General features: G+C 49.8%; 98 protein-coding genes and 2 pseudogenes (1 of these 100 running past the window's edge). 22 read left to right on the top strand and 78 right to left on the bottom strand.

The genetic code is table 11. The features are described 5' to 3' along the window. The 6 genes from TY10_RS14080 to TY10_RS14105 all read right to left on the bottom strand — a co-directional run. The coding region (locus tag TY10_RS14080; RefSeq protein WP_042164569.1) for a sulfite oxidase-like oxidoreductase at positions 1–661 on the bottom strand (661 nt) is incomplete at its 3' end. A 21-nt stretch (positions 662–682) separates the two neighbouring features. Further along, positions 683–1,606, bottom strand: a complete 924-nt coding sequence (locus TY10_RS14085) for an ABC transporter permease (protein WP_042164572.1) — start codon at positions 1,604–1,606, stop codon at positions 683–685. After that, positions 1,590–2,618: an ABC transporter permease gene (locus TY10_RS14090; protein ID WP_042164791.1), complete on the bottom strand. Its 1,029-nt coding sequence runs from the start codon at positions 2,616–2,618 to the stop codon at positions 1,590–1,592. The genes TY10_RS14085 and TY10_RS14090 overlap by 17 nt, the downstream gene beginning before the upstream one ends. A 37-nt stretch (positions 2,619–2,655) precedes the next feature. After that, positions 2,656–4,155, bottom strand: coding sequence for an ABC transporter ATP-binding protein (locus TY10_RS14095; RefSeq protein WP_042164574.1), 1,500 nt, complete (start codon positions 4,153–4,155; stop codon positions 2,656–2,658). A gap of 79 nt (positions 4,156–4,234) precedes the next feature. Next, positions 4,235–5,275 (bottom strand): BMP family lipoprotein, encoded by a 1,041-nt coding sequence (locus tag TY10_RS14100; RefSeq protein ID WP_042164576.1) that lies wholly within the window; start codon positions 5,273–5,275, stop codon positions 4,235–4,237. A gap of 219 nt (positions 5,276–5,494) precedes the next feature. Then, positions 5,495–6,100, bottom strand: coding sequence for a TetR/AcrR family transcriptional regulator (locus tag TY10_RS14105; RefSeq protein WP_155985872.1), 606 nt, complete (start codon positions 6,098–6,100; stop codon positions 5,495–5,497). 298 nt (positions 6,101–6,398) lie between these two features. Here TY10_RS14105 and TY10_RS14110 point away from each other — a divergent pair, with 298 nt between their 5' ends. Further along, entirely contained in the window at positions 6,399–7,835 is a 1,437-nt protein-coding gene (locus TY10_RS14110) for a DHA2 family efflux MFS transporter permease subunit (protein WP_063510443.1), read from the top strand. 72 nt (positions 7,836–7,907) lie between these two features. Here TY10_RS14110 and TY10_RS14115 read toward each other — a convergent pair whose 3' ends face one another. From TY10_RS14115 to TY10_RS14160, 10 genes are all read right to left on the bottom strand, one after another. After that, positions 7,908–8,423, bottom strand: coding sequence for a MarR family winged helix-turn-helix transcriptional regulator (locus TY10_RS14115; protein WP_052350542.1), 516 nt, complete (start codon positions 8,421–8,423; stop codon positions 7,908–7,910). Positions 8,424–8,540: 117 nt separating this feature from the next. Further along, positions 8,541–9,482, bottom strand: coding sequence for an urease accessory protein UreD (locus TY10_RS14120; protein ID WP_238327631.1), 942 nt, complete (start codon positions 9,480–9,482; stop codon positions 8,541–8,543). Further along, positions 9,409–10,122 (bottom strand): urease accessory protein UreG, encoded by a 714-nt coding sequence (gene ureG, locus TY10_RS14125; RefSeq protein ID WP_042164583.1) that lies wholly within the window; start codon positions 10,120–10,122, stop codon positions 9,409–9,411. Before ureG ends, TY10_RS14120 begins: the two co-directional genes overlap by 74 nt. Before the next feature lie 67 nt (positions 10,123–10,189). Then, positions 10,190–10,873: an urease accessory protein UreF gene (locus tag TY10_RS14130; RefSeq protein ID WP_238327632.1), complete on the bottom strand. Its 684-nt coding sequence runs from the start codon at positions 10,871–10,873 to the stop codon at positions 10,190–10,192. 18 nt (positions 10,874–10,891) lie between these two features. Then, positions 10,892–12,607: an urease subunit alpha gene (ureC, locus tag TY10_RS14135; protein ID WP_042164586.1), complete on the bottom strand. Its 1,716-nt coding sequence runs from the start codon at positions 12,605–12,607 to the stop codon at positions 10,892–10,894. After that, the gene (locus TY10_RS14140) at positions 12,604–12,972 is read right to left on the bottom strand and encodes an urease subunit beta (RefSeq protein WP_042164588.1); all 369 of its coding nucleotides are present in this window, start codon (positions 12,970–12,972) and stop codon (positions 12,604–12,606) included. The genes ureC and TY10_RS14140 overlap by 4 nt, the downstream gene beginning before the upstream one ends. A gap of 25 nt (positions 12,973–12,997) precedes the next feature. Further along, positions 12,998–13,303 carry an urease subunit gamma gene (locus tag TY10_RS14145; protein ID WP_042164590.1) on the bottom strand — a complete coding sequence of 102 codons (306 nt, stop codon included), beginning with the start codon at positions 13,301–13,303 and terminating at the stop codon, positions 12,998–13,000. 174 nt (positions 13,304–13,477) lie between these two features. Beyond that, positions 13,478–14,455, bottom strand: coding sequence for a D-alanyl-D-alanine carboxypeptidase family protein (locus TY10_RS14150; protein ID WP_063510440.1), 978 nt, complete (start codon positions 14,453–14,455; stop codon positions 13,478–13,480). Positions 14,456–14,568: 113 nt separating this feature from the next. Beyond that, on the bottom strand, positions 14,569–15,657 hold the full coding sequence (locus tag TY10_RS14155; protein WP_238327634.1) for a sensor histidine kinase: 1,089 nt from the start codon (positions 15,655–15,657) through the stop codon (positions 14,569–14,571). Further along, the gene (locus TY10_RS14160) at positions 15,647–16,345 is read right to left on the bottom strand and encodes a response regulator transcription factor (protein ID WP_042164593.1); all 699 of its coding nucleotides are present in this window, start codon (positions 16,343–16,345) and stop codon (positions 15,647–15,649) included. The genes TY10_RS14155 and TY10_RS14160 overlap by 11 nt, the downstream gene beginning before the upstream one ends. Before the next feature lie 226 nt (positions 16,346–16,571). Between TY10_RS14160 and ilvD the strand changes: the two genes are divergently transcribed. Further along, entirely contained in the window at positions 16,572–18,257 is a 1,686-nt protein-coding gene (gene ilvD / locus TY10_RS14165; protein ID WP_238327636.1) for a dihydroxy-acid dehydratase, read from the top strand. A 93-nt stretch (positions 18,258–18,350) separates the two neighbouring features. Here ilvD and TY10_RS14170 read toward each other — a convergent pair whose 3' ends face one another. The 4 genes from TY10_RS14170 to TY10_RS14185 all read right to left on the bottom strand — a co-directional run bounded on the left by TY10_RS14170 (position 18,351) and on the right by TY10_RS14185 (position 23,503). Continuing rightward, a complete protein-coding gene (locus tag TY10_RS14170; protein WP_052350543.1) occupies positions 18,351–19,670 on the bottom strand; it encodes a sensor histidine kinase in 1,320 nt (439 codons plus the stop codon). Then, the gene (locus tag TY10_RS14175) at positions 19,645–20,343 is read right to left on the bottom strand and encodes a response regulator transcription factor (protein WP_042164595.1); all 699 of its coding nucleotides are present in this window, start codon (positions 20,341–20,343) and stop codon (positions 19,645–19,647) included. The genes TY10_RS14170 and TY10_RS14175 overlap by 26 nt, the downstream gene beginning before the upstream one ends. After that, positions 20,336–21,292, bottom strand: coding sequence for a phosphatidylinositol-specific phospholipase C/glycerophosphodiester phosphodiesterase family protein (locus TY10_RS14180; protein WP_052350544.1), 957 nt, complete (start codon positions 21,290–21,292; stop codon positions 20,336–20,338). The genes TY10_RS14175 and TY10_RS14180 overlap by 8 nt, the downstream gene beginning before the upstream one ends. Positions 21,293–22,096: 804 nt before the next feature. Further along, positions 22,097–23,503: a polysaccharide deacetylase family protein gene (locus TY10_RS14185; RefSeq protein ID WP_052350545.1), complete on the bottom strand. Its 1,407-nt coding sequence runs from the start codon at positions 23,501–23,503 to the stop codon at positions 22,097–22,099. A 179-nt stretch (positions 23,504–23,682) separates the two neighbouring features. Here TY10_RS14185 and ytvI point away from each other — a divergent pair, with 179 nt between their 5' ends. After that, positions 23,683–24,819, top strand: coding sequence for a sporulation integral membrane protein YtvI (gene ytvI, locus TY10_RS14190; protein ID WP_042164597.1), 1,137 nt, complete (start codon positions 23,683–23,685; stop codon positions 24,817–24,819). Between the two features lie 19 nt (positions 24,820–24,838). Here ytvI and TY10_RS14195 read toward each other — a convergent pair whose 3' ends face one another. The 11 genes from TY10_RS14195 to TY10_RS14245 form a co-directional block, all read right to left on the bottom strand. Further along, on the bottom strand, positions 24,839–26,701 hold the full coding sequence (locus TY10_RS14195; RefSeq protein ID WP_052350546.1) for a peptidoglycan D,D-transpeptidase FtsI family protein: 1,863 nt from the start codon (positions 26,699–26,701) through the stop codon (positions 24,839–24,841). A 111-nt stretch (positions 26,702–26,812) separates the two neighbouring features. Next, on the bottom strand, positions 26,813–28,819 hold the full coding sequence (locus TY10_RS14200; RefSeq protein ID WP_042164819.1) for a methyl-accepting chemotaxis protein: 2,007 nt from the start codon (positions 28,817–28,819) through the stop codon (positions 26,813–26,815). Between the two features lie 1,335 nt (positions 28,820–30,154). Next, a complete protein-coding gene (locus tag TY10_RS14205) occupies positions 30,155–31,417 on the bottom strand; it encodes a peptidase U32 family protein (protein ID WP_042164599.1) in 1,263 nt (420 codons plus the stop codon). 24 nt (positions 31,418–31,441) lie between these two features. Then, positions 31,442–32,374: a peptidase U32 family protein gene (locus TY10_RS14210; RefSeq protein WP_042164601.1), complete on the bottom strand. Its 933-nt coding sequence runs from the start codon at positions 32,372–32,374 to the stop codon at positions 31,442–31,444. 14 nt (positions 32,375–32,388) lie between these two features. Continuing rightward, positions 32,389–33,480, bottom strand: coding sequence for an endolytic transglycosylase MltG (gene mltG / locus TY10_RS14215; protein WP_420329405.1), 1,092 nt, complete (start codon positions 33,478–33,480; stop codon positions 32,389–32,391). A 116-nt stretch (positions 33,481–33,596) separates the two neighbouring features. Beyond that, the gene (locus tag TY10_RS14220) at positions 33,597–33,905 is read right to left on the bottom strand and encodes a DUF1292 domain-containing protein (RefSeq protein WP_042164603.1); all 309 of its coding nucleotides are present in this window, start codon (positions 33,903–33,905) and stop codon (positions 33,597–33,599) included. Continuing rightward, entirely contained in the window at positions 33,905–34,201 is a 297-nt protein-coding gene (locus tag TY10_RS14225; protein WP_042164605.1) for a DUF1292 domain-containing protein, read from the bottom strand. The genes TY10_RS14220 and TY10_RS14225 overlap by 1 nt, the downstream gene beginning before the upstream one ends. A gap of 8 nt (positions 34,202–34,209) precedes the next feature. After that, on the bottom strand, positions 34,210–34,626 hold the full coding sequence (ruvX, locus tag TY10_RS14230) for a Holliday junction resolvase RuvX (protein WP_042164607.1): 417 nt from the start codon (positions 34,624–34,626) through the stop codon (positions 34,210–34,212). A gap of 20 nt (positions 34,627–34,646) precedes the next feature. Then, positions 34,647–34,907 carry an IreB family regulatory phosphoprotein gene (locus TY10_RS14235; protein ID WP_042164609.1) on the bottom strand — a complete coding sequence of 87 codons (261 nt, stop codon included), beginning with the start codon at positions 34,905–34,907 and terminating at the stop codon, positions 34,647–34,649. A 50-nt stretch (positions 34,908–34,957) separates the two neighbouring features. After that, entirely contained in the window at positions 34,958–37,591 is a 2,634-nt protein-coding gene (gene alaS, locus TY10_RS14240; RefSeq protein WP_042164611.1) for an alanine--tRNA ligase, read from the bottom strand. 364 nt (positions 37,592–37,955) lie between these two features. Beyond that, a complete protein-coding gene (locus tag TY10_RS14245; protein ID WP_042164825.1) occupies positions 37,956–39,026 on the bottom strand; it encodes an AI-2E family transporter in 1,071 nt (356 codons plus the stop codon). Positions 39,027–39,445: 419 nt separating this feature from the next. On the opposite strand from TY10_RS14245, the gene TY10_RS14250 reads away from it, so the two are divergent. Beyond that, positions 39,446–39,829: a winged helix-turn-helix transcriptional regulator gene (locus tag TY10_RS14250; RefSeq protein WP_042164612.1), complete on the top strand. Its 384-nt coding sequence runs from the start codon at positions 39,446–39,448 to the stop codon at positions 39,827–39,829. A gap of 114 nt (positions 39,830–39,943) precedes the next feature. Here TY10_RS14250 and TY10_RS14255 read toward each other — a convergent pair whose 3' ends face one another. The 5 genes from TY10_RS14255 to cymR all read right to left on the bottom strand — a co-directional run bounded on the left by TY10_RS14255 (position 39,944) and on the right by cymR (position 43,506). Next, entirely contained in the window at positions 39,944–40,918 is a 975-nt protein-coding gene (locus TY10_RS14255; RefSeq protein ID WP_042164614.1) for a quinone oxidoreductase family protein, read from the bottom strand. Between the two features lie 230 nt (positions 40,919–41,148). After that, on the bottom strand, positions 41,149–41,346 hold the full coding sequence (locus TY10_RS14260; protein WP_042164616.1) for a hypothetical protein: 198 nt from the start codon (positions 41,344–41,346) through the stop codon (positions 41,149–41,151). Positions 41,347–41,349: 3 nt separating this feature from the next. Beyond that, positions 41,350–41,895, bottom strand: a complete 546-nt coding sequence (locus tag TY10_RS14265) for a PRC-barrel domain-containing protein (RefSeq protein ID WP_052350547.1) — start codon at positions 41,893–41,895, stop codon at positions 41,350–41,352. Positions 41,896–41,913: 18 nt separating this feature from the next. Further along, the gene (locus tag TY10_RS14270; RefSeq protein WP_042164618.1) at positions 41,914–43,068 is read right to left on the bottom strand and encodes a cysteine desulfurase family protein; all 1,155 of its coding nucleotides are present in this window, start codon (positions 43,066–43,068) and stop codon (positions 41,914–41,916) included. 18 nt (positions 43,069–43,086) lie between these two features. Continuing rightward, positions 43,087–43,506, bottom strand: a complete 420-nt coding sequence (gene cymR / locus TY10_RS14275) for a cysteine metabolism transcriptional regulator CymR (RefSeq protein WP_042164620.1) — start codon at positions 43,504–43,506, stop codon at positions 43,087–43,089. Between the two features lie 239 nt (positions 43,507–43,745). Between cymR and mnmA the strand changes: the two genes are divergently transcribed. Further along, positions 43,746–44,885: a tRNA 2-thiouridine(34) synthase MnmA gene (gene mnmA / locus TY10_RS14280; RefSeq protein ID WP_042164623.1), complete on the top strand. Its 1,140-nt coding sequence runs from the start codon at positions 43,746–43,748 to the stop codon at positions 44,883–44,885. Between the two features lie 148 nt (positions 44,886–45,033). On the opposite strand, the gene TY10_RS14285 is transcribed toward mnmA, so the two are convergent. Next, complete coding sequence (locus TY10_RS14285; RefSeq protein WP_081735281.1) at positions 45,034–46,413, bottom strand: hemolysin family protein; 1,380 nt, start codon at positions 46,411–46,413, stop codon at positions 45,034–45,036. A gap of 244 nt (positions 46,414–46,657) precedes the next feature. On the opposite strand from TY10_RS14285, the gene TY10_RS14290 reads away from it, so the two are divergent. Then, a complete protein-coding gene (locus tag TY10_RS14290) occupies positions 46,658–47,272 on the top strand; it encodes a copper resistance CopC family protein (RefSeq protein WP_052350548.1) in 615 nt (204 codons plus the stop codon). Further along, positions 47,269–48,357, top strand: coding sequence for a copper resistance D family protein (locus TY10_RS14295; RefSeq protein WP_052350549.1), 1,089 nt, complete (start codon positions 47,269–47,271; stop codon positions 48,355–48,357). Before TY10_RS14290 ends, TY10_RS14295 begins: the two co-directional genes overlap by 4 nt. 91 nt (positions 48,358–48,448) lie before the next feature. Here the strand turns inward: TY10_RS14295 and TY10_RS14300 are convergent, their stop codons facing one another. Continuing rightward, positions 48,449–49,450 carry an ABC transporter substrate-binding protein gene (locus tag TY10_RS14300; protein WP_042164625.1) on the bottom strand — a complete coding sequence of 334 codons (1,002 nt, stop codon included), beginning with the start codon at positions 49,448–49,450 and terminating at the stop codon, positions 48,449–48,451. Between the two features lie 177 nt (positions 49,451–49,627). On the opposite strand from TY10_RS14300, the gene TY10_RS14305 reads away from it, so the two are divergent. From TY10_RS14305 to TY10_RS14315, 3 genes are read left to right on the top strand one after another with little or no spacing between them, the layout of a single operon-like run. Next, on the top strand, positions 49,628–50,614 hold the full coding sequence (locus tag TY10_RS14305; protein ID WP_042164840.1) for a FecCD family ABC transporter permease: 987 nt from the start codon (positions 49,628–49,630) through the stop codon (positions 50,612–50,614). Next, positions 50,611–51,654 (top strand): FecCD family ABC transporter permease, encoded by a 1,044-nt coding sequence (locus tag TY10_RS14310; RefSeq protein WP_042164628.1) that lies wholly within the window; start codon positions 50,611–50,613, stop codon positions 51,652–51,654. Before TY10_RS14305 ends, TY10_RS14310 begins: the two co-directional genes overlap by 4 nt. A 28-nt stretch (positions 51,655–51,682) precedes the next feature. Further along, positions 51,683–52,480, top strand: coding sequence for an ABC transporter ATP-binding protein (locus tag TY10_RS14315; protein ID WP_042164630.1), 798 nt, complete (start codon positions 51,683–51,685; stop codon positions 52,478–52,480). Positions 52,481–53,292: 812 nt separating this feature from the next. Here the strand turns inward: TY10_RS14315 and TY10_RS31025 are convergent. Then, complete coding sequence (locus TY10_RS31025) at positions 53,293–60,906, bottom strand: discoidin domain-containing protein (RefSeq protein WP_202903189.1); 7,614 nt, start codon at positions 60,904–60,906, stop codon at positions 53,293–53,295. Positions 60,907–61,092: 186 nt separating this feature from the next. Then, positions 61,093–62,097, bottom strand: coding sequence for a glycoside hydrolase family 130 protein (locus TY10_RS14330; RefSeq protein WP_042164633.1), 1,005 nt, complete (start codon positions 62,095–62,097; stop codon positions 61,093–61,095). A 165-nt stretch (positions 62,098–62,262) separates the two neighbouring features. On the opposite strand from TY10_RS14330, the gene TY10_RS14335 reads away from it, so the two are divergent. Beyond that, entirely contained in the window at positions 62,263–63,168 is a 906-nt protein-coding gene (locus TY10_RS14335; RefSeq protein ID WP_042164635.1) for a helix-turn-helix transcriptional regulator, read from the top strand. Positions 63,169–63,226: 58 nt separating this feature from the next. On the opposite strand, the gene TY10_RS14340 is transcribed toward TY10_RS14335, so the two are convergent. The 7 genes from TY10_RS14340 to TY10_RS14370 form a co-directional block, all read right to left on the bottom strand. After that, positions 63,227–64,780 (bottom strand): response regulator transcription factor, encoded by a 1,554-nt coding sequence (locus TY10_RS14340; protein WP_042164637.1) that lies wholly within the window; start codon positions 64,778–64,780, stop codon positions 63,227–63,229. Between the two features lie 29 nt (positions 64,781–64,809). Continuing rightward, on the bottom strand, positions 64,810–65,697 hold the full coding sequence (locus TY10_RS14345) for a carbohydrate ABC transporter permease (RefSeq protein ID WP_337588362.1): 888 nt from the start codon (positions 65,695–65,697) through the stop codon (positions 64,810–64,812). 17 nt (positions 65,698–65,714) lie between these two features. Next, positions 65,715–66,590: a carbohydrate ABC transporter permease gene (locus TY10_RS14350; RefSeq protein ID WP_042164640.1), complete on the bottom strand. Its 876-nt coding sequence runs from the start codon at positions 66,588–66,590 to the stop codon at positions 65,715–65,717. 79 nt (positions 66,591–66,669) lie between these two features. After that, the gene (locus tag TY10_RS14355) at positions 66,670–68,010 is read right to left on the bottom strand and encodes an extracellular solute-binding protein (RefSeq protein ID WP_042164642.1); all 1,341 of its coding nucleotides are present in this window, start codon (positions 68,008–68,010) and stop codon (positions 66,670–66,672) included. A gap of 120 nt (positions 68,011–68,130) precedes the next feature. Then, positions 68,131–69,891, bottom strand: coding sequence for a sensor histidine kinase (locus TY10_RS14360; RefSeq protein WP_081735284.1), 1,761 nt, complete (start codon positions 69,889–69,891; stop codon positions 68,131–68,133). Positions 69,892–70,077: 186 nt separating this feature from the next. Next, positions 70,078–70,662 carry a VanZ family protein gene (locus TY10_RS14365; RefSeq protein WP_042164646.1) on the bottom strand — a complete coding sequence of 195 codons (585 nt, stop codon included), beginning with the start codon at positions 70,660–70,662 and terminating at the stop codon, positions 70,078–70,080. 127 nt (positions 70,663–70,789) lie between these two features. After that, the gene (locus tag TY10_RS14370; protein ID WP_042164850.1) at positions 70,790–72,103 is read right to left on the bottom strand and encodes a replication-associated recombination protein A; all 1,314 of its coding nucleotides are present in this window, start codon (positions 72,101–72,103) and stop codon (positions 70,790–70,792) included. A gap of 292 nt (positions 72,104–72,395) precedes the next feature. On the opposite strand from TY10_RS14370, the gene TY10_RS14375 reads away from it, so the two are divergent. Both TY10_RS14375 and TY10_RS14380 read left to right on the top strand, forming a co-directional pair. Then, positions 72,396–72,962, top strand: coding sequence for a hypothetical protein (locus TY10_RS14375; protein ID WP_042164648.1), 567 nt, complete (start codon positions 72,396–72,398; stop codon positions 72,960–72,962). Positions 72,963–72,989: 27 nt separating this feature from the next. Next, positions 72,990–74,492 carry a methyl-accepting chemotaxis protein gene (locus TY10_RS14380; RefSeq protein WP_238327638.1) on the top strand — a complete coding sequence of 501 codons (1,503 nt, stop codon included), beginning with the start codon at positions 72,990–72,992 and terminating at the stop codon, positions 74,490–74,492. 76 nt (positions 74,493–74,568) lie between these two features. Here the strand turns inward: TY10_RS14380 and TY10_RS14385 are convergent, their stop codons facing one another. From TY10_RS14385 to TY10_RS14400, 4 genes and pseudogenes are all read right to left on the bottom strand, one after another. Further along, the gene (locus TY10_RS14385; RefSeq protein WP_042164653.1) at positions 74,569–75,324 is read right to left on the bottom strand and encodes a tRNA threonylcarbamoyladenosine dehydratase; all 756 of its coding nucleotides are present in this window, start codon (positions 75,322–75,324) and stop codon (positions 74,569–74,571) included. A 21-nt stretch (positions 75,325–75,345) separates the two neighbouring features. Then, positions 75,346–77,140 (bottom strand): annotated as a pseudogene (aspS, locus tag TY10_RS14390) (aspartate--tRNA ligase). 66 nt (positions 77,141–77,206) lie between these two features. Continuing rightward, positions 77,207–78,454, bottom strand: coding sequence for a histidine--tRNA ligase (gene hisS, locus TY10_RS14395; protein WP_042164657.1), 1,248 nt, complete (start codon positions 78,452–78,454; stop codon positions 77,207–77,209). A gap of 386 nt (positions 78,455–78,840) precedes the next feature. After that, entirely contained in the window at positions 78,841–79,722 is an 882-nt protein-coding gene (locus tag TY10_RS14400; RefSeq protein ID WP_042164659.1) for a LysR family transcriptional regulator, read from the bottom strand. A 118-nt stretch (positions 79,723–79,840) separates the two neighbouring features. Here TY10_RS14400 and TY10_RS14405 point away from each other — a divergent pair, with 118 nt between their 5' ends. From TY10_RS14405 to TY10_RS32075, 3 genes are read left to right on the top strand one after another with little or no spacing between them, the layout of a single operon-like run. Continuing rightward, entirely contained in the window at positions 79,841–80,266 is a 426-nt protein-coding gene (locus TY10_RS14405; protein ID WP_042164661.1) for a CidA/LrgA family holin-like protein, read from the top strand. Then, entirely contained in the window at positions 80,263–80,541 is a 279-nt protein-coding gene (locus tag TY10_RS32070; RefSeq protein WP_272945296.1) for an LrgB family protein, read from the top strand. Before TY10_RS14405 ends, TY10_RS32070 begins: the two co-directional genes overlap by 4 nt. After that, positions 80,522–80,944, top strand: a complete 423-nt coding sequence (locus tag TY10_RS32075) for an LrgB family protein (RefSeq protein WP_272945297.1) — start codon at positions 80,522–80,524, stop codon at positions 80,942–80,944. The genes TY10_RS32070 and TY10_RS32075 overlap by 20 nt, the downstream gene beginning before the upstream one ends. A 410-nt stretch (positions 80,945–81,354) precedes the next feature. Here the strand turns inward: TY10_RS32075 and TY10_RS14415 are convergent, their stop codons facing one another. The 10 genes and pseudogenes from TY10_RS14415 to TY10_RS14455 all read right to left on the bottom strand — a co-directional run bounded on the left by TY10_RS14415 (position 81,355) and on the right by TY10_RS14455 (position 92,495). Beyond that, positions 81,355–81,900 (bottom strand): hypothetical protein, encoded by a 546-nt coding sequence (locus tag TY10_RS14415; RefSeq protein WP_042164664.1) that lies wholly within the window; start codon positions 81,898–81,900, stop codon positions 81,355–81,357. A 451-nt stretch (positions 81,901–82,351) separates the two neighbouring features. Beyond that, a complete protein-coding gene (locus TY10_RS31030) occupies positions 82,352–82,519 on the bottom strand; it encodes a hypothetical protein (RefSeq protein WP_202903190.1) in 168 nt (55 codons plus the stop codon). 326 nt (positions 82,520–82,845) lie between these two features. After that, on the bottom strand, positions 82,846–83,289 hold the full coding sequence (dtd, locus tag TY10_RS14420; protein ID WP_042164667.1) for a D-aminoacyl-tRNA deacylase: 444 nt from the start codon (positions 83,287–83,289) through the stop codon (positions 82,846–82,848). A gap of 16 nt (positions 83,290–83,305) precedes the next feature. Then, the gene (locus TY10_RS14425; RefSeq protein ID WP_042164670.1) at positions 83,306–85,477 is read right to left on the bottom strand and encodes a RelA/SpoT family protein; all 2,172 of its coding nucleotides are present in this window, start codon (positions 85,475–85,477) and stop codon (positions 83,306–83,308) included. A gap of 127 nt (positions 85,478–85,604) precedes the next feature. Next, positions 85,605–87,392 (bottom strand): cache domain-containing sensor histidine kinase, encoded by a 1,788-nt coding sequence (locus TY10_RS14430; protein ID WP_238327640.1) that lies wholly within the window; start codon positions 87,390–87,392, stop codon positions 85,605–85,607. Between the two features lie 2 nt (positions 87,393–87,394). Further along, positions 87,395–88,219, bottom strand: coding sequence for a response regulator transcription factor (locus TY10_RS14435; protein ID WP_042164672.1), 825 nt, complete (start codon positions 88,217–88,219; stop codon positions 87,395–87,397). 118 nt (positions 88,220–88,337) lie between these two features. Beyond that, positions 88,338–90,025 (bottom strand): annotated as a pseudogene (locus TY10_RS14440) (extracellular solute-binding protein). Between the two features lie 96 nt (positions 90,026–90,121). Next, positions 90,122–91,021, bottom strand: coding sequence for a carbohydrate ABC transporter permease (locus TY10_RS14445; RefSeq protein WP_420329406.1), 900 nt, complete (start codon positions 91,019–91,021; stop codon positions 90,122–90,124). 49 nt (positions 91,022–91,070) lie between these two features. Beyond that, positions 91,071–91,934 (bottom strand): ABC transporter permease, encoded by an 864-nt coding sequence (locus TY10_RS14450; protein ID WP_420329408.1) that lies wholly within the window; start codon positions 91,932–91,934, stop codon positions 91,071–91,073. Positions 91,935–92,285: 351 nt separating this feature from the next. Next, positions 92,286–92,495, bottom strand: a complete 210-nt coding sequence (locus tag TY10_RS14455; protein WP_042164676.1) for a hypothetical protein — start codon at positions 92,493–92,495, stop codon at positions 92,286–92,288. A gap of 126 nt (positions 92,496–92,621) precedes the next feature. Between TY10_RS14455 and TY10_RS14460 the strand changes: the two genes are divergently transcribed. After that, the gene (locus TY10_RS14460; protein WP_042164678.1) at positions 92,622–92,972 is read left to right on the top strand and encodes a hypothetical protein; all 351 of its coding nucleotides are present in this window, start codon (positions 92,622–92,624) and stop codon (positions 92,970–92,972) included. Positions 92,973–93,035: 63 nt separating this feature from the next. Here the strand turns inward: TY10_RS14460 and TY10_RS14465 are convergent, their stop codons facing one another. From TY10_RS14465 to TY10_RS14485, 6 genes are all read right to left on the bottom strand, one after another. Beyond that, positions 93,036–93,551, bottom strand: coding sequence for an adenine phosphoribosyltransferase (locus TY10_RS14465; protein WP_042164857.1), 516 nt, complete (start codon positions 93,549–93,551; stop codon positions 93,036–93,038). Positions 93,552–93,591: 40 nt separating this feature from the next. Beyond that, positions 93,592–95,631 (bottom strand): single-stranded-DNA-specific exonuclease RecJ, encoded by a 2,040-nt coding sequence (recJ, locus tag TY10_RS14470; protein ID WP_042164680.1) that lies wholly within the window; start codon positions 95,629–95,631, stop codon positions 93,592–93,594. Between the two features lie 39 nt (positions 95,632–95,670). Continuing rightward, positions 95,671–96,582 (bottom strand): cation diffusion facilitator family transporter, encoded by a 912-nt coding sequence (locus TY10_RS14475; RefSeq protein ID WP_042164682.1) that lies wholly within the window; start codon positions 96,580–96,582, stop codon positions 95,671–95,673. A 36-nt stretch (positions 96,583–96,618) separates the two neighbouring features. Beyond that, entirely contained in the window at positions 96,619–97,539 is a 921-nt protein-coding gene (secF, locus tag TY10_RS29425) for a protein translocase subunit SecF (RefSeq protein WP_063510441.1), read from the bottom strand. Further along, positions 97,529–98,761 carry a protein translocase subunit SecD gene (secD, locus tag TY10_RS29430; RefSeq protein WP_063510442.1) on the bottom strand — a complete coding sequence of 411 codons (1,233 nt, stop codon included), beginning with the start codon at positions 98,759–98,761 and terminating at the stop codon, positions 97,529–97,531. The genes secF and secD overlap by 11 nt, the downstream gene beginning before the upstream one ends. An 88-nt stretch (positions 98,762–98,849) precedes the next feature. After that, positions 98,850–99,089, bottom strand: a complete 240-nt coding sequence (locus TY10_RS14485) for a post-transcriptional regulator (protein WP_042164684.1) — start codon at positions 99,087–99,089, stop codon at positions 98,850–98,852. Between the two features lie 223 nt (positions 99,090–99,312). On the opposite strand from TY10_RS14485, the gene spoVB reads away from it, so the two are divergent. Next, the gene (spoVB, locus tag TY10_RS14490) at positions 99,313–100,920 is read left to right on the top strand and encodes a stage V sporulation protein B (protein ID WP_042164687.1); all 1,608 of its coding nucleotides are present in this window, start codon (positions 99,313–99,315) and stop codon (positions 100,918–100,920) included. Positions 100,921–100,960: 40 nt separating this feature from the next. Here the strand turns inward: spoVB and TY10_RS14495 are convergent, their stop codons facing one another. Beyond that, the gene (locus TY10_RS14495; protein ID WP_420329409.1) at positions 100,961–101,656 is read right to left on the bottom strand and encodes a DUF421 domain-containing protein; all 696 of its coding nucleotides are present in this window, start codon (positions 101,654–101,656) and stop codon (positions 100,961–100,963) included. Between the two features lie 253 nt (positions 101,657–101,909). Between TY10_RS14495 and TY10_RS14500 the strand changes: the two genes are divergently transcribed. Together TY10_RS14500 and TY10_RS14505 are read left to right on the top strand one after the other, a co-directional pair. Then, the gene (locus tag TY10_RS14500) at positions 101,910–102,302 is read left to right on the top strand and encodes a TIGR04086 family membrane protein (protein WP_042164691.1); all 393 of its coding nucleotides are present in this window, start codon (positions 101,910–101,912) and stop codon (positions 102,300–102,302) included. Between the two features lie 100 nt (positions 102,303–102,402). Next, complete coding sequence (locus TY10_RS14505) at positions 102,403–103,230, top strand: phosphatase PAP2 family protein (RefSeq protein ID WP_052350550.1); 828 nt, start codon at positions 102,403–102,405, stop codon at positions 103,228–103,230. A gap of 51 nt (positions 103,231–103,281) precedes the next feature. Here the strand turns inward: TY10_RS14505 and yajC are convergent, their stop codons facing one another. From yajC to TY10_RS14545, 8 genes are all read right to left on the bottom strand, one after another. Next, positions 103,282–103,602, bottom strand: a complete 321-nt coding sequence (gene yajC / locus TY10_RS14510) for a preprotein translocase subunit YajC (protein WP_042164694.1) — start codon at positions 103,600–103,602, stop codon at positions 103,282–103,284. A gap of 20 nt (positions 103,603–103,622) precedes the next feature. Beyond that, complete coding sequence (tgt, locus tag TY10_RS14515) at positions 103,623–104,756, bottom strand: tRNA guanosine(34) transglycosylase Tgt (protein WP_042164696.1); 1,134 nt, start codon at positions 104,754–104,756, stop codon at positions 103,623–103,625. A 28-nt stretch (positions 104,757–104,784) separates the two neighbouring features. Next, complete coding sequence (queA, locus tag TY10_RS14520) at positions 104,785–105,831, bottom strand: tRNA preQ1(34) S-adenosylmethionine ribosyltransferase-isomerase QueA (protein WP_042164698.1); 1,047 nt, start codon at positions 105,829–105,831, stop codon at positions 104,785–104,787. A gap of 7 nt (positions 105,832–105,838) precedes the next feature. After that, positions 105,839–107,932, bottom strand: coding sequence for a SpoIID/LytB domain-containing protein (locus TY10_RS14525; protein WP_042164701.1), 2,094 nt, complete (start codon positions 107,930–107,932; stop codon positions 105,839–105,841). 62 nt (positions 107,933–107,994) lie between these two features. Continuing rightward, entirely contained in the window at positions 107,995–108,996 is a 1,002-nt protein-coding gene (gene ruvB / locus TY10_RS14530) for a Holliday junction branch migration DNA helicase RuvB (RefSeq protein ID WP_042164702.1), read from the bottom strand. A gap of 19 nt (positions 108,997–109,015) precedes the next feature. Beyond that, the gene (gene ruvA / locus TY10_RS14535; protein WP_042164703.1) at positions 109,016–109,651 is read right to left on the bottom strand and encodes a Holliday junction branch migration protein RuvA; all 636 of its coding nucleotides are present in this window, start codon (positions 109,649–109,651) and stop codon (positions 109,016–109,018) included. Next, on the bottom strand, positions 109,648–110,148 hold the full coding sequence (gene ruvC, locus TY10_RS14540; protein WP_042164705.1) for a crossover junction endodeoxyribonuclease RuvC: 501 nt from the start codon (positions 110,146–110,148) through the stop codon (positions 109,648–109,650). The genes ruvA and ruvC overlap by 4 nt, the downstream gene beginning before the upstream one ends. 327 nt (positions 110,149–110,475) lie before the next feature. Beyond that, a complete protein-coding gene (locus TY10_RS14545; protein WP_042164709.1) occupies positions 110,476–111,123 on the bottom strand; it encodes a BofC C-terminal domain-containing protein in 648 nt (215 codons plus the stop codon). A gap of 584 nt (positions 111,124–111,707) precedes the next feature. Between TY10_RS14545 and TY10_RS32555 the strand changes: the two genes are divergently transcribed. Beyond that, positions 111,708–111,869 (top strand): hypothetical protein, encoded by a 162-nt coding sequence (locus tag TY10_RS32555; protein ID WP_420329410.1) that lies wholly within the window; start codon positions 111,708–111,710, stop codon positions 111,867–111,869. Between the two features lie 525 nt (positions 111,870–112,394). Beyond that, positions 112,395–113,006: a pentapeptide repeat-containing protein gene (locus tag TY10_RS32560; protein ID WP_081735294.1), complete on the top strand. Its 612-nt coding sequence runs from the start codon at positions 112,395–112,397 to the stop codon at positions 113,004–113,006. Positions 113,007–113,847: 841 nt separating this feature from the next. On the opposite strand, the gene pheA is transcribed toward TY10_RS32560, so the two are convergent. Further along, positions 113,848–114,723, bottom strand: a complete 876-nt coding sequence (gene pheA, locus TY10_RS14555; RefSeq protein WP_238327642.1) for a prephenate dehydratase — start codon at positions 114,721–114,723, stop codon at positions 113,848–113,850. Continuing rightward, on the bottom strand, positions 114,720–115,343 hold the 3' portion of the coding sequence (thrB, locus tag TY10_RS14560) for a homoserine kinase (RefSeq protein ID WP_042164712.1). The gene runs 357 nt beyond the window's last position; 624 of the gene's 981 nt are visible here — the last part of the coding sequence; the start codon falls outside the window, past its right edge; it ends in the stop codon at positions 114,720–114,722. The genes pheA and thrB overlap by 4 nt, the downstream gene beginning before the upstream one ends.

The following is a 115,343-nucleotide window of genomic DNA, read 5'->3' on the forward strand; positions in this document are numbered from 1 at the left end:
CCTTATGAACCCATTCGTCTTCCGGTATATCGATCGTCTCGCCGGAGAACCGCTGCTCGCGGAACGGGTCTGCGTAATTGTGGAAGCCGTTGCGTTCCCAGAAACCAGGACGGTCTTCCTTCATAAATTCAATGCCGCGAATCCATTTCGCGCTTTTCCAGAAATACAAGTGCGGCACAACGAGCCGAAGCGGCCAGCCATGCTTGTCCGTCAGCGGCTCGCCGTCAAATCGGTGAGCAAGCATAACATTGTCCAGCAGCAAGTCCTCCAGCGGCAAATTCGTTTCGTAGTTCTCATCCGCATGGATCATCACATATTTGGCATCGGCATGGACACCGAGCAGAGGCAGCAAATCGATAAAACGAATGCCTTCCCACTCCGTGTCGAGCTTCGACCAGCGGGTCACACAGTGAATATCGTTCACTTGTTTCGTCTGGGGCAGTGTCATTAGATCCTCAAAGGTAAAGGTCCGCTCCTCCGCCACTTCTCCAAACACACGAAGCGTCCAAGTCGACAAATCGTATTTCGGAACATCACCTTCATGAAGAATTGGAAACCGTTCTGTAATCGTCTGGCCCGACGGCACCCGGTGAGCAATCTCCTGCGCCACCTCAACAACGCGAACCGGCGCTTTTTTCAATCGTTCAGCCTTTTTGTTCATAGTCTATGTCATCCTCCTAGCTTAACGAGAGCTCTCATTCGCTTTACGCGCTTCCTGCATGTAGCTTTTGTCTTTAAAGAAGAACATCGCAACAATAGTAACGAGATAAGGCAGCATCATCGTAAAATGAACCGGAACCGCGAAGCCCTGAAGCCTCGTGCTCAGCGCATCCATCAAGCCGAACAGCATGCTGGAGCCAAGTACGCCAAGCGGACTCGATTGTCCAAGCATCGTAGCAACCAATGCGATGAAGCCGCGGCCAGCCGTCATGCCTTCCGTAAACATCGTAACTTGGCCAAGCGAGAGCTGCGCGCCAGCCAGGGCGCAAAGCACGCCGCACATCAGAATAGCGCCGTATTGAATACGGGTAACTTTGATGCCAAGACTCCGGGCAGCCGTCGGATTTTCACCCGCTGCCAGCAACCGGAATCCAGATACCGACTTGAATAAATAATATTGCAGGACAAACACCAGCACAATCGATAAATAGACGAGCGGCGAATGGCCCGAGACCACATCGCCAAGCCATGGAATATCCTTCAACAGCGGAATATCCCACTTCGGCAATCCAACCATGTCCTTATCGTAGAAAGCGCCTTTTACATTAAAGATAGCCCGCAAAGAGAATGTCGTCAGCCCCGCCGCCAAAAAGTTAAGCGAGATACCGACGACGATAATATTCGCCTTGAGATGAATACTCATATAAGCCATCAGCGCAGAGAACACAGACACGCATACAATTGCGAACAAGACAGCAAGCCATACGTTGCCGGTCAAATGATTGCCGACTATCGCCGAGAAAGCGCCGATCAGAATCAGCCCTTCCAGACCGACGTTAAAAAGTCCGACGCGGGAGCATAATGCGCCGCCTAGCGCCGCCAGCAAAATCGGCGTGACCATACGGAGCGTCGATGCAAACAAGGAGACATCAAACAGTTGGTCCATTGGAAGCCCCCGCTTTCTTTTTCTTCTTCTTGAAATACGAGTACGTAAATCTTGCGGAAATAAATAAAATAAGAACGGCTTGAATAATGCTGGATACTTCAAGAGGAACGCTCGTATTGCGCTCTACGCCCATGCCACCGGTCTGCAGTGCCGCCAGCAGCACCGCAGCAAGCGCAGTACCCAGCGGATTCGATCCCGCAAGCAATGTTGCCATAATCCCGGACCATGCATAGCTTGGAGCGGTTAATGCATTGTCGAGGTACCGGTATTGCGTGCCGAGCACCTCTCCAGCACCTGCCAAACCGGCAAAGCCGCCGCTTGCAAGCATACTGTAGATCATCATCTGGCCCCGTTTGACCCCGCCGTATCCGGCGAAAAGCGGATTTCCGCCCAACATCCGGACTTCATAGCCGCCAACCGTATGGCGCATGAACAGCGCAAGCAATATCGCGCCCGCAGCAGCAAGGATAAAGCCTGCATGCAGGCTCATACCCGGGAACAGCTTCGGCAGCCAAGCGGCCTTATCGATCATAACGGTCTGTGCCATAGCCGCCGAGCCCGATTTATCTTTGAGCGGATAGGAGACGATATAACCGGCAAACAGCACCGCTACATAGTTCAAGAGCAGCGTCGTAATTAACAAATTCATTCTAAATTTGGCGTCAAGCCAGCCTGCAAGAGCAGACCATAAGCCGCCCGCAACAATACCTGCTACTAGTGCGGCAATAAGTCTCAGCCAGCCCGGTCCCGGCAAATAAATGGCTGTAACCGCTGCACTTAGCGCACCCAGCACCATTTGTCCTTCTGAACCCATATTGAAAAATCCGGCGCGGAAAGCAAGCGCAACGCCTAGACCAATCAGTATAATGGGTGTCGCCCGGCTAAGCGTATTGGTGAAGAAGTAAAAGCTGCCGAATGCACCCTTCCACATTTCGCCGTATGTCTCGAATACAGAGCCTCCGACGACTGCGATGGCAATAGCGCCCGCGATCAAGCCGACAATAATGGCCATAAGCGGCTGAAGCAGCGCGCGCGCCGTATTTTTAAGATTATCCAACCGCTTTTCCTCCTGCCATCAATAAGCTGATTTGCTGCTCGGTCGCAGACTCTGCTGACAACTCTCCTACAATTCGGCCTTCATTCATAACAAGAATGCGATCCGAAAGCTTCAATATTTCAGTCAATTCCGAAGATACCAGCAAGATCGCGCCTTGCTCCGCTCTTTTCTTCAACAGCTCGCCATGGATGATTTCCATCGCGCCAACATCCACACCGCGGGTAGGTTCTGCTGCTATGAGAAACGGTGTGTTCTGTGCCAGTTCCCGGGCAACGATCAGCTTCTGTAAATTGCCGCCCGACAGGTTTTGCGCTTTCGTATGAATCGATCCCGTCTTAATGCCGAATTGCTGCACCCAGCCGCTGACCAGCTTGCGGATCGCGGAGCCGCGCAGAATTCCGTTTCGCTGGTATTTGCGATAATGCCCCATTAGACCGTTTTCCATCACGCTTGCCCCTTTGGCAACACCCCATTGATAGCGGTCCTCTGGAATATGCGCCATGCCGCGTTCACGAATCGTCCGAACCGACTGCCCCTTCATACTTTCACCAAGCAGCAGCACATCACCCTCATCCGGATTCAACAAGCCGGACACCGCTTGCAGCAATTCGGACTGCCCGTTGCCCGATATGCCGGCAATGCCGACAATTTCGCCTGCCCGAACATGCAGATTCACATCATTAAGCGCTGGATGTAATTGACCTCCCCGAATGGTCAGCCCTTTAACCTCTAACACCGTCTTCCCCGGATTTGGCGTCTCTCGAATCATTTCGACGAGATCTCTGCCGACCATCAGACGCGACAGCTCTTCGACATTCGTGTCCTCGGCGTTAACCGTTCCCGTCACACGGCCGTCGCGAAGCACGGTAATCCGGTCAGCCACTTCCATAATTTCCTGGAGCTTATGGCTGATGAGAATAAAGCTTTTGCCCTTGGCCGACAGCGCTTTAATCGCAACGAGAAGCTCTTTTACTTCCAGCGGCGTCAAGACAGCTGTTGGTTCATCGAGAATAATAATTTCAGCGCCTTGATGAAGCACTTTCAATATTTCGACCCGCTGTTGCATGCCTAGCGAACAGTCCTCAACCTTCTGCCAAGGATCTACCGGCATCCCGTATTGACGAGCAAGCGCCTCCGTCTGAGCAGCTGCTTCCTTCCGGTCGAAGCCGACAGCCTTAGAGGGCTCCCTGCCGATGACGATATTCTCAGCTACGGTAAAAGACGGAAACAGCATGAAATGCTGATGCACCATGCCGATTTTACTGCGGATTGCATCCGTCGGGCTGCTAAAATGCTTCTCCTCACCCTGAACGGCAATAGAACCGGAGGTTGGCGTTTCCATGCCGTATAAAATACGCATCAGCGTCGTTTTTCCAGCGCCGTTCTCCCCTACAAGCGCATGGATTTCACCCGCGCGCAGCGAGAAGTCGACTTCCCGGTTAGCGGTAACGGTGCCGTAAGACTTTGTTATTTTGTCCAATTGCAGCAGCATAACATCGCTCCTCCCTTTTTTATGTAGGCAACAGGAAACCGGCTGCGTTCAGCAGCCGGCAGTATTTTACTATTTTAACCTACGGAGTTTGTACTACAATTTTACCAGAAATAATATCTTCTGCAATCGCCTTAGCTTTATCCACTGTCTCTTGACCAATAAACGGGCTCAGTGTGGATGTCGTCTCATTCGTAATGAATGTAACGCCTACACCTTTTTCCTTCAAACCGTAGTCAACCGAAGAGAATTCGAAGTTACCGCCAACGAAATCTTTAACTGTCTCGTAAGTTACCGTGTCCGTACCTTTCAATTGCGACAATACGATATGCTCAGGATCGTCAAGCGTACGGTCGATGTCTTGTCCGGAAGCGTACAGGTTTTTCTCTTTCGCCGCTTCGAACACGCCAAGATCGCCTACAGCGGACATGCCGGCTACAAAGTCAGCTTTTTGCGAGTATTGCAGCAATGCGAGTTCTTTCGCTTTCGGCGAATCCACGAAGCTGCCTACATAGTTAACCAGGAATTTAGCATCTGGGTTCGTTGCTTTCAAGCCTTGCTCAAAACCGGAAGTATATTTCTTCAACAGCGGCGTGTCCATAGCTACGACTGCGCCTACAACGTTTGTTTTCGTGGACAGGCCAGCTGCTGCGCCAAGCACATAAGCTGCTTCTTGCTCACGGAATTTTACGCTGCGAACGTTAGGAAGATCAACCGTTGTATCGATAATCGCGAACGGCTTGTCCGGATTTTCTGTAGCGACTTTCGTCAAAGCATCTTCCGCTTGGAAAGTTGCTGTAATGATCAGGTCATAGTTCTCAGCAACAGTAGCGCGCAGGTTTTGCTCAAGCGCTGCAGGGTCTGTCGATTCGATCGTTTTCACTTCAACGCCGAAATCTTTACCTGCTTTTTTCAAACCTTCGTCCATCGTTGCGAAAAACGGGTTAACACCAATTTTTTCAGGAAGCACAAGCGCGATGCGTTTTTTCTTGCCGCCGTCATTGCCTGCTCCAGCGCCATTCTCACCTGTACCTGCGTTGTTGCCTTTGTTATTCGAACCGCATGCGGCAAGCACCGCTACGATTACTAACATGGTTACAACTAATGATAGTGTCTTCTTCATTGATTCAAGTCTCCCCTATTCCTGCTGTATAATTTTTATTTAAAACCATCTTACCACAGTTGTATTGTCGGAATAAATCATTTTATTATGATTTCGACAAAATACCTTCCTATTCTACAGTATTTTGTCGAACTGCGGCTAAAAGAATGCATCATTGCCATCATTTTGTAACAATTGAATGCGTTTTCTCTCTAGGCATACCGTCCAAGGGAACTATTTCTACTCAGTGTCAGGCAATTGCAGCCGAAACAGATGTGAAAGCTGTTTGGCAAGAAAAGCTGGCGTATAGGGCATATCATGCCGGAGCCAGTTAATAATCGTTCCGATAAAGGCGGAAGATCCATACCAAATTGCAATATCGGTAGGCACTCGTGTAGTTGACAGAGTTGTAGACGGCTCTCGATTCTGGGCTCTCTCGGTGATGAGTTTAATCATGAGATTCATCAGATTATCCGTAAAAACCGGAATGCGTTTTGAAGCAAGCAGCACTTTATAAAACTTAGAGTTGTCGGCGATATGCTCGATCAGCTTTTGCATTTTATACATAATGGGCCAGTCCTTGTCTCTGACAGGAATCTGATTTGAAGCGTCATCTAAAATCACTTCAATCTGCTTAATCATTTCGTCTGCTATCTTCTCTACCATATCGGGAATATCCCGGTAATGAAGATAAAAGGTAACACGATTGATTGTTGCACGCTCTGCAATCCGGTTCACCGTTATTTTTTCCAGCTCAATCTCCTGCAGCAAATCGATAAATGCCTCACGGATCAATTGGCGTGTGCGCAGCACTCGCGGATCGGTTCGGGGTGATGTTGTTGACATATAGCCGCTCATATCCTTTCCCCACAGCTTCTCTATACGACATTTAAGTGCCGATTTGTAAATTATTGTTCCACTATACGACGTTTTGCCTGCTGACGTAAACTATGAAACATTTTTAGAAAAGCTGTTGCTTGTAGATTGCATACCCGATGATTATAATTTAAAACGCTAAGTTAACTATGCAACAAAGTGTCTATTAGTTTCAATTCATCTAGATTTATGAAGGGATTTGAGTATTGTGAGTAATCATTCAGCCTTTGACAGCAGTTCGATCAAGAAGGGCCCATTGTTGTTCGTCATGATTCTAGGAGCGTTCATCGCCGTGCTGAATCAGACCATTATGGGAGTTGCCACCCCAGAGCTGATGGCTGACTTTCAAATTGCAGCATCTACAGCCCAATGGCTGACAACCGGTTATATGCTGGTAAACGGAGTTCTTATACCAATAACTGCTTTCCTCATGCAGCGCTTCACGACACGCGAGCTTTTCCAGTCTTCCATGATCATATTCCTCTGCGGAACTATCGTGTCCGCTTTGGCACACAGCTTCGATCTCTTGCTGGTCGGCCGTCTGATTCAAGCTGCTGGAGCCGGTATTATTATGCCGCTGCTCATGACAGTCGTTCTAACCATTTTCCCTCCCGATAAGCGGGGGGCTGCGATGGGAATGGTTGGTTTCGCTATTATTTTCGCGCCTGCTATCGGCCCTACGCTCGCAGGATATATTATGGAGCATTACTCGTGGCGTACGATGTTCTATGGCATGATTCCGTTCGCCATCATTATTATTGGTATTGCCTTTATTTATTTGAAAAACGTATCAGAGCGAAGCTATCCTAAAGTCGACATCTTAGGGGTCATTCTCTCGACAATCGGCTTCGGTGCTATCCTGTACGGCTTCAGCAGCGCCGGAGGCAAGGGCTGGTCAAGCGCGGAAGTTCTTGTATCTATCGCCGTTGGGGTTATTTCCCTCGTTCTCTTCACTTGGCGGCAATTGGTCTCCACAAGTCCGCTGCTTGATCTCAGAGCATTCAAATACAGCATGTTCTCCTTAACAACCGTTATTAATATCGTCGTGACAATGGTCATGTATGCAGATATGATGCTGCTTCCGCTGTATTTGCAAAGCGCTCGCGGCTATACAGCTATGGAGTCCGGACTTCTTATGCTTCCCGGCGCGCTTCTGATGGGCTTCATGATGCCGGTAACCGGCAAGCTATTCGACCGTTTTGGAGCGAAATGGCTGTCTATTATCGGTTTGATCATTACGATTCTGACTACGATCGGCTTCGTAAATCTGACGGATTCTACAAGCTATACGTATTTGGTTCTAATGTCAACGGGACGTCGCTTTGGAATGGCTATGTTCCTGATGCCGATTACAACCGCCGGACTGAATCAGCTTCCTGCACGGCTTAACGCGCATGGTACAGCAATCTCCAATACAATTAAGCAAGTAGCCGGCGGAATCGGAACTGCATTGCTTGTTACCGTGATGACGACCAGCACCAAAACTCATCTTACAGATATGATGACTTCAGGCGCTGCTGGTTCGAAGGAGCATATGCTGATGGAGGCTACGATTCAAGGGATTAACGATGCGTACCTCGTCATTATCGGAATTGGAATTGTAGGTCTGCTGCTATCGTTCTTCATTAAACGTACGGGGCAGGCTGAGGATTCAGAAGCAGAAGCACCCTTACCCCTGAAACGACAGCAAGCAACGGAAGCGTAATGGAGTTAAATGTTCCTGCCTTATAAAAAAGAGCTTTTCCGCCCGATAGCGGAAAAGCTCTTTTTTCTATCCTTACAACTTCGAGTTTCCTCTCGAAGAATCTATATTCAGACATTCTGATTCTCTCTTCGCTTCCAGATTGCGGGACATTTTTTGAAACATCCTCGTCGCAATCTCCATCTCTTCGACCTCAAACCCGTCATACAGCTCGTTCATAATCCGTTGGCGCATTTCATGGATGTACCCGACAAGCTTCCGGCCTTCGTCCGTAATTTCAAGCAGCACAATACGGCGATCCTGATCGCTTCTTGCCCGCTCAATATAGCCATGTTCAATTAGCCGGTCGGAAATGCCTGTAACAGCACCGCTCGTTATCCGGAGCAATTCAGCCATAGCCGAAGCCTTTTGCGGGCCCAGCTCATCAAGCAGAAGCACCATTTTGCCTTCGGTCATTCCAAGCCCGTGAACGTTGAACCGGTTGTATTCCGCGTTAATCAGTCTCCGGAGCAACCGGAACGCATCATCCATCTCTACAAGCTTCTCTTGCTTCTCACGCAAACGCTCATCCATTGCATTCCCTCGCATCATCCTTTAATTCTCTTCACTATACCGTTTTTTCCGCGCGGAGCCAAGCTTTGACCGCTATTTCAAACAAAAAAACAATAAAAAACGGCTCCTTCCGCATCTGCGAAAAGAGTCGTTCTCCTAGCTCTTAAAAAAAGACAGCGGCGGCTTGCCGAACATCGACATCCGCGCCGCATCCCAAAGCAGTCTCATCGTTTGCTGAAGCGGCCAAGCGGCTGTTGACGCCGCAGAGACGGCTATGCCGTGACGATAGGTCAAGGTCGCTCCGGCCAACACCGTATGCTGCTGAAATGAAGGCAAATGATCCAGTACCGTCTGCAGCGCCTCCAGCAAAGTACTGTTCACGCGGTCCGAGAATAAGTAGAAGGTTGCCCAATGCGTCTGCGCTTCCCAGCATCCCGGAGCAGACAGCCTCTGTTCCGGCGGCTTTACCCGCTGTCTCTGCGCAAAGATAAGCTCCTCGCCGTAATGAACAGTCAGCGTATTGCGAAGCTCCCGATAGCGGAATACCTCATTACGCAGCGTCCTTCCCGGACAAAGCACATCCGCCTGCATCCAGACCGACCCGGCCGCGAGCTTCACCCGCGTCTCATTGTCCAGTGCTGCCGATTGATAGAGCATAATCGGCTCCGGCATATGCTCGATAACAGCATCTTCTTCTAGAACGAAGCTTTGCAGCATCGAGGAGCCGCCTTCTTCATCACTGGGATGTACCTTCGTATACGATTGATTAGTGATGAATACATAGGTGTTTTGACACCCCCGCCAATCGAACTCATAACGGTCGCCGTTCAACAGTCCAGGCGACACATCCATGACTATAACGCCCAATTGTCCATCAAGCGGGAAGGCTTTGGCGATTTTAACAGGGGCCGTATGGTATTTATCGGCGAGAACCGTGCCTGCTCCTCCTGGCTGGAACGACGCGCGCAGCACTGAGGTTTGCATCTGCAGGCCGGCGGCAGAAGGAAGCAGCTGGCCTGCCATCTTAATGCGAATGCGGCGCTGCGCCCAGTTGGATGATATGCGAATGCTCTTCGCCGCGGGCATGAGCAAGCTCATGCTCCAGCCAGCCTACAATCTCATCCACGCCATCGCCGCCATGCATGTTGGAAAAAACAAAGGGCTTATTGCCGCGCATTTGCTTGGAGTCGGCATCCATCACTTCAAGGCTGGCGCCAACAAATGGAGCCAAATCGATTTTGTTGATGATCAACAAATCAGAGCGCATGATGCCGGGTCCGCCTTTACGCGGTATTTTCTCCCCTTGCGCTACGTCTATAATGTAGATGAACAGATCGACCAGCTCCGGGCTGAATGCCGCCGCCAGATTGTCACCGCCGCTTTCGATAAAGATCAGCTCCAGTCCGTCAAAGCGCCGCTCCAGCTCCTCGATCGCCTCGAAATTCATCGACGCGTCCTCCCGAATCGCCGTATGCGGACAGCCGCCTGTCTCTACGCCGATAATCCGCTCCTCCGGCAGCACGCCGGTGTTGACCAGGATGCGGGCATCTTCCTTCGTATAAATATCGTTGGTAATAACGGCGAGGCTGTATTTGCCGCTAAGCTCGCGCGACATCCGCTCCACCAATGCTGTTTTCCCCGATCCTACTGGACCGCCAATACCGACCCGAATCGGACGCGTCCCGTCAAAATTCGGTTTCTCCCATTGTTGATGCGAATGTCCTTGTCCTTCACACATTGCAATCCCTCCATTAATGGTTTCAATTGATATTCCAAATTCGAGATTCCAGTTCCAGGTTTCAAATTCAAGACATAAACAAGCGGGAATACAAGCGTTCATGACGGATCATGCCAAGCTCCGCCATCGGCATATTAGCGTAAGCCTCTTCCGGCTCCATACTCAGCGAGATCGCCGCAGCCGGCTCAGTAAGCTTCGATAGGCTCGCAATAAGCGCCTGACCTTCCGTCTGGCCCATCGACATGAGACGCAATGCGCTGTTAACGCAGGTGACAATACAGGTATACAAATAGCCTTGAATTGCTTGCTCCTCCGATAGTCCAAATTGCAGGCAGGCATAGCCGTGAACGAGCGGGTGCGTCGCGAGGCATTCACCGCTGCGCAGCCCTTCCGTTAAAGGCGTCCAGTCCAGCTGCGGATGTATCGAGCCGGCCAGCTGCAGCAGCCTGCGGCCCATCTTTTCCACGCCGCTTCTCGTCTCCGCCGATACACGCTGTACATGGACAAACCGCTCTACCGCCCACAATGCCCCCCATGCACCAATAGGAACGTCACGATACACGGCCCGTATCACCATTGCATCTGACGTCGCCCAGCTTTGCATTAACATCGCCGAAGCATAATCATATAGCTTTGCTGTCGTCTCCATCCGGCCTTCCTGCACGAGCGTCTCCAGGCCAAATGAATGCGAGAATCCGCCGATCGGCAAGGCGGAGTCGAGAAGCTGCTGCATCGCCAGCCAAGGAATCATCTCATTATGCCGCCTTTCTTAAAACAAGAAATAACGCTGCGCCATGGGCAGGACAGCTGCCGGCTCGCAAGTGATATGCTCGCCGTCGACCGTTACTTTATAGGTTTCCGGATCCACTTCGAGCTTTGGGGTCGCATCATTATGAATCATGTCCTTCTTCGTCACGCTGCGGCAGCCGCGAACGGGCTCAATCCGTTTCTGAAGGCCCAATTCTACAGCTATGCCGCGTTCATACGCCGCTTGCGATACGAATGTAATGGAGCTGCTCTGCACCAGCTTGCCGAATGCAGCAAACATTGGACGGCCGAATACAGGCTGAGGCGTTGGGATCGAAGCGTTGGGATCTCCCATCTGGGCATAGGCGATACTGCCGCCCTTCAAGACCAGATCCGGCTTTACGCCGAAAAACATCGGATGCCAAATAACCAGATCGGCAAATTTGCCCGGTTCGATCGATCCAACCAAATGCGAGACGCCGTGTGTAATAGCCGGATTAATCGTATATTTAGCGATATAGCGTTTAATTCGGAAATTATCGCTTTCCGCGTCGTCGGGAGCAAGCGGCCCCCGCTGTTTTTTCATTTTATCCGCGGTCTGCCAAGTTCGAATGATAACCTCACCCACACGGCCCATCGCCTGCGAGTCGGAGCTGATCATGCTGAATACACCCATATCATGTAAAATATCTTCCGCCGCAATCGTCTCCGGCCGAATACGGGAATCAGCAAAGGCCACATCCTCCGGAATCCGGCTGTCCAAGTGATGGCAGACCATCAACATGTCGAGATGCTCTTCTATCGTATTAATGGTAAACGGACGCGTCGGGTTGGTCGATGAAGGAAGCACATTCAGCTCGCCCGCCGCCACTATAATATCCGGTGCATGGCCGCCTCCCGCTCCTTCGGTATGATAAGTATGTATCGTCCGCCCGCCGATCGCCGCCAGCGTATCTTCAATAAAACCGGCTTCATTCAGCGTATCGGAGTGGATAGCAACTTGAATGTCATATTGATCAGCAGCGCGCAGACAAGCGTCAATTGCAGCGGGAGTCGTTCCCCAATCCTCATGAAGCTTGAGGCCAATTGCGCCCGCTTCAATTTGCTCAATAAGCGGTTCGGTGAACGATGCATTTCCCTTGCCGGTAAAACCGATGTTCATCGGAAACTGCTCCGCAGCCTCCAGCATCCGCCGTATATGCCAGGCGCCTGGTGTTACTGTAGTAGCGTTCGTCCCCGTTGCCGGCCCCGTCCCGCCGCCGATCATCGTCGTAACGCCTGAGGATAATGCTGTCTCGATCTGCTGGGGGCATATAAAATGAATATGCGAATCGACGCCTCCGGCCGTTACGATCCTACCCTCTCCCGCAATAACCTCCGTGCTCGCTCCAACGATCATATTTGGCGAGACGCCGTCCATAATATCCGGATTGCCGGCTTTGCCGACACCGACGATGACGCCATTCTTCAAGCCAATATCCGCTTTGACGATACCCCAATGATCGATAATGACGGCATTCGTAATGAGAGTATCCAGAACACCTTCATCACGAATTGCACCGCTGGATTGACCCATGCCGTCACGAATGACTTTGCCGCCGCCAAATTTGCACTCATCGCCATATACGGTGTAGTCATGCTCAATTCGAGCCCACAGCTCCGTATCCGCCAATCGTACAGCGTCGCCGACTGTCGGCCCGAACATCGCCGCATAGCTCTTCCGATCCATAGTGCTCATGTTCGATCCCCTTCCCAAGCCGCCAGTCTTGCACGTACTTCGTCCGGCATTGCCCCGGCTTCCGCCTTGCCTTGAGACAGACCGTTCAAGCCATAGCTCAGCTTCGAACCGCCCAATTCCACCAGTATTACCGGCTTCTCTTCACCTGGCTCGAAACGAACCGCAGTGCCCGCCGGGATATGGAGCCGCTTGCCAAAGGCCGCTTCGCGATCGAACTTTAAAGCCCGGTTTACTTCAAAAAAATGAAAATGCGAGCCGACCTGCACAGGGCGGTCGCCTGTATTCACAACGATGCATGCAATCGTCTGTCGTCCGGCATTCAGCGCGATATGACCTGCCGCCGTCCGGTATTGTCCCGGTATCATAGCAAGATCCTCCCTCGACCCTCGGTTATTGCGCGATCGGATGGTGGACCGTTACAAGCTTCGTGCCATCCGGAAACGTCGCCTCCACTTGAACTTCATGAATCATTTCCGGAATGCCTGGCATTACCTGATCCCGGCTGAGCACTCGCGTTCCGTAAGTCATAAGCTCGGCAACAGTCAGCCCGTCACGCGCGCCTTCCATGATTTCCGAGGTAATAAGTGCGATGCTTTCCGGATAGTTCAGCTTCACCCCGCGGTTCAGGCGGCGTTTGGCCAAATCGGCTGCGATCGTAATAAGCAGCTTCTCCTTCTCGCGTTCCGTCAACTGCATAAGCTCACCTCTTTGCCTATAATAGCTTCATTATAGACAGCCTATTTCAGGAAGTAAATGGGTTTGTGTAAGATTATATAACATTTAAATTAAACGTCATTAATAAATAGGTAATAATACCCAAAAAATTAACGCAAATATGACATTGGTTATGGAGCATACACCGAATAGCTGTTATCGTGCGGCCGCCGCGATCAGTCCGATTTTAGCCGACATGTCTATTTTCCAGCTGTCAAATTTACTCGTTTGAAATCCGTAATGAAGCAGCTTTTGCGTTTCTTCGAACCTGGCATCAGCCGTACCCGCTCCCATCACGACTGTAATAAGCCGCTTGCCGTCAACCTTTGCCGTTCCGGTAAAACAATAGCCAGCCCGCTCCGTATAACCGGTTTTCAAACCGTCATTTCCGGGGTATGCGAAAGGCTTGCCAGACAGCATCATATTTGTCGTCTGCAGTCTCGCGTCGGAGCTGGTCAGCTTCACGCTGTCTCTAGCCGTTACCTCCAGCACCTCCGGATATTTGCTGATCAAATAATAAGCGAGCTTGGCCGTATCTTTGGCCGTTAGCTCTGTCTCCCTCGAAGCGGACGCTTCCGGGAAAGCGACGAGGTCCGTCATGCTTAGTCCTGTAGCGTTGCCGAATACCGCTTTATCGGATAAGCCGATTTCCTTGCCTCGTTCATTCATCATTTGTACGAACTTCTTCTCCGAGCCGGCGATATGCTCGGCCAATGCTATTGCGGCATCATTCGCGGAATGAACGGTTGTCGCCTCGAACAATTCTCTTACCGTCCAGCTCTCGCCAGCGCCAAATCCGATCTGTGCGCCCGGCGCATCTGCGGCGTACCGGCTCGTCTTGATTTTGTCGCTCCATTTCAAAAGCCCGTCGTTGACGCGATCGAGAACGACCAGCTCAGTCATCATTTTCGACATGCTGGCAGGCGGCAGCGCAGCATTGGCATTTTTCTCATAGATCACTTTCCCTGTTTGTGCGTCCAGCAATATGGCAGCCTCTGCGGCGATATTCAATGTTTTCTTCGATTGTACCGGTTTGCTATACCACTCGGAGCCGGCAAGACCAATCACCGTAATCCCCGCTAATAGTAAAAATAGACCTGCTGCTTTCCGATTCATTTTTCTAGTGCTGTTCATACAAAAAATCCCCTCTCCATGCCGTGTCTTTCTTCTCCTATTGTAGGAGGGGCACTTTAAGGGGGATGTAACAAAATCATAAATAAAACTTAAAATTGTCTTAAACTAGAGCCCTAATCCAGCGCAGGCAACCTCACTCTAAAGGTAGTTACCGCTGAATCGCTCGTGACGCTAATTTCACCGCCATGCTTTTCGACGATGCCTTTGGCAATAGCAAGGCCAAGTCCAGATCCGCCGGACTTCTCAGTCCGCGACTTATCCACCCGGTAAAACCGGTCGAATAAATAAGGAAGATCTGCCGCCGATATCGTTTCACCGTAATTCGTCACCTCAACGAAAGCCCAGCGTGCCTCTTTCCGCAGACGAATCTCCAATCGTTTCCCTTCTTTGCCATAAGCAATCGCATTGGAGAGCAGGTTCTCGAACACCCGGACCAGCTTGCCTGGATCGCCCGAAATCAAGATCTCTTTATCGTCGCCGTACAGCTTGCCCTCCATCTCAGCCTGCTGCAGCTCCGGCAAAAACTGAACAAGAAGCTGGCCCAGCATCTCCTTCAGGCTCATTGTCACCTGCTGAAGCGGAATGGCATCGTGACGCATACGCGTGTATTCGAATAAATCATTAATCAGCACATGCAGCCGCTGCGATTTCTCGTAGGCGATTTGCACATAATGGCGCAACTCCACCTCATCTCGATAACGGTCCTGCTCAACCAGACCTAAATAACCTAGAACAGAGGTGAGCGGCGTTCGCAAATCATGGGAGACGTTCGTAATCAGCTCGTTTTTCGTCTGCTCCGCACGCCGCTCATCGTCCAAAGAGTTTTTAAGCCGCTCAACCAGCACATTCATATCTTTAGCCAAATTGCTGAACGTGCTTCTAGGCGCCACCCGGATTACATCGTCGAAATTGCCTTCCGAAATATAACGGACGGACTGGCCGATTCGCTCTAGATTACGGTAGGACCTCCATTGGAAAAAACAAAAAAAGGCGAGGATCAGGATGATGCCCGCTACGTACATCGTTTCCTGTATGCCTAGAATATTCGCGACCCGGAGAATTAGGCTGCGCAAGCCGGAGCCTCGAGTCAAAATCTCGGAACCGGCAACTAAAAAAATAATGCTTATACATCCAAGAGCAATGCTGATTGCCATATGCATCAGCGTCTGCCATACCATCCGCAATGCGATTCTATCCTTCAATTTTATAGCCGACCCCCCATACGGTTACGATCAGCTTGTCCCCAAGCTCCTGCTCCAGCTTATCCCGCAGCTTGCTGATATGCACCATAACCGTGTTATTGGACTCGAAGTATTTCTCCTTCCACACCTGCTGGAAAATCTCTTCTGCGCTGAACACTCTTCCCGGATTGCTCGCCAGCAAATATAGAATGCCAAACTCCGTCGAGGTCAAGTTGAGCGCTCTCCCCTCAACCGCAGCGGTATAGCTTGCCTTGTCTATCGTCAGCTGCCCCAGAACTAGCCCTTCCCGCTCCTGACTTTGCGCAGTTGCCGCCGGACTGTATTGATAGGAGCGTCTAATTAATGACCGGACGCGGGCTATTAGCTCCAGGGGGTTAAACGGTTTTATCATATAATCATCGGCGCCTGTCATAAGCCCCATTATTTTATCCATATCTTCAGCTTTCGCGCTTACCATCAGAATGGGAACCGAATGGTCCCGCCTTAATCTGCGGCATACTTCCAGACCATCCATCTTCGGCATCATAATGTCGAGAATGACCAAATCGAATGCAGCCTTACCATAAGCCTCAAGCGCTTGCTCGCCGTCAAACGCAATTTCTGTCTCATAGCCTTCATTGCGCAAATAAATTTCAATGAGCTCCGCAATCTCCCGCTCGTCATCTACAATTAATACTCGCCTGTTCATCGCGATTATCCTCCTGTTCGCCAAACCCTGCTGGTTACACTATACAAGATAGTATTGCCCGCCGTCCTCCATAGTTGGAATTATTCAGAAATATTATGACAAATTTCAATGTTTCTTAAGGTTTATCCTACTCTGGAAACCGTCTGGAAACGACTCAGATCGCTAGCCAACGGTTGTCCATTGTGATAAACTGAGGGGTATCGACATTTATATGGGAGGGTCTCACATGGCGCCAAAAAAAATGCGTTCCGACATGATTACTAAAGGTTTCGACCGCGCACCTCACCGCAGTCTTTTGCGTGCTGCAGGCGTTAAGGAAGAAGATTTCGGCAAACCGTTTATCGCGGTCTGCAACTCTTATATTGATATTGTTCCAGGTCACGTTCATCTTCAAGAATTCGGCAAGCTGGTAAAAGAAGCGATCCGCGAAGCTGGCGGCGTTCCTTTCGAATTCAACACAATCGGCGTAGACGACGGCATCGCAATGGGCCATATCGGCATGCGTTATTCCCTTGCAAGCCGCGAAATTATTGCAGACTCCGTTGAGACAGTCGTTAACGCGCACTGGTTCGACGGCATGGTATGTATTCCGAACTGTGACAAAATTACACCGGGCATGATCATGGGCGCGCTTCGCGTCAACATCCCGACGATTATGGTCAGCGGCGGCCCAATGAAAGCTGGACGCACGAAAGACGGACGCGCAATCTCGCTGACGTCGGTATTCGAGGGCGTTGGCGCTCACATGGCTGGCAAAATCGACGACCAATCACTGCTTGAGCTTGAACAATACGGCTGTCCGACTTGCGGCTCCTGTTCTGGTATGTTCACAGCGAACTCCATGAACTGCCTTGCAGAAGGACTTGGCCTTGCGCTTCCAGGCAACGGTACGATTCTGGCTGTATCGCCAGAACGCAGAGATTTCGTTAAACAATCGGCGCGTCAATTGATGAAGCTGATCGAGCTTGATCTGAAGCCTCGTGATATCGTGAAAAAAGAATCGATCGACAACGCTTTTGCTCTCGACATGGCAATGGGCGGATCGACAAATACCGTTCTTCATACGCTTGCTATCGCTCATGAAGCAGGCATCGAATACCCGATCGAACGCATTAACGAAGTAGCTGAGCGCGTGCCGCATTTGGCTAAAATCGCTCCAGCATCCGATTATCATATTGAAGACGTTCATAATGCAGGCGGCGTAAGTGCAATCATTAATGAATTGTTCAAAAAAGAAGGCGCCTTGAATGGCGATATGATGACCGTAACGGGTAAAACGCTTCGCGAGAACGTTGCAGGCTGCGAAATTCTAGATAAAGATGTTCTTCATCCGATCGACGATCCGCACAGCGAGCGCGGCGGCCTGGCTGTTCTCTTCGGCAATCTGGCACCACGCGGCTCCATCATTAAAGTCGGCGCTGTCGACAAAGAGGTTGGAGGCTACCATAAAGGTCCTGCAATCTGCTTTGACTCGCAGGACGATGCGCTTGCTGGCATTGCAACTGGCAAAGTAAAAGAAGGACATGTTGTCGTTATCCGCTATGAAGGTCCTAAAGGCGGCCCTGGCATGCCTGAGATGCTGGCCCCAACTTCGCAAATCGTTGGCATGGGTCTTGGCACGAAGGTTGGTCTCGTAACGGACGGCCGTTTCTCCGGCGCATCCCGCGGCATCAGCATCGGTCACGTATCGCCTGAAGCAGCTGAAGGCGGTCCAATCGCTTTCGTACAAGACGGCGACATCATCGAGCTGGATATGAATAACCGTGCGATGAACCTTCTCATTAGCGATGAAGAGTTTGAGAAACGCCGCGCTGCATGGCCTGGCTTCGAACCAAAAATCAAACGCGGCTACCTTGCGCGTTACTCGCATCTCGTAACAAACGCCAGCACTGGCGGCGTTATGAAAATGTAGTTTGACCGAATTAAAAAGAAACCCGGCGTTTTTCAAGACGCCGGGTTTCTTTTTTTGTTTTCATACTTTTTTAACAACAGGCAAGGTCCCCTTCTAAAGGAGGCGCTGCTTGGGCAGATGTACAATGATGTTAAATTGATCGCCATGGATCTCGACTCTGATCTCCCCGCCGTGCAGCTCAACGATGCTTTTCACAATGGCAAGTCCGAGTCCGGAGCCTTCTGTATGGCGGGATTCATCTGCTCTTTTGAACCGTTCAAACAGCTCTTCTGCTGCAAAATCAATCTCATAAGCAGCCGTATTTTGAATTTTGAATACTACTCCATCATCCGTTTCATCCAAATAAATATAGATTCTGGTTCCAGGAAGCGAATATTTCTGTGCGTTGCCAATTAAATTTTCGAATACACGCCAAATTTTATTGCCGTCCAAGTATGCATGGATTGGGAATTTCGCAATTCGTTCCCGAATGACGAACAACCCTTGTCCCGTATTAGTGCTGGACTCGGCAATCGCTTGTTTCAACAAAGTTGCGACATCAACGAATTCCATATCGAGCTCAACTGTACCGCTAGCCATTTTCGAAATATCGAACAAATCTTCGATCAACAGCTTCAGCCGGAGTGCTTTACGGTCCAGAATTTCAATATAGTCTCGTGTTGTCTCTGTAGAAAGGTTTTCTTTTTTCAATAAATCAACATAGTTGATAATGGAAGTAAGCGGAGTCTTCAAATCATGCGATACATTCGTAATCAGCTCCGTTTTCAACCGCTCGCTCTTCATTTGATTTTCCAGCGCGCTTTGGTACCCGGCTTTCATATTGTTCATATAGCCAGCAAGCTGGGATAGCGCATCCTTGCCCGTATCCTGAATCGTATTGTTAATATTCCCTTCGGAAATTTCTTTGCTCCCGTTAAGAATGGCAATGAAGCGTCTGAGCTTAGTAAGTACATAGGGAACCAGAATCAGCACATACAGCAGTTCGTAAAGGATGAGCCAGCCCAGTTCGTATCCGCTGTAATAGGCGATTGCCCGCCAAGCGCAGACACCGGCTATCGCAGTGAGCAGTAAAGTGAGGATGAGCATTAGCGTTATTTTCCCGTTTTGCAGACTGGTTCGAATACCAGTTCTCCAACTATGAAAGTATTCCGTCAGCACACTGCCATGCCAAAAGAAACGCTCATGATGAGGCTTTTTATAATAGAGAATCAGTCTGCCTATCAGCAGGGCAAAGATAATAGCAGCAAGCAGCTGCTGGATGATGTTTGAAACTATAGAATCCAGACCAAGCCTAAGCACATATGAATACCTGTCTATAAGTACAACAATCAATAAGAAAGCAGCGATAATGATAACAAGAAGGTCGATTCGTGCCTTTCGGTCTGGTTTATTTTTTCTCGATTTTGTAGCCAATTCCCCATACCACCTTTAAATATTTTGGGTCTTTGGGATTGATCTCAATTTTTTCACGAATATTTCTCACATGTACGGCAACCGTATTCTCTGAAGCGAAGATCAGTTCATTCCACACACGCTCATAAATCTCTTCGATTGAGAAAACTCGGCCCTTGTTCTCCATCAGCAGCTCCAAAATTTTATATTCCTTCGGGGTCAGTCTGACGTCCTCTCCATCTACCTCAACCGTCTTCGAGCTTTTGTTCAGCATGAGTCCTCTTACTCGAATGATCTCATCTCCATCTGACTGGAAAGAACCTAAATTCGTAAACCGGCGCAGCTGAGAACGGACTCTAGCGACCAGCTCCAGCGGATTGAATGGTTTTGTTATATAGTCATCGGCTCCGACGTTGAGACCCAAAATCTTGTCGCTATCTTCCGACTTGGCGGAAAGCATAATGATCGGTATATTTTTACTTTCACGAATTTTGAATGTCGTCTTGATTCCATCAAGCTGCGGCATCATAATGTCCATAAGAATGAGATGAATCGTTTCCCGTTCAAGGATTTCCAGCGCCTCAAGGCCGTTAGAAGCTGTAAATACATCCACATCATCGCTTTTCAAATAAATAACGAGTGCTTCTCGAATTTCCGTTTCATCGTCTACAACAAGAATATTATTTTTAGCCATTATTTCTCACCTTCATCACAATATTGCTTATACTTGCCAATCCGGAACGGATGTATGCCGGAACTTCAAGATGGCCGGAGAAAGTACCAGCAATCTTCAGTTCCTCTGGTGATTGTTCCTGATCCGTGTAAAATCCATGTACTCCGAAGCTGTTAAGGAGCTGCATAACTAGTCTGCTATTAACAGTGTGAACGTAGCTTTTTACCCCGAGCTTATTTAGTGCCGGAACTAAATTGGGGTTAATAACTACACGATACGCAGGCATGGCGACAGCTGACAAGTGGTTGTCCCTTGCAAATTCTACAATACTATCGGCGGAGGCGCCAGTTTTATATAGTGAATACATCTTGTTAGGAAAAGGGTAGATCCCCATTACCGTATCATACATTTCCGGGCTGAAAATTTCAGGTATCATCCGGTTGAGCAGTGCAGGATCAATACGCTGTGCCTCATTGACCAGCTGCGTAAACAGCTGCTGAATTTGCTCTTTACTGCCCACCTTTGTATCCAAAACTAAATTAAAATCACGATATTGCTGCATCAGCCGCAGGATATCCGGCATGGTAAGCGGATGGAATCTGCCCATAATAAGCGAATTTGTAAACTGTAGCGTTGTTACATTTCGTCCATGATGAGCGGCCAAACCAGGTTGTAAGCTATCCGACCAACCATGCCTAGCTACAAGCTCCCCATCCGTCGTTTGCACAAGATCAACCTCGAACAGACGGTAACCTCTATTATAATTCGTTATAAATGCCTCATAGGAATTTGTGTAGCTAGCGCCGTCGACTCCGCCAAGCGCATGTGCAATAAGGGTGTTTTGTTCCCAGCTTCCACTTGCAGCTGCAGAGACTAACTGATTCTGATCTACCCGTACAAGCCCCCAGCTGCACCAGATCACTCCAACTATAATCATGGTCAATACACTTAACATCAACGTCTTCTTCATTCGTTTTGCTCCTTTGTTATGCCGATGTAAGTCATACTAAAGGATTCAAATGAAGACGGGCTGATAAAAAAACGAAAGAATTTATGAAGTTTGTCTGCAATGTATCCAAAGCCGCCATCGCGGCCTTAAGGGCTTAGGGGCTTGGGGGATTTGCAGGACTGGAGGGACTTGCGGGACTTGCGGGACTTGCGGGACTTGCGGGACTTGCAGGACTTGTAGGACTTGCAGGACTTGCAGGACTTGCAGGACTTGCAGGACTTGCAGGACTTGCGGGATTGGCCCGACAGCACAAAATGTAAAAGTGCATTTTGATTCCCCAAAACCAGCCCAAAACAGCTATCAAAATGCAAAAGTGCATTTAAAAACCCTCCATATCGACTTTTCAAGCCATTTTAGGCCGAACAACCTGCACTTTTGCATTTTGACACCATAAATCGTCGAAAAAACGGCAATCCACCTGCACTTTTACATTTTGAGTGAGTCAATGTGCTGCAAGTTAAGCTTGATAGCTTAAGTATCTGCTATTGGGCTTTGCTGTTGGGCTTTGCTGTTGGGCTTTGCTGTTTAGACTGTGACTGTGTGTATGTTGCTCAATTAGGGAGAGCGGAGCGCTTCGAGTTCAGGCTGCTTTTTTGAAGATTCTATCCATTAGCATCGTGTAAGCGATGGGACAATCGAATCAAGAATAGCAGCATGAACCGAAACGCGCAGCGAACCCGGGCCTTGAGCTCCAGCAAACAACTAAAAAACCTGCAACGACGCGGATAATTTACCGCCGTGCAGGTCTTCCGTTTGCTAATACAATTAGATAGCCGAAGTGCTTCCGCCAACATGAGCAGGATCTTCGGCAACAGCCGCCTGAATGGTCCGTTCGACTGCGTCAGAGAGGCTTCTCGCACTTTCGTGTACAAGCGCCGTTCCTCTTGTTGCATAAGTCATCATATGATTAATCGGCATGAGCAGCATATGCGGATCGATGGTACTTCTCCGCTCGCTAGCCCGTTCATTGTGCTGCTTTTTCGTCAGCACCCTCATTAATACCCGTAAATAAATACGAGTTGAACGAGCGAACAGCCCGTCCGGCAGCCGGAAAACGTGGAACCCTAGCCGATCAGCGCCGCGGTGAATCATCGTAACGCCATATACAGCTCTGACGTTCTCTGCCTCCGGATCTTCCGCCAATTGATCAGCCAGCATTGGAAGTGCATGCTCAACTTCTCTCAACATCTTAATACCGGTAACGACCGGCGACTTGGAGTTGGCAGCGATAGATGAGAGCATGCGATTGTCGAAATGCAGCTCCACGATTTTATCGCCTTTTTCTATGGTACCGTTGCCGCCCAATACGACGGATTGGCCGCTATATTTCGTAATCCGGTAATGAAAGGCGGGATTCTTCTCCCCTACCTGCTTCAAACGAAAGACAAAATGAAAAGCCCGTTCGTACTGCAGCCACATCGTAATCAGCGACCGCTTCCACCAAGACTGCTTCTTTTTGCCTTTGAACTCCTCCGTAAGCTTAATCATCGTATCTACACCTACGAACCGATAGCCTCGTGTCGTCCCTTCCTGCAGATAGGCTTCCAGCGCTAGAAGCATGTTGGCTGGAGCAGTCGGATCGGCTCCCGGCGTTCTGCCGCAGTCATGCAATAAAATAACTTCGCCCGGACGCAATTTTTTCATCATTCTGGACTTGAGCTTCTCAGCTCCCAGTTTCGCGTTCCAGTCACCGAACAACGCTGACCATAACACGATTTGATAATGACCCAGCCTTGCAAAATCGAATACGTTTACGATCCCCCAAGGCGGCCGATAATAGCCGGAACGGATCCCCGTCGCCTCACGTATAACATCACAAGTAAGGCCAATTTGCTTGCGCACCGTTTTGGGCCGCATAAGCCAATTCGACTTATGAACATAATTATGAATACCGATAATATGGCCTTCCTCTTTCATCCGGCGGAGCAGCTCAGGCTGTCCTTCTGCATGGGAGCCAACGACGAAAAACGTTGCTTTCGCATCGTATTTCGCAAGCAGATCCAGCAGCTTCGGCGTATATTCGGGATCTGGACCGTCATCGAATGTGAGCGCAATCTCGCGCTCTACACGACCTTTTTTGAAAACACGAAACCCGAAAGTACGACTAATGAACGCAGGGAGGAAAGCATAGAACGTCAAGAAGTAAAGTGCCCCAAGCAGCAAATTCTCCATATTATTCCCCACCGTTTATTAATTTTTAAAGCTTGCGGCTATTGCACCCGCATTAATCACAGATAAGTTTAATTGTAACATACTGTGTTTGAAAATAGGCATTAAAATAGGCAGCCATCTAAAATTATAGTACAATCATTATGGAAATATGAATCCACTAAACCAAAGGAGTTAAGCTCATGCTGCCATTTTACAAGAGATATTGGCGAACTGCATTTGACATCGCACTAATTGCACTAACAGTCTACCTTACGATGCTTACATTTAGTTATTTGTACAAAATCGCAACTCCAATCTTTTTCTCTTTCGTTATTTATATGTGCATCGAGCCTCTTGCGAAGCGACTAAATAAAATTGGCATAAAAAAATCGATTGCCTCCGGCATCTCCATTCTTTTATTCTCCATCCTCGCATTGGCCGCTTTTTCCGGACTAGCCTATGTCATTATGGATCAAGCGAAGGATTTCATTGAGTACAAGCTGCCTGAGTACCAGAAAATACTGGAGAATCAAATCGCCAGTAATTCAGGTCTTCTGCAAGGGCGGATTGAAGCACTGCCGCAGGATTGGGTCGTCAAAATTACAGAATACATAAGCAGTGCTACTGAAAAACTGCCGAAGCTCATTCAAACGGTATTTATGAGTCTTTACGGCTACGTTACTTCCTTCTCCACCTTCTTATTTAATCTGATTATCGGCGTCGTTCTCGCTTATTTTCTTAGCATTGAAATTAAAATGTGGAAGAAAACAGCGAATGAAAAAACACCAAATACGTTTAAAACGGCATTTTTCTTCCTTAGAGAAAATGTATTCAAAGGCATTGCCGGATATATTAAAGCTCAGGCTAAAATGATCAGCATAACGTTTATCGTTATATTCGTATCCCTTCTGCTGCTTGGCGTCAACAATGCGCTAATGATATCCGTAGTCGCCGCGATTTTTGATATTTTGCCGCTTCTCGGCGTCGGCACAATCTTTATCCCATGGATTATTTATTTGTTCATAGTAGGACAAACTTCATTGGCCATCTGGGTTTCCGTACTGTTCTTAGTTGTTGTACTAGCCCGTCAAATTCTTGAGCCGAAAATTACAGGAGATACGCTCGGCGTCTCCGCCTTCACGATGCTCGCCTTTATGATTGTCTCACTCAAGCTGTTTGGCATTGCAGGCGTTATTTTATCGCCGATTCTGATCATATTAATTAAAGCTCTTTATGACCAAGGCTTCTTTCACCGCTGGATTCGAACGCCGCAGGATGAATTCGACCATGTATCTCCCGTACCGGAACCGCCGCCGGGTAACAAGCCAACTGAGTAACGCCGGTTAAAAATAACTTTTAGACTTTATTCCGGTGCTCCGATTCGGACTTAGCGATGATATCCATAACGCCGCGGAACAGCTTAGTCGCCTCATTCGAGCTTCCCGGCGGCCGGTACTTCGAGAGTACCGCGACTGCATAACGAGGTGACTTCGCCGGTCCGTAGCCCGTGAACCACTGGTGAACGCGGGGCGTACCAGCTCGCTTAACATCGGCAGTGCCGGATTTCCCGGCAACGGTCCAAATTCCTTGGCGGATCGACTGACCAGTACCATGGTCAACGACCGCCTCCATCCCGCGAAGCAGCACGCGTGCGGTGGCCGGATGAATCCTTCCGGCCCCGCCGTCGTCTGCCCGCTTCGCGGCTAGCTTTACCATCCGCTGGCCGTTGGCATAGCGGATCTCGCTTACAAGGCGCGGCTCCATCACGCGCCCTCCATTCAATAGCGTGACGACTAAGTTCGCCGCCTGCAGCGGCGTCATTAACACGTCCCGCTGCCCGATTGCGCTTTGCGCCAAAACGCCTCCGTCGATGACGAGGCGTTTTTGTTCGCCGTCCGCTGTGCTGCGGCGAACGAACAGCTGCCCGGCTTCTTCCTCGCCGAGCAGACGAAGCGGCTCGCGGAATGGCCCGAACGGCTTTTCCGCATGCCAGCCCGCTTGCCGCGCAATACCAAGCGCGGCCGCTGTATGCTCGAATTGCTCCGCGCTTAATCGCTCGGCAATCGTAGCGAAGGCGATATTGCATGATTGGGCCAGGCCCTCACGCAGTGTAAGGTGGCCGTGACCGCCTTTTTTCCAGCAGCTAAGGCCGTATTTCCCGTATTCACCGTTGCAGGTGAACTTCTCATTCTCCCATGCCACTCCTGCTTCCAGCGCCGCAGCCTCCGTCACCAGCTTGAAGACGGAACCTGGCGGAACTGCGATGAGCGCATGATTAAGCAGCGCCTTGCCGTTTCCCTCGCTTAAATGCTCTGTCGCCTTCATCGCTGGCCTGGATACCATCGCCACAATATCGGCGCTTTCCGCATCCAATACCACAATTGCACCTTCTTGCAGTCCTTGTGCATCCGCATATGCTTCGATCTGATTTTGCAATGCTAAATCCAGCGTCGTGTCGACCTGCAGCGGATAATAGTGATTGCCTGGCTCTGTCACCCGCAGATCCAACCCTTTAAGCGGCTGAAAACGGCTGTCCATGAAGTAAGAAACCGAAGTTGCGCCAATCCCCCGGATTAATTTATCCAGAGACTTTTCTAGGCCGGAGCCGCCTACTTGATCCGTCAGCTTACGCTTGCCGCTGGCTAGTTCTTGCGGATATGCAATCTCCAGCCATTCGGGATGCTGGCTTGTGTAGCCGATCGCTTGCTTTGGCTTGTGACCCTCCATATACCGGTTTCTATACGGCAGTGCTTTAATGCCTTGCAGCTTAAGCTGCGATAACTGCTGCACCTGCTTCTCTGTTAATCGAAGAGGATTACCTTTGCCTTCAACATGTCTCCAGAAGGCTGGCTCACGCAGCCGGTCCCATCTGGCATTCAAGTCAGTCACAGAAACGTTTAGCAGCTTGGCAAGCTTCTGTAGTTCAGGTGCAGCTCCCCGTGAAGTGGCCGCAATCGGAAACAGCGCCAGTGTCGTATACGTCTCTCCGGTTATAGATTCGCCGCTGCGGTCGAGAAAATCGCCTCTTCCTGTATCGAGTACTAGGCTCCGCTGCCGCTGCACAACGGACATCCGCTTCCAATTGCCTCTCGCTGCCGCGGCAGCTGCTGACGCATGATGCTGCGGACCTGGTGCAAGCTGAAGCCAGGCTAATCGAATAATATAAAGTCCCATCACCATTGTAAGCAGTACTGCCACTATCGCTGCACGCCGAGCCATTGCTGCATCCTCCGCTTCCATCATCCTTATAGATGCAGTATCGCCTTATCCGCGCATAAAAAAACCGTTCAACCTAACTGGTTGAACGGCAGTAATCATATGAGAACTCTTTTAATCGATTTTGAATTTCGCAAGCGAATCTTTCAACTGACGCGATACGCTATCCAGTCGCTCGGACAAATTGACCAAGCCGTTACTAATGCTAAGCTGCTCTGTGCTTAGTGATGCCACTTCCTCCGATGTAGCCGAAGACTGCTGGGCAACGGCGCTGACATTCGTCATCGCTTCGCTAAGCACCGACTGCGATTGATCCAACATGCCGATCGATCCTGTGACGGAATCAAGCTTTTGAACAAATTGTCCCATTTGTCCTTGTACAGTCAAGAAGATTTGATTGGCTTCCTTAACGGAACCGATCTGTTCTTGGAACAACGGATACGCCTCAGACAGCACTTGAACAGTCTCCTCGATTTCACCGCTGATTCTTTCCGTAATTTGAGCAACGACGTCGATCGATTGACGCGACTGGTCTGCCAGCTTGCGAATTTCGTCGGCAACAACCATAAAGCCTTTGCCAGCCGCACCTGCACGAGCCGCTTCAATTGTCGCATTTAGTGAAAGAATATTCGTCTGCTTCGTCAGGTTATTCAGCACATCGAGAATTTTAACAATAGAGCCTGTGCTTTCTTTCAGACTATCAACCTTCTCGACCATCGAACGAGTCATTTCCTCAGTCATACCGGTCTTCTCAATGAGGACACCCATATAAGCCGTACCTTGCTGACTGGCTTTCTCGACATCTCCCGCGGATTCGACCATTTCCCCATTCGCGTCCATTACGGTGCGCATCTGCTCATTAATGTTGCCAGTGAGATCGCTTCCTCTTTCCGCCTCAACAGCAAGGCTGCTCGCGCCGTTAGCAATTTCCTCCGTCGCGATCGATATTTCTCTCGCTGAAATTGCCGTCTTTTTCGATGCGTCAGTCAATTCGCTTGCAGTAGCCAGCACCTCTTCCGCCGACAACGTCGTTTGCTTCGCAAGCGCCGTAATTTGCGTCATCATTTTATTGAAGCTATCGCCGAGCTGTCCAATTTCGTCCTGACGTTTCTTGAACGCGGAACGAACGGTCAGATTGCCTCTTTCCCCTTCATTCATCAGGTTCCGCAGTTGGACCAGCGGAAGGGCAATCGTACGAATGACGAGCAAGCCAATCGCGATAGCGAGTACTGCAGCCAACGCGACAGTAATCCAAGTCATTTTATTGATAATCGCAGCGTCCTTAACCAGCTCTTTCACTGGAATTGTTCCGACCAGCTTCCAGTTCATCGATTTAAATTGTGCATAAGCTGCCAGTACGTCTTCACCCGAAGTTGACTTCAATTTCAACGAATCATTCTCCGAGGCAGGCAGAGTAATATTTTGCGGTTTGCCGATCAGGCTGGCATCACTGTTTGCAATATAATTGTTCTTCTCGTCTACAATCGAGATCTGACTGCCTTCGCCAAGCTGAATATCGCCATACTGCTCTTGAATACGGTCGAGACTAATTTCAAGCAAAATCATATAACGTGCTTTGCTCAAGTTGCTGTCATTCATCAGACGCCCCAAGCCGATCGTCGCCTGCTTATCTCCCGTTCCGAAGCCGCCAGGCTGCGTCTCGACCCAATAGGTTCTGCCTTTCTGCTCTTGTATCGCTTTGAACCATTCGCTGCCAACCATAGCTTCCGCAGCTGAAGCGCTTGCACTTCCTGCCGTTACAAGTTTTACCTTTGGATCTACCGGGAACAAATATACGCCGAGAATAGCGTCATTGCCCATTACGTAATTTTGCAGCTTGTCCCCAAGCTCTTTAACGCCTTCAAATGTCGTGTAGTCATCCTTACTCTCCGCTATTTTATCAGCGATCTTGTGGAAGTCTTTGTCGATCAAAATTTGCATCGAGATATCTTCATACGTTTTAAAAATCGTATTTAAATTATCAGCTGCTTGAATGATCGTCTGATAGCTGGCTTCCGATACCTTGCGTTCTACAATTTTCTTCGATTGTGCGTAGGCCAATTGACCCACTACCAGCACGCACGCGATGATGCTGATAAAAATAATAAAAAACAGCTTCATCCCTACCGACTTAACAGGATTCGTAAGTTTTGTCTCTTTCAGTGCATTAATACCAGACTTGGCAAGACTAACTCCCTTGCCTCCTATTGTTTGCGCTTTCAAACTGCTGGTAGAAGTCGGATCTTTCTCTTTGTTCTTCTTCCCCACTTTTTTCAATGGAAGACACCGCCTTTGTACGATTGTCGTTGTGTGCAATTGATGATGTAGCCCTCATTTGCGGTTAGTTCTTTCACCCTATTATGTATGGTTATATAACCCTATTATTTTATATCGGTCAACAATTGTCAATTCATAATATGTAACGCGGTCTGTTATGCCGGAATTCGACAGTATTTATAAAAAAAGAGAGGCTTTCACCTCTCTGGTTAGTTTATATGCGTCATTATTAGGAATTGTTGCGCGCTATATGTCGGTCTGTGGTTGCAAACCCGGGATCGGTTTAGCGAAACCGGGATCGCTGCGCGTTTCGGTTCATGCTGCTATTCTTGATTCCATTGTCCCATCGCTTTCACGATGTTAATGGATAGAATCTTCAAAAAATCAGCCTGAACTCGAAACACTCCGCTTCCCCTGCCTGCCCCACACGTACCCCGGGGTCGCTGCGCTTTTCGGTGCATGGTGCCATTCTTGATTCCATTGTCCCATCGCTTTCACGATGTTAATGGATAGAATCTTCAAAAAATCAGCCTGAACTCGAAACACTCCGCTTCCCCTGCCTGCCCCGCACCATACCCCGGGGTAGCTTCGCGTTTCGGTTCATGGTGCCGTTCTCCATTCCATTGACTCATCGCTTTTACGATAAATAATGGATAGAATCTTCGAAATGTCACCCTGAACTCAATACGCTACGTTCCCCTGCCTGCCCGAAACCTTAGACACAACTAATCAAAATGTAAAAATACATGTTGTCAGGCGGTTTTTCGGCGATTTAGCGCATCAAAATGTAAAAGTGCAGGTTGATGCGTCCAAAAAGCCTCGATAGAGCCCAATTGAGAGATTTCAAATGTACTTATACATTTTGATAGCATTTTTCAGCCGAATTAAGCTGATCAACATGTACTTTTGCATTTTGTTCACCAGTTAGCACAGGAGCTAACGTAAATAAGCTAGTTAAGTTCACCTTTACCCTACATCCCGCGTAGATTCCATCAGTTATGCCAAAAGAAGCTATAACGGACGGGGTTCGACCATCGACGTGCGGCCGAGCACAATATGCTGCGATGACACAACCGATGACATCACCCCATGCACCGGGTTACTCATCAGCCCAGTAAGTAAACCTCTGGTTACTCTAAAAGCACGAAAAGAGAGGGGACATCCCCCTCTCTTTCGGCCTTACTTTTTAGAAATCCTTTTACGCATCAGGTCCATTGGCTTCACCGGCTGCGCCGTTTGTATGCGGATCAACTGCAGCGGGTGGCGAGCTGCATCCAGCACCTTGCCTTCGGAATCGGTAATTTCACCGACCGTCTGTTTAAAGAAGCGGCCGCCGGGTCCGACAAACTCGACTTCCTGACCTGGCTTGAAGTGATTCCGCTGTTGAATGACAGCGATGCCGCTTGCCTCGTCATATTCCAGCACGACACCCGCAAAATCATACGGCGCGGCTTTTTCTTCCGGCTCGTAAATATGATCCTCCGCACCCGGAGTGTCCAGGAAAAAGCCGGTATTCAGCGGACGATTGGCCGCCTTGTTAATTTCCTCCACCCATTCCGGCTTCAATACGTAGCCTTCCGGGTCTTCGAAGTAGGCATCGATTGCTTGGCGATAGGCATTGACGACAGTCGCTACATAATGAAGGCTTTTCATCCGGCCTTCGATTTTGAAGCTATCCACGCCAACCTCAATCAGCTCCGGCATGTAATCAATCATGCATAAATCTTTGGAGCCCATCGTGAATGGATCGGCTTCTTCGTCATAAAGCTGCTCTTCATCCACATGCAGATCGTATTTCCACCGGCAGGACTGGCAGCAGCCCCCGCGGTTCGAATCCCGATCGGTAAAATGGTTGCTCAGCACGCAACGTCCTGAGAAGGAGGAGCACATTGCGCCATGAATAAACGCTTCAATCTCAATATCGACACGCGCCTTAATTTCGGCAATTTCCGCAAAGCTCGTCTCGCGTCCAAGCACGACGCGGGGCAAGCCCTCCTCTTTCCAAAACTGGACAGCCTGCCAGTTCAGTGTGGATTGCTGCGTGCTGAGATGTACTTCAAGACCTGGAGCCACGCGCTGCGCCGTCTCGATGATGATAGGGTCCGCCGCGATAATCGCTGCGATACCAACCTCCTCAAGCTTTTGCAAGTAATACTCCAGCCCATCGATATCTTCATCATGAGCATAGATATTGGTCGCAACAAAAACCTTGGAACCATATGTTTTGGCGAATTCCACGCCTTCCTTCATTTCCTCAAAGCTGAAATTGCCGGCATTGGAACGGAGGCCGTACTTTTGTCCGCCGATATAGACCGCGTCCGCTCCGTAATGGACGGCAAACTTCAGCTTCTCCAGATTGCCCGCCGGCGCGAGCAGCTCAGGACGGTCAAGCCGATTTCTTTTGCCCTTGTAACGCGGTATCGTTTGCTCTGCTGTTGTCATCGTTACTGCACACCTCCTGATCCATTAATACACTTGCTCTTTGTAGAAAAAACCATAGCTTAGCTCGCGGTTCGGGTCCTGCACCGCTTTGATCCCGTCCAGCCACTCTTCCTGGAAAGCGTACGCTTCAGGATCGGCCATATAAGCATCGATTGCCTGACGATAAGCCCGGACAACGGCTTCATTGTATTCGATCGACTTCATTACACCTTCAATTTTCAAGCTATCGACACCGACCTCTAGAAGCTCATGCACATTTTCGAGCATGCACAGATCGTCAGAGCTCATTATATGCGTGCCGTTCGCGTCCTCATAGATCGGATAACGTTCGCCCGGTCGCTCATCCTCAGTCAAATAAAGCCCGCGGTGATGATCGAGCTGTTCAAGCCGTCCCGAATCCTGCTGATGATCCAGGTAGCTGTTGACGAGGGAACGTTTGGAATGATAAATATTCGTAATCCCGTGAACCTGCACCTCAAGCTGCAGCTTCGTGGCCGATTTCATCTCGATAATCTGATCCATATTCAGCTCGCGGGCAAGCACGAACCGGGTAGCGCCTCTCCGCCCCCAATATTCGGCAGTTCGATAATTCGTCGACGTCATCTCCGCATTCCAATGAAGCGGAATATGCGGCGCTTCGGCGCGCACCGTCATCAATACAGCCGGTTCGCCAAAGACGATACCGTTGACGCCAGCTTCGGACAAGCTTCGAACGTAGCCTGGCAGCGAATCCAGTACGTTATTGTCCATCAAATTGTTGAGCGACACATAGATGTTGACGCCTCGAGGCGCAGCCAGCTTAACAGCTTCGGCTATCGCCGCCGGATCAAAATCGCCGCCTAGACGCATGCCATAGCGGGCTTCCCCAATGACGAAAGCGTCGGCACCGGCGTCCATCAATCGCTTCAGCTCTTCGATGGAACCGGCTGTAGTCAGCAATTCAGGCTTGTATGTCATGGCCTTAACTCTCCTTACTTGGCAGTCTTGTTGCTTTTCTCAATGTTGCGCAAATGCTCTTTATAGGTAACGGCGAACAAATGGGTTTGCGAGCCGTCCTTTTTCGTTACGTAATAGTAATAGTCGGTTTTTTCAGGATAAAGGGCAGCCTGAATGGAAGCCAAGCTCGGGTTCGCAATTGGACCCGGCGGCAAGCCTTTCACTTTGTAAGTGTTATAAGGGCTCTCTACCTGCAGGTCTTTCTCCATCAGTCTTTCTTTCGGCTTATCAAGCAGATATTGGACCGTTGCATCAATTTGCAGCGGCATCCCTTTCTCTAGCCGGTTGCGGATAATGCCAGAGACGACTGCCCGCTCTTCTTTCACGACAACTTCCCGCTCTACAAGCGATGCAATCGTCAATAACTGATGCAGCGTCAGCTTCCGCTCTGCAAGCACGTCTTCCCATCCCTCAGGCAGCTGTGCAAGCTTTTTGTCCAGCTCCGTAATCATACGCTGCAAAATATCAGCCTCTGTACTGCCTATTTTCAGCTCATACGTCTCAGGGAATAAATATCCTTCCAAACGGTGATGCAGCTTGGCGTCATCCGGTATGGAACGAACAGCTTCCGCATCGCCCCATGTCGTTTGCTTCTCTGCAAGATCCATGAATACGTTTTTGTCGATCAGTTTATCCTGAGACAGCTTGTCAGCAATTTGAAGCAAAGTAAAGCCTTCTGGAATCGTAAACTTAATCATTTTCTCGGCAACGGTTTCCCCGCTGTTCAGCTTGGCGATAATTTCATCGTTCTTCATACCAGGCTTCAACTCATAAATGCCAGCTTGAAAACGGGATCCTTCTTTTTTCAGCTTCAAATAATATTTAAAGAGAAAGGAATTTTTAATGATACCCTGTTCCTCCAGCACATCGGCTACTGCAAATGCGGAAGATCCTTTCTTAATTTCAATTTCCTTTACCTCGCCGGCAGACGTTGGTTTAAGACCGATCCATACATATAAAGATACGCTGCCTGCACCGATGAGCATAATGCTTAACAAACTAATAACGACCCACATGCCAATGCGTGCCGGTCTTGGTCCGGATGAAGAACGTGCGGATTGATTCAACCTAAGCTTCCTCCTAAACGACGGTATTTTTATTCATTACTAGTAATTATTAATCTTCTTCTCGCGAAAAAGAGCGGTGTGAGCCGCTCTTCATCACTGGTTATCCAATTGTTGCATTAAGGCATTTCGTCGCCTGCAAAAAGCAGGTCATCGTAGGCCTCAGCCGCAAGCTCCCATTCCTCGTCATCCTCGATTGTCTCCAGCTGCGGTTCGCCGCTATCCGACAAAATGACACGGAACAGCTCGACTTCCTGCTCCTTGGCCATCGCTGCGGATTGCAGCGAAGCATAAACATGAGGTCCAAGTTGAAATTCCGCCTTAATCTCATACACTTCGGGGCGGCCGTCTTCAGCGACGAGTTCAATCTCGTTGCCGAACGTTTCCTTCAGCCGTTCCAGAGGTACGGGGACGAGATTATCATTCATTAATTGTCTTCCTCCATCTCGCCAAGCAGCGTGTTAAACGTCTCCTCAACGATGTTCCATTCTTCTTCGTCTTCGATCGTGTACAGCTTCAGATCGTCGCCGTCTTCCTCGTAACGGAAAGCATAGACTTCGTCTTCCTCTTCATTCTCACTAGAGAGCGGAACAACCATCATATATTTCGAATCAGAGCCGTCTACTTCGAACTTCATGATGACTTCGAATTCTTCTTCGTTGCCGTCTTCATCCGGAATATAAATAATTTCCGGTTCTTCAAACTGCATGTCCTCGTTTGTCATCTTAACCCTCACCTTTTCGTTTTAGAATCGAGATAATTTTGCAAAATGAGCGTGGCCGCCATTTTGTCCACGACAAGCTTCCGCTTTTTCCGGCTAACGTCCGCTTCAATCAACGTTCGTTCAGCGGATACAGTCGTCAGCCGTTCATCCCAAAGGTGAACAGGCAAGTTCAACCGCGTCTGCAACTGCTCTGCGAATGCAATGCTTATTTCGCCGCGCGGCCCGATCGTATTGTTCATATTTTTCGGCAGCCCCACGACGATCTCCGTTACTTCGTATTCTTTCACCAGCTCAGCGATCCGCTCCACCTCGCCGCCGTCCCTGCGCTTGTGAACAACTTCTTTCCCCTGCGCAGTCCAGCCGAACGCGTCGCTAATCGCGACGCCGATGTTGCGGTCGCCGTAATCCAATCCCATTGTTCTCATCGCTATGAACCGGCTCCCGACTATTTCTTATTGTTCAAATAGAACCGGACAAGCTCCTCAATGAGTTCATCGCGTTCTTTTTTGCGAATTAAGCTTCTGGCGTTGTTATGCCGTGGAATATAAGCGGGATCTCCGGATAGCAAGTACCCTACAATCTGATTGATCGGATTATACTCCTTCTCCAGAAGCGCTTCATGCACCTTCAGCAAAATGTCTTGTGAGGAAGATTCAACGTCCTCCCCCTTTACACTAAACTTCATCGTATTGTCCATGGAACTCATCGCCAGCACCTCGCTTCCATCCGCAGTTCTTTTTCCAAATTACAATATTATCATATCACATTTGATTGGGCTAGAACCAGTTCTTCCGCAAGTTTCAGCGCTTCTTCCAGTTTCGAAGCGTCCTTACCGCCTGCTTGGGCCATATCCGGGCGCCCGCCGCCGCTGCCGCCGCAGTGAACTGCTGCCTCTTTAATGATCTTGCCAGCATGGTAGCCTTTCTTCACCAAATCGGCTGATACCGCTGCTACGAGATTGACTTTATCCTCTTGAACGGCACCAAGCACGATGACCGCCGATGGCAGCTTCAGCTTCAGCTCGTCCGCAATACCGCGCAGTGCGTCCATGGAAGGCGCGCTAACTTTTGCAGCCAGTACAGTAACTTCGCCAATTGTTTTTGCCTGATCCTCGAGCGAGCCCGCTTCAATCCGGCTCAGCTTCGCTTGGAGCGATTCATTCTCGCGTCCCAGCTCTTTCACTTGACCGAACAGCGCTTCAATCCGTTTCGGAACGTCATTTGCATTGGCTTTCAGCAGGCTCGAAGCTTGCTTCAGAAGGTCCAGCTGACCTTCCATATAGCTGTAAGCATGACGGCCAGTTACCGCTTCGATCCGGCGAACGCCCGATCCGATGCCGCTTTCGCCAAGCAGCTTGAACAGTCCGATTTGCGAAGTGTTCCCTACATGACAGCCGCCGCACAGCTCGATGCTGTATTTGCCGACTTGTACGACGCGTACGACATCGCCGTATTTCTCGCCGAACAGCGCCATCGCTCCCATTGCTTTTGCATCAGCAATCGCCTTGCTTTCGATGACAACACTCGTGCCGAGCCATACTTGCTCGTTAACACGGCGTTCGATTTCCGTCAGCTCCTCCGGCGTAATGCTGCCGAAGTGGGAGAAGTCAAAGCGGAGACGATCAGCTTCAACGAGCGAGCCTGCTTGGTTGACATGGTCGCCAAGCACTTCTTTGAGCGCTTTATGAAGCAAGTGAGTCGCCGTATGGTTTTTGATGATATCTTCGCGGACAGAGCGTGCTACTGTCGCTTCTACCTTTTCACCTGTGCGAACCGTACCGGACACGACCACCGCATGATGAACATTTTGTCCATGAGGCGCTTTCGTTACATCCTCTACCTGCAGCTCGAAGCCTTTGCCGGTAATGGTGCCCCGGTCGCCGATTTGGCCGCCGCTCTCCGCATAGAAAGGAGTACGGTCCAACAGCACAAGCACCTTGCTGCCTTCACCTGCAAGATCAACCAGAGCATCGTCGATAACGATCGCCGTAATCGCAGACTCCGTTACGAGTTCATTATAGCCAACAAACTCGCTTTTAACCGTTAATTCGCCGAGCGGACCGCCTTGAACCTTCATGCTGCCCGTATCCTGACGAGCAGCGCGGGCACGTTCCCGCTGTCCTTCCATCGCTGCATCAAAGCCTTCGCGGTCAACCGTCATACCATTCTCGGAAGCGAAGTCCTCCGTCAAGTCAAACGGGAAGCCGTAAGTGTCATACAGTTTGAAGGCGTCGTCGCCGTTGATTTCTGTTGAACCAGCTTTACGAGCGGCTTCAACCAGCTCCGACAACATAGCCAAGCCATCCGACAGCGTTTCATGGAAACGCTCTTCCTCAGTGCGGATGACACGCTCGATAAATTCGCGTTTTTCCACCACTTCCGGATAGTAGACGCCCATCACTTCGCCAACTGTAGAGGTCAGCTCGTACAGGAACGGACGGTCGATGCCGATCGTTTTTCCGTAACGGACTGCACGGCGGAGCAGACGGCGGATGATGTATCCGCGGCCTTCGTTAGAAGGCATTACGCCGTCGCCTACTGCGAATGCAACAGTACGGATATGGTCGGCAATTACTTTCAATGCCACGTCATGCTCTTCATTAACATGGTATTTTACGCCAGCAATGCTGCAAGTTTGCTCGATAATCGGTACGAACAAGTCCGTATCAAAGTTCGAATCGACATCTTGAAGAATGGAAGCAAAACGCTCCAGACCTGCGCCTGTATCGATATTTTTGTTCGGAAGCGGCGTGTAGCTGCCGTCCTTGTTATGGTTGAATTGCGAGAATACGAGGTTCCATACTTCCAAGAAGCGCTCATTCTCTCCGCCCGGCCAGCATTCAGGATCGTTCAGATCACCGTATTTGTCGCCGCGGTCATAGAAAATTTCGGTACAAGGGCCGCAAGGACCTTCGCCGATATCCCAGAAGTTCTCTTCCAGCTTATAGATGCGTTCCAGCGGTACGCCGATTTTCTCGTTCCAGAACTTCAGCGCTTCTTCATCTTCGGTGTACACCGTAACTGAGAGGCGCTCCGGATCAAAGCCAATCCACTCCTTGCCCGTCAGAAACTCCCATGCCCAAGTAATGGCTTCTTCTTTGAAGTAGTCGCCGATGGAGAAGTTGCCCAGCATTTCGAAAAACGTATGGTGACGGCGTGTTTTGCCCACATTCTCGATATCATTCGTACGAATACACTTTTGCGAGTTCGTAATGCGCGGATTTTCCGGAATCACGCGACCGTCGAAATAAGCCTTCAACGGCGCCATGCCAGCATTGATCCACAACAGCGACGGATCGTTGTGCGGGACAAGCGATGCGCTTGGCTCGATTTTATGGCCTTTGCTTTCGAAAAACTGCAGCCATTTGGAACGGATTTCACTAGCTTTCATTGTTGATACGCCTCCATTATTTTCGGATTTTCTTTTGTTCGCTAATGCGAATGAAAACATAAAAAAGCCCCTGTCAGAGACAGGGACGAATTCACGATCGCGGTACCACCCTGGTTATCGCTCTGCCGGATTTGCAATCTGTTGTGCAAATGGGCCTATGAGCAATCGCCTTATGCGGACGTTAACGGATCCACCCGGTGAAGTTTGTTCACACTCCGAAATTAGCTTCGGCCGTTCTTCGCCATAAGAGCTTTCTCAGCCATCGCCTTGTCAGGCGAAGAAGCTCTCTCTCTAGTTGACGGGCTGCGGCTTACTTCTTTTTCATCAACGTTTGTATAAAGTATATCGGCCGTTATGGCCGCTGTCAAATAATCTTTCTGCGCACATAGTACGCGAACATATGCTGAACGACTACCTTCAAAGCGGCGAAGATCGGCACCGCCAAAATCATCCCGACGATGCCCGCAATCTCGCCTCCCACAAGCAATGCGAAGATGATTGAAAGCGGGTGCATATGGAGCGTTCTCCCCACAACCTGCGGCGAAACGACGTTGCTCTCGAGAATTTGGCAGATGACGTTAATGACCGCAACCAGAATGACCAGCTTGACGGATACGGTAGACGCCACAAGCAGTGCCGGAGCTGCTCCGAAAAACGGCCCCAGGTACGGAATGATATTTGTGACTGCCACGATAGCCGCAAGCAGCAGCGGATATGGCAAATCAATTATCACATAGCCGATATAGGCCAAAATACCGACGATGCCGCAGACGATAAATTGTCCCCGAATATAGCTGCCAAGCGCAGAGTCGATATCCTTTAGCAGTCTGACTGCATTTTTACGGTGAGCTTTGGGCACATACGTAATGACCGTCCGCTCGAACACATCAAAATCCTTTAATATGTAGAAAGCTAGAAAAGGAATAATGAACGCGATGAACAGGGCACTGACGACCGAGCCGATGTTATTGACGAAATGGATCAGCGTTTCGGATAGCTTTTTCTCCATATGGACCAGCGATTTATTAATACCATCCCGGAAGCTCTCCGGCAGGAAAGATGAATTGTTCATATCTGTGACGAGGTTCTGTGCCCGCATCGTCAAATCCGGCACATGATGGTTAAGCTCCTGCACCTGCTCAACGAACATCGGAATGACGTTCACCAGCACGACGGCCAGTCCCGCACAAAAAACGGCGTAGATCAGCAATACAGCGATCGTTCGCGGCACTCTCCGTGAATGCAGCATGGACACTACTGGATTGAGGACGTAAGAAATGATCATGGCGATTAGAAAAGGCGCGAGTATCGCTTTAAAAAATACGTACAGGTGAATAATGATCGGTTTGACGAGCAGCAGCAAGTATAAGGCCAGCAATCCCAGTATTAAGTAAACAAGCCAAACGAACAGACGGCTTTTCGTAAACCGTTCCATCGCCTGCACCCCCCGCACTTTCATATACCCCTCCCGGGGACAGTCGCGATTACGGCTGCGGGCCGCATCTGATACAGTATATGTACAAGCGGGGAGGTTCATCCATCTGGGTGGAAAAGCGTTCGCAACAGCCGGGGTCGCTGCGCGTTTCGGTCCGTGCTGCCGTTCTTGATTCCAATTTCCCCATCGCTTTCACGATGAAAATGGATTGAATCTGCAAAAAGTCAGCACGAACTCGAAACGCTCCGCTCACCCTTGCTTGCTGTGAACTTTTACCCACCTTACTTCAAAGCCTAGGGTGGTTGCATTTCGGTTCATACTGCCGTTCTTCAATCCCCCTCAACTATTACAACATGCGAACCTTTTCATGCTATAGTTCAAATACATTCAAAAGTACGGGACGGTAAAAGGAGTACACGATGAAAAAAGAATATAATAATCAAGTTGAAGTAGTTTTAGATATCATCGGCGGTAAATGGAAATCTCATATTATATATCACTTAGCAAGTGGTCCGACACGAACTGGTGAGTTAAAACATTTAGTTACAGGCATTACACAAAAAATGCTGATCGAACAATTAAAAGAACTCGAAACAGATGGCTTAATTAATAGAAAAGTATTTAATCAAGTTCCGCCAAAAGTTGAATATTCCCTTACGGATTATGGTGCATCATTGAGGGATGTCTTAAAAGTAGTCTGTGAGTGGGCGGATGAATATGTGAATTATAGATACCCCGCTGGTGAAGTCTCAATAAAAACTAAAGAACATGATGTTTCTCCAAGATCTTCTAGTAATAGCTAATAAAACGGTTAGCTCAAATCATTCACCATCAGAATGAATAGCTGAGCTAACTTGGTGATATGGAGCATCTGATTCATAAAGTATAACTGGGAAGCTGATTATAAACGTTAAAAGTTAGTCCAATCTAAAAACAATCTTTCCCATTGCTTTCCGTGAAGTGAGACGTGCAATGGCTTGGTCCCATTGTTCTATTGAATAGGAAGAATCGACAATTGGACGAATTTGTCCCTCTTCAGCAAGCTGTACAATATGCTGCAGTGCTGATTGTGTAATATCTTCAGGCACGTTATATATACTAAAACCAATAATCTTTCGGGACTTTGCCAATAGATCCATTAAATTAAGCTCTATTTCCATTCCAGCAGCATAACCAACACTAACTAGCCGGCCATCTTGCGTTAAAGATTGAAGCAACTGAATGGTTACATCATTGCCTACAGGGTCAATTGCCAGATTAATTCCCTGGCCATTCGTAATGCGATCAATCCCTTCTATAATTCCTTCCTGAGCAAGGTTAATGATTGCTTCTGGCTTAGCGGATGAGGCTTGTTTTACTTTCTCGTCCGAAGAAACAATAGCAATAGGTTTAGCTCCTAACGCTTTGGCAAGTTGAATGGACGCATAACCAACAGAGCCTGTCGCACCTCCTACAGCTACCCACTCTCCTTTTTTTAGTTCACCTGAATAAACCAATGCTAAATACGAAGTTAAATAGGCGACGGGCAAAGCTGCTCCTTCTTCAAAACTGAAATTTTGCGGAAGTGGAATTAGCTGATTCTCTGGAACAGCAATTAATTCTTGGTGAGTACCGTCTTGGCTTACACCAAGCGATCCGCCTTGAATTATGACTTTTGTTCCTGCAGCAAATTTTGAGGAAACTTCTATCAATCCTGCTCCTTCATTTCCAAGAATAAGGGGCGGTTGTTTAGCAAATGGCAGTTTTCCAGCCTTGACCGTTAAATCAAGCGGGTTTAATGCTGCAGCGTGAACTCTAACCAAAGCTTCGCCTGTCTTTGGTATTGGTGCATCCTTTGTTTCAATGATCATTTCGGAGTTTTCTCCGAACTGTTTAACGACCAGAGCCTTCATTTGGTTCCCTCCATAAAACGAACTATTGTCCTTTAGGCCCTCAGTTGAATTAACAATATAGGACTGACAACAGAGCCTATTATGGGACAGCACAAGTTCATTGAATAGTACCCACTTTTCCGTGATATAGACACGAAAAAGTAACAATTGGATGCCTAAAGGGATAAATAGTTAGCAACAAAAAAACGCCCCCTAGTCAGGGAGCGTAGCTTCATCATGCATATGCAATTTTAATTGGCATGGATTTGCGGCATTTCCTCTTCGAAGAACAAGTCGTCGAGGGAGCTTAGCGTGCCATCCTCTTCCACCTGGTAGACCGACATTTTCTCACCGTTCACTGTCAGCTCAATGAAGCAGCCCCAGCAATAAAATTGATGGGAACCGATTTTACCAATATCTTTGGAATTGCAATTGGGACATCTCATCATCTTTCATTTCTCCCTATATTCTGAATTGGAAGCTGCGACAGGCTCCAATTCCGCTTCACTGACAGCAGGAACAATAATCGCGTCTTCCCCGAGCAGCACGGCCTCCGGATCTTCCGGGGCTCTCAGCCATTTGCGCCCTTCCATCAGATCCGATATAAAACCATCCGTAAGCTCATAGCCTACTATTTGTGTACCCTGAAACGGGTAAAAATAAACATCGGACACCCGCCCAAGCTGCAAGCCTTGAACGGTTACGACCGGCAAGTCTTTCAATTTCACGACTCCGGTATCGAAGGATCTAAGGATTTCAGCCGGTTTTGCCGGCTTTACCGCTTCTTCTCCAGAGATAAGCACCGCGTCCTCGCCGCAGGTCAGCACATTCGACCATTGTACCACCAGCACGCCCGTTCCGAACCATTTCTCATTCGAGAGAACGAGTCCGAGCAGCTTCCAATGCTCATCAAACCATGCATCCCTTACCACACCAGCATGTTTGCCAGAATGAATGACGATGACGGGAAGTCCGATTAGTTGTTGAAGTTTGATCACGCTGCGTTCGGAGGCCTCCTAGACGTTAGTACGGACACGCGCGGAAATCGTTCCAACGATTTTCGCAGCGTCTTCCAGTTCCTCCACAGTATTCCCCAAACCGAAGCTAAATCGAACAGCGGAATTCAATCTTTCTTCAGACAAATTCATTGCGCGAAGCACATGAGACCGCTCCAGTGCGCCCGACGTGCAGGCGGAGCCGCTAGAAGCAGCAATGCCTGCCAGATCGAGGCTCATTAACATCGTCTCTGTATCAATCCCGATAAAGCTGAGATTGATAATATGCGGCAGGGAGTTATTCTCATCGCCGTTAACGACGATCTCAACGTCTGGCAGAGCGGTTTTTAACCGCTCTATCCACTCCTTACGAAGCTTGTCCATCGAAAGTTGCTTTTCCGCACGATTGTTCACACAAATGTCAACAGCTTTAGCGAAACCGGCAATGCCTGCGACGTTTTCCGTCCCCGGCCTCCGCTTTCGCTCCTGTGATCCGCCATGCGCAATCGGCTCGAACGGAGTTCCGTTCGCAATATAAAGCGCTCCTACTCCTTGCGGGCCGTTAATTTTATGAGCGGAAAAGCTCATGAAATCAACGGGGAGCTGCTGCAGCCGATAATCCAGCAACCCGAAGGATTGTACCGCATCAACGTGAAAAAGCACGCCTTGTGCTTTCGCAACAGCTCCGATCGCCTCAATCGGATTCAGCGTGCCTACTTCATTGTTCCCGTGCATAATCGTAATCAGACCGGTTTCCGGCGTAATCGCAGCCGCAACATCCTCCGGCGACACCTTACCTGTACCGTCGACGGGTAAGTAAGTGACACTGAAGCCTTCGCGGCTCAAAAATTCACATGTATGAAGAACCGCATGATGCTCAGCAGTTGATGTAATAATGTGGGTTTTCCCGAGTTTTCTCATCGCCATGGCTGCTCCGATAACCGCGGCGTTGTCACTTTCCGTTCCGCCGGACGTAAATACAAGCTCGGTTGGCTTGCAGCCAAGAGCAGCCGCTATGGTATCGCGGGCACGGCTTACTTGCAGCTTCGCTTCACGGCCGAAAGCATGCATGCTCGACGGATTGCCGCCAGAACCTTGCATAATCGTCAGCATGGCGCTGGCAACTTCCGGATGCATGGGCGTTGTCGCCGCATGATCAAAATAATAGCTTTTCATATCGCATACCTTCTTACATTAAATGTAGAACATATAGTTGTCGACTTTGCCTGCATCTTGAAATGTTACAAGATCGGCAAGTGTCGTCGAATCAAGCACCTCGGCAATGCTGTCACGGATACGCAGCCACAAGTCACGTTTTGCCGGGTCATCTTCTTCCGTGAAATCAACGGGCGAGATCGGCCCTTCCAAAATACGAATAATATCTCCGGCTGTAATCGTCTCTGGTTCTTTAGACAGGATGTAGCCGCCGTAAGCGCCGCGAATACTTTTCACTTGACCTGCATTACGCAGAGGCGCTACCAATTGCTCCAAATAGTGTTCGGAAAGCTGGTTACGCTCGGCAATGCTTTTGAGCGAAATCGGGCCTTCTCCGTATTTAGCCGCCAGCTCCATCATAATCGTTAGACCGTAACGGCCTTTCGTCGATATTTTCATAATAGGCACCTCTCTTTGTTTAATTTACTAGCTTATGTGAATGTTTCCTTGATCTTATGTTATAAATCATGGTATTCCCATATCACATCTATGTTAACATATTCGGCAGCGAACATGCGAGAAAAGGTTTGGGCTTCCATGAAAAAGTTTTTCTTCTATGATACAATGGAACGAAGCTAGTTTCCTTCTTATACGAAGAAGCCTGCTGGAAGTTTGCAAAATAAAGGCGGTGCAACATAATGGAGCAATCGAATAAAAATACGAGAGTCGTCGTTGGCATGTCTGGCGGTGTGGACTCGTCCGTTACCGCGCTGCTGCTAAAGCAGCAAGGCTACGAGGTAATCGGCATTTTCATGAAAAACTGGGACGATACCGATGAGTTCGGCCACTGTACGGCAGAGGAAGATGCAGAAGATGTTCGCCGCGTATGCGACCAAATCGGCATTCCGTACTACACGGTCAACTTTGAAAAGCAATATTTCGATAAAGTGTTTACCTACTTTCTCGATGAATATAAACGCGGACGTACGCCAAACCCGGACGTCATGTGCAACCGGGAAATCAAGTTCGGCGATTTTCTGCAAAAGGCCAACGAGCTTGGCGCAGATTATCTCGCTACCGGCCACTACGCCCGTGTAGAGCGCACGGCAGACGGTGAAACGACACTGCTTCGCGGCGTAGACGGCAATAAGGATCAGACCTACTTCCTGAGCGCACTCAGTCAACGCCAGCTGGCGAAAGCGATGTTTCCGATCGGCCATCTGCCTAAGCCGGAGGTTCGGCGAATTGCAGAAGAAGCTGGACTGTATACGGCGAAGAAAAAAGACAGCACCGGCGTCTGCTTTATCGGCGAGCGCAACTTCAAAACCTTCCTCGGCAGCTATCTTCCAGCTCAGCCCGGCGAGATGGTCGACATTCGCAGCGGCGAGGTGAAGGGCCGTCATGATGGGCTAATGTATTACACGCTTGGTCAGCGCCAAGGTCTGGGCATTGGCGGCTCCGGCAACGGCGAGCCATGGTTTGTCGCCGACAAGGATTTGGAGCGCAACATCTTGTACGTCATTCAAGGTGAAAATCATCCAAGTCTGTACTCCACTGGTTTAACAGCGACCGGCTTCAATTGGATTGCGCCGGTACAGCCGGAACAAAGCTTTCACTGTACAGCAAAATTCCGCTATCGTCAACCGGATCAGGGCGTCACTGTAACCTTCGGGAAGGATGGCGAGGCGACAGTCGTATTCGACAGCCCTCAAAAAGCGATTACGCCAGGACAAGCTGTCGTACTCTATGACGGAGATATTTGCCTCGGCGGCGGCACGATCGACAAGGTGCACAAAATCGATGCAGCCGTTTACGAGCAAGCTGTCGCACAAGCTTAACCTCCACAAGTTTATAGCAGCCCAATGTGTTTGAACCTATCGGGAACATCCTGCTTCTCAATAGAAAGGACCTCGAACTCCCGGCGAATGGGAAGAGGTCCTTTTTTTTCGTACAACAGTATAGAGTAATTTATAATCATTGAATCAATCACTTGTCTGGAAATACTCTTCCATATCCCCTTCCCCGATCGCTATCGCTTCCATCCCTGCCTGCTCCGATCCCTCCACCCGTCTTCTCTACTCTAAGCCGCGATATCCGCAAATGATCCGTTTCTTCAATGACAAAGACGATGCCTTCCCCATAGTTAACCCTTTGCTCACGCTGGGGCGGATTCTCGATCTGCGAATATACCCAGCCGCCGATCGTATCATAATCGTCACTATTGATATCCAGTCCAAAGTAGCTGTTCACTTCCTCAATCAGCATAAGTCCGCTTATGGAATACGTGGAGTCGTCCCGCTTCTCGATCTCCGGCCGTTCCTCATCAAATTCGTCCTGAATTTCGCCGACGATCTCCTCCATAATGTCCTCCAGCGTCACTAGGCCAGAAGTTCCCCCGTATTCATCGATGAGAATAGCAAGCTGCGACTTCCGCTTTTGCATCATCTTCAACAGATTACTGATCTGCATCGATTCGGGAACCGTCATGACCGGCCTCATCATTTGACGAATGTCTGAGAGGGCATGGCCCGAATCCTTAAGCATATCTTTAATATGAACAAATCCGATAATATTGTCCTTCTCATGCTCGCATACCGGGTAGCGCGTACGCATATGCTCCAGCGCGATCGTCTTATTTTCCTCCAACGACAGCTTCATATAGAGGCAGATCATCTCTGTGCGGGGAATCATAATTTCCCTGGCCGTCGTTTCCGCAAACTCGAAAATATTGTCGACCAGCGTCAGCTCCGTATTGTCGATCAGACCGCGTTTATGACTCTCTTTCATCAAAATCCGAATCTCTTCCTCTGTATGGGCGGATGCAAGCTCAGAGGCAGGCTCCAGTCCAAACCGTTGCAGCAGCCACCCGGCCAGCCCGTTCAGCACCCAAATAAACGGATACATCAGCTTGTAAAAATAAACGAGCGGCAGCGCAGTCAGGAGCGTCACCTTCTCTGCCTTGCGGATCGCAACCGTCTTGGGCGCCAGCTCGCCCAGCACAATATGCAAAATCGTAATGAAGAGAAACGCTATCGCAAAGGAAACGCCATGAACGAGCACGGCATTGCGGAAACCGAGCGCATGAAACCAAGGCTCGATCAAGTCCTTGATCGCTGGCTCGCCAATCCAGCCAAGCCCCAGCGAGGCAAGCGTAATGCCGAGCTGGCAAGCAGACAAATAAGCGTCCAGGTTTGCTGTCAAATGTGCGGCAAGCTTTGCCCGCGAATGGCCTTCAGAAGCGAGCGTATCGATCCGGCTGCCCCGCACCTTCACCATCGCAAACTCCGCCGCTACAAAAAAACCATTCATAAATACCAACACCACGATAAGCGCCAGCTGCCAGATGATCGGTAAAGGATCGCCCAACGATTCCTTACACTCCTTTTACAAGCCGTATTTGGCGGTATAATTGCCGCAGTAATTCAGTGTATTCAGCCCGCCTGGCGCAATATGCGGCAAATGTTTGCAAATCCCTTCGTTTTTTGCAATTCCTTGAACAATGTTCATAAAGCCGCAATTAATTGCCCCTTTTTTGCCGTTCGCGGCCTCCTTCTTTCTGTTATAATGCTATCAAATTCGATTATGACTAGCCTTTTGGGAGGAAATTCACATGCGTTTAAAAATGATGGCAAGCAACATAGTTGTACTTCTGGCAGCTTTACTTATCCTGTTCCCCTCCGCCGCTTTGGCGCACTCCAAGCTGGACAGCGCCGTTCCGGCGGACGGAGAGACCGTCAAAGTTTCACCAAACGAAATTACAATGACTTTCAATACAAAAATTGAAAAGCTCAGCAAATTTAAATTGCTCAACGAAGCCGCTGAAGAAGTGAAGACAGGCAAGTCCGTTGTAGACGGAAATACGATGAGCGGCGATTTGCCTGAAAAGCTTGTTAACGGCAGCTATACGGTCAAATGGACAATCATGGGCGCTGACGGCCATACCATATCTGGCGATTACTCCTTTACTGTCGATACGCCAGCGGAAGAAGCTCCTGCTACTGCAACACCGGAGGCGACGCCTGTGCCAACAACCGACCCTGCTGAGGCACCAGCCGTAACGCCAACAGAGGCGCCAGCGGTTCCCGATCAAGCATCCAATAACGGAAATACCTCCACTACGCAAAACAGTGATATGGCGCTTGGACCGATTCTCGTTGTTGCCGTCGTCATTACAGTTATCGCTTTGGTAGCAGCAATTCTCATCTCGCGGAGGCGCAAAGGATGACCTATGTCAGCGAGGCGCTTCTTTATCTTTGCTTTGCTATACTAATGGGCACGTTCATCATTCGTCTCGTTCTAGAGAGCCGGCGTCCTGATATCACCGTGCCTAACGGGTTGCTTCTGGCCTGCGTCATTGCAATTCCGCTGCTTTCCTTTGTACCGATTCATCAATCGGCATTACTGTTTGCCAAAGAGTTTGAAACGCCTTACGGCACGATGATCAAGAGCATTCTGATTGATATTAAAGCCGGAAAAGCATGGATTTGGACACTGGTTGCCTCGCTTGGCCTAACCGTGCTGCTGGCGCTCCCGTCATTCCGCAATGACAAGCATATGCCCAAGGTCGGATTGTTCATCACGCTGCTGCTTTCCATTTGGCTGGGGTATGCCAGTCATGCATCAACGCTATATGGCACAAAAGGTCTGATCGTCCACTCCGCTCATTTTATAGCTGTTGCGGTCTGGATCGGCATCTTGCTGATAGCAGGATGGTTCTCGCGGAATGAGCACCATTGGGAATCATTTCTCGGCTGGTTCTCGCCGGTCGCTATTGGCTGCTTCTTAATCGCAGTCATTGCCGGCATTATGCTCATGGGGTTCACCACACCACAATATGTCTCTTCTTGGATGCTGCCCTACGGCCAGTTATTGCTCATCAAGCATTTACTGCTGCTTCCGCTTGTATTATTTGCGTTCACGAACGGGTTCGGTTACCGCTCTATGATTAAGAAGAGCAGCGGCTTTAATCCGCGGCCATGGCTGAAAGCGGAAAGCGCAGCGGCGCTGCTCGTATTTATTGTGACAGGCATTCTCGGTCAGCAAACGCCGCCGCATAATGTAAAAGATACGCTGCAATCAGTGTCGCCTTCGCCCTTATTTACTTCGATCTACCGGGACAGCTACACCCCGGATCTGGTTCTTGGGCTGCATCCAAATCTTGCGAGCCTATTAATGCTCGCTGCCGCATTCATTATGATTGCCGGGTTTTTCCTTATGTACCGCAGCAACCGACTCTTAGCGGCATCCGCTATGGGATTGCTCGCTTCGGTATTTGGTTATTTCGCTCTCATGTTTGGCTTATCTGCCTAACAGCCAGTAAACGGCTTGAGGCAAACAAAAAGGCTGTGGAACAAGCAGATGAATCTGCTTTCCACAGCCTTTTTCTATTAGAGAGCTATAATTAGTTTTTCAATTTAATGTCGTAGATTTCAGCCAGCTCAGTGAGCATCAGGTTCGCTGCTTTAATGCCGCCAGCCGTGTTCCAGATAGCATCGTTAACACGGTAAGCGCGTTTTTCTTTGACAGCGCTAAGACCTGTCCAGAGCGGGTCATTCGTCCATTCCTTCTCTTGCTCATTGCCTTTGCCGTCGCCTGTCTCATAAGTGAAGTAGATAATGCGGTGAGCATCGACTTCCGGAAGGCGCTCTTTCGTAATTTCATCGGCAAACGTTTCTTTCGTGTTCAGCGTCATTTCGTTGCGGGCAAGACCAATTTGGCTTGCAATAATACCAGAGAACGTATCCAGTTGATACACGCGGGTTTTGCCGCCCATGAAGCGTACGAACGAGATTGTTTCTTTCAGCTTGTCGCCGGCTTGCGCTTTGAAATCGTCGATACGGGCATCGAAGTCAGCCAGCAGCTTGTCGCCTTCCGCTGTTTTGTTAAGCGCTTCTGCATACAGCTTGAAGTTGTTTTTCCATTCGCCGCGAAGCGTCTCGGATTCTACCGTTGGAGCGATCGCTTTCAACTGGTCGTAGATTTTCTCATGGCGCATTTTGTTCGCGATAATCAGATCCGGCTGGAGACCGGCAATCAGCTCAACGTTCGGCTGGCCTTCTTTACCCAGCACTTCCACGCCTTCCATCTCGGAAGCAATATGATCATACCATGGATTGCCTGTAAAAGATTGAACTGCACCTACTGGCTTGATGCCAAGCGCCAGAACAGCTTCCGTACCTTCATTCGTCAGAACGACGACACGCTTTGGTGTACCTTTAATTTCAGTCTCGCCCATCGCATGCTTGATAACGCGAGTCTCGCCAGAAGCCTGCTCCGAATTTCCTGCTGCTTCATTCTTATTAGTAGAGTTGTTTGCTTTTGCCCCACAACCCGTTGCAATTATTGCCAATACCAGTGCGCAAATCACTAATCCAACCGACTTCTTGCCCAACCAATTATTCATTATGTTTTTGCTCCCCCTGCTGATTATTATTCTCAATGAAACACTATATAGAGGGACGAGCTAGAAGTCAATGAATTTTTTGAGAACGATTATCATACTCGTTGACAGGGGGAGGCCATTCCTCTACACTGCTTTATAGAAGGTTTATAGCAAATGGAAAGGTCGGCTACATCTACTATGCGATTATTTGGACTACTACTTTCGATTCTACTGTTAGGTGCAGCGATCGTTTGCAGCATTGCTTTTGGCACAACGGATATTCCACTCTCTCAGGTTATGGACTCATTCCTCCATTATGATGCCTCCTTGCAGCAGCACCTTGTTATCCAGACCACAAGACTTCCACGGGCCCTTATTGCCGGTGCGGTTGGCGCTTGTCTTGCGGTGGCAGGAGCGGTCATGCAAGTTATAACCCGCAATCCTATTGCTTCCCCAAGTTTGTTCGGCGTCAATGCAGGCGCTTCTTTTATGGTAGTTATCGCTTCCGGATGGCTCGGCTTGTCCGGCATGCAGCCGCTGGCTTTATTCGCACTGCTCGGCGCGGCTATCAGCGGCGCAATTGTTTTTGTGCTGGGAAGCATCGGACGCGATGGTATGACCCCGGTTAAAATCACGCTGGCAGGCGCATCGATCTCAGCATTTTTCGCATCGCTGACGCAAGGCTTCATGCTGTCTAGCGGCAAAATGTTCGATCAGGTGCTCGTCTGGCTCGTCGGCTCGGTTGCAGGCCGCAATATGGCGATGCTGCAAGGCGTGCTTCCTTATATGGCTGTCGGCCTTATTATCGCACTAGCGCTTTCCCGGCAGCTTAACTTGCTTGGCATGGGCGACGATATTGCCAAAACGCTCGGCCAACGGACCGCTATGGTCAAAGGACTGGCTTCAGTCGCTGTTATCCTGCTGGCGGGCGCTTCAGTCGCAGTAGCCGGTCCAATCGCTTTTATCGGTATCATCATTCCGCATATTGTACGTTTTCTAATCGGCAGTGATTATCGTTGGGTCATTCCCTACAGCGCCGTTCTTGGAGCTGTGTTGCTCGTCGCCTCCGATATCGGCTCCCGCTACATAGCAATGCCTAAAGAGGTTCCGGTTGGCGTCATGACAGCTGTCCTAGGCGTGCCATTCTTCGTCTATATCGCCCGGAAAGGACGGAAAGCATCATGAGCAAATATAGTACGATCCGTACGAACAAACCGAAGCTGAGTCTGCTGCTTGAGCGAAAAACAGTCTTAATAACGCTTGTATTGCTAGTGCTATGCGCTGCAGCCGCTGTCCTGAGCACTGGTATCGGCAGCAAATTCATCGCTCCGCTCGACGTTGTCAAATCGATCTTCGGGTATGGAAATCCGATGCATGATGTCATTGTGCTCAAGCTCCGGCTGCCTCGGATCATCATTGCTTTATTAGTAGGAGCTGCGCTCGCATCAGCCGGCGCTGTGCTTCAAGGACTGATCCGCAACCCGCTCGCCTCGCCTGATGTCGCGGGCATTACGGAAGGCGCTTCACTTGGCACTGTGCTGTTTATGTTTTTTTTCAACGAAAAGCTTTCCATTCAATGGATGCCTCTGGCCGCTATTATCGGCGCGTTTGCCGTAACCTTCCTGCTCTATGTGCTTTCGTGGAAGGACGGCGCTTCGCCGCTGCGCATGGTGCTGATCGGAACCGGTCTGTCGGCCGCATTTAAATCGATCTCCTACATGCTGCTGATCTCCGGCCCCTTCTTCATGGCAGACCGGGCTTTAACGTTTATGACCGGCAGCATTTACGGCGCTTCTTGGGAAAAGGACGTCTTTACACTGCTTCCTTGGCTCATCGTGCTGTTGCCGCTGACATGGCTCATGTCCCGGCACGTCAATATTCAGTCGCTGGGCGATGAAGTCGCCGGAAGCGCTGGAGCCAGCGTACAGCGGCATCGGCTGCTGCTGCTGATCCTCAGCGTATCGCTTGCCGGTGCGGCCGTTGCCATTGGCGGTGCTATCGCCTTTGTCGGACTTATAGCTCCGCATATCGCCCGCAAGCTGGTTGGCTCCTCCTTCGGAGGACTGCTGCCGGTTAGCGCGATGATCGGCGCCTTACTCGTATTACTATCAGACTTGGCAGCGCGGACGCTGTTTACCCCGCTTGATATTCCGGCAGGTGTATTCACCGCAATTATCGGCGCGCCGTTCTTCTTATATCTGTTATACCGTCATCGTAACCAATGAGAATGAGACTAGCAGGAGGTAAAGTGCAATGAGCTTGCTTGAAGCGAAAGAAATGGCGCTTTCCTACGGGGGAAACCACATTTTTGAAAACTTGAATCTTACGATACCCGAAGGCAAGGTAACGGTGCTGATCGGCAGCAACGGCTGCGGCAAATCAACGCTGCTCCGCTCGCTGGCCCGGCTTCTCAAGCCGACCCAAGGCTCCATTACATTGGACGGACAGGACTTGCTGGCAATGGCGCCCAAAGCTGCAGCGAAACAGCTCTCGCTTCTTCCTCAAGGCCCCGTGGCGCCAGAGGGACTTACTGTGCTTCAGCTTGTCAAGCAAGGCCGCTATCCTTACCAAAGCTGGCTGCAGCAATGGTCCAAGGAAGACGAGCGCAGCGTGCGCGAGGCGCTTCAAGCGACGGACATGGCCAGCATGGCTGAACGCTCGGTCGATTCGCTCTCCGGCGGTCAGCGCCAGCGGGCGTGGATCGCGATGACACTGGCGCAGCAGACGGGCATTATTTTGCTGGATGAGCCTACCACTTATCTGGATATGACGCATCAGATTGAAGTGCTTGATCTGCTGCAGGAAATGAACGAGCGCGACAACCGCACTATCGTCATGGTGCTTCACGATATTAATCTGGCTTGCCGCTATGCCGACCATATCGTAGCGGTCAAAGACGGCGCAATTGCCGCTCAGGGAGCCCCGGGGGACATTGTCGATGCAGCGATGATCGAATCGGTCTTCCGGCTCAAATGCGAGGTTATTCCCGATCCGCTGTACGATACGCCGATGATTGTGCCGCATGGCCGGAAGAAATTAGTGAGGCAATAAATAAAAAGGGCAGACTCTAGGGTCTGTCCTTTGATGTGTTTAACACTATGCACAGGTTCGCTGCGCGTATTGGTTCTTGCTGCCGTTCTTGATTCCACTGCCCCATCGTTTTCACGATGAGTAATGGATCGAATCATCGAAAAGTCAGTAAGAACTCAATACGCTCCGCTTCCCCTAAAACCTATTTATTAAACACTACTTCATAGCCCCGGTCCGCTCTCCCTACTCGCACCGCACAGTCAAAAACATGCAGCTCACAGCTTTTTTCTAATCAAAATGTAAAAATACAGGTTGTAAGCTGCTTTTTCAGCGATTTATAGCCTCAAAATGCAAATATGCAGTTTGATTGGCTGAAAAAGCCCCTATAGAGTCAAATCTCAGGATTTCAGATGCACTTTTGCATTTTGAATGCCTTTTTGGAGCTTTTAAGGCGTATCAGCCTGCACTTTTGCATTTTGTTTCTCATTTGCCAAGTAGAAACTAGCGTCGGTAGGGTGATACCTCATCTGATAGGCATTCTGATAGGCACTATAGGGAGGGAGTCTATCCACATTTATAATATGCTTGTCTAACATTTGGCTTAGGTCCTCCCTTCTCAGTGCATTTATGCTTAGCAGATCAGTCAGAGCGTCGTCTATACATGCCAAATCAGTCCGAGTATTCATCCATTAAGATTAAGCTGCTTGGTAAGAAAGTTACTGGAATCCATTAGCCAGAGTTTAGTCCATATTGGTTATTCCAATAAAGAAGGACAGACCCGCGGGTCTGTCCTTCTTTCTATTACATTAACTTACCAAGTTACAATACGCGCGTTATTTGTTCAACAAATTGTAAATGATCTGTGCGGATTCCGCACGCGTGGAGATACCTTTAGGATCGAACATACCTGTACTCCGTCCTTTAACCAGTCCAAGCTCAGCAGCCTGATTAATATACTCAACTGCCCAACTGGAAGCCTCACTCTCATCTTCAAACGCTATCTCTTTCCCGTTAGCAGCCTGACTTGCTCCTTGCGCCGCTTGATAGGCTCGTATAAGCATGGTGACCATTTCCTCGCGCGTAATTTGGGCATTCGGAGCAAATGTATTGCCGCTCATGCCCGCAACGATTCCAGTGTTTGCCGCTATCCCTACAGCTTCTGCATACCATGCGTTCTCCGCCACGTCAGCGAATGCCGCTTGACCGGATTCAACTTCGGTAAGCTTCAATGCACGCACTAGCAGGGAGACGAATTCGGCACGGGTTAATGCCCGATTAGGTTCGAATGATACGTCACTCATTCCATTGACGATCTGCTTCGCTGCAAGCTCTTGAATGACGCTCTCTGCCCAGTGACCGGATGGCACATCCATGAAGCTCCATACCATTTCAATTACTCCATATATGCCGAACGCATTGGCTTCACTCTGCCATTGGCCCCCCTTCTCTGCCCCGCCAACATAGCTTGGCTTGGCATTGCCATCCAGACGAAAGATGCCCGCAAGCTTAGGATTAACTGCATTCCCGCCGCTCGTCTTCAAGCGCACAATAATAGGTTCATCTGCATGATCCGCTTTTATCGTTTTACTGTCGCTTCCTGCGAAAAAGAGACTAAACTCATACGCGGTACCCGCTGATGTCACCCGCGTCCGCTCGCCCGCTTTCAACATCGATTGCAGCGCCGTATCCGATATCGGCTGAATGCCTATAGTCAGCTTGCCCTCTGACAAACCCGACGCAGCAGCCTTCTCCCTCAACTGCTTTACGAGCGCCGCTGGCAGCTCAAGTTCATAGTTTTGCGAGCGGATCACAATTCGGCTGTTCGCCGGCAGCTCCACCGCTTCCAGAGGAAGGACAACCTGTCGGATGCTCCCCGCGACCGGCAAGATGACATTGCCGTCTTTTACCGATTGCAGCAGCTCCGCAGAAGACACTGTCAAGACATAATTTGACTGAGCACCTCCACCTCCGCTTCCGCCTCCACTGCTATTGCCCCCCGTACCACCGTTTCCATTACCAGAAGCAGCCGTTCCAGGCACGATGACCTTCAGCGCACTCGTATCCGCCGTGCTTCCGTCTGATAGTCTCGTTATGGTCAGTACAACCGTCACTTCGGTTGCCGATAAAGACGGCGACAATCGTCCATCCAGACCGAGAATAGCCGGCTTATCCGTGCTTTTGATCGCTACCGAATATCCTGCCGGAACGACGGGCAGCACCAAGCTCGTCTCGCCTCTGGCCGGCGCTTGCAGAGCCGTTATCCCCCCCGCAACACTTGCTGCGCTTGGACCTTGCTCTGAGACCACCATCCCGAAAACTTTCATTTCGTAAATCGAATATCCCCATTGCCCAGACTTCACTGTACCTTGCATCCGGATATATCTTGCATCCTCATTCAGATCGATAATGTCCGTACCGCCATTGCTGTTGCTTTCGACAAAGGCATCCGTCCATTGCTGGCCGTCAGAAGAAACTTGAAGCTTATACCCTTTGGCATACGAGTCTTCCCAGTCAATCTGAACCCGGAAGACGTGATAGATTTGTTCCAAATCCACCTGCAGCCAGTTGTCCGCCGACTCGCCAGCGCTCCATCGGGTAGACGACTCGCCATCGAAGGCCATAGCAGCCGTCTGCTGCGCATTCGATGCGGATAGTGCCTGTGCAAGCTTGCCAAGCGCAAGGTTTGGCGCTTCTTGACCGTAAATCTCCATCTCGTAAATCGAATATCCCCATTGCCCGGATTTCGCTAACCCTTGCATCCGAACGTAGCGGCCAAGTGCATCTATCAAGATTTTCTCCGTACCGCCAGATGAATTTTCTTGTTCATACACATCCGTCCAATGCAATCCATCCATCGAGACTTGAAGCTTGTACGCCTTGGCATACGAAGCCTCCCATTGCAGGTTCACTTCGTTCAGTGCATAGATGCTGCCCAAGTCCACTTGAAGCCAGTTGTCTGCGCTCCCGCCCGCAGCCCAGCGTGTAGCTGGATCGCCATCGAAAGCATGTGCTGCGCTTTGCTGAGTATTCGATTCCGAGAGAGCGCTAGCGGTTTTGCCTAAGGCAAGGTTAATCTTGGACGCATCCTTCAGTTTGAGGCGGATTACCGCCTTCTTATTCGCTTGAAGCGGTATAACGCGTGCAATGCTGCCAAGCGGCGAGCCTGCAATCGTCACATCCTCACTGACGATTTCCTCGATGCCCGCGCGCTGAATCAGCGTCAGATTCTGGTCGATGGCAGACGTCAGCTCGACGTCGACCGTCAAGTTATCCATGTCCCACTGGAGCTCATTGATCGTCACTTGCCCTCTCGCGAGCATGCCGGAAATAGAGCCTCTCGTTAACGATTTAGGCAAAGCGGGCAGCAGCTCCAATGTGCCTCTATCGGAAATAGCGAGCATTTCCATCATAATCGTTGGAACGGAGTTGACGACGTCCGTAGCGAATGTGCCATGGTTATTGTAGTGCGACGTCGACAGACTGGAATAGTAATAATCGTCTTTGGCGAACCGTACGAGCTTGGCATTGACTGAATCCGCATTGTTCAAGTTCGCCGCTGCCAGAGCGCTGTGAAGCAGTCCATGCCCGGCATTCTCATAATTACCGCCGTCTTTTTTCTGCAATGATACTCTCGCAGCATCGTACAGCTCCCTGTTTGTCTCTGGTGTGACTTCACGATAGGGCCAGACCGGCATCATGGCGCTTGAATGGCGATGGTGATAGTTGTTTTTGTTCATCAGATCCGGCCATGCCCATTCGGCAAACGCTCCATCGTCATTAACCAGATAAGGCGGCAAATGATCGAGCAGCTCTTGCCAGACCGGTATCTTCTCCTCGTCCCGTCCAAGGAGGGTGCTTGTCTCAATCAGCGTCTCCAGAGCAAAGCGCGCGCCGGAGATATCATAGACTGAATTGACCGAAAGCGGTACGCCGCCGGCCGGCCTATTCTCAGGTGAAATAGAGCCTGCGAAAATATAATGGCCGTTGCTATCCTTCTCGACCAGGAAATCCTCGTAAAAGTCGCCCATATCCCGGATGAGCGGGTAATATTGGTCGGCTAGGAAGGCGGTATCTCCCGTAACCTGATAGTGCTCCCAGAACGGATAGAGCAGCCAGGATTCACCGCCGGTCACATACTGGTACGGATATTCGAAATTAATATTCGAGATCAGTCCCTCTCCGTTTGGCGTATTGCCGCCTGTAAGCATGCCCCTTGTTCCGAGAAGCTTCTGCGCGTTGGTGCGGAAATCTTCCTGCCATTGATGATTAAGATAGTAGTACCCTTCCATCGCCTCCGGCATATTACCGATATTGCCGCCAGATATTTGCAAATTGAGATTGGCGTCGAGGTGATAATAGCCGTCCCAGCCTACGTTGCTGTCGCCCGTCCAGTTACCAAGTAAGTCAGGCGCGGCCGTAGCGCTGCTTGATCCGAGCAAATGATAACGGCCCGAATAGAACATCCGCTCGAACAAAGCCGGAATAGGCGTCGTTGATGCCTTCTGCATGGCGAGCAGCTCTTCGTTAGATTTGGATCGGTCCCCCTCGCTTGCTCCAAAATCGATCAAAACGCGATCGAAGATTTCACTGTGCATGGCGGTATGCCGGCTGAGCAGCGTTGCATAATCATCAGCCACATCCGACAGCTGGCCTTGAAGAGGCCCCTGATTCCATTCCTGTTCAGCCGGCAGGCCGCCTTCGAACGTTCCGTCATAGCGCTGGGTAAGGGACAACAGCAGAACGTAGGTCGCCCCTGTTACGGACACCGCATCGCCGTCCAGCGTCTTCTGGCCGTCTGTCACGATGCGTGTGACGCCTTCGTAACCCGCGTTGTAGGTACCGTTAGCGTATTTCGCCCGCAAGTTGAGGAAATCGACCGAGGAATGGTTCTCGTACGTTACCCCTTTATTCAACAAATTCATGCCGGGATCAATGCTGAGACCCAGCTTAACCTCCAGCGTCTCGCCGCTTGGAGCAGGCAAATATTGCACCGTCATTCCGTCTGGTCTCGACACGAACGACTTGCGCTCCCAATCCCCCTTGCCGTCTGTCCAGTTGACGGAGACGACGCCGTCTGAATAATCCGTCGAGCGGACGTAATTCGAAATCGGGCCGCTGTCCGGCATCGTGATCGTCATTTTATAACCCGGATGCTTGCTTCCTTCTCCGCCTCCCCGGTAGCCTTGCACATCAGCCGCAAGCTGATTCGCCTGCTGATAACGGCCGGAAATAAGCAAATCTCTTATTTCTTGAATATCCGCTTCGCTTACACTATTAAAAGTGCGATGCGGATTCGCTTCCAATCTCGCCATGAAGAAATCCCGGTCGTTAAAAACGACGGTTTCTTCCCGCGGATTGCCAAATACGATAATGCCCTGCTTGCCGTCACCAGCCAGCAGCCCTTCTTCCCAGTCCCCATAGTTGCGAGGATACGTTGTCGAAAGTGCTTTCGTCGCCGGATTGCCCGACGTTGTAAAGGTCTTTATCAGTCCCCCGCTTTCGTTCCCATTCTCATCAATCGCCGTTACTTTGATTGTATACGTGCTGCCCGCGTTCAGCCCCGCAGCCGTATAGCTGCGTACACCAGCAGCAAGCGAAGCGACGAGAGTACTTCCCAGATATACGTTGTAGCCAGATACCGTCCCGTTATCTATTGCGGCTGGCCATTGGAGAGACGCCGATTCCGCCGTTAAACCCGTCAGCTCCAGCGCTGCCGTTACTGGCCACTGAGGCGCTGTATCGGCTGGCTTGACCTTGCCGTATACTTCAAATTCATACAATGAAAGTCCCCACTGCGTTGCCGAGGTTACACCCTGCATACGGACGAAACGTCCTGTTGCGGACTGTTGAAGCTCGATGTCGTCCACATGATCGCCTGAAGGCGAAGCATCATCATGTACGTATACATCCGTCCAGATGCTGCCGTCATCGGAAACTTGAACCTTATATTGCGCTGCGTATGCTGCTTCCCAGGCAAGTACGATTCGGTCGATGATATGCGGCTGGCCCAGGTCTACCTGAAGCCAATTATCGTCTCCGCCGTTTGAGCCCCAGCGCGTACCTGTATTGCCGTCAAACGCCCGGAAGGCGGAGCGGTCCTTGTCCGGCTGGCTGTTCTGCTCCCCGCTTCCATCATTGGACTGCGAAGATGCCGTATAAGCAGAAGGCGCCTTGTTCAATGCCACGTTCACAGGCACATCCGGCTGAATTGGAGTGCCATACACTTCGAACTCGTACAGCGAATATCCGTAAGGCGTGCTCGGTACGACGCCCTGCATCCGGACAAATCTTGCGTTTTGCCGGATCGTAACCGATTCGTTGCCGCCTGCGCCGCTTGTCGTATGGTACACATCCGTCCAGCTCTGTCCATCATCGGAAATCTGGATAAAATATTCTCTGGCATAAGCCGCTTCCCAAGAAAGCACGGCTTTCGAAACGTTATATTTAGCTCCAAGATCGACATAGATCCATGCGTTATTGTCGTTGCTGTGATCACTCGACCAGCGGGACGAGCCGTTGCCGTCAATAGCTTTGTCGGCAGTCAGATTGCTGTCCTCATAGGACGCAACTGCCGCTGTATTCGCGCCTAACGATAAATTGAGCGGCACGTCGGTTGGCTGAGCCGGCGGGGATGGCACTGTCTGCCCTTGCGGCGGCCACAGCACGAATTGGTTAGCACCATTTTGCACATTCGCGAACGGACCAGCCTTTACACTTCCTGCCGGGAAAGCGTTACCAAAAAAGTCAGTGGCAACATCCGCCGCAATGCTCTCATTCGCATTCGGTATGACACCCACCCGCGCCTGCGTCACAATATCCAGACCGTTCATCCCCGCAGCGTTCAGATTGAAGCTGATGCTCATCGCATCATTGGTCGTCGTGTACGCCACATCGGAGATTACATTCGTGAAGTTGTCCTCCTTCACATGCGTTTTATTCGCAGCATCGGACGGCAGTACAGAGCCTTGCACCAGATTGTTGTACCAATGGAATTTTTGTACGGTGTTCATCGCATTCGTCTCATTCATCGTACCGGGCTGAAAATAGTAATTTTCCCTTCCTCCGCCGTCAACGTTGATATTGCCGTTATCGATGAACAGATTGTTCGCATACACGACGCCTGTTGCGTCCAGCATCCGAATATCGCTGTTGCCGATAAACACGTTATTGTCTACAAGTATAGGGCCATGAACCGCTTCTGCGTAGTAGCCCCAAGGCGTGTTCATTACAATGTTGCCGGTAACCCGCACGTTCTGATTGCCCCAGTCCGTCCAGATGCCGGCGGAGTTGCCGCCCTTGGAGTTTTTAATATAATTGCCTTTTATCAGCCCTTCGTTCATGTAATGCACCTTGATCGGAGCCGTCTCCGCACCGCTGAATTCACCACGGTAGTTCGTATCCTCGATCCTGTTGTACATAATATCGGAATTCCATGAGAACACACCGGCAATGCCTGACTGTCCTGACTTCGCGATGTAGTTGTTGCGGACAACATGGGAGCCGTACTTGTCCGTTTCCCTGAAATTCGTACGTGTTACACCCGGACGGTTGCCTGCCCATTCATCGCTGCCCAGACCAATATCAATGGCAATTGTACGCGCATTAATGACGATATTGTTCTGAATAATCCACTTCAAGCCGCCGTTAACACTGATTGCACCTGCTTGGCGTCTGGAAGGAGATCCCGGAAAGTCGGAATACGTATTGGCGGCATGCTTAACTGTAAAGCCGTCAACCGTTATGTAGCCTAGTCCCCAGGCATCCGGTGCGAATACTTGCCTGCGCACATTAATTTCCGCCAGCTTCTGATTCGGATCGGCTCCATCAAAGTTCGCGTAGATCGTCGTATTCCCGCCGGATACTTCCGCGTACCACGTATTCCCTGCACCCAGGACATTGCTCAAGGAACCTTTCTGATAACAAGCTTGATCGTTCAAATACACATCACCAGCCGTATATACCGGGAAGAAGCCGCCTTCTCCGCCTTGCGGATGTCTTGTTGCGAAAGGATTATAATCCCCGAAGAAGCTATTGGGCAAAGCAACCTGCCACACATCTCCGCTATATGGCACCCAGTCGTTGATTTCCTCCGAGCCTTTAATGACGACCTCGCCGTCTCCAGCGTTCGTGTATACGATCCGATGCTCTTCATCCGTTCCTCCACGAGCCGGCTTTACCGTCTCCCGGTATAGTCCGGCATGTACAACGACGGTATCGCCGGGCTGCGCTTCCTCCGCCGCATAATTAATCGTTAAGTAAGGCTCCGCTTCCGTACCCGGATTATTATTGCTGCCATCCTTCGCAACGTGAATGACGCGGCCTTCACTAGGCAGCGGATCTGCGGCTGCTGAAGGCAGCCCTACTGTCGTTAGCACCAAACCGGCGCATAACATGGTGTAGAATGTTTTTTTGCTGGCATGAGCTGCCTGCTTCCATGAACGTAACATTATTTTTTCCCCTTCCATCCTTGTATTTACCCTTAAAGCAAACGCTTACATTTTCAATTGTAGTCTTGCGGACACGCTATCGTAAGGGTAGTAATCTATAATTACATCCACTTTTTTAATGCTTTGCTTGTGCGAATAAAGAGGCAATGCCTGCCCGCACTGCCTCTTCCTGTATTTCCTTGTCTATTAGCCTAAAATAAAGTCCAAAAGCTCGTTGACCGGAACGGTTGCCAATCCGATCGAGGTATCACAGCAGCCATAATAAACGTGCAGAATATCATCTATGATGAGATTGGCTGTCGGGAAGACGACGTTAGGGATAACAAGTCCGGTTTTCTCATAATATTCCTCCGGCTCCATAATGAACTGCTTCGTTCGCCCGATGACGATTTCCGGATTGTCCAAATCGAGCAGAAGAGCGCCAACGCGGTAGATCGACGAGCCATCCACGCCATGGTACAACACGAGCCAGCCCTTTTCCGTCCGAAGAGGCGTAGCCGCAGCGCCAATCTTAGCTCCCTCCCACGCTTCCTGCGCGACAGCCAGCAGCTTAGGCTCAGACCATTCCATTAAATCATCGGAGTAGGAAATCCACATACCCGGCCTGTCCGTTCCATAGGCTTCCCCCACATATTCCATCGGTCTGCGCAGAAGGGCAAACTTCCCGTTTATCTTCTCAGGAAACAGGGCGTTATCACGATCATCAATCTCCGGCGGCGTCGTATAGCACAGCTGCTTGAAATGAATTCCGTCCTCCGATACGGCAATGCCGGAACGCGTCAGCATCGGCTTCACCCCATTGCTTGCCCATTCCGGATAATGCTCGGGAAAGTAATTAGGAACAGCGATGCCTGTCGGCCAGCAGTCGAACGCATACGGCTGCAGCGCATAACACATGTAATACAAACCGTCTATCTTGACGACCCTCGCATCCTCCACGCTTCCTCCAGGAAAACCGAGCATTTCACCTGTAAAAACCGCTTCCTCCTGAACCGGGGTGAAATGAATGCCGTCATCGCTTTCCAGCAGACCGATGCTGGTCTGGAACGGTGTTAAAGAGCTTGCGGCTCTGTCATACATCCGGAACTTCCCTTGATCGTAAATAACACCCGGATTAAATGTAGCCACTTGCCTGATTCCGGCTTCCCCTGGAACAACAACCGGATTCGCCTCACAACGTGTAAATTTCATAACTGATACCCTCCTTTAATAGCTGTCAATCCACTGCTACGCCTAGCATACGCCGCATAAAGATTTAAAGAAATAGACATGACGGCCATTATCGTACAATAATGTCGTAAAAGTAGAAGGATTTATCCTCCCCTTGCAGAATGATTACATTCGGAGGTCATTCAGATGGAACACTCGCAAAGGCATGAACCGATACGCCATATGGATCTGGACATTAAGGTATCTATCGGTCATATCCGGTTTAATATTCTTTATATCAATTTCGAGCCGGCTATACCGGCCTGGCATTTCAAGAACCACAGCCATAGCAGCTATGAGCTGCACTTTATTCCGAGCGGGCGTGGCGTGCTTCGCGTATCCGATCAGCAATTTCCTATTGAACCCGGAGTCTTCTACCTAACCGGCCCCGATATATACCATGAACAGCAGGCAGACGATGTAGACCCGATGTGTGAATACTGTATTAACTTCGAGCTTGAGGTAACCGGCCGGAGGAAGAAGAAAAATGATGACTACATAGAAACTGAAGTGGAAGAAATGCTGGAAACGCTGCGAAATACTCACTTCTGGTTTGGCCGCGACGCGTTCGAAACGATTCCTCTGTTCGAGCATCTATTCGCAGAGGTGTCCAGCCGTAAGCTCGGCTACTACGCTTATATTCAGAGTCTGGCATCCCAGATTATTATCCATGCCATCCGCAACTTCGCCGATGGGGATCGGGCGGCCAGCTATTATTTTCCGCGAAAAATACTGGACGACAGACGGCGATTTATTGCCGACAATTATTTCAAAGACAGCCACCTGATGCTGACTCCTGCCGAGCTTGCGGGGCTGATTGGCGTAAGCGTCCGGCAGCTGGAGCGTATTATGCAGCTGTATTACAACAAATCATTCAAGGAGAAGCTCCAAGAAAGCCGCCTCTCTCACGCCAAGCATCTGCTGTCCGCCAGCGCTCTCACCGCCAAAGACATTGCAGAGGCGACCGGATTCGCATCGGCTCCTTACTTCTGCAAAGTGTTCAAAACCTGCATAGGCATGACCCCGCTTCAGTATCGAGCAAAAAAAAGATAAGCTCTCCATACACGAAAAAACGACCTGTAAACGTCACCCGTTTACAAGTCGTTTCATGCTATTGATATCTCGTTTCCCTATACTCCGATGGCGATACGCCGCATATTTTTTTGAACACGTTTACAAAATATTTGTAGTCATTATATCCAACACGATCGGCAATATCAGCAATTTTCATATCCGTGTCCCGAAGCAGCCCCTTAGCTGTTTCAATCCGCACGTCATTCAAGTAATTATTGTAAGACTTGCCCGTCTCCTGCTTGAAAATATGGCTGAAATAATTCGGCGTAATATGAAGCCTGTCGGCAATAGTCGAAGCCTTCAAATCCTGAGTAAATTCCTGATGAATCCATTCCTTCACCCGATTGACCACCCAGCGGTTTTTCCCCACATTCGAGCTGTTCATAATCGATTGGAGCGCCATAAGCTCATCCCAATACAGCCGCTCCAACGATGCATATGAATTATGAATGAACAAATCGGCATCCGTGAAATAAGAGTCCTTTTCCTCGACCCGAGCGCCTACATGCTTCAGCCGGCGGTAGATCAGCACTTTAATGAGCTGGCATACTTTCCAGCTCTCCTGCAGCAAGAATAAATTTTCCCGCAAGTAGAGAAACAGCTCCCGGCTTGCTTGCCGAAGCTGCTCAACATCCTGTTGGAAAAACGTCTCCACGACCTGCTTCTCCAGTGCCTCTGGATAAGCGGACACGGCATCCGCTTCCTGTCTTCTCTCTCTGGAGACACCGTCTATGCCTATCTCCTGACGCTTCAATTGCAGCACAGCCTGCTCGTATGCATTCTTCAATGTGGCGAGACCGGTCTGTGCCGGAGACTCACACACCCACAAGGGAATATCCGAGCCGTTCCATTCCAGCATGCAGGACGGCTGCGGAAAAACCTCCTCCTGCAAGCCGTCGCTGCCGTAACCGTATACGAAATGCAGGTTCGGATGAACGAATACCGATATCGTCTCGTATCCAAGCCCCTTCAGCCTAGCCTCTATTCTATTCTGCCATGCCGTATGAAATTGCCGAACGTCTTCATCCGTCATCCCGTATGATAAATGATCATAGCTTGCCACAGCGCTGGCAAACAGCCGATAAGGCATCGGGAAGTTGAGCCCCTGTTCCGGCAAGGAAAGATCATGCACGCCTTCATGCGCCTGCATCAGCAATTGACGGAGCCGATTCTCCTGCTGGCTGCGAAGCTCACTGCCCTGCTTCTCGCGCGCTGCCCGGATCGTCCGGCAGACCAATTCGACCGTTCGCATCAGCTGATCCACATCAACAGGCTTAATCAAATAATCTTTCACATTATATTGAATCGCTCTTTTGGCATATTCGAATTCTTCGTATCCGCTAAGCAGAATGAAGGAAGCAGGATGCTCGATCTCATGCAGCTTTGCCGCCAGATCCAGCCCATCCATCTCAGGCATGCGAATGTCGCTTAGAATGAGGTCCACCTTTTCTTGCTCCAGAATAGCCAAAGCTTCTATACCAGAGTAAGCCTCACCGACGATTTCGATGTCGAGCTCATGCCAAGGCAGCGTTTCCTTCAATCCCATACATATAATAGGCTCGTCGTCTACGATTAGCATTCTAAGCTTCATTCGCATGCCCCTCCTCAGATGTCCAGCTGCTAACCCTTGACAGCCCCCGCCGTCATTCCCTTAACCAAATAACTTTCAAGGCATAGAAAGACGATAATGACGGGAATAAGCGCCATCGTCAAGCCTGCCATCTGCGTCGTATACGAAGTAGTATATTGACCTACGAAATTGGAAAGTCCCAGCGGGACTGTTTTCAAATCCGGATTGCTCACAAGCACCAAGGCGAATGAAAATTCATTCCAGTTGTTGATAAAATTAATAATGACGACCGTCGCAATTGACGGCATAGACATTGGCAATATAATAGACCAAAAAATACGCAGCGGCCCGCAGCCATCCATGATGGCGGATTCCTCAATATCTTTGGAGAAGCTCTTCATAAAGCTTACCAGAATAAATATCGTGATCGGCAGACCAAAAGCGATATACGGCACGATCAGCGACAGATACGAGTTTTGCATATGCAGCTTGTTCTCAAGTATAAATAATGGTACCAGTGTCGCGTGAATCGGAATCAGCATGCCAAACACAAAGTAATTATAGATTTTCGTCTGATGCTTGAATCGGAACCTGGCCAGAAAGTAGGACGCGAAGGCGCCTAATAGTACTGTAAACAAGACAGCCAGCACGCCAATAATCATACTGTTGGAAAAGTATAAGCCTAACTTGGCTACTCTCCATGCCTCCGCATAATTGGCGAACAGCCATTGCTTTGGCCATGCCAATACACTTTGGGAAAAGGCGTCATCTGACTTAAAAGAGTTCATGAACATCCACAGAATCGGGAATAAATTGACTATACTATAGGCGGTTAAAAAAATATAGACAACTAGCTTGAGTGTCTTTTTTCTCGCCGAATGTCTCGTATCCCTCTCTATCATCGCTTTCTCTCGGGGAACAGTAATCGTATGCGGCATCGCTCGCCTCTCCTCTCTTAATCTTCTTTAACCTTCAGCAATCGTGAAGCAACGGAAATGAGCAGCAGACTGACCACGAAGATGGCGACGGATATCGCACTTCCGTATCCATACTGAAAGGAGGAGAATGTTTTGTTGAACATATAGATTGCCATGACATCGGTCGTATGAGCCGGTCCTCCGTTCGTCATGACATAGATCAAATCGAATGTTTTCAAACTGCCGCTGATACATAAAATAATGGAGACTAGAATCGTTCCCCATATCATCGGAATAATAATTTTAATCGTTTTGACGAAGCCCGTTGCCCCGTCGATTTCCGCTGCCTCCAGCGTTTCTGCCGGGACGTTTTGCAGCGCCGCCAGGAAGATTACCAAATACAGGCCGACATATTGCCATACGATCGTTACACATACAGCCAGCATCGCCCATTTCTGATCGCCTAGCCAATTGTGTGCCAACTGTTCCAGACCTACCGCTTTGAGCAGTGTATTTATTAATCCGTATTGCGTGTTATAAATCATGTTCCACGTCAAAGAAATAATAACCGTTGAGATGGCTACCGGCAGAAAACCTACCGTACGGAAAAACTTAGCGCCTCTCAGCTTACCGTTCAACAGCAAAGCGAACAACAAAGCGATCGGAATTTGTCCGAGCACGGATGCCAGCAGAACGAACATATTATTTTTCAGCGAGCTCCAAAATACTTGATCTTTCATTAAAGCCGCAAAGTTGTCCAATCCGATAAACGAGGGATCAGAAAAGCCGTCCCAATTCTGAAAGGAATAATAGAAAGAAATGCCAATAGGAATCATGCAAAACAAGGTGTACACGATAAGGGAAGGAGAAATTCCCAGCCAGATCAGCCACTTGTTGCGATTTAATAGATGCATGCGAGAGATTGCTCCTTTCTTAAATGAAGCGGAGAATCAAGGAATACCCCTGATTCTCCGAAGTTCGTTCCTATATGAACTATTTAGCCTTAGCCGCTTCCAGTTCGCTTGCTACTTCCTCAGGCGACTTGGTACCCATCGTGATGGACTGAAGCCCGTTGTTAATAATTTCGGTTAACTGAGGCGTCAGCACCGCATCATATACAGGAGCGACACCTCCGCTCGTCAGACTAATGAGCTGCTTCAACGTATCGGACGCATCAGACGGAACCGTCACAGTTGCCGGAACAAGCTGATCCTTGGCCAGAAGACGGTTATACGTATCCTCGCTGCTCAGGAACCGGATAAATTGACGGGCTGCATCCAGCTTGCCTGGATCGATATCTTTGTTAATAGCAACACCTTGTCCCGTTACACCTGACAAAGCTTGCGGGTTGCCTGCTCCGCCTTCGACGGCCGGGAAAATAGCAAGGCCGAGATTACGGTCCTTCGGCAGCTTCTCCTGCACACCGCCAAGAGACCAAGTGCCTTCAACGAACATAGCGGCTTTCCCTTGGACAAAATAATCCAAATGCTGATTGTTGTCGATTGTATTCATATCTTCATTGAATGCTTTCAAATCCGTCAGTTCTTTAATGACATTTAAACCGCCGACGAATTCCGGATCGGTAAACTTCTTCTCTCCGCTCATCGCTTTGACCAGGAAGTCGCTTCCTGTCATGCGGTCGCCGATCGTGGAGATGTAGCAGGATTGAAGCACCCATTGCCCTTTGTTGCCAAGTGCGATTGGCGTAACTCCCAAGTCACGGACTTTTACAACCATTTCCTTAAATTCCGCATAGGTCTTCGGAAACTCGCTGTAGCCCGCTTTGGCCAAAATGTCCTTATCGTAGTAAATCATATGGGTGTATACGACAATATTAGGAATCGCGTATTGCTTGCCGTCAATTTGATAGTCGATCAAGTTAGCGCTCGGAATGAGCTTGTCCTTATATTCTGCGGCGAGATCATCGATTGGCAGTACCGTATTGCCATCTACCATCGGCTTCAGCTCTGCGCCTGGCCATACGACGAACATATCCGGCAATTGCCGGCCTGCTGCACTTGCCTTTAATTTCAGCTTGTACTGGTCATGCGGCATTTGCTCGATTTTGACTTTAATATTCGGGTTTTCTTTCTGGAATTCACTTACCTTATCATTCAGCACGCCCATGTACGCATCTGACCCGTTCCAAATGTTCCAGAATGTCAATTCTACGTTTTTGGCCGGTTCTTCTGTGGCCGTTCCCCCATTGCTCGGTTTATTCTCCGGTTCGTTGCTGCTGTTGCTTCCGCTTCCGCATGCCGTTAAACCAACCGACAAAATCAGAACCAGCATGATGCTGACAGCCTTACTTATGACTGTGTGTGAGCGTTTCATCGTAGTCCCCCTCATTTTTGTTTTGCGGTGTTTGTAACCGTTATCATTATTGTAGGGAAAACGGTTCCAGCCAGAAACCGATTAAATTAACTCAGCATCCACTATTTTAAACAAGATTGCCTATGGTGAAGATTCGTCCGGTATCGTATCGACGAATGGAATCGTTAACCGGATATGGGTTCCTGCCGCTGCCGGCAAAAACTCCATACGGAAGCGGTCGCCAAACCATAGGGATAACCGCAGGTAGACGTTGCGCATGCCGTGGCTCCCTTCGCCTGTGTAGGCGATCAACTCGGATAAAGCCTGAATATCAGCACCCAAGCCATCATCGATAATATCCATGTGATAGGCGTCGCCTGCAGAAAGCCGTGTGCTCCGTACCGTTATATGCATCGGCTTTTGCTGGCCCGGCATGCCATGGACGATGCTATTCTCCACAAGCGGCTGCAAAATCATCTTCGGCACGTAGGAAACAAGCAATTCCTCATGGATATCGATCTCGCAGGTCAATCGCGCACCCAATCTTTGCTGCTGGAGATCGAGATAGCTCCTCACGTACAGCGCCTCGTCCTTCAGCTCAACCCAAGTTCCCGATCGATGAAGACTCAGTCGGAACAACGTCGATAACACTTGGATTAACCGGCTCGTTTCCACCGCTTTTTCAATTCTGGCCTTCCAGCGGATCATGTCCAGCGTGTTGTACAGAAAGTGGGGATTGATCTGCATCTGAAGAACATGCAGCTCAATTTCCTTCTGCTTGAGCGTCAGCTTGTATTCCTTATCGATAAGATCGTGAATCCGGTCCATCATGGCGTTAAAGTTCGCAGCCAGCAAGCCGATCTCATCCTTGGAACGAATCCCGGTAATTTTGCGAAAATAGTTGTCATCCACTTTTTTCATCATTTTGGTCAGTCTCTCAATCGGCTTAAGAATCCAGTTGAAAATCAGCCACGAAGCCAAGAGAACCGTAGCGATGGATATCACCACAATCAATATCGTATAAAATTGGATCGATCTTGATTCTTTGAACAGATGGGCCTTATCCACCCAGGAAATTAAACCCCAGCCGGTATAGGCAATTTTTTTGTACAGCAGCAGATTGTCTTTGTCATCGACTGGCTTCCCTTGGCTGTTGATAAGCTGCTGTATGCTGCTGCTATCCAGTTGAAACTTGTCTCCTGGCTCGGACCGTTGTTCCGTAATCGAATGGCCGTCATGATCGAGCAGCATCGTACCCGCGATAGCTCCTGAATCCTTGCTTTGGATCAGCTCATTCACTTTAGAGACCTTCAGTCGGATAATGACGATGCCAAGCGCCTTATCAATCGCGTTATAGTCATTAATGACGCGAACTAGAGAAATGATCGGTTCGTGATGGATGTCACCATTGTCGTAACGGCCCGTCCAGACGATCTTCCCTCTCTCTTGAACCGCTTGGTCGATCCATTCCCCTTCATCTCCGATAAAACGGGAGCCGTAGGCGATCTGACGGTCATCCGTGCCTCTGAACTCTACGGAATGAATGTAGCCCTTGGAAATTAAAATAAACTCGATAAATCCTTTTATATTATCGATAAGCGCCGATGCGAGCTTCGGATCGGAATCGACGGAGGTCATCGTTAAGTAGCTGCGAATATCTTTATTGACGATCGCGTAGCTTGAGGTCGACTCTACCTCACGGATAACAGATTCAATATTCGCTACGTTGGCATCCAGCAGCGTCGCCGTCGAGTTCACAGCCTGATTCGTCATCGCTCTCGTTGATATGTTGTAGGACAAGGTGCTGAGCGCAATCAGCGGCAGAAAAATCAAGACGCAAAAAAGAATGAGCAATTTGGTCCGAATGCTAATAAACGCCGGTTTCTTCTCTACCTTCATCATCTAGTTCCCCTGTTCTATACTAGAATTGGCTGGAATGTGCATCCATTATCGCTCAACTCTATTAAAATTGGCAAGAGGGGGAACGTAGAGATGCATTGTAGATTTGTATAAAAAAGAAGCCGGAGCTTGGAAGCACCGGCTTTGTTTTAATCCTATAAAAAGGCTACGCCCTCTAGCAGACTTCAGTTATTTTCCTCTATCATAAATGAACTGACCGACTGGTCCTATTTTAACATTAAGTTTGTTAACTGATGCAATGTACATGCGAGAAAAAACTCTATATACAAAATATCCGATAAGTGTTCCTGTGAAATTGAAAATAACATCATTAATATCAACGACCCGATATGGATAGCTCATGCTGATACTTAATAACAGCTGGATAAACTCAATACATACGCTAACGAATAACCCTAAGAGAACAACCTTCTTCAGGGTGAGATTAAATAAATAATTACTCAAATAACCCAAAGGTGCAAATAAACATATATTAAGAATCTGCTCTTTAAGTGGGAACAAAAAGGTCTCTGAAAGCCAAAGTGGCTCATAATTAAACTGCAATATGGTTCCGTTTCTTACGACTTCTAAATATCCCCTAATTGGGATAGGTAATAATGTGAACTTTAATACATATAACGAATAAATAAAAAATAAAGAGCTGAACGCAATATAGGCAATATTCTTTTTAGCGAAAAGCCTTAAGCATATGACTAGAATCAATAAAAAAGGAAGTTGGAACATTAATAAATCAGATATATTTATATCAATCATAAAATATATGACCTCTCCTTAGAGCAGCCCGCAGACTTATTCGTTACAGCACCTTGCCTATAGCAATAGGTAAATTGATCATTAATTTAAATTATCAAATAATTAATATACATTATTTTCTTATTAATTATTTCTTCCCTTTGCCCCGCAGCTGTTGGTTATGCGCGATTTTCTGCTCCATCCCCTGCTCCGATGCTTTGTAAAAACTCATGTTCCTCAGCATATCGGGCAAATACTGCTGCTCGACATAATGCCCTGGATAGTCATGCGGATACTTATAGCCCTCATGCCCTAGCTGCTGCGCGCCCTTGTAATGGGTATCCCGCAGATGGAGCGGCACTTCGGCGCTGCCCATCCCTTCAATCGTCGCTGTCGCCTTGGCGATCGCCATTGCAACGGCATTCGACTTCGGACTTTCCACGGCGAATAGAATGGCTTGCGTAACATTATATTTCGCCTCGGGCCAGCCGATCTTGTGATAGGCGTCCATCGCGGTCACTGCCTGAATCATCGCTTGCGGATTGGCTAAGCCAATATCCTCACTGCAAGCGACGATCAGCCGGCGGATGAACGTCATCGGGTCCATGCCCAGCTTCTCCACCGCATAGAGAAACCAGAATAGGGCAGCATCACTGGAGCCCCTTACGCTTTTGTGAAACGCCGAGAGAACGTCGTATTGCGTGGAAGGGTCGGCCCGCAGCGCCTTGTTGCGGATCGATTCCTGCGCCACTTCGATCGTAATATGGACGGACCCGTCCGGCTCCGACGGCGTCGTAACGGCAGCAAGCTCCAGCGCATTAAGCGCACGCCGGATATCGCCCCCCGCCATCGCCGCGAGATGCGCTAACGCATCTTCCTCGACCTTCAAATTCATAAAGCCAAGCCCGCGGTCCTTGTCGGCCAACGCCCGCTTCATCGCCTCCAGCGCATGCCGCTCATCAAGCGGCTGCAGTTGAAACAGCGTAGAACGAGACAGCAGCGCTCCGTTCACATGATGGAACGGATTTTCTGTAGTCGCTCCAATAAATATAATGATGCCCTGCTCGACCGCAGGAAGCAGCGCATCCTGCCGCGACGTATTGAAGCGGTGCACCTCGTCGAGGAATAGAATCGTTTTTTTCCCATACAGCATCTTGTTGCTCCGTGCCCGGTCGATCACCTCGCGAACGTCCTTCACGGAAGCGTCAACTGCGTTCAGCTTAACGAAATCACCGGCAGTACGCTTGGAAATGATGTTCGCCAGCGTCGTCTTGCCGCAGCCCGGCGGCCCATAGAGCAGAATAGACGAGACCTGATCGCCCTCTATCGCCCTTCTAAGCAGCTTATCCGGTCCTATTATATGTTCTTGCCCAATATATTCTTCAAGCGTCTCCGGCCGCAGCTGATCCGCCAGCAGCCTCGCACGAGGCGTCTCTGCTTCCTGATAGCTAAATAAGTCCATGCGCATTCACTACTTTCTTATTCCGTTATTACGATCATAGCATATCGTACAAGTGTTCGCCAGATTGTCGATTTTCCTGAATTTAGGACTTTTGTTTCACTATATCTTCACAATCCCTAGGTAAAACGTAGGTTTTTGATATAAACATTTTTACTGAATATACCGATATTAATTAGTGGTAAATTATTCTTTTATGCAATATCGTACGATCGACTTGCCGTATTGAGAGGGAACAGGTAGAGACTAGATAACTAATCTGTAAAGAGAGAGAGGATAAGAGGAGCGCTGTCGATTGTTCAAAAAAGTAGAGACTGAATGGGAACTAACGATGTTCAACAGTATTTGGACCACCGTATGGAAAGAAAAAGGCTTTGAGCTGGAGTATGCGGAACAAGCTCTGGAGAGATACGTCGCGATCTCGCCGGAAGGCCAATACGTAGGCACCTCCGAGATTAAAGCCTATACACCTGGTGTTAGCATAATTGATTCTGTTGCGCCTTTCCATAATCATCCGAAAATTGCAGCTGATCCTGCACAAGTAGCCGAAATCGACAAAATCGCAGTCATTAAGCAATACAGGGGCCATCCGATAACGGACCTGCTCTCTTCCGCCGTTTTTAGCGCAGAGACGCATCGATTCCGATACTTTATATCTTTGCTGGAGCCGGTATTTTACCGTGCGCTGCGCATCACATTCCGCGTGCCGATGGAGAAAGCGGGAGAAAAAACCTTTTATAAAGGCGATTATGTCATTCCGGTCATTTTCGATATGGAGCGCATGTATAGCAACAAAGAGCAATATGAGTGGCTTGCCTATCCGGACAGTCATAGAATTGGATCAGGCATAACCACTACCTAAAATTCACTAGTCGGGAAGAGAAGGTAGATGACGATGAAGAAAGAACTGACTGTGTTAGACAAAAGAAATCGTTTGTTCATAAAAATATTATGGGGCTTGCTGGCGCTCGGTATCGTTGCTGATATCGGCGCAGGGCTTGGCACTGATATGATATTGCTGCTCGTGATCGTTGGCACAGTCAGTATCGGCATTGCTACCTTCATGACTTACAAAAGAATTTTAGTTTCTTACATTATGTATTATGTTCCGGTTATTCTAATAGCGATTACGACACTTCTTATCGTGTCCGATCCGAATCCGATCATAAGCACCTACTTCCTTACTTTCGTAGGCATCGCACTGATGACACTGTACGCTGACTATAAGCCTATTGTGTTCTCCGGGCTGCTTAGCATGGGACTTAGTACGTATCTGTTTTTGACTCCGAAGTTTAAAGATATTCTATTCCCTAACGATTCGCTGATCTACTTGTACTTGTACATTATCTTTATTACAATCGCACTGGCTTCATCGGCTAGATTCAGCCAAAAGCTGCAAGAAGAAGTGCTGGTAGAACGCAGCGATGCGCTTGCTTCCAAAGAAATGGCCGAACAGCTGGTTGAGAAAATGAAGTCTTCGATTCTCGTTCTTGGAGAATTCAGCAGCGAGCAAAAAAATACGGCTCAGTCCACGGGACAAATTTCCCGTGAGGTTACGACGACGTTTACCGAAATGTCCGCTTCGATCGAGAAGCAGACCGGCATGGTGCTTAACGTCAGCAGCTCCGCGCAAACGATTGAGGGCGCAGTCACACAGCTGCTGGAAGGCGCAACCCGCCTGCAGCAGTATTCTGCGGATACTGCTGCCTTGACAGAGGACGGCAATACGCTCGTCCATACATTGTCTACGGAAGTAGAGCGTGTACGCTCGATCATCTCGCAAACGGTAGAGATGATGAAGCAGCTGACCGAACAGAACGAACGCGTCAGCTCCATCGTTGGCTCCATCAGTGAAATTTCGGAGCAGACAAATTTGCTGTCACTTAACGCTGCCATTGAAGCAGCGCGTGCCGGCGAGCAAGGCCGCGGCTTTGCCGTTGTAGCCGGCGAAGTCCGCAAGCTGGCTGACAATGCGAGTCTGGCCGCTAACGAGATCAACGATATTCTCGGCGCTATTCATACGCAAATCAGCGCAGTAAGCGAGCAAGTCAATCTCGGCGACCAGGCTGCTGACGTGAGCTACAATGCAGCGCAGCAGGTCGAAAAAATCATTCACAGCATCAACGGCAATACGGAGCAGGTGAAGCAGCAGTCGGATACAGTTGGCGTTTCTTCCCGTCAGCTGCATGAACAATACTCATCGATTGCCGATGAAATGACATCTATGGCTGCAACGACGGAGCAAAATATGGCTTCCGTAGAAGAAGTTTGCGCCAGCATGGAAAACCAGGATTCCAAAATCAATCATCTCGTTGACGGCTACGGCAAACTGGATGCGCTCATCTCCGAGCTCACTCAGCTAGTCGAGCGTAAACATACGAAGCAAGGCTGAAGCTAACTGCTTTACAGCCGCATCAAAAAAGGGCGGTCGCAGAAGGGAATTCCCTTCTGCGACCGCCCTTTTTATTTTAAACTTCAATACCAGCTTTGCTTAGCATATCCTGCACGACGACGCTGACCATAATAAGTCCGGCAACCGGCGGCACGAATGCGTTGCTTGCGGGAGGCAGCTGCGCTTTGCGGATTTCCGGAGCATTCTCCGGCACGATCCGCTGTGTTACATCCTCACGCGGCTTTTTCGGAAGCTCGTCCGAGAACACGACCTTGACGCCTCTCTTAATGCCGTCCTTGCGCAGCTTGATGCGAACGACGCGGGCAACCGGATCGGTATGGGTTTTGGAAATATCGGCGACACGGAACCTCGTCGGGTCCATCTTGTTCGCCGCGCCCATACTCGAAATGATCGGAATGCCCCGTTCCAGACATTCCTTGATTAGATGCACCTTATACGAGATCGTATCGGATGCATCCACAACATAATCAAGCTCATAAGCAAATAATTGCTCGTACGTCTCTTCCGTATAGAACATCCGCAGCGACACGGCATCGCAATCCGGATTAATCAGCTTAATCCGGTCGCGCATCAGGTCAGCCTTTGGCTGGCCGACCGTCGTCGTCAGCGCGTGAATCTGACGGTTAACGTTTGTAATATCCACAACATCCTTGTCGATCAGGATGACGCGCCCTACACCCGTACGGGCGAGCGCTTCGGCAGCGATGGAGCCTACTCCGCCGATGCCAAGCACGGCAACCGTGCTTCCCTTCATCAGCTCAAGGCCTTCAGGACCGATCGCAAGCTCGGTACGCGAAAATTGATGCAGCATATCGTGGCCGCCTCCTTCGCCTTATTCCTGTGGTTTAGCCGCTTCAGGCTTTGGTTTCAGAACCGTGCGGATATGAAGCTGCTCCAGCTGCGACAGCTCAACAGTGGATGGAGCGTCCATCAACAAGTCTGTTGCACTTGCCGTTTTCGGGAAGGCGATCGTCTCACGCAGGTTCGTTCTGCCTGTAAGCAGCATGACAAGACGGTCCAGACCGAAGGCAATGCCGCCATGCGGAGGCGTACCGTACTCGAATGCGTCCAGCAGGTAGCCGAAGCTTTCATGTGCTTCTTCCATTGTGAAGCCCAGCGCTTTGAACATTTTTTCCTGAACGTCGCGTTTGTAGATCCGCATCGAGCCGCCGCCTACTTCGTAGCCGTTAAGCACGATATCGTAAGCTTGTGCGCGGATTTTGCCCGGATCGGTATCGAACAGGTGCACGTCTTCGTCCTTCGGACGTGTGAACGGATGGTGTTCGGCTACATAACGCTTCTGATCCTCGTCCCAGCCAAGCAGCGGGAAGTCGACAACCCATGCGAATTTGAATTTCGAATCGTCGATCAGGCCAAGCTCGCGGCCTACTTTCAGACGCAGGTTGCCAAGCACGTCAGCTACAACGTTTTTTCTTGTCGGCCGAGAACGTCAGCAAGTCGCCTTCTTCTACTTGCAGGCGCTCTGTAAGAGCTGCGATTTCTTCCGGCTTGAGGAATTTAACAATTGGACCTTTCCACTCGCCTTCTTTAATCGTGATCCACGCCAGACCTTTGCCGCCGTAACGGGCAGCGAACGGCTGCAGATCGTCAAGCTCTTTGCGGCTCCAGTGGCCGCAGCCTTTTGCATTGAACGCCTTCACGACGCCGCCGCTTGCCGCAACGCTTGCGAATACTTTTACGTCGCTAGTAGCAACGATATCTGTGATGTCCTCAATTTCCATGCCGAAGCGAAGATCTGGTTTGTCTGAGCCGTATTTGTTGATTGCATCTTCATATGTGATGCGCTGGAACGGAAGCTCCAATTCGACGCCAATCGTCTCGCGGAACAGGCGTGCAGCGAGCTGCTCCATCATGCCCAGCAATTGGTCTTGCGACAGGAAGGAAGTCTCGATGTCGACTTGCGTAAATTCCGGTTGACGGTCAGCACGAAGATCTTCATCGCGGAAGCAGCGTGCGATTTGGTAATAGCGCTCGATACCGCCGACCATAAGCAGCTGTTTGAAAATTTGCGGCGATTGCGGCAGAGCGAAAAATTCGCCTTCATGCACACGGCTCGGTACCAAGTAATCGCGCGCGCCTTCTGGCGAGCTCTTTGTCAGGATCGGTGTTTCTACGTCGATAAAGCCTTCGCCGTCGAGGAAGTCACGGAAAATCTTCGATGCTTTCGAGCGAAGAAGCAGTGTTTTGTGCATTTCCGGACGACGCAGGTCGAGGTAACGATATTTCAGGCGGAGCGACTCGTCGACTTCAACGCCGTCTTCAATTGGGAACGGAGGCGTCTTCGCGCTGTTCATCACTTCGATTTCCGTTACGCGGATCTCAATCTCGCCTGTCGCGAGGTTTTTGTTCACCGTCTCTGCGTCACGCTCTACGACTGTACCAGTAACTGCAAGCACGAACTCATTGCGGGCGCGGTCAGCAATTGCCAGCGCGTCGCCGGAGAAGTCCGGGTTGAATACAGTTTGAACAATGCCTGTACGATCGCGCAAGTCAATGAACAATACGCCGCCAAGGTCGCGACGGCGTTGAACCCAGCCGTTCAGGGTTACGGTTTGGCCGATATCGGCTTTCGTTAAAGTACCGCAATGATGAGTTTTGAGCATCATGGTTTTCATTCTCCCTTTTCGTTTCGGATAGTATTGGAACTGTTGTTGTTGCTTAATGCCTGCCTGCTATTGCTGCTTCAACTGGGCGGAGAGCTGATCCAGCGCTACAAAGCGCTGTTCGCCGCTCGCCATGTCTTTCAATGCGATCTCTCCGCGCGACAGCTCGTCATCGCCAAGAATAGCAGTGTAGCGAGCCTGCAGACGGTCGGCCGATTTCATTTGCGCCTTCATTTTCCGGCCCAAGTAATCCCGCTCCGCACGAATGCCAGCCTGGCGAAGCTGATAGACGATTCTAGCTGTCTCCCGCTCCGCCGCCTCGCCAAGACCAACGAGATAGACGTCCACTTGAGGCTCGCTTGCTTGCTCGGCTTGCTTGTTGAGCAGCATGATCGTTCTCTCCAGGCCAAGACCAAGACCGATGCCCGGCTGATCCGGACCGCCGATTTCGGCTACCAAGCCGTTGTAGCGACCGCCGCCGCCAATCGTATCGATGGCGCCGATTCCTTCCGACTTATACTCGAAAGCGGTATGGGTGTAGTAATCAAGCCCGCGTACGAGACGCGAGTTGATCGTGTACGGGATGCCCATATCGGAAAGGTATTGCTGCAGCTTGTTGAAATGCGTGCTGCACTCCTCGTCCAAGCTGTCCAGAATGGAAGGTGCTTCCTCGAAGTGGTGCTGATCGTTCTTACAGTCCAGTACACGCAGCGGATTGCGGTCCATACGCGACTGGCAGTCCTTGCAGAGCAGCTCGCGCTTAGGCTCCAAGAAAGCCAGCAGCTTCTCGCGGAAATCGGCGCGAACTTTAGGTGTGCCGACAGAATTAATCTCTACACGGACTCCCTGAAGGCCAACCTCTGTATAAAAGGTGTAGCCCAGCGCAATGACCTCGGCGTCAATAGCCGGATCGACCGAGCCCAGCGCCTCAACGCCAAACTGATGAAACTGGCGGTAGCGTCCGGCCTGCTGGCGCTCGTAGCGGAACATCGGACCGATGTAATACAGCTTCGATACGTCTGGCTCGCCAAACAGCTTGTTTTCGACGTAAGATCTGACAACGCCAGCCGTTCCTTCGGGACGAAGCGTCACGCTCCGGTCTCCGCGATCGATGAACGTATACATTTCCTTCTCAACGATATCGGTCGTCTCGCCTACACCCCGCTGAAACAGCTCCGTCGATTCGAACATCGGCGTTCTGATTTCGCGGAAGTTGTACCGCCGGCAAATGTCCCGAGCTTTCTGCTCTACATACTGCCAACGCTCCGACGCTCCAGGCAAAATATCCTGTGTGCCCGGCAATTTCTGAAATGCCATGCTATTCCCTCCTGACCCCTGATCGTTCTTTGTTGCCTTCATCTGGAACGCAAAAAAGACTCTCGTCGCTGACGACTATTCATCGCCAGGGACGAGAGTCTGAACTCCCGTGGTGCCACCCAAATTCCGGATCGTCTTGTTCGACAGATCCGCTCATAAACGGTTAACGCCCGTTACACGCATATCGGCTACTCCATGCAAGCTCTGTTCAACAAAGCCATTCTCGTTCGCCGATTGTTCTCCGGAAGGTCTCTTCATCCAGCCACCATAAGGATGCTTGCAGCCTAGGCATCCATCTCTGGGTACGTGCACGGGATTACTTGGTTCCATCAACAAATCATTTTTATGATATTAAGGCTTAATACTACCTGTATACGGCCGAAAAGTCAAGCAAACATTTCCTCCACAAAAGCAATCCAAGCCTTAGCGGCCAGTGATAAATATCCTTCCCGCTTCCATACCATGACCAGCTCCCAAGGAATAACCGGATCGGTCAACGGCACAGAGCTGATTTGCTCCGAATCGAGCGCTCGGCAGATCGTCTCCGGCAGCATGGCAATACCAAGATCGGACGCCACCATCTCCGTTATGAAATCCCATTGCGAGCTTTCATAAACGATGTTGGGTGCAAAGCCGGCATCACGGCAATGACCGATAATTCGGTCATGAAGCGTAAACTCATTGCTGAAGAGTATAAACCGCTCAGATGAAAGCTCGGATAAGGCGATGGACTTTCTGCCCGAGAAGGGATGGGAAGCTGGCAGAATGACGTTTAGTTTCTCTCTAACGAGAGGTATTGATTCAAAGAGCTCTGTGTCCACAGGAGTCAGCACGACGCCAACATCGAGATTGCCGCTGCCTACGCTTTCTTCAATCCGGACTGCGCCGTATTCCACCATTTGGACGGAAATACCCGGATAACGCTCCTGAAATTGCTTGAGCACCGAAGGAAAAAATCGCGAACCCGCCATCGGCGGCAATCCGATCGAAATCGTACCTTTCTGCAGGAAAGAGAGATCGTTAACTTCCGCCGTCAAGCTGTCGAATAATTGCAGAATCGGCTGCGCATAGCGGTACACCACTTCACCTGCATCCGTCAGCTTCACCGTTTTGCTATCCCGGTTGAACAACTCGAAGCGCAGCTCATTCTCCAAATTACGGATCGATTTGCTGATTGTCGGCTGAGCGATATGCAGCGATTCTGCCGCTTTGGTAAAGCTGCGCTGCTTGACGATTTCATTAATGTACTGCAAATGCCGGATATCCATGTGCGGCTCTCCTTATTTATCATAGCAAAATGGAATGTAAATCATTCTGTATATTCATTTTACCTATAATACAGCTTGCAGTACACTAAGAAAGCAACTAGAAGAGGAGCTGAATTAAATGTTCAAAAAAATGCTGCGCACGATCGGGCAAGTTCTGCTGCTCATCATCATTTCCAAACTTTCAGCTCTCGCCGTTCATCTGCTTCAATTGCCCATTCCAGGCAGCGTTGCAGGTATTGCTGTATTATTCACCCTGCTGAAAACAAAACTATTACGCATCGAATGGGTCGAAGCCGGAGCTGCCTGGCTGCTCGCCGAGATGCTGCTGTTCTTCATTCCATCAACTGTGGGGATCGTTAATTATAAAAGCTTGATCGTCTCCAGCGGTCCATTGATCCTGCTCGCCATTATCGGCAGCACGGTTGCTGTCATGTTCTGTGCTGGAACCATTGCACAGCGGATTGCACCTAATGAGGCTGCTGATACAGGAGCTGTAGGCGGTGGCGGAACACGGGGACAAAGTGAAGGAGGCGTTGCGGGATGATCGAGGCTTCGCTATGGCTGCTGGCTACGATTGCCGTATATGCGGGCGCAAAACGGCTCTACCGCTTTTATCCGAAGCTGTGGCTGACTCCGCTTCTAATCACGCCAGCCATTATTATAATCGCTATCGAGCTGTTAGGCGTGCCATTCAAGCAATACAATAACGGTACAGGTGTGTTAACCGATATGATTGAGCCCGCTACCGTCGCCCTCGCCGTCATTCTTTATAAGCATCTTGATGTGCTGAAAAAAAATTGTGCTGCTCATTGCGGTTAGCGTCAGCTCAGGTGCTATTGCAGCTATTATCACTTCCGCCGGGTTAGCCCGGCTGCTTGGGCTGAACGCCCAGATGATGGAGACGCTCGCCCCGCGCTCGGCTACAACGCCGATTGCGCTAGCCGTCTCCGACATGCTTGGCGGACTGCCAACCATTACCGCTGTCGCCACGCTCATTACCGGCTTGCTCGGCATGATCGTTGGCCCTTTAATCGTTCGCTGGTGCAGGATTCGGAGTCCGATTGCACGGGGCGTCCTCTTCGGAACGAGTGCCCATTCCGCAGGAGTCAGCAAAGCATTCGAATATGGCCCGATAACGGGATCGGTGGCGGGCATCGCCATGCTGCTGACTGCTTTCGTGACGCTCTGTGCGGCGCCTTGGATTGTATCTTTGTTTGTATGAAATGAAAGGCAGTATCAAAGGATCGGTAATCCGGTCTTTGATACTGCCTTTTATTGTTATGGCGTTTATAGTCCGGTAAAAAGAAAAAAACCTACAAACGAGTTGTAGGTCCAAGAAATTTATATTTTTAAAAAGGGGGTCGAGTTCTATTATAGGTTAACGATATTAAGGAACGATTATAAAATGATTACAGCATTATTACAAAATAGAAAGCGGTTGCGAAGCTCCGTGGATTCGGCCCATGCTGCCGTTCGGGCTCCGTGGTTTCGGTCCATGCTGCCGTTCTTGATTGCCATCGATCGTTAACTCGATCAGGAATGCAATCATCGAAAAGTCAGCCTGAACTCGAAACCACTCCGCCTGCGGGTAAAGATAACTGCAAGTACAACCCGCAAACCCGATGAATTGAGCTAATGCAATATCACGTTTTGTAAAACCCGGCTCATCCGTCTGTTGGAGATCGACAGAGCTTCCTCCCTGCTATTTGAAGGGGCACTGAACATCAATCCGTCCTCCGCTGTCCAAACGCCTGAGGATGAATGCTCCTGTCGATCAAAGATAGCAATTGTTACTTCACTGAAATCTGAACTGGCATAGAGCGTACCATAACTGTAGATGACGGGAAGGCCCTTATCATTATAGTGATATATAATGACGCCCGATCCATCACGCTGCAGTTTGATTTCTAATTTTCTATATTTTTCTGGTACGGGAATATCCTCACCTGATATATCTATCGTTCCAATAAATGTTCTCTGACCGGTAATACTTTTCTTCACCTTGCCATCGATTTTTAGCACCGCAGACTCCGAGACTGGAACATTTTCTTCTCCTAGCTGATATTTAAATCCTTCTAAACTAACTTTATACTCTCTAGCAATGTATAGAAAACAAATTAATAAGACAGCAATTATAATACCAAGTATCGTTAGAGGTAAACCTAATTTCCTTTTCATAACTTAGCCCCCCCTCCTCCTCTTGGTTAAAACAATTATAGTCTTATTTTCTATCTATATCCATATTTATCTATGTATTTCACCTTTATCTTCTGTCCTTATTCTCTTCACTCCGGATCACATAAGATCAAAATGCAAAAGTACATTTTGCCAAGCGCTTTTTCAGCTTAAATTGCCTTCAAAATGCAAATATACAGTTTGATTGGGCTAAAATAAGCCAAATTGCCCTTTTGGGGCCATTTCACCTGCACTTTTACATTTTGATCGCCTTTTCAGCCTAAAAATGGCCAATCAAAATGTACTTTTGCATTTTGACATACCCAACCTCTAATAATGACGAAATTGTCCGAAGTGAACCGCCTTATACTCTGCTGCACAATAAAAAAGGCGTCCCATCCTGGAACGCCTCCCACCCCACCCACATCTCCATTTAACACACATTAAGTTGGTGCTATTCACTGGGCTGATCGTGCTTCGTACCCATTGGGGTCAATGCCCACTCTTCGGCTGCTTCGATGTCGCCTTCGAGCTGCGACCAGATCAGAGCCTCTCTGCGGTCGGCATGGATCAGCCTGCGTGCTGTCCGCTCCATGCCTTGCTCCTTGCGGGATTGATGCATATGCTCGGGACTCCTTCGCCTGATGGTTGGCAAGCTCGTCCCTTGAAACTAACCCAACCAGCAAAAAAGGGACGCGCTGCCGCTGTCCCTAGTGTTGCCCGCTTCCGGTGTTCGCATTCAAGTTAGATCAGCCGCAGTGCGAATAGCTGCAACTTTCCCAATTGGCTATAACTTTGAGCTAGTAGCCTAGCCTTAAACCGGTTTAACAGACTTCTCGATTCAAACAGAATTATAATGCTGAAAGAGAACTGTGCAAATTATCTGCTTCTCTGCCCGTGTGACGATGTCATGTTAGATGAAGCAGGAAATACGCCCCAGCCCCGCTCTCAAGCCTTGCTATCCACAATAAGCGTAACTGGCCCCCAGTTGACGAGCGATACGTCCATCATGGCGCCGAACACGCCAGTCTCCACCTTAAGTCCCGCCGCCCGCAGCGCCTCATTAAACCGCTCGTAGAGCGGTTCAGCCTGCTCCGGTCTTGCAGCGGCCATGAAGTTGGGCCGCCGCCCTTTACGGCTGTCGCCGTATAGCGTAAACTGCGAGACCGATAGAATCTGACCGCCGATATCCGTGACGGAATGGTTCATCTTGCCATTGTCGTCTTCGAAGATTCGCAAGCCAGCCACCTTTTCGGCCATCCAGCGCACATCCGCATCCGTATCCTCATGAGTTATGCCGACAAGCAATACGAGGCCAAACTCGATTGCTCCGGTTACTCCCCCGTCAACGGTCACTTCGGCGCGCTTGCTCCGCTGTATAACTACTTTCACTGCCGTAAACCTCCGATTAGCTGTTCATAATCCGTTGAACCGAATAAATGTCCTGCACCCGCTTGATCTTCTCCACAACGGAAGACAAGTGGTCGATGTTGCGGATAAGCACCGTCATATGAATCATAACCATTTTATTTTTAACCGAACGTCCCGTGACAGCCGATATATTGGTCTTGCTCTCCGATACTGCCTGCAGCACTTCATTCAGCAGACCGTCACGGTCATGACCGGCAATTTCAATATCGACACTGTAATTGGACTCAATTGAAGCTTCCCATTCCACTTCAATAACGCGTTCCGCTTCCTCGCCATCCGTGCCGAACGGAATGTTCTGGCAGTCCATCCGGTGTACGGAGACGCCGCGTCCGCGCGTTATATAACCTACAATCTCATCACCCGGCACCGGATTGCAGCAGCGTGCAAAACGAACGAGCAAATTATCGATCCCTTTAACCGTAACGCCATGCGTTGGACGGTTTTTGCGGCTGCTCGCTTTCGATTCCTTGTCGATGATAAGCTCATTGCTTTTCTCGGCTTCCTTGCGCAGCTTCTCCGTCAGCTTCGTACAGATCTGAGCAGCAGTAATGCCGCCGAAGCCGATCGCACTCATCATATCCTCAATATCATTGAACGCGAATTTCGAAGCCGCTTCCTGCAGCTTATCATCCGCCAGCCACACGTGAGGCTCCAATCCAAGCCGCTTTAACTCGCGCTCCAGCATATCGCGTCCTTTGGCGACGTTCTCTTCACGCTTCTCCTTCTTGAACCATTGGCGGATCTTACTCCGCGCATGGGAGGATTGAGCGATTTTGACCCAATCTTGGCTAGGTCCATAAGAATGCTTGGAGGTCAGAATTTCGACGATATCGCCGGTTTTCAGCTTATGATCCAGCGGCACAATCCGGCCGTTCACCTTCGCGCCAATAGTGCGGTTGCCAACCTCTGTATGAATCCGGTAAGCAAAATCAAGCGGCACGGAGCCGGCTGGCAGCTCGATGACTTCGCCGTTTGGCGTGAAGACGAATACCAAATCGGAGAAAAAGTCCATTTTGAGCGATTCCATAAATTCAGCCGCGTCGCGTGTTTCGTTCTGGAGCTCCAGAATTTCGCGGAACCAGGACATTTTATCCTCGAAATTGCCTCCAGGAACGAGCGAGCCTTCCTTGTATGCCCAGTGGGCCGCAATGCCGTACTCCGAGGTACGGTGCATATCAACGGTCCGTATTTGCACTTCCGTCGGTTCCCCGTTAGGCCCGATTACGGTCGTATGCAGGGACTGGTACATATTCGCCTTCGGCATCGCGATGTAGTCTTTAAAGCGGCCAGGCATCGGCTTCCACAACGTATGAATAATGCCTAGCGTCGCATAACAGTCCTTAATGTTCTCCACGATGATGCGAATGGCCATCAGATCATAGATTTCATTAAACTGCTTGTTTTTCGCCGTCATTTTTTTATAAATGCTGTATATATGTTTAGGGCGTCCGGAAATATCTCCTTCAATGCCCATTTCCTCAAGCTTTTCTTTAATGCGGAAAATAACGTCGGAGATGAATTGCATCCGTTCCGCCCGTTTTTTCTTCATTAGATTGGCAATGCGGTAATATTGCTGCGGATTCAAATAGCGGAGGGCAATATCCTCCATCTCCCATTTGATCGCGGAAATACCGAGCCGATGTGCAATTGGACAAAAGATTTCCAGCGTTTCGTAAGCGATACGCCGCTGCGCTTCCTCTGACTGGAATTTCAGCGTACGCATATTATGGAGCCGGTCAGCCAACTTAATGAGAATGACACGGATGTCTTGAGCCATCGCCACGAACATTTTGCGGTAATTCTCATTTTGCTGTTCTTCCTTCGAACGAAAACGAATCTTCTCCAGCTTTGTTAAGCCGTCGACAAGCATTGCGCAGGTTTCGCCAAATTTCAACCGCACGGTCTCCAAATCCACAGTCGTATCCTCAACGACATCATGCAGCAGCGCTGTTATAATCGACAGCACGTCCATCTGCATATCGACCAATATATCGGCTACCGCAACCGGATGCAATATATAAGGCTCCCCCGATTTGCGCACTTGTCCATGATGGGCTTGCTCCGCAAACTCATAGGCTTCCCTTATGCGTAATAAATCTTGTTCCTTCATATAGGCCGATGCCTTTTCGAGTAACTGCTCAATGCCCATGAAAATTCCCTTTCTGAAAACAGCCTACGGTTCGACTCCGATTCCGCATTTTCCGAGTTTTCTTAATATTATCCTGTAAGAGCGGCGTTGCGTCAACTATGGAGTCATGGTAAAAGCCCGAAAGGCGTTAACTTTCCGAATTGGCGATTGGGTGAATCTGGGCTGGGATCATCACCTGAACACAAGTCCATTCACCCGGCTCGCTATCGATTGCGACGCCATACTCTTTGCCATAGTAAAGCTGAATACGCTCGTGTACGTTACGGATGCCATAACCATTTCGCTCCGCAGCAGCCGTCTCGCTAAATATGCCGTCAATTGTCGACTGCGGCATACCGCTTCCATTATCGATAATCTGGAAGCAGATTGCCTCGTCCTGCCAGCCCCCGACAATCCGAATCTGAATCCGGTCGCCACGCCACGCATGCTCCAAGGCATTCTCAATAAAGGGCTGTAGAATGAGCTTAACGGCCGAATAGGGAAGAATTGAAGAATCGATCTCATAGATAACCTCGACCCGCTCCGCATATTTAATTTGCTGAATGTCCATATAGGCCTTCACTTGCTCGATTTCCTTCGCGATCGGAATGATTGTCTGCCCTTCGTTCAGCGTCAGTCTGTAGAATTTAGCCAGATTCATCACCATCTGATGCTGCTTGTCCACCTCGCCGAATTTGGCAAGACGGCTAATCGATGAGAGCGTGTTGTATAGAAAATGCGGATTAATCTGCGCTTGCAGCACTTCAAGCTCCGCTTCTTTTTTCCTAAGGTTCGTCACATACACCTCTTCAATCAAGCTTTCTGTCTTTTTCCCCAGTTCATTAAGCGAAGCTGCAATCGTCGTAAACTCATCATTACCGCTGTATTGGATACGTCTGTGGAAATCTCCTTGACGAAATGACTGAAGCACGGACACGACCTTCAGAACACGGCGGGAAAACGTACGGGATACAAAAGTTGCGACGAAAGAGATAACGATACAGCACAGCAGACAAATGACGATCGTAAGCCTGTCTACCTTCTTCCTGTCCTCTTCGAATACAGAAGACGGAATCAACGCCGTCAATTTCCACCCCAAGCCCGGAAGTGTCTGATCGATCGTCAAATGGCTTCCACTGCCTGCCTCGTTGCGGAATTCATCCTCCGACCGAATCGCACTGCCCGATGAATATAGCAGATGACCGCTTTCATTCGTAATGACAAGCGTGCTGTCGCCTCCGATTTTATGAAAGTCAACACTTTGGAAGATGTCGTCCAGATAGGTACTGATCCGAACAAATCCGATTTCCTTAAGCTTAGTCGGGTCCGTTGTATCGACGATGCGCCGCAGCAGCGAGATCCGGCCGTATTTGGCATCGTCCTCTACCTGCTTCCATTCCATCGTCTCCCCGAATTTTTCCTTCGGAAAATTAGCATACCACTCCTTATTCTCAATACGCTTCAAATGCATCACATCAAAAAACCGGCCCTTAATGCTTAACGGATCGATATTCGAGCTGTCATAATAAATTTCCGGCAGCGTTTCATTGCTGAAGTAGATGCTTAGCCATACGTTTCGGTTGGTCGATTCAATCGTCTGCCAGAACTTCGGCATGAGCAGGTTGGTTGTCGCTTCATAGCTCACCCATCCCTCCTCGTAATGCATAAGCTGTTTCGACAGCTTAGAATCGAAGTACAATAAATCCGAAAGTCTAATCGTATCGTCAATCTTGTACATCATGTTATCTTGAATTTGCTGCAGTGTGCCCTTAATCGCTGTTCTCGTCTGCGTACGAATGGAATCTACCATAATGGAATTAGCGATATAGCCGAATATAAATATCGGGATGATAATCAGCAGAACGTATGATACGAGAAGCTTCACGCCAAAGGGAATGAAGCTTCGTTCCTGTTTATGCATAGGGACCCCGGCCATCGTCAAATTTTTCTCCTGAATTCGATCGGTGTCATACCGAACGTCTCTTTGAATTGTCTGCTGAAGTACGGCATGTACCGGTATCCCACAAGATCGGCAACCTCATAGATTTTTACCTTTGGATCTTTAAGCAGCTCTCCTGCCTTCTCCATTCGCAGAGAAATGACATATTCACTGAAGGTTTTCCCCGTTTCTTCCTTGAACATTAACCCCAGATAATTGGGCGAAAAACAGAAGTGGTCTGCGACCTCTTTAAGCGTCAAACTCTGATTCATATGCTGCTTCATATATTGGATCATCTCATGAATGAGCTTCGTATTCTTCTTTAGCTCGCCGCCCGAATTGGAAAGCGGAGGCACAATGGCAGCGGTTTCTTTCTTTTGATGCTGAATCGCCTGCATATACGTATCCCTGAGCTGCTGTTCCTTTGCTTGACGGTCCCGTTCCTGATTCAAGTCCTTCGTTATCGCGGCAAGCGCCTTAATGAGCTCGTTATCATCCATCGGCTTCAGCACGTAGCTATAAGCTTTCAATGACAACGCTTGCTTTACGTAGTGAAAATCTTGATAACCGCTTACAAAAACAATCCGCAAATCATTGCATCTGCCCGAATCAAGCGCTTTGCGAGCGAGCTCCAGCCCGGACATGCTCGGCATATGGATGTCCGACACGAGAATATCAATTTCTTTCTCCATTAATACATCATAAGCGGCAAAGCCGTTATGGACGGCTGCGACCACTTCCAGCCCCAGCTCGGTCCATGGAATGAATGTGCGCATGCCTTCTAGATCTAACACTTCATCATCCGCAATCAATACTTTATACATGGGATCATCTCCGTTTGAAAAAGAATAGAAATGAAGGGACAGGCTCAAAACGGCATCGCCGTCCTTGACAAGGACGGCGACCGTTTTTACCTATTATAACCCGAGATAATGCCCGATGTTAATTACCTTGCATGCTTTTCAGGTTTTCTTGCCATTTTGCAGTTTTGTAAGCGAGCAGTTTTTCATAGCCAACCGCTTGCGCGTCTTTCTCCGCTTTATCGAGGATCGAGAGAACTTCCTCGTCGCTTTTTGCATAAAGAGCTTTGGCTCTAGCTTCTTTATAAATCTCCTCGAAGCTTGCTGCAATGATGCCCTCCTCGGAATCCGGAGCCGGCGCCATGTTGATGAATTGCGTCGCGTTGTCCTGCGTTTTCCAAGTAATCTCGTTTTGCCAACGAGCTTCCCAGCTTTGTTTGTCAACTGGAAGCGTGAGCTCATGCTTCATCTTCGACTTATCGATAAATACGCTGTTACCGTTCCATTGGAAGTTAACCGTCGCATCCATCATTTTCGTACGGCCTTCAACGTCTGTATCGTAAGCTTCCGTGAAGATAGGAGCACCATCTTCGTCATGTCCGTTCCAGTACTTGCCTTCAGGTCCCCAGAACAATGTCCGTGTGCCTTCAGGTCCAGTCAGGTAGTCCAGGAATGCGAAAATTTTCTCAGGGTCTTTAGCGGATTTCGTAATGACACTTACGTTCCAGCCCAGTTGCGTGTACGTACCCGTCCACACTTTGTTTTTGTCTACGCCAGGTTTGTGAACCGGCCAGATCATGATGTAACCATCGTTAGGATCTTTCTTCTTCAGCTCAGAATCGCCTACTGCTCCGTACTCTGTCGGGCTTGCGCCTGCAAATACAGCAGCTGTGCCGTTATAAGCTTGCTCTTTCACTTGGTCTTTCGTTTGCGTCAACGCGTCCTGCGTCATCAGCTTCTCGCGGAACAGCTTGCTTGCATATTGCATCGATTCGCGGAATACCGGATCTACAAATAGCGAAGTCAGCTTGTCGCCTTGCGGTACAGCTCGGTTTGCCACGTAAGCTGGCGTGTAATCATTTGCAAAGCCGCCGAACAATACGTCCAGACCTTGACCGTCAATCGCCAAATCCGGGTTAAACGGCGTTACATTCGGATATTTTTCTTTCACTTGCTTCAAGTAATTGTAGAAATCGTCAGTCGTCTCAATGACAGGCGAACCAAGCGATTCATAGATTTTTTTGTTGACCAGGTAACCGGAGTTACCGATTGGCTGCGACGTGTACCAGTTCGGGAACTGATAGATTTTGCCGTCGCTGGAGCGAAGCATGTTGATCGCTTCTTCGCCTACCCACTTTTTAAAGTTCGGATATTTATCCAGGTACTCGTCGAAAGGAACGAGCATGTCGGCTGCGCGCAGACGTTCTACATCAGCGCCGCGGTCCAGCCAGATCACATCCGGCAGTTTGCCGGAAGCAATCATTGTGTTCAGCTTTTGAGCTGCATTGCCGCCGGATTGAATGGCCGTAATATCAATTTTTTATTTTCTTTAATCCATTTTGTCGCTTCGTCGCCGCCCCAAGGTGGCATGGTGTACCAGTCATAATGTCCATAGAATGAGAAATTAAGCGGCTCGCTGCCAAGCTCAAATCCTGCAGCAGCCGTCTCACCGCCGCTATCCGTTGTCGCGCTAGGGGACGGGCTAGAATCAGCAGGTTTATTCCCATTGTTTCCTTTGCCATCATTTGAACTGCTGCAGCCTGCAAGCGCCGCAACTGCTACGAGCATCAAGGCCAAAACTAGAAATACCGATTTTCTCCATCTGTTCATTCTGTAAACCCCTCTCTTCATTTAATTATGTTCAGCGGAAACGGATTTGTCGACCATAAGGTCTACCGATCCGTTTCACGTTGAAGATAAAGCAAGCTACTCTTTCAAAGATCCGACCAAAACGCCTTTTACAAAGTACTTCTGCACGAATGGGTATACCATGATGATCGGCAATGTTGCGACCATCATCGTGGCCATCGACAGCGATTTGCTTGTAATGCTCTTCATCGAGGAAAGCCTGCTTTGCGAAGCGGAGTCAAGCTGCGACATCTGCTCGCTCATAATATTGGAATTCAGAATTTGCTGAAGCATCGTCTGAATAGGGATAAGCTTTTCGTTGGTAATATAAATACTTGGATAGAACCAGTCATTCCAATGTCCAACTGCAGTGAACAGGGCGAGCGTCGCAACGACCGGACCCGACAGCGGAAGCACGATCCGGAAAAACGTCGACCAATAACCGCAACCGTCAATTTTCGCCGATTCTTCCAGACCGGCTGGAAGCCCATTGAAGAACGTACGGAATATAATCATGTTCCATACACTAATCAAGCCAGGAATGATGAATACCCAGAATGAATCCATCAGGTTAAGGCCGCGAATAACGAGGAACGTCGGGATCAGACCGCCGCTGAAATACATCGTGATGATGCAGGCAATCATATAAAACTTGCGTCCCATCAGCTCGCGCTTCGTCATGCCGTAAGCGAATATCGCGGTCATTAGAATCGAAGCGACCGTTCCAATTACGGTTCGCTTGACTGAAACAAAGAAAGCTTCCAGTATCCGTTTATCTTGAAACACGACTTCATAGTTCTCGAGAGTAAATGCACGAGGCCAGAACGTAATGCCGCCAAGCGCCGTATCCATCCCTTTGTTCAATGAAATAACCGCTGCGTTCCAAAACGGATAAAAAGTAGTAAATGCAATGACTGCCAATGCTGCGTATACGATTACAGTTAAACTTCGGTCGCCGAAGCTTGCTTTTATTTTCACGGCTGCCGTGCCTCCTTCACCAATCTCATGCTGTTGCTGCTAGTAGGTTCTACCATAAGCTGTTGCCAGTTCTGCGAGCTAGCAAGTTGGCAAAAGTAAGCAAGCCTACGCTAATTATCGCCTTGAACAAGCCAACCGCTGTGGCGTAGGAGAAGCGCTGACCGCTTATACCCGTTCGGTATACATACGTATCAAGCACATCCGACACCGGCCTTAACACCGGATTGACACCGAGGAGCAAGAGATCCTCGAAGCCCGCGCTAAGCAGATTGCCAATAGCAAGAATCATAAAGATGATGACGACAGGCATAATCGTTGGAATCGTAATGAGAAAAATCTGCTTGAACCGGCTGGCACCATCAATGGAAGCCGCTTCATACATGCTGGGATCAATGCCTGCAATCGCGGCCAAGTAGACGATGGAGCCAAAACCGATTTCCTTCCAAACCCCTGTCGTAACGATAATGGTCCAGAAGTACTCCGGTATAGCGAGAAATCCGATCGGCTCGTCAATCAGCTTGACCGATTGAAGCAACATATTCAAACTGCCGTTTTCCGTCGACAATATCGAGATTGCAAAACCCGAAACGATAACCCAGGACAGAAAATGCGGCAAATAGCTGACGGTCTGTACAATTCGTTTGAAATACATGTTTTTCACTTCGTTAAGCATAAGGGCCAGTACAATCGGCGCCGGGAACCCGATGACCAGCTTCAGAAAGCTGATAACGATCGTGTTGCGCATTACCTTGTAAAACTCGGGGGCATTGAAGAACATTTCGAAATGCTTGAATCCTGCCCACGGACTGTCTAGGAACCCCTTGAAAATGTTGTAGTCCTGGAAAGCCATAAGTACGCCGTACATCGGAAAATAACTAAATACAAGAATCAGCAGAAGCGCCGGGATTACCATTAATTGCAAATCCCACTGTTTAATTAATCTGCCCAGTTTGGTCTTCTTCTTGAGCGCTTGTTGTCTCTCCGTTACTGCTGCTATCTCTGCCATCTTATTCCCTCCCTCACATGTCTAATTGTAAGGGGGGATGTTCAACGTTTCTATTTGCCTGACCAACGATAAATGATACTTTTCAATGAAATGTTACTATTCATCACATTATTGCATAGTATAATCACCTTTTTGCAGAAAAAGCTGAAATTGAATCCGTTTGCAAAAATTAAGCGAAAAAATGAATCCGTTTCCAGCTAACATGAGTCTTCCGTAATCATTATTAAATGACATATATCTAACATTAGTTGAGATTTATCAATTGCTATAATTATTTCCAGTGATTTGTAGTAAAAAAATCCGTTTTATATCATTTATGCCCCCTTTCATAGGCAACAAAAAAAGCCACTCCTTTGAGTGACTCAGTAAAAGATTTTTTATATTTTCGTTTATCAATGACAAATCGACTTTTCGCTTTTCACCGTCATCTACAATTAGTTCTTCAATCTCAGATTCTGCAACTTTCAAATTGTCACTCCACGCCAACCGATTAATTTCCATTTTTATGTAATATCAATAAACTACTTGCGTATAATATATCGTTACATACTTTTTCTTAATTGACAATTCTAACTGTGAAGGGAGGTGATTTCTATGAAAAAAATCGTTTTAATTCTATTAATCGCTTGTTTCTCTTTCTCTACTCATGCATTTGCCGCCTACACAGCGACTTCGCATGAATTGACGGTATATCAGCCAGCTCAGTATAAATTAAATGCTGCTGTATGGAGTGGAACTAACGATACAGTTGTCCTTTCGTTATATTCCAAATCGCCGCTTGGTCAACTTACCAAAGTATTTTCCACTACTGTCAATATTACTCCATCATCGAGTCCTGTAGACATATCGGTAGGATATCTTGCCCCAGGTACTTATATTCTTAAGGGAGATTTCCAAGGATCTAGCGGTGGTGTAGAGCCAGCTAGCTTGCATCAAGTTTATTAACCAATAAAAGAGCGACCAGGCGGATGACTTCTACCGTTTGGTCGCTCTTATTTTTCACTATTCTTATTCGTATTTAATAAGTGAAGCCACTTCAATGCCGTCCAATTTGTCCCGGCCGGTCAGATAAGTAAGCTCTATCAGGAACGCTGCGCCGACAATTTCTCCACCAAGCTGGCGAACCAGATCAATAGAGGTTGCAATGGTGCCGCCTGTCGCAAGCAAGTCATCAGCAATGAGCACACGCTGGCCAGGCTGAATCGCATCCTTATGCATGGCAAGGCTGTCTTTGCCGTACTCGAGATTATACCCCGCCTCAATCGTCTCTCCCGGCAGCTTGCCTGGCTTGCGGATCGGCACGAAGCCCACGCCAAGCGCCAGTGCCAACGGTGCGCCTACAACGAAACCGCGGGCTTCAGGGCCGGCGATAACATCAATCTGCAGATGCTCGACGAGCTTGCGCATTTCCTCGATGGCAGCGCGGTAAGCTGGGCCATCCTTCAAGAGCGTCGTAATGTCCTTGAAACGGATGCCAGGCTGCGGATAATCAAGAATTACCCGGATATAATCTTTAAAGTTCAAACTCATTTAACATTCAATCCCTTCTGTTCGTACAGCTTCATTATGCCAATTCTTCATAGATGACATGCGGCGCAGTCTCAGCCTTGCGCTTCTCCGACCGGTAATGCGCAGAGGTGCTTAAATCACGCTTCTGCGGAGACGGAACGACCGTGACGTATTCATTATCTATCTCGATAAATGCCAAATCACGAAATACGAGCAGCATCATTCCCACCGTCTCAGGAGCCCAGCCGCATAAAGGAGACAGCCGCTCCGTAAGCCCTGCTAACGGGACATGCTGCCACTCCCGCAGCAGCTGATACACTTGCCCAAAATGCTGCCGTTCCGGAAATTTCACCGCATTCTCACCAGCGTACAAGTCCTGAATGAGCAGCTGCGGCTTGCGCTGTCCGTTCCATTCATTAATCGATAGTTCGCCGATCAAATCGACAGGCATGCCAATCTGCAATTGGCCAGACAACTCTCCCATGCTGAAGCCGACAGCTTCCAGCGCAGCACGGCTGCGCGAGTCATTATTGCGAAGTGCAAGCTTCAAATGCTTGGAATCCTTGCCCATCGTGCGGCGTTCCGCAAGCTCCGCTCCTTGAAACAATAAACGCGGAGACGGATTTCCTGCACCAAAAGGCTCCAATTGCGACAGTTGAGTAATCGTATCCACACTTGCATCGCGGACATCGCATACAAGATCCACAGATGTCTTGGGAATCCAATCCTGCTCCGTCAGCCACTGATCAGCCAGCGAGCCGAGACGGCTCTCCAGCTCCGCTAAACGATCACGGTGCAGGCTCATGCCCGCCGCTGCCTGATGCCCGCCATAATGGTCCAGCAGCTCATCGCATTCAGTTAGCGCAGCATGCAGGTCGTAGCCATCAATAGACCGCGCTGACCCTTTACACATGCCGCTCTCGCCGTCTATTCCGAGGATCACGACCGGCTTGTAATGACGCTCCAGCAGCTTGGAGGCAACGATGCCGATGACACCGACATTCCAGCCTTCACCGGCCAGCACAATAACGGAGGGAACAGGTCTTCCCTCCGTCTTTGCTGCCGAACATTTCTCATCCCATCGCTGCGCGGCTTCCTTCGTTATGCTCTCAACGATACGCTGCCGTTCCTTGTTCAACACATCAAGAGAGGATGCTGCAAGAATGGCATCATCATAATGACTCGTTGTCAAAAGTTCCACAGCCCGCTTTGCATGATCAAGCCGCCCTGCCGCATTAATCCTCGGAGCCATACTGAAAGCAACCGTTGTAGAGGTTACCCCTTCCAGCTCGAAGCCTGCGGCTTCCGCTAACGCGCGAAAACCGATATTGCCCGTGTCACGCAATCGTTCTAAGCCACAACGAACGATATAACGGTTCTCGCCGACCAGCGGCATAATGTCTGCAATCGTGCCTAGAGCAACAATATCAGTCCACTCTAACGGTACCCGCCCCATCAACGCCTGCGATAGCTTGAAAGCGACACCGACACCGGCCAGTCCTTTGAACGGATAGGTGCAATCCTCAAGCTTCGGATTGACGACCGCGCATGCATCGGGAATCTGCTCCGGCGGCTCGTGATGGTCGGTTACGACAACGTCGAGACCCAGCCCCTTGGCAAATTCAATTTCTTCATACGCGCTTATACCAGTATCTACCGTAACGATAAGCTTCACGCCTTCGGAAGCTGCAAGCTCAAGTGCTGCACGATTTAAGCCATAGCCTTCCAGCGCACGATGCGGGATATAATAATCGAAATGATAGCCAAGCTCCCGGAAGACATGAACGAGCAGAGAGGTGCTTGACACCCCGTCTGCATCGTAGTCTCCGTATATTCGTATTTTCTGGCCTTTGTCAGCCGCTTCCTTGATCCGGGCAACCGCCTCGGTCATCCCTTTCAATAGATACGGATCATGCAGTTGTTCATCTCCGCCCCGAAGGAAAGCTTCCGCCTCTTCAACCTTGCCATAACCCCTTTGTACGAGCAGCTTGGCAACGAGAGGCGGAACATCCAGCTTCTCTCCCAGCAGATCTGCGGCCAATTCATGTTCACTGCTCCAAGGCGCTAAAATCCAGCGTGTCTTTGCTTGTATCACGCCGAGTTCAACCCCTTCCTGACATTCCGTTCATAACGATTATTGCAGCAGCGTAGGCGCATGCTCCTGATTCGGATCATGATTGGATTTATACGGATAGCCCGGATCATAAGGCTCAACATGAATCGTAACATCCGTCAAATGAGTGAACCGAAGCAGGAGCAGCTGTTTGACCCGCTTGGCAATGTCATGCCCTTCCAGCACGGAAATACGAGGATTGACACTAATAATGACATCCGCCACCACGTAATGGCCATGCTCCTTCGCCTGCAGCGATTCTACCGTTATGACGCCTTCTACCCGTTGAATGAGCTGCATCAGATCATCCGCATCCTCATGCTGCACGCTAGCAGCGTGCTGCTTGCGTGACGCCTCAGCCAGCAGCCGGCAGCCGCCCGCCGCTAACATGACCGAAATCGCAATCGCCGCCGCCGGTTCAAAATAATAGAGCGATTTGACGCCTATCGCTTGACCGACCAATGCGCCGCCTGTACCAATCAAAGCAGCAAGGGAAGCCAACAGGCCCCATTGCCTTTCTCTGACTGGCAGCAGCAGCTGCTGTACTACAATACCTGCGACAATGGCAGCCAGCGCGCTCCAATGAGGAGCCTGAAGCGGCTGCTGCGAAGCCATCCAAATATCTTTTCCCGCCGCAATCCCGATTTCCACTCCCGCGACTACGAGAGCGATCGGCAGTATAATGGCAGCGATTCGCGAAGCTGAGCCCTTGCCGTCCTCCGAAGCGTCTTTCTTGCTGCTTCGAAGCTGAATGCCGGTCAGTGCGGCAAATGCCGCAACTGCCTGCCCCGCCGAGCGAAATGCGTCGGCGAGAAGCACCTTGCTTCCCGACAATATGGCGACAATGCCTTTAAACAACGCGAGCGCCGCATTTCCCCACAAGTCCGAGCGACTAGCCGTCTCTGCATCAGCATACCGTTGTTTGATTGACATATAGCCTCCAGCGTGGTATTCCACTTCTTTAAATAGTTATACAGTCGTTTTTGCCGGTTGAGCCGTTTTCGGCTTTTGTTTGCCTTTGAGCACCAGCCACAGCGGCGCTGCAATACAAATGGACGAGTAAGCTCCGCTTACCAGACCGATCATTTTCGCCAAAGCAAACAGTTTAATCGATTCACTGCCGAAGATGAATAAGCAGACTGCAATTATTAATACGGCCAATACCGTATAAAGATTCCGCGCCATCGTCTGCCACAAGCTTTGGTTAACCATATCCGCAAGCTGCTCATTGTTTTTGAACTTGCCAAAGCGCAGATTTTCGCGGACACGGTCGAAAATAACGATTTTATCGTTAATGGAGTAACCGATGGTCGTCAAAATAGCTGCGATAAACGGCAAGTCGACTTCCAGCCGGAAGATGGAGAACAGCGCAACAACGACAAAAGCATCATAGAGAATGGCAATATTAGCTGCAAGCGCAAAACGCCATTCAAATCGAATCATCACGTAGAGCATGATAAGCACACTCGCGAGGAGAACGGCAAGGATTGTCTTCTTGCCCAGCTCTTGCGCCATATCCGGCGATACGATATTAACTTCAGACGACACATTTTCGCCAAATTTCGCCGTAAATGCGCCTTCGATTTCTTTTACTTTGCTTTGCTCCAGTACATCCTCGAAGCGCGCGGATACCCGGTCGCCCTTGTCACCGCCAACCGTAGGAATGACATCGGTAATCCCAACGCTTTCGAGCACTGCTTTCGCGTCGGCTTGCGTCAGCTTTGTACCCACTGAAATATCCATATTTGTGCCGGCTTTGAAATCTACCCCGTAATTCAGGTTGAAGACAAGGAGCGACACAATACCAAGCACCGTCAAGATGATCGAGAAAGAGAAAAACTTGTTGCGGTGTTTAATAAAGTCGAAATGCACCGTTGTTTTAAAGTTCACGGATTTCTGCCTCCTTCACGCCGTAATAGCTAGGTTTCGTAAACAGGTTGCTGCGAATCAGCAGATGGATCAGCAGGCGCGCCAGGAAAATATTCGTTACGATACTGACGAGAATACTGTAAATCATCGTGAGTGCAAAACCGCGGATTGCGCCGTTGCCGATGTAGTAGAGAACACCGCTGGCAATAATGTTCGTAATGTTCGCATCCATAATGGTACGGAACGAGTTTTTCGAGCCGGCTTTAAGCGACGACAGCAAGCTTTTGCCGCTTCGGATTTCTTCCTTGATCCGCTCGTACATAATGATATTGGCGTCAACCGCCATACCTATACCGAGTACAAATGCAGCGATGCCCGGCAAAGTTAAAGTGGCGTTCAATAACTCGAAGACGAGTACAAGAAGCCATGTATACGTTAATACGGTGATACCGGCAACAACGCCAGGAATCCGGAACAGGATGACAAGGAACAACAATACGATCGCGGTACCGATAAGGCCTGCGCCAACAGTATCCTGCAGTGATTGCTGTCCGAGCTTAGCCCCGACGCTTTGCGTATACTTCTCAGTCAGCTTCAGCGACAAAGCGCCCAGATTAATTGTATCCTTCAAGTTGTTGGCTTCGTCATGGGTGAAATCGCCCGTAATTTGAGCCGAACCGCCGCTGATCGGATAGTTGACCATTGGATTAGACAATTGCTCTTCATCCAAATAAATAGCCAGTCTTTTGCCCGTCAGCTCTGTCGTTACTTCTTCGAATTTCTTCGCGCTTTTCAGCTTGATCGTAACGATCGGATTGCCGACCTGATCATACTCGACTTTTGCCGCATTTTGTACAAAGTCGTTGCCGTTCAGCATGATTTTGCCGTCAGGATCGCGGAATGTCAGATTGACAGGTTTATTGATTACCTTTCTGACTTCTTCCTCGTTGGAGACGCCGGCAAGTCTAACGCGGATGCGGTTGGTGCCTTCAGTCGTGACTTCAGGCTCCGCAATACCAAGCTTGTCCGCCCGGTCAGCAAGACTGCTTGCTGTTTTACGAAGCGATTCCGGGGTTACCTTCTCTCCGCCTTCCAGCGGTGAAGCTTCATACAAAACTTCAAATCCGCCTTTCAAATCCAGCCCCAGTCGCATATTCTTGACCAATGACGGGCTGCTCCAAGCGATCACGCCAAACATAATGACAACGATCCCAAGGAAGGCTGCTAATCTCTTCCAATTCATACGTTCATAGTCCCCCTTATGATCTCAATATTCCTATTATACTTGCGAGTAAAATACGAGTCAAAAAAAAGAACCCTTCTGATGAAGATTAGAAATGGGTTCCCCGAAAAGCGTTTAGCGTCATGAAATTCATAAACTTAGTCACCTTCAGCGACAAAATGTCATTTACGATTTGATGAAGTTCGGGCTGACCGGTTTTGTTGTATTTCTCGCTGACGCAAGCCCAGATTTCCCTCGCCGTCACATGCTCGTACCCGATGAGATGAAACTCTTCCGCTTTGCTGCCGCACAGTTGCTCGATCATGCTGTTGAGCTCGTCATCCCTCATGTCGCTTCCTCCTGCTTTTGTACTCGTCATTCACTACCCGCATCGCATGCTACATATTCGCTATGCCGTCTTCATATTCCTGCATGGTTTTTCGAATTGATAAATTTGGATGATTCATGAATCGGACATGCCGCGCATAAAGTTGTACGGGAAGCCTGTCTCCATTGCATCGGCTGGATTGTCGGACGGGCGCGAGTCGTAGAAGAAGAGATGAGGGAATGGAATGACGAAACAAAATTTCATTAAAGGGGCTCTGATTTTATTAGCAGCGGGCATCATAAACCGGACTCTCGGATTTGTGCCGCGCATCGCGCTTCCTCGCATTATTGGTGCGGAAGGAGTCGGGCTCTATCAATTGAGCTACCCGTTTCTAGCCGTCATGCTGACCGTTATTACCGGCGGAATTCCGCTCGCTGTCGCCAAGTGGATAGCCGAAGCAGAATCCCGCGGGGATACCCTTCGCGTCAAACAAATTTTTCGCAACGCCATGCTGCTTACTGTATGCCTGGCACTGCTGATGACTTCTGCGCTGTTGCTGTTTGCGCCATGGATTACAGCACATTTGCTGCCAGATGCCCGTGTATACCGTACGCTGCTAACGATGACGCCGCTGCTGCTCATTGTCGGCATCTCTTCAGTATACCGTGGCTACTTCCAAGGGAAGCAAGATATGGTGCCCACCGCCGTATCTCAAATAACGGAGACGGTCATTCGCATCATCTGCTCATTGACTTTCGCTTTCCTGCTCCTGCCTAAAGGGGTAGAATGGGCAGCGGCAGGGGCCATGCTCGGTGTGGTCGTTGGCGAAATTGGCGGTTTGGCCGTCATGCTGCTTAAATATGCAAGAGAACGATTGAAGGAAAAGCGGCGTCATGGACAATCCGATAACAGCATCAGTGCCGGTAATACAATTGATTCCGATTCAACCGATTATGATGAAGCCTCCTCCCCTCGCACACCCGTTATGCGGCGCTTGCTGAAGCTCTCCATTCCTGTGACGGCTAGCCGGATGGTCGGGTCTCTATCTTATTTGCTGGAATCGATATTTACAGCACGCAGCCTGGCCGCCGCTGGCATTGCTACTGGCAAGGCTACTGCTCAATACGGCGCACTGCAAGGAATGATTATTCCGCTGCTGCTGCTGCCAACAGCGCTTACTTACTCGCTGGCCTCCTCGCTTGTTCCTTCCCTTTCAGAAGCAGCTGCGCGCGGCGACCGGGCGACCATTCATAAAAGAATGCATCAATCTATGCGGCTGGCACTCGTTGCTGGCGCTCCATTCGTCGTCGTCATGGGATTATTCGCAGAGCCGCTATGCCGGCTTATGTACAATCATGCAGAAATCGCCCCCATGCTTCAGCTTATGGCGCCAATCGGTCTCTTTATCTATCTGCAGGCTCCCCTGCAAGCAGCACTCCAGGCACTCGATAAGCCAGGTACGGCGCTCATGAATACATTTATCGGTGCAGTAGTTAAACTGGTACTCATCGTGCAGCTTGCCTCCAAGCCTGAATTCGGCATTTATGGGGCTCTGATCGCCATCAATGTCAATATTGTGCTCGTTACCGGCCTCCATTATATAAGCGTACTCCGGTTTATCGGTTTCCGGATGAAAATGCTCGATTTCCTCAAAGTTGGAGCGGCAATGGTCGTTATGGGCGCTGCTGCCAGATGGACCATGAACCGCGAGCCGCTTCCGGCGGAATGGAGCAACTTATTGATTGCCTGTGCCGCAAGTGTAATCGTCTATTTATTGCTCATGATATGGATGCGAATCATTGACCGCTATGATATCGCCAGAATCCCTCTGCTTAATCGGTGGTTTAAGTAAAGAAAAGCCGCGCCTGCAGCAGAAGGAATATCCCTTCCCGCTACGGTCGCGGCTTTCGGTTGGAATCGACATACACTCGGCCTTTGTGATCAATCGTACAAAGAAACACTTCTTTGAAATCATTAACCCCTTGCTCCTGAAGCACGTTTTTGAGCCAAAAACGTGTTTTTTCCAGTTGGGCTAAATTATTATCTTGAACTTTACCATCCATAATTAGCGGAACGGGCAGCGTCTCAAACCGGTAATTGGGGGGAATTACTGCTTTTGACGATCCGTTCTTGTCATTGTCCTTAGCGCCAAGCTCGGATTGATGCCTATGTGACATGTCATGATCTTGATCGTCTTTACTTTCCTTTGGTATGACTGACAGCTTGCCAGTCGTCTCCAAAATAGCAAATTCCACATCCGCAAGCCGGCTCATTCCATTCTCGCGCAGCTGCAGCATCAAATCATCTAAGTTGTAGCGCTGCTTCCGCATCACATCGCGGTTAAGCTTGCCTTTCGCCATAATTATGCTTGGCTTTCCGTCAGTAAGCTGGCGAAACTTGCGGCTTTTCAGCCCGATAATCGCCATCCCGACTTGAATGGCCAGCAATACAACCATTGGCATGATGCCTTCCCACATGGGACGGCTCAAATCTTCAATAACGATAACCGCAATTTCCGCAATCATGACGGAAATGACGAGATCAAAAACCGACAGCTTGCCGATCTCCCTCTTCCCCATCGCCCTCATGATCAAAAATACGATGAAGTAAATAATCACGGTTCGGACCAGCAGGCCCCAGAAATCCAATGAAAATCGCCTCCTCGACATAGCTGCACCTGCATCAGATGAGATCCGAGCAGCCAGTACAGCTATTCTGTTCTGGAAGCGACTGCGTCATACGATGGAGCAAGGTACGAAATTATGGCAGGTTTGTACTATTATGACCGGCTTGGCCATATGGATTAGTAATTGATACTATTTGTAGGGGAGAGGGGTACGATTGAATCCGATCAAACAAATTGCCAAACCGCCGCAAATCGGCTCTCCGGTGCTGGCAGGCATCCTGTTCGCCATCCTTTGGCTCGCTGCCGGAGCTTTGCTTTTGTCGCTGCTGCTTCACTTCGGCAATATGAAGGAGAATAGCCTCCCGGCTTTCTCCATGGGCGTACATGGACTTTCTTCACTTGCAGGCGGCTTTGTGTCAGGCAGACGCTCGGGTAAAAGAGGCTGGTACTACGGCGGAATGCTAGGCGTGTTATACGGCCTGCTCATTCTAATTATCGGTTTCCTTGCTGCAGATGCCCATCTTAGCTGGCATAGCGGTCTGCTGCTTGCCATAGCCTTTCTGGCAGGAGCATTCGGCGGGATGATTGGCGTTAATACGAAGAAATAATAAACGGCAGGAATACCAATCTTGGCTAAAAAACCTTGTAAGCGGCATACTAATCCAAGTTTGATTCTGGATGAAGTAACCAGCTTAGGAGGCTTTTTTATTGATTTTGTTCCAAACGATGGGATCGGTAGCCGCTTATACTGCGCTTTCCGCTTTTATGCTAATTTGGCTTGGTGCTGGCTTGAACCCTTTCACGGCATCGGCCAAGTTGATTCGCAGCCTGCTCGGTTCCAAACGTTATGCCTTCCATTTCATCGCTTTAATCATCATATTGCTCTGCAACAAAATGGAGCTGAGAATCGAGAGCCAGCTGATTACACAATATAATTTCACCGCACTCTTTCATGCGCTTGAGGGCAATATCGTCCATTCTATTCAACAGCTGTTCCACCATAAATGGCTGACTCCGTTGCTTTCTTTTATGTACATCGTCGTCTTCCAGGCGCTTATGTTGTCTTCACTGGCCGTCTATACGACACATGAACGAGACGGCAGCAGCCATCGTCTTTATTACGCAACCTGTTACGCCATTATGCTTAATTACTTTGTTGCCATTCCGTTCTTCTTGTTCTTCCCCGTACAGGAAGTATGGTCTTATCAAGACAGCGGAGCTACTTTCTTCCTGTTAGAAACCTTCCCTTCCTTCGAAAGCCAATACCGGCTGCTCTCGGGTTTGGACAATTGCTTCCCAAGTCTGCACACTTCGATGTCCGTTACGCTCGCCATTCTAGCATGCAGCTCCTCCAATCGCAGATGGGCAGCCATCGTATGCAGTTGCTCAACTGTTATCCTCTTCTCTATTTTCTATCTCGGTATTCACTGGATAACCGATATGTTAGGCGGATTGACGCTGGGCGTATTTGCCAGCACCGCCGGTCTCAAGCTCAGCGAATGGTCGGGCTATACAAAAAGAAAGCCTGTCATCTGAAGAATGCTTCAGATGACAGGCTTTCGGCGGCAGTGCTGCTGCCAGAAGTAATTATTCCGCAGAAGCGGCCGGAGCGCTGTTAATAACCGTGTTGATAGCGCTGCGCTCGAACGTCAGCTTTGTCGTATCGTTGACACGAAGAACGACTGTGTCGTCCGTCAGTTCAACGATCGTGCCGTGAAGGCCGCCGATAGTCGAGATTTTATCGCCTTTTTTAAGCTGGCTCAGCAAGGAGCTGCGCTGCTTTTGCTTCTTTTGCTGCGGACGAATAAGCAAGAAATAAAATACCGCGAACATCAGAATGAACGGCCAGATCATATTAAAAATGTTTTGTCCGCCACCTTCTGCCGCTGCTGCTAGATAAGTAGACATCGTATTGTTTTCCCCCCTTTCTAAAACCCTTTGTCGTTATCGTGCAGGCCGTACGAGGTGAAGAAAGAGTCTCGGAAATCAAGCAGCCGGTCCTCCATAATTGCCTGACGAACATTCCGCATGAGTTCAAGCAAGAAGTGCAAGTTGTGATACGTCGTCAATCGGATTCCGAAAGTTTCATCCGCTTTCAACAGATGACGAATGTAAGCTCTCGAATAGTTCTGGCAAGTATAACAGGAGCACTCGGGATCAAGCGGTCCAAAATCATCTGTAAATTTGGCATTGCGGATAACGAGACGGCCTTGGCTTGTCATCGTTGTCCCATTGCGGGCAATACGCGTCGGCAAGACACAGTCGAACATATCGATGCCGCGGATAGAGCCTTCGATCAGTGCATCGGGTGAACCGACACCCATCAAGTAGCGAGGCTTGTTAGCTGGCAGAATAGGCACGGTATGATCAAGCACGTCATACATCAAATGCTTAGGCTCGCCTACGCTCAGTCCACCAATAGCATACCCCGGGAAATCCATGGAAGTCAAATCAGTTGCGCTCTGAATGCGCAAATCTTTATGCATGCCGCCCTGCACGATAGCAAAAAGCGCTTGATCATGCGGTCTTGCGTGCGAATTCAGGCATCTTTCTGCCCAACGTGTCGTACGTTCCAGCGATTTCTTGACGTAATCGTATTCCGCCGGATAAGGCGGACATTCATCAAAAGCCATCATAATATCAGAGCCAAGGGCATTTTGAATTTCCATCGCCTTCTCCGGCGACAAGAACAGCTTGTCTCCATTGAGGTGGGAACGGAACTGAACACCTTCTTCTGTAATTTTACGCATTTCGCTCAAGCTGAACACTTGAAAACCGCCGCTGTCTGTCAAAATAGGACGGTCCCAGTTCATAAATTTATGAAGCCCGCCCGCGCGCTTCACGATATCATGTCCCGGACGCAAAAACAGATGATACGTATTGCTCAAAATAATTTGCGCATCCATATTTTTCAATTCTTCCGGGCTCATCGTTTTAACGGTAGCCTGCGTGCCAACCGGCATAAACGTTGGTGTCTCGATTATACCGTGGGGGGTATGAACCCGGCCCAGACGCGCTCCCGACTGCTTGCACTCTTTAATTAATTCATATATTACAGCCACTGTTTCACTCGTCCTGTCTGTTTATATTCTAATAGATCATCATAGCGTCGCCGAAGCTGAAAAACCGGTACTGCTCCCCGACTGCTTCTTTATATGCATTCATGATGGATTCTCGGCCAGCTAGAGCGCTAACGAGCATCACTAGCGTCGATTTCGGCAAATGAAAATTGGTAATGAGCGAATCAACCAGCTTAAACGTATAGCCTGGGAAAATAAAAATGTCGGTCCAGCCGCTGCATGCCTGGATCGGACCCCCTTCAAATCTTGCCGCAACCGTCTCCAGTGTACGCGCCGAAGTGGTCCCTACTGCAATGACTTTATGCCCGCTGGCTTTTGCCTCGTTAATAATACGTGCGTTATCCGAATTCAGTTCATAAAATTCCGAATGCATCTCATGTTCCTCGACTTTGTCCACCGACATAGGCCGGAATGTGCCTAGCCCGACATGAAGTGTTACGAAAGCAAGCTTAATGCCTTTATCCTTCAGCTTCTGCAAAAAGGGCTCGGTGAAATGCAGGCCAGCAGTTGGAGCTGCTGCGGAACCTTCATGCTTTGCATAAACGGTCTGATACCGCTCCCGCTCCTCCAGCCGTTCCTTAATATACGGAGGAAGCGGCATTTCGCCAAGGCGATCAAGCAGCTCTTGGAAAATGCCGTCGTAGTGGAAACGGATCGTACGCCCGCCCATTTCTCCTTCGCTTTCGGCAACCGCCCGCAATAGAGGACCACCGTTGCCGTCATCGCCGAACCATACTTCCGATCCGGTTTTTAGCCGTTTCGCAGGCTTGGCCAGCGCTTCCCATCTATCGCCTTCCAATTGGCGGAGCAGCAGCAGTTCGACCTTGCCGCCGGTTTCGGGCTTCATGCCCATCAATCTTGCCGGGATAACTCTCGTATCATTCAATACGAGAACATCCCCTTCGTTCATATAATCAGCGACGTCGGTAAAACGACGATGCGCCAGTTCTCCCGAATGCCGGTTCAATGCCAGCAGTCTGGAATCCGTCCGTGTCGCAAGCGGCGTCTGGGCAATCAAATGCTCAGGCAGCTCGAAGTCAAATAAGTCTACATTCACGATTCAATCATTCCTTAGCGATGGTTACATCTTTATAGTAGTATTTCAAAATATAGGAGTAGTCATACCCTTGCTGTGCGAGTCCCAGCGCTCCGTATTGAGACAAGCCGGCGCCATGGCCGTTGCCCGTACCGATGAAACGGTAAGCTGCATCCTTGGTCGTCGCCCGGACTTTGCCCTCTCCGTTCATAACGAAGGTGTTGCCGTCAGCCTGCTTGACACTTCCGTCAGCACCTACCACATAAACGGTTTGGGACGCGTTTGTTTTCGTACGTTTTTCCCCGCCGGCGCCAAGCATAGCGACCTTACCGGTCTCGTCAATCTGGAACAGAGTGCTCGGCAAACCGCCCAGAGCGGAACGCAAGCCGTCCGGATATTTGATCGGCAGCACTGTACCGTTCACTTTCATCTCCGTAACACGTCCTGACAGTCCTTGCTTGCTGACTTCAAGCGAGTATATCGGCCCGCCTACAACAGAGGTCGTCTTCCCTTTCATGGAGTCTACCAGCTGCTGAGAAGTAAAGGGTCCTCTGATCCAGGACATTTCGTTGTTTTGTACGACACGCTCCAGTACAGCTACTTCGTCGCCGGCATTCAGTTGGCCCACTAGCGGCACCGCATCTTGAACGATTGGAAGGACGCGCACTTTCGTGCCTGCTGCGTTAACCTTCATAAGCTTAACACCTGCTGCATTCGTCGTTCCTGCTCCATCCAGCAGGTCTTCCCGTACGTATCCCGTCAAACCGCTGGATAATACGACGCGATACCAGCCGTAAAGCGACTTTTCCGACACAGCATCGGCAGGACTTGGGACAGTTTGCAAGTAAGCGACAGAGTTGCCCCAAATTTCTTTGGCGTCGGCGGACTGGCCGCCTGCGTTAGAAGAGAACAACGCCTCGATCAGCTTGCCGTTATACAGCATAACCTCTCCCGCTGTCGCATCAACGGCTTGAATCGTCGCCGCTTTCTCCGTGCCGGTACCGCTGTATACCTGGCTGTTGACCGAATCGACCACATGGGCGATCTGGAAGCCGAACCCTTGGTACAGCGCATACGTGCGGGCAGCGACCGCTTGCGACTTCAGCGCTTCAAGCGGCCAGGAAGCAACCATCTCCGCGCCAACGACCGAATACAAATATTGCTCGAATGGCAGCTCGTTGACAACGGCCAGCTTGCCGTTGAATTCGCTCAATTCGAATTCGCCTCTGTATGTCCGGCTAAATCTTTCTGTCAGCTTAATCGGATCGGAGGATCCAGGTGAAACCCATACCTTAGACGTGCCGGACGGAAACGCAAATAGCGTTGCGGGGTTAGCCGCTTTGCCGCTTAATGTATGATCGTTCCGGAGCAGCAAGTAAGAACCCGCTGCAGCCTGCTTCAGGCTGCTACCTGCCGCCCCTGCCTTCTTCTTGATCAGCTCCAGCTCGGCTGCAGAGGTAGCTGCACCTACCATAACGGTATAGCTGCCCGTACCGCGCAGCGCAGTGAATGCATCCACGCCTGCCGCTCCGAACGTTTGTGCAGCCTTATCCGCAGCACTCTTGGATGCATAAGTGCCGCTTTCCAAGTGAAGCGGTCCTTGCACGGCTGCTGTAATACCGCCAGAAGAGCTGCTCAGCTCGCCGTCCGCGCTCCATTTTTTCAAAGCGGTCTGGCTTTCTGCCAATGTAGTATAGCTGCCTTCCGTAACTTGATAGACCGTTTTCCCGCCTTTAGACAAGGAAGTGATAGATCCGGTACCGGAGGCAGCTTGAAGCCGTTTATACGCTTTAAGAGCCATATCGAAGTTTTCCGTCTCCGATACAAGCACTTTATAATTGTCAATTACGAACCGGGCTTGAGCGCCGGCACCTAAGCTTAACCATTGCTCCGTGCCCGAAGGCTGGCGCATGCCAACCGACAGCCCGCCTGTCGAGGATAGCGTTGCAACCGGCGTATTCACTTGATATTTACCTGGCAATTGCAGAAAAATAGCGACTCGTATCGAATCCAGCTGCGGCACCGCGCCCTGGGACGGCTTGACCGTCCACAGCGAGACGAGCAGTAATCCAATCATAGTCAGTATCGTCAAGCGGCGGTACGACAGTAGTGACGTTCTCATCCGTGTACATTCCCCTCTCTTGAGACGGCTCGCCGAATGCGGCCGTCTGGTCGTCATTTGGATTAGCGTTCAGGAACCGGGAGGCCCAGATGCCTATAGGCTTGATCGGTCGCAATTCGTCCGCGCGGCGTTCGCTGCAGGAAACCGATCTGCATCAAATAAGGCTCATATACGTCTTCAATTGTCTGGCTTTCTTCACCAATAGAGGCCGCGATCGTGTCCAGGCCAACCGGACGGCCGGCAAATGTAGTCATCATTGCGAGCAGCATTTTATGGTCAATGCTGTCGAGTCCCACCGGATCGACCTGCTGCAGCTCTAGCGCTGCTATAGCGATTTCATGCGTAATAATGCCATCTCCCCGTACTTGAGCGTAATCCCGCACACGCTTCAGCAGTCGGTTCGCGATCCTCGGCGTTCCTCTAGCACGCATTGCAATTTCCATCGAGGCTTCGCCGATAATGGAGATATCGAATATTTCCGCCGAACGGCTTACGATATAAGCCAGCTCATCAACCGTATAAAACTCCAACCGGCTGATAACGCCGAAGCGGTCGCGCAGCGGCGCGGACAAAAGTCCGGCTCTAGTCGTCGCTCCAATTAGCGTAAAGGGCGGAAGATCAAGACGGACGGAACGGGCGCTTGGCCCCTTCCCGATCATAATGTCGAGGGCATAGTCTTCCATTGCCGGGTATAACACTTCTTCAACCGTACGATGCAGCCGGTGAATCTCGTCAATGAAGAGCACATCGCCCTCTTGGAGATTCGTCAGCAGCGCAGCCAAATCGCCCGGCCGCTCAATTGCCGGTCCCGACGTCGTCCGCAAATTCACGCCAAGCTCATTAGCGATAATGTTGGAGAGTGTTGTTTTGCCCAGACCGGGAGGCCCGTACAGCAGGACATGATCCAGTGCTTCTTTGCGAAGCTTGGCTGCATCGATATAGATTTTCAAATTTTCTTTCGCTTTGGACTGCCCGATGTATTCCGCTAAATATCGGGGTCGCAAGCTTAATTCCATCGCCTGCTCGTCCATCATCAGGTTGGCGGATATGATTCTATCATCCAATTGGGGTTATCTCCTTCCGTTACCCTTTGAACAGCTGCTGCAAGGCCCGCTTCATTAAGGAATCGACAGTTTCCTCCGCCGTAACCGACGATTGCAGGCCATGCCATGCGCGATCCAACTCAGCATCTGTATAACCAAGCGATCCCAGCGCTTCGCGTGCTTCCTCCCAAGCTGTGCCAGCTCCTTGAGCATCTCCGCCTGCCTTCGCTGCGTTTGGCGACAGACCAGCAACAGCAAGCAGTCCCTCGTCGGAAATAAAGCCCGACAGCTTGTCCTTTAGATCCAGCACCATTCGCTGTGCAGTCTTCTTCCCGATACCTGGCAGCTTCGTCAGAAAAGCCAGATTCTCTTGATGAATGGCTGCAACAACCGCATCCGGGCGCCCTCCGGCCAATATGCCAAGTGCCACGCGCGGTCCGATACCGGATACCTCTAGCAGCTTGCGGAACAGCGACTGTTCCTCTCTCGTTTCGAAACCGTACAGCAGAATGGCATCCTCACGCACATGATGATGAATATAGACCGTGATCGCTTCTTCCTTTGCCGCAAAGGCATAAGGGTTTGGGGTAAACACCCGATAGCCGACGCCTTGTACATCCATTACGATATATTCCGTTTCCAAATGGGCGACTAGCCCGCGTAAAAAATCGATCATCGACGCACCTCGTTTATTTTTTGCGCCATTACGGCAGAATGGGCGTGGCAAATCGCGACCGCAAGCGCATCGGCAACATCATCAGGCTTCGGGATGGCGGAAAGCTTCAGAAACATTTTCACCATTTCCTGCACTTGACGCTTCTCCGCTTTGCCGTAGCCAACGACAGCCTGCTTCACTTGAAGCGGCGTATATTCGGAAACCGGAAGCCCCCGTTGAGCCGCGGCCAAAATAATGACGCCCCTGGCTTGCCCAACATCAAAAGCCGTCGTTACGTTGCGGTTGAAAAACAATTTCTCAATCGCTACGGCGTCCGGCTTGTACTTGTCGATCAGGGCAACGGCCGAGTCATATACTTGCAGCAGCCTCTCCTGCGAGGGTGTGCCTGCTGCTGTCTGAATGCAGCCGTATTGAACCGGGGTAAGCTTGTGGCCGACTTTATCAATAAAACCAAAACCCGCAATGGCAATGCCGGGATCGATCCCTAAAACTCGCAAATGCCCAACTCCTTCAACGATGCGAGGCTTCAGCCTTTCGCAAACTTATGTAAGCTACAATAAACTGCCTTATGACTTCGCAACCTCCATTATAACAAAAATTGCACCCCATGAGAACACGCGTTTGACGATTCCGGCGCGGCGCCTTTTTTTGTAATCTGGCAGGATGCTGTTATGGGATGAAATTACGGCCGAGTCGGCCGCTATTTCATGCAATTACGCACCTGCTCTCCAGTTTAAACACATTAAAAAACCGCGAACCCCTGATTTGGGGCCGCGGTTCCGGCTGGATTTCATCAATATGGGCCTTGCTGGTGCTTTAATGGATTAATATGTAGTCGGTGTTAATTCTTTTTCCTCGGCTTGCAAGGCAAAGTCGCTAAATGTGGACAACACGCTGTTATACTCGTCTATATCGGACACTTTAATTCCTTGGGCAAGCTCGTCCACCTTTTCATGAGGCAGACTGCTCTCCATGAATTGAACATCTAGCTGGAAAAACGTGCGCAGCACCTTTTCCTTGCCCGGCTCGCCTTCGAATAAGGAGAAATACCCTTTCTTATCTAATCCGAAATATGCATGCGACCGGCATTCCTCGGATAAATCCTCGATCTGCTCCTCCAGCAATACGGTCTGACCATCGCGGTCCATTACTGCCGTCCATTCCGGATGCAACCGGAGAAGCTTCACGATTTGCTGCGATGCAAGACGTCCGAGCGGACGAGTCTCTTCCCCGCAAATATATACTGATCTAAGTTTGACCGAAAGCGCTCCTTCTTGTCCCTCTAGCGCTTCAATGATGCTTGCCGGCTTTGCTTCCGCAGGCTCAACAGCCGCTGCAGCGACCATTGACGGACTCCCTGCTGCAAACAATACGACGGACAGCCATAGCGTGAAGGAGCCTAATATCCATAATGAGCGGCGGCGACGGCGAAGACGTTTTCTGACTTGCTTCCATAAGCTGAACTCCATCATGATAAAGGCCCCTTTGCTTCATTTTGACAATAGTGTTTCCTGAGCTTCCATATCTATGCATGAAGGTTGAATATTGTCGAAAACAGATAAAAATGCCCCTCCGTTTTCACGAAACGGAGGGGCATTGAAGTGCAAGATTAGCGGTTAATCCATGGTTTGCTGCCTGTTCTATGCGATCTCGAGCGGGCCGTCACTGTACGGATGACGGCTTTTTTGGCCGCCGATTTTTTAGGTGCCGATTTAGGAGCTGATGCTTTCACGGCTTTTACCGACTCCGCAACAGCAATCGGCTGCTCGATTTCATCTTCGCGTTTCCCTTTGCAGCCGCAAGGCTTTTCAGATACACCCGCTACTGTGCCCGGCCATCCCCCTACAGGCGGGAATGGCGGGAACGGCGGGAAGCCCCAGACTGGATAGCCGTAGCCGCCATATGGACCTGTGGCAGCCGGAGAAACCGCTCCCGGGCCGTAGCCATAGCTTACTTCAGGGCCGATATTCGACGGGCCGATGTTCGATGGGCCAATGTTCGATGGACCGATGTTCGATGGGCCAATGTTCGATGGACCGATGTTCGACGGGCCGATATTCGACGGTCCAATGTTCGACGGGCCAATATTCGACGGTCCAATGTTCGACGGACCGATGTTCGACGGGCCAATGTTCGACGGGCCGATGTTCGACGGGCCGATGTTGGATGGGCTGATGCTGCTGTTAGCAACACTTTCGATCGATTCGTTGGAAGCTAGTGATACTGCTGTTGGCCCCCAACCGCCATAGCCATAGCCACCGGTTGATTCCGGCGATACTGCCGTTGGACCCCAGCCGCCATAACCGTAGCCACCGGTTGATTCTGGCGATACCGCTGTTGGACCCCAGCCTCCATAACCGTAGCCACCGGTTGATTCCGGCGATACTGCCGTTGGATCCCAGCCTCCATAACCGTAGCCACCGGTTGATTCCGGTGATACTGCCGTTGGGTCCCAGCCTCCGTAGCCATAGCCGCCAGTTGATTCTGGCGATACCGCCGTTGGGCCCCAGCCTCCGTAGCCATAGCCGCCAGTTGATTCCGGCGATACCGCTGTTGGGTCCCAGCCTCCGTAGCCATAGCCGCCAGTTGATTCTGGCGATACCGCCGTTGGGCCCCAGCCTCCGTAGCCATAGCCGCCAAGAGAAACAGGCATTGTGCCTGGCGGACAGATCGACGGGCCAATGTTCGACGGACCGATGTTCGACGGGCCGATGTTTGACGGGCCGATGTTTGACGGGCCGATGTGCGACGGGCCGATGTTCGACGGGCCGATGTTCGACGGGCCGATGTTCGACGGGCCGATGTTCGACGGGCCGATGTTCGACGGGCCAATATTCGACGGGCCAATGTTCGACGGGCCGATGTTCGACGGGCCGATGTTCGACGGGCCGATGTTCGAATTTGCTGCTGGCATACTACCGTAGCCATACCCTGTGTGAACTGGCGAAACATGCTCGCCGTGACCATAACCGCCAAAAATCGGGCTCACCTTAGAAGAAGCTTCTATAGCCGGAATATTGCTTTGTTTGAACAAATCTACACTTGGCTGCAGCTCTGTTTGAATCGGCAGCACTTTTTTTCCTGCCTTTTCCGCCTTCAAAGGCTTTTCAACGGGAAGCGGCTTATTTGGCTTCACTGCAGCCGGCTGCGGGGCAGGAATGTTAGCAGGCTCCACAGGCTTCACTACAGGAGCTGTCGGTTTTTTCTCTATAATTGGGCCAGTAGGCTGCTTGTTTGGAACGGATTGCGCTATCGGTGCAGGTGCCGTCGCTATAGGTGCCGTATTCGTTTTCCCTTGAATCGGGCCGGTCGGTTTTTTACCACCCACCAAGTTTTGAACGCCCTGTACAATTGACATCGGATGCAGCGGATGATGTGCGGCACCAGTACCAGCAGCCGGCAATTCAACCGATGCATGGCCTGCCTTCGGAATGTTGACGATCTCTCCGGTCAGCAGCACATTCGGATTTTTCAGCTGCGGGTTGGCTTTGATCATATCCGCCAGCGGCACTCCCCATGCTTTGGACAGCTTCCAGAGCGTGTCGCCCTGCTTGACGACATGCTGATGCATAATGTCCCCGACACCTCCACCATGCGAGGACGGAATTTTGAGCTTCATCCCAACGTCCAGCGCATCTGGATTCGTTATCGTTGGATTCAGCTTCAAAATCTCTTCAATCGACACATTATGTTTCTGGCTAATAAAGTACAATGTATCGCCTTTCTTCACGACATAAATTTTCACTCGCCGAAAACCTCCTGTCACGTTCTTTGTACCACAGTCAAGGCTAATGCCCCGCTAATCATTACATCCTATGCAGAACATGGGCAGGTGTCTCCAACTTATTCGAAAAAAAATAGCCGAATCTTCGCATTTACGAAAATGTTGCTTGTCCTTCATAAAAAAAGGCGCCCCGCGCAACGCGGAGCACCTTCTATTCATCGGGACTTCGTATCAACATGTAAAAGTACATTTTGATGCCCTGATTTCGCTTCGAAATTAGCTTCAACATGCAAAAGTACATTTAAACAGACACCAAAACCTCATATTAGCTCAATACAGCCCCATTCACATGCACTTTTTCATTTTGAGAGCCATTTTGCCGACAAAACGGGCAAACAAACTGCACTTTTGCATTTTGAAGAGCTCAGTGGTGCTTGTCAGCACATTTAAGCCTAGGAACCACTCTCGAAATTTAGCTCAGCTGCTCATAGGTAAAGCTCGGGTAGCTGCCGAGAATGCGAACTTGGCAGCCCAGCGCCTCGATCTCCTCAAGCGCCGATGGCAGCAATACCGTATCCAGAGCCATATCGATATCGATGTAAAAATAATATGTGCCGAGCTGCCGCTTCGTTGGACGCGACTCGATTTTGGACAAGTTGATTTTACGCCAAGCGAATGCGGACAGCACCCGGTGAAGCGCACCCGGAAAATCATCCGGAAGCGTAATCAGAATGCTTGTCTTCCGGCTCGCTGATTCCCTTGCCGTGAACGGCTCATTGCCGACAAGAAGAAACCGGGTAAAGTTGTTATTGTGGTCCGTAATCTCGCTGGCAAGCACATCGAGTTGCTGATTGGCAGCCGCCGTTGCCGTGCCAATAGCCGCCCAGCCGTTGTCCGGATTGTCTCGAACGATACGAACGCCCTCAGAGGTGCTGCCTACCGTCTCCTTCTCTGCCAGCGGCATCTCCGCACGCAGAAACTGAAGACATTGTGCGATCGCTACGGGATGGCTGAATACCTTTTTGATTTTGCTCAAATCGAGCTCGCCATCCGCACCAGTCAACTCAGAGCGCCTGCCTATCAAATTCTGAATAGACGGGTACACCCACTCCGCCTGAATCGGTAGATCAACCTCATGCACGAGCCAGTCCATATGCAGGCTGACCGAGCCCTCGATCGTGTTCTCGATCGGAATAATGCTGTATTGGCTAACGTTGTTGACCGTTGACAGGAACACGTCTGCGATCAAGCGGTGATGCTTCCAGATGACTTCTTCATTGCCGAACAGCTTTTTCGCCGCTTCATCGGAGACGGAGCCCGCTGGCAATAGCGCGACGCTCATATTCATTGAACAACCTCTCCTTTAATCCGCGACATTAACGTCGTTCCATCATTTAAGCTGTCGGCATTCGTTTCTTCAACCCGCACTTCCGGCCCCGGCGCGGATGGCTTCAGCCACATCGTCTTCGCCGATACGCCTTCTCCCTGCAGCGTCTCCAGCAGAAAACGCTCCAGCTCCGCTTTGCGCGGGCTGTCCGCATCCACAAACGCAATCAGCGTCGGCCCCGCTCCGCTGAGCGCTGCCCCAAGCGCGCCGTTATTGGCAGCGCGCTCCAGAATTGCCGTCATGCCGGGAATAAGGGCTGCCCGGTAAGGCTGGTGCAGCCGGTCGCGCATCGCATGACGGATCAGGCCAAGCTCGCCGCTGGCCAAAGCGGCGACGAGCAGCGAGCTGCGGCCGACGTTGAAGACAGCGTCGGCCATGCTCACTTGAGAAGGCAGCGCATGGCGCGCCTTCTCTGTGGACAATTGAAACGCTGGAATGGCAACCAGCGTCTCCAGCTTGGGATGCGGTGCAAGCCGCACATAGTCGGCTTGCTCGCCGTCCCAGGCAGAGACAACGATGCCGCCGAATAAGGAAGCGCCAACGTTGTCGGGATGCCCTTCAAGCGACGTGGCGATTTGAAA

Source organism: Paenibacillus gorillae (assembly GCF_000513275.1).
Taxonomy (GTDB): Bacteria; Bacillota; Bacilli; order Paenibacillales; family Paenibacillaceae; genus Pristimantibacillus; species Pristimantibacillus gorillae.

Bases quoted from the DNA above. Each gene is read 5' to 3' on its own strand.
- TY10_RS14085 (WP_042164572.1), bottom strand. From the start codon at position 1,606: ATGGACCAACTGTTTGATGTCTCCTTGTTTGCATCGACGCTCCGTATG.
- TY10_RS14090 (WP_042164791.1), bottom strand. From the start codon at position 2,618: ATGGCCATTATTGTCGGCTTGATCGCGGGCGCTATTGCCATCGCAGTC.
- TY10_RS14095 (WP_042164574.1), bottom strand. From the start codon at position 4,155: ATGCTGCTGCAATTGGACAAAATAACAAAGTCTTACGGCACCGTTACC.
- TY10_RS14100 (WP_042164576.1), bottom strand. From the start codon at position 5,275: ATGAAGAAGACACTATCATTAGTTGTAACCATGTTAGTAATCGTAGCG.
- TY10_RS14105 (WP_155985872.1), bottom strand. From the start codon at position 6,100: ATGTCAACAACATCACCCCGAACCGATCCGCGAGTGCTGCGCACACGC.
- TY10_RS14110 (WP_063510443.1), top strand. From the start codon at position 6,399: ATGATTCTAGGAGCGTTCATCGCCGTGCTGAATCAGACCATTATGGGA.
- TY10_RS14115 (WP_052350542.1), bottom strand. From the start codon at position 8,423: ATGATGCGAGGGAATGCAATGGATGAGCGTTTGCGTGAGAAGCAAGAG.
- TY10_RS14120 (WP_238327631.1), bottom strand. From the start codon at position 9,482: ATGAGCTTGCTCATGCCCGCGGCGAAGAGCATTCGCATATCATCCAAC.
- ureG (WP_042164583.1), bottom strand. From the start codon at position 10,122: ATGTGTGAAGGACAAGGACATTCGCATCAACAATGGGAGAAACCGAAT.
- TY10_RS14130 (WP_238327632.1), bottom strand. From the start codon at position 10,873: ATGATTCCTTGGCTGGCGATGCAGCAGCTTCTCGACTCCGCCTTGCCG.
- ureC (WP_042164586.1), bottom strand. From the start codon at position 12,607: ATGAGCACTATGGATCGGAAGAGCTATGCGGCGATGTTCGGGCCGACA.
- TY10_RS14140 (WP_042164588.1), bottom strand. From the start codon at position 12,972: ATGATACCGGGACAATACCGGACGGCGGCAGGTCATATCGCGCTGAAT.
- TY10_RS14145 (WP_042164590.1), bottom strand. From the start codon at position 13,303: ATGCAGTTGACGGAACGCGAGAAGGAGAAGCTGCTTATTACGATCGCA.
- TY10_RS14150 (WP_063510440.1), bottom strand. From the start codon at position 14,455: ATGAACAGCACTAGAAAAATGAATCGGAAAGCAGCAGGTCTATTTTTA.
- TY10_RS14160 (WP_042164593.1), bottom strand. From the start codon at position 16,345: ATGAACAGGCGAGTATTAATTGTAGATGACGAGCGGGAGATTGCGGAG.
- ilvD (WP_238327636.1), top strand. From the start codon at position 16,572: ATGGCGCCAAAAAAAATGCGTTCCGACATGATTACTAAAGGTTTCGAC.
- TY10_RS14175 (WP_042164595.1), bottom strand. From the start codon at position 20,343: ATGGCTAAAAATAATATTCTTGTTGTAGACGATGAAACGGAAATTCGA.
- TY10_RS14180 (WP_052350544.1), bottom strand. From the start codon at position 21,292: ATGAAGAAGACGTTGATGTTAAGTGTATTGACCATGATTATAGTTGGA.
- TY10_RS14185 (WP_052350545.1), bottom strand. From the start codon at position 23,503: ATGGAGAATTTGCTGCTTGGGGCACTTTACTTCTTGACGTTCTATGCT.
- ytvI (WP_042164597.1), top strand. From the start codon at position 23,683: ATGCTGCCATTTTACAAGAGATATTGGCGAACTGCATTTGACATCGCA.
- TY10_RS14195 (WP_052350546.1), bottom strand. From the start codon at position 26,701: ATGGCTCGGCGTGCAGCGATAGTGGCAGTACTGCTTACAATGGTGATG.
- TY10_RS14200 (WP_042164819.1), bottom strand. From the start codon at position 28,819: ATGAAGCTGTTTTTTATTATTTTTATCAGCATCATCGCGTGCGTGCTG.
- TY10_RS14205 (WP_042164599.1), bottom strand. From the start codon at position 31,417: ATGACAACAGCAGAGCAAACGATACCGCGTTACAAGGGCAAAAGAAAT.
- TY10_RS14210 (WP_042164601.1), bottom strand. From the start codon at position 32,374: ATGACATACAAGCCTGAATTGCTGACTACAGCCGGTTCCATCGAAGAG.
- TY10_RS14220 (WP_042164603.1), bottom strand. From the start codon at position 33,905: ATGAATGATAATCTCGTCCCCGTACCTCTGGAACGGCTGAAGGAAACG.
- TY10_RS14225 (WP_042164605.1), bottom strand. From the start codon at position 34,201: ATGACAAACGAGGACATGCAGTTTGAAGAACCGGAAATTATTTATATT.
- ruvX (WP_042164607.1), bottom strand. From the start codon at position 34,626: ATGAGAACAATGGGATTGGATTACGGCGACCGCAACATCGGCGTCGCG.
- TY10_RS14235 (WP_042164609.1), bottom strand. From the start codon at position 34,907: ATGAGTTCCATGGACAATACGATGAAGTTTAGTGTAAAGGGGGAGGAC.
- alaS (WP_042164611.1), bottom strand. From the start codon at position 37,591: ATGAAAGCTAGTGAAATCCGTTCCAAATGGCTGCAGTTTTTCGAAAGC.
- TY10_RS14245 (WP_042164825.1), bottom strand. From the start codon at position 39,026: ATGGAACGGTTTACGAAAAGCCGTCTGTTCGTTTGGCTTGTTTACTTA.
- TY10_RS14250 (WP_042164612.1), top strand. From the start codon at position 39,446: ATGAAAAAAGAATATAATAATCAAGTTGAAGTAGTTTTAGATATCATC.
- TY10_RS14255 (WP_042164614.1), bottom strand. From the start codon at position 40,918: ATGAAGGCTCTGGTCGTTAAACAGTTCGGAGAAAACTCCGAAATGATC.
- TY10_RS14260 (WP_042164616.1), bottom strand. From the start codon at position 41,346: ATGATGAGATGTCCCAATTGCAATTCCAAAGATATTGGTAAAATCGGT.
- TY10_RS14270 (WP_042164618.1), bottom strand. From the start codon at position 43,068: ATGAAAAGCTATTATTTTGATCATGCGGCGACAACGCCCATGCATCCG.
- cymR (WP_042164620.1), bottom strand. From the start codon at position 43,506: ATGAAAATATCGACGAAAGGCCGTTACGGTCTAACGATTATGATGGAG.
- mnmA (WP_042164623.1), top strand. From the start codon at position 43,746: ATGGAGCAATCGAATAAAAATACGAGAGTCGTCGTTGGCATGTCTGGC.
- TY10_RS14290 (WP_052350548.1), top strand. From the start codon at position 46,658: ATGCGTTTAAAAATGATGGCAAGCAACATAGTTGTACTTCTGGCAGCT.
- TY10_RS14295 (WP_052350549.1), top strand. From the start codon at position 47,269: ATGACCTATGTCAGCGAGGCGCTTCTTTATCTTTGCTTTGCTATACTA.
- TY10_RS14300 (WP_042164625.1), bottom strand. From the start codon at position 49,450: ATGAATAATTGGTTGGGCAAGAAGTCGGTTGGATTAGTGATTTGCGCA.
- TY10_RS14305 (WP_042164840.1), top strand. From the start codon at position 49,628: ATGCGATTATTTGGACTACTACTTTCGATTCTACTGTTAGGTGCAGCG.
- TY10_RS14310 (WP_042164628.1), top strand. From the start codon at position 50,611: ATGAGCAAATATAGTACGATCCGTACGAACAAACCGAAGCTGAGTCTG.
- TY10_RS14315 (WP_042164630.1), top strand. From the start codon at position 51,683: ATGAGCTTGCTTGAAGCGAAAGAAATGGCGCTTTCCTACGGGGGAAAC.
- TY10_RS31025 (WP_202903189.1), bottom strand. From the start codon at position 60,906: ATGTTACGTTCATGGAAGCAGGCAGCTCATGCCAGCAAAAAAACATTC.
- TY10_RS14330 (WP_042164633.1), bottom strand. From the start codon at position 62,097: ATGAAATTTACACGTTGTGAGGCGAATCCGGTTGTTGTTCCAGGGGAA.
- TY10_RS14335 (WP_042164635.1), top strand. From the start codon at position 62,263: ATGGAACACTCGCAAAGGCATGAACCGATACGCCATATGGATCTGGAC.
- TY10_RS14340 (WP_042164637.1), bottom strand. From the start codon at position 64,780: ATGAAGCTTAGAATGCTAATCGTAGACGACGAGCCTATTATATGTATG.
- TY10_RS14345 (WP_337588362.1), bottom strand. From the start codon at position 65,697: ATGCCGCATACGATTACTGTTCCCCGAGAGAAAGCGATGATAGAGAGG.
- TY10_RS14350 (WP_042164640.1), bottom strand. From the start codon at position 66,590: ATGCATCTATTAAATCGCAACAAGTGGCTGATCTGGCTGGGAATTTCT.
- TY10_RS14355 (WP_042164642.1), bottom strand. From the start codon at position 68,010: ATGAAACGCTCACACACAGTCATAAGTAAGGCTGTCAGCATCATGCTG.
- TY10_RS14360 (WP_081735284.1), bottom strand. From the start codon at position 69,891: ATGATGAAGGTAGAGAAGAAACCGGCGTTTATTAGCATTCGGACCAAA.
- TY10_RS14365 (WP_042164646.1), bottom strand. From the start codon at position 70,662: ATGATTGATATAAATATATCTGATTTATTAATGTTCCAACTTCCTTTT.
- TY10_RS14370 (WP_042164850.1), bottom strand. From the start codon at position 72,103: ATGGACTTATTTAGCTATCAGGAAGCAGAGACGCCTCGTGCGAGGCTG.
- TY10_RS14380 (WP_238327638.1), top strand. From the start codon at position 72,990: ATGACGATGAAGAAAGAACTGACTGTGTTAGACAAAAGAAATCGTTTG.
- TY10_RS14385 (WP_042164653.1), bottom strand. From the start codon at position 75,324: ATGCTGCATCAATTTTCGCGTACCGAGCTTGCGATCGGTCCTGAAGGC.
- hisS (WP_042164657.1), bottom strand. From the start codon at position 78,454: ATGGCATTTCAGAAATTGCCGGGCACACAGGATATTTTGCCTGGAGCG.
- TY10_RS14400 (WP_042164659.1), bottom strand. From the start codon at position 79,722: ATGGATATCCGGCATTTGCAGTACATTAATGAAATCGTCAAGCAGCGC.
- TY10_RS14405 (WP_042164661.1), top strand. From the start codon at position 79,841: ATGTTCAAAAAAATGCTGCGCACGATCGGGCAAGTTCTGCTGCTCATC.
- TY10_RS32070 (WP_272945296.1), top strand. From the start codon at position 80,263: ATGATCGAGGCTTCGCTATGGCTGCTGGCTACGATTGCCGTATATGCG.
- TY10_RS14415 (WP_042164664.1), bottom strand. From the start codon at position 81,900: ATGAAAAGGAAATTAGGTTTACCTCTAACGATACTTGGTATTATAATT.
- TY10_RS31030 (WP_202903190.1), bottom strand. From the start codon at position 82,519: ATGCATCAATCCCGCAAGGAGCAAGGCATGGAGCGGACAGCACGCAGG.
- TY10_RS14425 (WP_042164670.1), bottom strand. From the start codon at position 85,477: ATGGGCATTGAGCAGTTACTCGAAAAGGCATCGGCCTATATGAAGGAA.
- TY10_RS14430 (WP_238327640.1), bottom strand. From the start codon at position 87,392: ATGGCCGGGGTCCCTATGCATAAACAGGAACGAAGCTTCATTCCCTTT.
- TY10_RS14435 (WP_042164672.1), bottom strand. From the start codon at position 88,219: ATGTATAAAGTATTGATTGCGGATGATGAAGTGTTAGATCTAGAAGGC.
- TY10_RS14450 (WP_420329408.1), bottom strand. From the start codon at position 91,934: ATGGTAATCCCGGCGCTTCTGCTGATTCTTGTATTTAGTTATTTTCCG.
- TY10_RS14460 (WP_042164678.1), top strand. From the start codon at position 92,622: ATGAAAAAAATCGTTTTAATTCTATTAATCGCTTGTTTCTCTTTCTCT.
- TY10_RS14475 (WP_042164682.1), bottom strand. From the start codon at position 96,582: ATGTCAATCAAACAACGGTATGCTGATGCAGAGACGGCTAGTCGCTCG.
- secD (WP_063510442.1), bottom strand. From the start codon at position 98,761: ATGAATTGGAAGAGATTAGCAGCCTTCCTTGGGATCGTTGTCATTATG.
- TY10_RS14485 (WP_042164684.1), bottom strand. From the start codon at position 99,089: ATGAGGGATGACGAGCTCAACAGCATGATCGAGCAACTGTGCGGCAGC.
- spoVB (WP_042164687.1), top strand. From the start codon at position 99,313: ATGACGAAACAAAATTTCATTAAAGGGGCTCTGATTTTATTAGCAGCG.
- TY10_RS14495 (WP_420329409.1), bottom strand. From the start codon at position 101,656: ATGAGGGCGATGGGGAAGAGGGAGATCGGCAAGCTGTCGGTTTTTGAT.
- yajC (WP_042164694.1), bottom strand. From the start codon at position 103,602: ATGTCTACTTATCTAGCAGCAGCGGCAGAAGGTGGCGGACAAAACATT.
- TY10_RS14525 (WP_042164701.1), bottom strand. From the start codon at position 107,932: ATGAGAACGTCACTACTGTCGTACCGCCGCTTGACGATACTGACTATG.
- ruvA (WP_042164703.1), bottom strand. From the start codon at position 109,651: ATGATCGATTTTTTACGCGGGCTAGTCGCCCATTTGGAAACGGAATAT.
- TY10_RS14545 (WP_042164709.1), bottom strand. From the start codon at position 111,123: ATGATGGAGTTCAGCTTATGGAAGCAAGTCAGAAAACGTCTTCGCCGT.
- pheA (WP_238327642.1), bottom strand. From the start codon at position 114,723: ATGAATATGAGCGTCGCGCTATTGCCAGCGGGCTCCGTCTCCGATGAA.